Here is a 115343-nt window from a genome sequence, read left to right on the forward strand (position 1 = left end):
GCATGAAATCGTCCTATACCGCATTCAAGCAGGTCAAAGCTGCGTTCTGACGACGGCTTGCCTTTTGGCTTATGAAGATTACGCAGCGGACGGCATTACAGAGACCCCTGTTCAAGCAGCAGCCGTTCCGCGCGATGTCTTTGATGATCTTGTGGCGCAATCAAAGTCATTTAGGGATTTTGTGTTCGCGGCCTTTTCTAAACGCATCACCGATCTGTTCCGCATGATCGACGAGGTTGCATTTCAACGGATCGATGTTCGTCTAGCCGACAGGTTGCTTAGCCTTGCCGGAAGCGACGACGTGGTAAAAACGACCCACCAAAAACTATCCGTCGAACTTGGCACTGCGCGTGAAGTCGTGTCGCGCCAGTTGCAAGAATTTCATCGTCGAGGCTGGATCGATCAAGCACGCGGCAGTGTTACCCTATTGGATGTGGACCAACTAAAACGCTTGGCCAAACATAACATTTAAAGTTTTTTGTACGCTTGGTGACAATATCACCGTTGCCAGAAGCGACTCCTGCTATTCAGAATCAAACATCTGTAGGAGAATACAAAATGACCGCAAATATTGGCACGATTGATCGTGTATTCCGCTTCGTCCTAGGCGTTGTCTTGGTCTTGGCCCCATTCGTAAGTGGGATGGCCCTTTTTGCATCCACACCCGCGACTGTCATCTCAGTGATTGTTGGCATCGTGATGCTTGCAACGGCTTCCATGCGGTTTTGCCCGCTGTACCGCATCTTCGGCATTCGGACGTGCCAGCGATGATTGAAACTGCATTCACACCTTTTCAATCCCTTGGTGGCGGTGTCCTGATTGGCCTTGCGTCAGTTCTGCTGATGGCAACCGTCGGGCGCATCATGGGCGCAACCGGTATTCTTGCGGGATTCATGCAGCCCTCCAGTATGTCCGATTGGTCTTGGCGCGCGGCGCTTCTGGCTGGAATGGTCAGCGGCCCTCTTGCTGTGATGCTGGTTACCGGCAGCATGCCTGCGGTTCAGGTGCCCGTTTCGACGCTCATGCTTGTTGTTGGAGGCTTTCTTGTCGGCATCGGCGTGACGTTCGGGGCTGGCTGTACGTCTGGTCACGGCGTCTGCGGCATGGCGCGGCTTTCGCCCCGCTCAATCGCAGCGACCATCACCTTTATGATTACGACTGCGATCACCGTCTATGTGATCCGTCACGTCCTAGGAGCATAACCCATGCGTATGATTACTGTTTATTTGATCGGTTTGGTTTTTGGCATCGGGATTTCGATTTCCGGCATGGCAAACCCTGCCAAGGTGCTGAACTTCTTTGACTTTGCAGGCACTTGGGACCCAAGCCTTGCATTCGTCATGGGGGGCGCTGTGGTTGTTGCCTTTATCGGCTACCGCTTTGTGCTCAAGCGTCCTGCACCGATCATGTCCGAACGGTTTATGTTGCCAACACGCAGCGACCTTGATGCTAAGCTGATCGGTGGCTCGGCCTTGTTTGGGGTTGGCTGGGGAATTGCCGGGTTCTGCCCGGGTGGCGCCCTGCCCGCGATTGGCACTGGCAACAACAACGTCCTGATCTTCATGGCAGCGCTTGTCGCTGGGATATTCGCAGCCAAGGCGCTGCAATCCATGAATACAACCAAACAGGCCGCGTGATGAACTGGCTCACCAACAGCCCCGTTCGCAATGGCGCTGCTTTGGTGGCCGTCGTTGGTCTAGGTCTTGGCGGGGCTCATCTTGCCTCGTCAGACCAAGCTGCAAGGCATCACGACCGCATGATGAACAATCATGTGCATGATGGCGCAGGTCATGATGAGGTCACGATGCCAGGATTGCGCGGCGAAAACGCCAGCCCGCAGGAAAGTGCAGAACTTGAGGTGCTGTTTCGCAACTTTGACACGATCACGCGCGAAGTCGAAAACTTGCCAAATGGCATCCGTACGGTCACGCGTTCTTCGGACCAGACCGTGATGGATCACTTGGTGAACCACGCCGTTGGCATGATTGATCGGGTCGGCCAGATGGACGACCCAAAGATCAGAATACAAAGCCCTACGCTGGATATCTTCTTTCTGCGTGGGGACCGGATCCTTTCTTATATCGAGATGACCGACGATGGTTTGATCATTACTCAGACATCAGAAGATCCAGAGATAGTGGCGGCCCTACAGACACACGCCGCCGAAGTGACCGCAATGTCCGATCACGGCATGCAAGCGGTGCACGAAATGATGATGGAACGCGGGATCAGCCACTAGATAACAGTGCTGCCCGCTAGACTTAAAATGGAGAAACTGAAAATGACTTATCCAATCGACCTGTCCGTCAAACCTGATGTTTCGGCACATTTTGACGAAATGACCAACACGATTACCTACATCGTGAAAGACCCAAACAGCGATCATTGCGCCATCGTCGATAGCGTCATGGATATCGATTACGCTGCGGGCCGGATCACGTATGAAGCAGCCGACCGCCTGATCGAAGAAATCAATTCCCGCGGCCTGACTGTGGACTGGATCATCGAAACGCACGTCCACGCTGACCACCTAAGCGCGGCCCCCTACCTGCAATCCAAACTCGGCGGCAAAATCGGCGTCGGTGAAAAAATCATGGTCGTGCAAGAAACATTCGGCAAAGTCTTCAACGAAGGCACCGAATTTGAACGCGACGGATCCCAATTTGATGCGCTGTTCAAAGACGGCGACACTTATATGATCGGATCGATGCAGGCGTTCGCAATGTATACGCCGGGTCACACACCCGCATGCATGGTGCATGTAGTTGGTGATGCGGCCTTTGCGGGTGACACATTGTTCATGCCTGATGGCGGTTCTGCGCGTGCGGATTTCCCGGGCGGTGATGCGGCCACGCTTTATGATAGCATCATGAAGGTTCTGTCCTTACCGGATGAAACACGCCTGTTCATGTGCCACGACTATGGCCCGAACGGTCGCGCGATCGAGTGGGAAACCACTGTTGCACAGCAAAAAGCGGAAAACATCCACGTTGGTGGCGACAAAACCCGCGAAGATTTCATCAAGTTCCGCACTGAGCGCGATGCCCAGCTGGCCATGCCAAGGCTGATCATCCCGTCCCTGCAGGTGAACATGCGTGCTGGCGAAGTTCCAACGGATGAAGACGGTAACCCGATGCTCAAAGTTCCGGTCAACGCGCTCTGATCCCAAGCTCTAAAGGAGACTCGATATGACAAACAGTACAACGATCGAAAATCTCAACAAAGCACTTCAGATGGAGATGACTGCGTCTCATCAATATCAGCTCCATGCGCATGTGCTCGACGATTGGGGCCTTGATAAACTGGCAACGAAGATGCGCGAAGAGCAAGCCGAGGAAATCGGCCACTCTGACCTGTTCATCGAACGTATCCTGTTTCTGAAGGGTGATCCGGAGATTGCCTTTTCGAACCCGCCCAAACGCGCAGGCAACTTGATTGAGATGTTTAAGGCCGATTTGGCGGACGAAACAGAAGCTGTGGAGTTCTACCTCAAGGCTGCAAGGCAGGCCTATGACGAGAATGACGTCGGCACACGCACCTTGTTTGAAACCATCGCTCTTGATGAAGAAGGCCATAAAGCGTGGCTCGAGCTTCAGCTCGAATTGATCGAACGCTTGGGTGAAAAAGCCTACAGCGCAAAACTTGTCTCGGGCCCCATGGTTGGCAACGAAGACGTTTGAAACGAACCGGAAGGTAAACATTATGGACCTCAGAACCCTTACGGCGACCCTGTCGGTCAGCCCGCAAATCTTGCCGTCCGATCTTAAGGCGATCAAAGACGCCGGATACCGTGCAGTCATCTGCAACCGTCCCGACGGCGAAGGCGCAGACCAGCCAACCTTTGAAGAGATTTCTAAGGCCGCCAAAAAGCTGGGGCTTGAGGCTGCTTATCTTCCAATCGTTGCAGGTAAAGTGTCCGACGATGATGCTTCGGACTTTGACACCGCAATGAACACCCTGCCCGGCCCGGTGCTTGCCTATTGCCGAACTGGTACGCGATCCGCGACGTTGTGGTCCTTGTCACAAGCTGAACAACGCAGCGTTGCTGACATTCTCGCGGCAACCAAAGGTGCTGGCTATGACATGGGCGGCGTTGTGCGCCGCATCGTCAATGGCGGCAAAACGCCAACTGATACAGGCGACGCAAGTTATAGCGTCGTGATCGTTGGGGCCGGTGCTGGCGGCATTGCCGCGGCCGCCAGCCTGAAGTCCCGTAAGCCGGAGCTTGAAATCGCTATCATCGACCCTGCTGACATTCACTACTACCAGCCCGGCTGGACAATGGTAGGAGGTGGTATTTTTGACCCCGAAGATACATCCCGCACCTTGGGGTCCCTGATCCCAAAGGGCGTTCACTGGATCAAATCAGCGGTTGCCGCGTTTGAACCGGAAAACAATGCTGTAGTTTTGGATGGGTGCCGAGTGGTGAAATATGATCGCCTGATCGTCTGTCCTGGTATCAAGCTGGATTGGAACAAGATCGAGGGCCTTGTCGAAACACTTGGTCAGAACGGCGTGACATCGAATTATCGTTACGATTTAGCACCTTACACGTGGAAGCTCGTGGAGGGCATGAAAGAAGGTCGCGCGATCTTTACGCAGCCACCGATGCCAATCAAATGCGCCGGCGCACCCCAAAAAGCGATGTATTTGTCCGGTGACGCATGGCATCGCCGCGGCGTTCTGAACAACATCGACATTCAGTTCAACAATGCGGGTGGCGTGCTGTTCGGGGTAAAGGATTATGTTCCAGCCTTGATGGAATACGTCGAAAAATATGACGCCTCGCTGAACTTCTTCCACAACCTTGTAGCAGTTGATGGCGCCGCCAAGAAGGCATGGTTTGATGTCTCCAAGCCGGACACTCCAGTTGAGCGTGTCGAGATGGAGTTTGACATGATGCATGTCTGCCCACCGCAGACAGCGCCTGACTTTATCCGCGTTTCGCCTTTGGCCGATGCAGGCGGCTGGGTCGATGTCGATCAAGCCACACTGCGCCACAAGACCTATGACAACGTCTGGTCCTTGGGTGATGTGATGAACGCGCCGAATGCAAAAACCGCAGCGGCAGCGCGCATTCAGGCGCCTGTTGTGGCTGACAATGTCATTTCGGACATCAACGGCGGCAACCCTGTTGCGCAATACAACGGCTATGGCTCCTGCCCGCTCACGGTTGAACGCGGCAAGATCGTCTTGGCTGAATTCGGCTACGGCGGCGTTATGCTCCCGAGCTTTCCAAAGTTCATCGTAGACGGCACGAAGCCAAGCCGCGCGGCGTGGTTCCTAAAAGAAAAGATGCTGCCTCCGATCTATTGGAAAGGCATGCTGAAGGGCCGTGAATGGATGGCGAAACCCGAAAAAATCGTCGCCAAGTAAAATCAAATCCGGCCTCCGTGCTCATGCGGCGGCCAGCAATCTACCGAGCACATCATGAAACCTGATCTGACACGCTACTTCCCCATTTTAACATGGGGGCGGACCTATGATCGTTCTGCCCTGTCCAATGACCTTGTTGCGGCCTTGATCGTTACGATCATGCTGATCCCACAGTCGTTGGCCTATGCACTTTTGGCGGGTTTGCCTGCCGAAGCAGGTCTCTACGCGTCGATCGTTCCGATCCTGCTATATGCGGTGTTTGGAACCAGCCGCGCTTTGGCTGTTGGGCCTGTTGCCGTTGTTTCGTTAATGACGGCCGCAGCGCTTAGCAACATCGTCGAGCAAGGCACCATGGGTTACGGCGTTGCTGCGCTGTCTCTGGCGGCATTGTCGGGCATCATCTTGTTGGCAATGGGGCTTTTCCGGCTCGGGTTTATTGCGAACTTCCTGTCTCACCCTGTCATTGCTGGGTTTATCACCGCCTCGGGGATCATCATCGCTGCCAGCCAGCTCAAGCATATCCTCGGGATTGATGCACATGGTCACAACCTGCTTGATATCGTGGTGTCATTGGTTGCCCACCTGCCAGAAATCAACTGGATCACCACGATTATCGGTGTCCTCGCAACGGGCTTCCTGTTTTGGGTGCGCAGCGGGCTGAAACCTCTTCTGGTTCGCATTGGCCTTTCCAGCGGATTGACTGGTGTGCTGGTCAAGACGGGACCCGTAGCCGTTGTTGTAGTTACCACCCTCGCAGTTTGGCTGTTCGGCTTGGCGAACTTTGGCGTCAAAATCGTTGGTGAAGTCCCTCAAAGCCTCCCGCCATTGACCCTCCCCTCATTCTCACCGGCCCTGATCGGTCAGCTGCTTGTGCCTGCATTCTTGATTTCCATTATCGGCTTCGTTGAATCGATCTCTGTGGCGCAAACCCTTGCGGCCAAAAAACGTCAGCGCATTGATCCTGACCAAGAACTCATCGGGCTTGGTGCGGCCAACATCGGCGCATCCCTGACGGGCGGCTTCCCTGTAACGGGCGGGTTCTCCCGTTCTGTGGTGAACTTCGATGCCGGTGCTGAAACACCTGCCGCTGGTGCCTTTACCGCCATTGGTTTGGCAATCGCCGCTCTGGCCCTGACGCCGTTGATTTATTTCCTGCCCAAGGCAACATTGGCTGCGACAATCATTGTCGCCGTGCTCAGCCTCGTGGATTTCTCAATCTTGAAACGCAGTTGGGACTACTCAAAGGCGGACTTCGCAGCGGTACTAGCGACGATCCTGATGACCCTCTTGGTTGGTGTAGAAGTTGGCGTTTCTGTTGGTGTTGGCCTGTCGATCCTGCTGCACCTTTATAAGACATCACGCCCCCATATTGCCGAGGTGGGCCAAGTCCCGGGCACTGAACACTACCGCAATATTCTTCGTCATGACGTCATCACCGATCCAAGTGTTGTAACCCTACGGGTAGACGAGAGTCTTTATTTTGCGAACGCACGCTATCTTGAAAACAAGATCCACAACCGCGTTGCGGGCGACAAAGGCATCCGTCACGTGATCCTGCAATGCGCTGCGATAAATGAGATCGATTTCAGCGCGTTGGAATCCCTTGAGGCGATCAACGAAGCGCTCAATGAGATGGACGTCAAACTGCACCTTTCCGAGGTCAAAGGCCCCGTCATGGACAGGTTGGAAGGTGGGCATTTCTTATCAGAACTGACTGGTAAAGTATTCTTGTCCCAATTCGATGCCGCCAAAGAACTCGCCACCTGACATTGACCTAAACCTGCATCCCCACTACACATTCATTATTCAGAATGTGTGGGAGGACGCAGTATGACCCTTACGAGACGACAGTTCACGACCCTTGGTGCAGCGAGCTTGTTTGCAAGCCCAGCGTTCAGCCAGACAATGATTGGTGAAAACAAGATCACATCGATCTCTGACGGCAATCTAACCCTTCCCGCAGGCATGATCTTTGATCACGTGCCCGAGGAGACGCTTGCGCCCCTACGTGAACAATACGGGCTGACGGAAGTACTTACGCCGCCATGTAATGTTACCTTGCTCCAAACGGGTGATCGCAACGTGTTATTTGATGTGGGTGCTGGATCAGAATTCATGTCCTCGGCTGGGTTTATCCTTGACGCGCTGGATGCGGCGGGCCTTTACCCCGAAGACATCACCGATGTCATTTTCACCCACGCCCATCCCGATCATATTTGGGGTTTGGTTGATGATTTTGACGACCTTCTGTTCCCGAACGCGACTTACATGATCGGCCAAAAGGAATGGGACTATTGGACCGATCCGAACACCGTGGACACAATTGACAGCGGGCGTACCACTTTCGCGGTTGGCGCGGCACGCCGACTTGCGCGTATCGAGGATAACATCACGTTCTTCAATGACGGTGATGAGGTTATTTCTGGTGTCGCAGCACGTGCCACGTTCGGCCACACGCCGGGTCATATGGCGTTCGAAATACGCAATGGCCCTAATGCGCTGATGGTATTGGGCGATTGCATCGGCAACCATCACATGGCGTTTGAACATCCCGCTTTGATTTCCGGGTCCGACCAAGATGGCGACATGGGTGCTGCGACACGGGTCGCGCTGCTAGACCAACTGGCAACAGAACAAATGCAAGTTTTGGGGTTCCACCTTGCGGGAAACGGAATTGGTCGAGTGGAACGGATGGGCGATGCCTTCCGGTTTGTGCAGGACAGCTAGGCGGTGCGACGTAGGGCCGTTGTCTGCATCAAGCGACGGGTCGCCATGGCGCCCAGCCACATGCAAAGCACAGCGACCCACGCCGTAAGCGCAAAAATTGCCCCGCCAGACATTCCTGCTCCGACTGCGCATCCGCCTGCAAGCATGCTGCCAAATCCCATAAGTGCGGCCCCAATCAGGTAAAGTTCCATCGGTGTGTCAGCGCCGAAGCGTTGGAGTTTCCATTCGCCAGTCAGCAGCGCCGTAAACCCTGCCCCCGCGAACACGCCCAATACCAACCCCACGCCAAAACCCATGGGCATGTCACGCGCAGCGACAAGCCCCATGAGCGTATCCGTTGACGGTCCGGTGAAGGTCACTGACGTAATTGGCACTACTTCGAAAGATGACTGCGCGACCCAATAAGTGCCGATCCAGCCCAACGCGACGGCAAATCCGACAAGCGCGGCCGCAATCATATGGGACAGGCGGACGTGCGATCGCCGTGCGAACCAAACAGCTGCGACCAGTGCGACCGCGCCAATGGTGGCTGCCGCCCCTGCGCCGAGGCCTAGCAAGTTCAACATGTCGCGCGCTTCTCCTCCGGGAACTTGCCACATACTGGACAACGCTTCACGAGATGGTGCCAAAATACCCGTCAATGACGCCTGTGCCACGATTGTCAGAACCAAACCAGTCACGATGGCCCGCAAGTTCCCTGTCGCGGACAACACCAACAGACGACTTGCGCACCCCCGTGCGAGGATCATGCCAGCGCCAAACATAAGCCCACCAATGATAGCCCCCGACAAGCTACCGACGTTCGCCAGCTGACGCGCGTCACTCACCCGCAGCCAGCCCATGGCGATTGCGAACTGGACAGAAAAGACCGCTGCTGCAAAGGAGATGAACCAGATGCTCAACCTTGGGCCCGGTGTTGCGTCTGCAACTTCAACGGTCGCCGCACGCAGGCAAAACCGCGAATGCTGGGCCGCTGCTCCAAACAGGAGGCCGACCAAAGCCCCGACTGCCAGCAGTACGGGGCCTTCACCGTAGGTTTCCAAAAGGTTTTCCATTGCGTACCTTTAGTCACCAATTGCAATTGTAATACAAATTATTAACGCCGTTAGTTAAGGTAAAATGTCTATTGCGCGGCCATTGGTATACGCGCCAACTGACACTGTCCCCAAAGGTCCTCAAGCGCTGCGATCAGATGATCTATGTCTTGCGCACTGTGCACGGGTGACGGCGTGATACGCAGCCTTTCTGTGCCCTTTGGAACGGTCGGGTAGTTGATAGGCTGGATGTAAATGCCGTGATCGCGCATCAGTACGTCAGACAGGAACTTACATTTCACTGGATCACCGACCATCACAGGAATGATGTGGCTTGGGTTGTCGATATGGGGAATACCTGCGGCTTCTAGACGCGCGCGGACTTCCGCTACTTTGCGTTTTTGATCCGCACGCTCGGTCGCGCTTGCCTTTAGGTGACGTACTGACGCCGCAGCACCAGCCGCAACAGCAGGCGGTAAAGCCGTGGTAAAGATGAACCCGCTCGCGAAGGACCGCACAAAGTCGCACAGTTCAGTAGAGGCCGCGATATAGCCGCCCATAACACCGAACGCCTTGCCCAAAGTGCCCTCAATGACGGTCAAACGATCCATCAGGCCGCGCTCTTCGGCAACGCCCCCGCCATGAGGGCCGTAAAGGCCAACGGCGTGAACTTCATCAAGATAAGTCATGGCATTGTAACGATCGGCGAGATCGCAAATTTCTTTGATCGGGGCGATGTCACCATCCATCGAATAGACGGATTCAAAGGCGATCAGTTTGGGTCGGTCCAAAGGCTGTGCTGCCAGCAGCTCCTCTAGGTGCTCAAGGTCATTGTGACGCCAAACCTGACGGTCTGCCTTGGAATGACGAATGCCTTCGATCATTGAGGCATGGTTTAGCGCATCCGACAGAACCAGACAGTTCGGGATACGGGCCGCAAGCGTTCCAAGGGCCGCCCAGTTGGATACATAGCCGCTGGTGAACAGCAACGCTGCATCCTTGCCGTGCAAATCCGCCAGTTCACGTTCCAACAGAACGTGGTGGTGGGTTGTGCCAGAAATATTGCGTGTTCCGCCTGCCCCAGCGCCGACGGTATTCAGCGCGTTGTGCATCGCGTCCAAAACATCGGGATGCTGCCCCATGCCAAGGTAGTCGTTTGAACACCAGATGGTGACGTCACGCTTTTCTTCGCCGTCGCGGTTTACTGCCTTGGGGAATGCCCCACGTTCACGTTCTAAATCAGCGAAAACGCGGTAGTTGCCTTCGTCGCGCAAAGCGTCAAGTTCGGCGCGAAAAAATCCAGTGTAGTTCATATCAATCCTATGCGCTTAGCTTAGCCGCCCAAGGCGTCTTGTACGATTTCATCTAGAAGGGATTGCACTTTCTGCATCTCGCCTTCGGGGTAATTCCGATAGCCAATCATGACTTCGCCATCGCGTTCGGCAACAAAGATACCGTAAGGGCAATGCGCAATGTTCATTGGGTCCGCTTCCATCACTTCACGGGACAACGACGCGGAACAGAACACAAAAATATCGGCCTCAGTGAACAACACAATGTCGCTACCGACGTCTTCGCCAGTTCGGTTCAGCATCTCACCGGTATGGCTGACGTAATCAATAACCAACCCCTGCCCGATAATCGCATTTTCAACCGAGAACGTCGCATCACCAAAAGACCCGTCAAATGTGTAATATGTGGACTCTTCTGCGACAGCCATAGTGCCGGCCGCAGTCAGACATGCTGCAATAATTAGGTTTTTCATGAGGTCCTCCCTTGTGGCGTTAAGGAACGCTAAATCACTGGGTTGGGCCGAACCTTGATCTAGATCAGGGTCCGACCCACTTTTTTGGCCCTAGCCGAACATGTCGGCTGTAATGCCGTCATACCAACCTACGGATTCCTCGTAAGTTGCCTGACGCACATCAGAGCTTTCACCCGTCTCAGAGATGAAACCGTCAACCTTGGCGATCTTCTCGTCGGTGGCTTCATAGGTCGCGCCGACTTTGACACCGTCATTGGTGTCGATCAGCGACCAGCATGTGTTAGCGAAACGTGCCGGGAACACAGTGGACCCAGTCAGTGCACCGCGCACAGCATTGGCACAGACTTTTGCCTGAGAATTGGCAGAGAAGCCTGATTTTGGCATATCGCCTTGCGCACAAGCATCGCCCAATACGTGGATGTTTTCATCCATCTTTGAAGACAAGTCAGCCGCGTTTACTGGTGCCCAGTTGCCCTCAGTAATGCCTGCGATATCCGCAATTTTGCCGGCCTTCATGGCTGGGATCACGTTACAAACGTCTACATTGTTCACATCACCATCAATGCTTAGCGTCATGGCTGCTGGATCAACTTCGACGTCGGCGCCACCAAAGTCCGGCCCGACCCGTTCGATCATGCCTGCGTAGTGCTTGTTCCAACCTTCCTCAAAAAGCCCCTGCTTGGAGAAGTTTTCCTTCGGGTCCGCGATCAGGATCTTGGCCGTTGGATTGATCTCTTTCAGGAGGTGCGCGACCATGCTGATCCGCTCATATGGTCCAGGAGGGCAACGGAACGGATTTGGCGGCGCAACCATCGCATACGTGCCGCCAGCTGGCATTGCTTCGATCTGCGATTTCAGCAGTTCAGTTTGTGAACCAGCCTTATAGGCATGTGGCATCGCGTTCTGCGCGCTCACGTCCCAACCTGCAACCGCACCATCAACAAAGTCGATGCCCGGGGACAGGATCAAACGGTCGTAAGGGATCGTGTAGCCCCCTGCTGTTGTCACTGTCTTGGCATCGCGGTCAACTCCAGTCGCCCAATCATGCACAACGTTGATACCCGTGGATGCCAGTGTGCCGTAGGAATGGCCCAAGCTGTCGATCTCGCGGAAACCGCCAAGGTACAGGTTCGAGAAGAAGCAGGTATAATAGGCACGTGTTGGCTCAATGAGCGTAACGTCGATTTCACCGTTGCTGTCTTTTGCGATGTAGCGTGCAGCCGTGGCGCCTCCCGCGCCCCCGCCAACAACAACCACACGCGGTTTACCGTGACCATCTGCACGGGCGAACGTCGGCGCAGCGAGAGTACCCGCAGTTGCCGCCGCCGTGCCAATAAAGGCGCGTCTGTTAAATTTCATAGTTTCCTCCCTTATGTGACGCCGTTCTAGTCGACGTCTTCAAAATATGCGGCAAGCGCCGCAATCTCTTCGTTGCTGAGCCGCTGGGCCATCATTTGCATAACGGGATGCGCACGAACTCCACCCTTGTAGGCATGCATCGCGACAACGAAATCCTCTGCCGGCCAATGTGTGATACTTGGAATACCTGTCGCTGCTCCGCTTGCTTGATGGCAAGACGTGCACTCCCCCGACAGGTATTCGCCGTACGCAGGATCCCCGACAATCGCGAGGATTTCTGGCGCGACTTCATGGTCAACGGCCACAGCCGTTGGTGCAGATTCCGGAATGTCTTGTGGGTTGTCTGAGTAAAGGCGCAAATATGCGAGAACATCGTCACGCTCTTGCTGATCATCCATGCCACGAAAACTCATTCGCGTTTGTGACACCAAGGCACGCGGGTCTTGGATATAAGCATCCAATGACTCGTAGTTCCAAACCAGACCACCAGCCGCCGCCCGTTGCAGACCGTTAGAATAACGAAACCCCTCGGATTCAGCTGCAGGTCGGTCGAAAATACCATTCAGATGCGGCCCAACGCGATTTACTGCGCCTTCACCAACCTGATGACACCCTGAACACTGGCGAAACAGAGTGGCACCCCGTTCAGCGTCCCCCCCGGCCTCTGCATGTGCGATTGTCGCCCCTGTTGAGAGGGCGACAATCAAAGCTGTTGTAATACGCAGTTCCGTCATTCAGCACCGGCGCTTTGAAGATAGGCCAACAGTGCAGCGTAGTCTTCTGGATTGCGAAGCCCACGGAACGACATCTTAGTGCCAGGCATCGCGGCTCGTGGATCGGCAAGGTACGCGTCAAGCGCTTCTGCAGTCCAAACGTCACCTGCTTCGGCGGCATCCTTGAAAACATTGGAATACCGGAAGCCATCAACACCACCGATTGTGCGCCCGATAATCCCGTTGAGCTGTGGGCCCGTGCGGTCAGATGCGCCTGTCCCAATTTCGTGGCAAGACTGGCACTGACGGAACACGCCTTGGCCCGCCTCGATCAGTTCAGGATCGGCAGCAGCTTCAACAACTTCGGCCTCTTGGGGGGCGTCAGCCGTCATCTCGGCTTCCGGCTCTGCCATTGAATGCTCGGCAGAGGCTTCTTCCTCGGTTTCTGGCGTCACATCCACGACAGAGGCGCGCATTGTGATTTCTACCGGGTCCTTACAATCGCTCATGCAAGGCTCGGCGCTCCAGTGTGCGTATTCCAGTTCTGCACGGTCATCCAAAACGAAGCCGCCTGCGTTGGGCATTTCAACGTCAAAGAACGTCTCGTTGCTGAGAACGAAATCGTCATCAACCATGTCGTTGGAATAAAGGATGTAGGCAACGATCGCATATGTATCGTCAGCTGACAGTGTCCCTGCGGCGCCAAACGGCATGGAACGGTTGATGTAATCAAACGCGGTGGACAGATACGGCCAGTAAGACCCTACGGTTTTTACTGGGTCTTCATCGGCTAAGGTTCCGAAACCGCCAGCAAGAACAGGCCAATTGCCGGACCCTTCCGCGAAATCACCGTGGCACGAGGCGCATTGTTCAACAAAGACTTCTTCGCCCGTCCAAACATCGCCACTACCAACAGGCAATCCGCGACCATCCGGAAGAACATCAACGTCCCATGCAGCGATTTCTTCTGGCAACGCTTCGCGACCAAGGTTGAACGGTGCATCGGACGCAGGTGCTGGCTGTGTTAGCCCACCACCGCTTGCGACAGCGGCTTGCAACGCATCGCGTTCCGCTAAAAGCTGCGCAATCTCTTCGTCAGCCGCCCGAACGTTTGCAGAGGCCGTTTCAGCACCCGCTTGGCTGGATGCCAGCTGTGCTTCAAGGTTTTCAATGGTTTGCACACCATAGTTCTTTGTTGCGACGCCGTAAGCGACCCCGACGATGAGTGCGGTGCCACCGAGTGCGGGGACAAACAGATTAAGAGACTTCGACATTCTCGGCGACCCCTTCTTCGTTTACATACCAAGTCTGGATGCAATTGTTGTGATAGACAGAATTTTCACCGCGCGCTTCGCGCAGTGCTTCTTTGGTCGGTTGGACGTAGCCTGTTTCATCAATCGCGCGCGATTGCAGGAACATCGGGCTGCCATCCCACTCAATGTCGAGGTAGAAACGGGTCAAGGCTTTGGTATCGCCCTGTTTTCCTAGACGTGCCGTCTGCCAGTTTACCCCGCCATCAATTGACACATCCACTCGGGTGATTTTGCCATGGCCGGACCACGCAAGGCCAGAAATGACCAACGGCCCTGTGCCATGTGTGATCGGCATTTGCGGGCTTGGCGATGTGACAACGGATTTCGCATCCATTTCCCAAGTCCATTTACGTGCTGTACCGTCTTCATAAACGTCGGTGTATTTCGATGTCTCTTCGCGGCTTTCTACGGCAGCATCGGTGATTTCAATCCGGCGGAGCCATTTGACCCACATGTTGCCTTCCCAACCAGGCACGACGAGGCGAACCGGGTAGCCGTGCTCCATACGCAAAGCCTCGCCGTTGGCTTTGAATGCAACGAGGACGTCATCCAAAGCTTTTTCCATGGGAATAGAACGGCCGTTGGACGACGCATCGGCGCCTTCGACGTAGACCCATTTGTCAGACAGATCGCCTGCTGCATCCAGGCCCGCTTCGGCAAGCAATGCGCGCAGTGGAACACCTGTGTATTCCATGTTGTGGATCATGCCGTGGGTGAACTGCGCGCCGTTTAGCTGTGCGCCCGCCCATTCCATACCGGTGTTGGCCGCACATTCACAGAAATACACGTGGTTTTCACGCGGCAGACGTTCTAGATCGGCATACGTAAACACCAAAGGACGATCCACCAAGCCGTTGATCATCAAACGATAATCGTCCTTCGTCAATTCAATCGCCCCAGAGTGATGACGTTCAAACGCACAGCCCTGCGGTGTGATCGTGCCCTCAAGCGCGTGGATCGGTGTGAAATTGATCGACGAGATCGGAGACGCCGTCAGCCATGCCACATTACGGCGCACAACGTCGTCTTCATATTTAATCGGCAGCCCGTATGGCGTTTCATCAACGCCGTAGCCGGTAAAGGTGGCCCAGTCTTGCAGTTCTGTGATCAGCGGATCAGGGGCGTCTTGCGCTGCCGCCTTCCCCGCCACTGTCCCTGCAGCCACCGCCGCAGAGCCGCGCAGGAACGCGCGTCGGGATGTTTTTGCGAAGTCATCCATGTTCATTGCTCTCCTTATGCACCCACCACGTCGACACTCGTATTCGGTGCCACACTCACGGTGCCTTGATTTTTGATATAATTTTCAACGACATCCCAGATCGGCGGGCCTTCTGTGCCTTCGTTGACGGACGCCCATCCCGCGACCATGTAGGTCTTGGAGGGGTCAATAGAGTCACCGGTTTTCAGCAGCGTCAGATTGCTGACACGCTCACCGATGGGTTTATTGATATCGATCCGGTAACCCATGCCACCAATGCGGACCATGTCGCCGCCCTGCTGGTAATACGGGTCTTCGTTGAACAGATTATCTGCCACATCTTCGAGGATCGTATGAATGAATTCACCTGTCATTTCAGTGCGATACGCGTTTGGATAGGTCATGGAGGTGACATTCCAAAGATCTTCACGCGTGATGTCCTGACCCGGCATAATGGATGGCCCCCAACGCACACCAGGCGACATCGCAATGTCGGCCTCGCGTTCATTGATAAGCGCGTCACAGATCAGATCATCCCATGACCCGTTGAAATTACCGCGACGGTACAGCGTTGTGTCATCAGCGGTTCGACCAAGAACCTCTGACAGTTCTGCCTCATAAGGCGCGCGCTGTTCGTCGATGACGGCGGTGACTTCGGCGTCTGGTTCGATCACATCACTGAAGATCGGGATCAGCTTGTGGCGGAAGCCCATCATCTTGCCATCGCGCACGTCGAGGTCGACGCGGCTGACGAATTTGCCGTTAGAGCCTGACGCAATGATGATCGTGTCACCGACTAACACGGGTTCTGGAAGCGCGTCATGTGTATGCCCTGCAAGGATCACGTCGATCCCTGTGACACGACCCGCCATGGCTTTGTCTACGTCAAACCCGTTGTGAGACAGGCAAACGACCAGCTCGGCCCCTGCTGCACGCACTTCATTGACCATTTCCTGCATGCGCTGATCACGAATACCGAAAGAATACTCCGGGAACATCCAACCCGGGTTGGCGATTGGCATATAGGGGAAGGCTTGACCGATGACAGCGATCTTAACGCCGCCGCGTTCAAAGAACTTATACGGCGCGAAATCCTCAGCTGGTTCGTCCCATTCACTGTCGAAAATGTTCTGGCCAAGCGCTGCGAACGGCAAATCGTTCACGATGTCACGCACCCGACCGCTGCCCAAGGTGAATTCCCAGTGGAACGTCATCGCGTCGGGTTTCAGCATGTTCATGACGTTCACGACGTCCTGACCTTCGGTGTGATAGCAGGTGTAGGACCCGTGCCATGTATCACCACCATCCAAAAGCAGCGCATCAGGGCGCGCCGCGCGGATCTGATTAACGACTGTGGACACGCGATCCATGCCACCCATCTTGCCGTAGGCCTGCCCCAATGCGGAAAAATCGTTGTAAGTCAGCGCATAAGCGGACGGACTTCCATCCTCAATACCGTAGGCACGACGGAAATCCGCGCCTGTAATGTGCGGAACGGCACCTTTGTTACCGCCGACACCAAGGTTTATCTCGGGCTCGCGGAAGTAGATCGGTTTCAACTGTGCGTGGATGTCTGTCACGTGGATCAGCGACACATTTCCGAATGTATCAAACTCAAGCAGTTGATCTTGCGTCAACGCCTGCTGCGCGGCCAATTTACCCCATTCGCCGAAGCCTGATGCGCCGTAGATTGCGCTGGCGGCCATGCTGGCCTGCAAGAAATCCCTGCGTGAGATCATTGTGCTATCCTGTTGGTTAACAGCCCTACACATGCGTAAAGCTGAATGTATCAAATGAAAGAAAGGCCCGCACAAACCAATGCGCGGGCCTAAAGGAACTTAGTTGCGAACGGACGGGCCTTCGATCGAAAGACCGTTGCCGCGCGACATTACATAAAGCTCAAGTGCGACGAACTCCGGGCTGCCAACCGAATAGGTTTCGGCCCGAGTATCGCGAACACAACCGCGGAAGCGGGAATGGACACCGTTCAAACGTGCGTTTTTCAGACGGTAAGTTGGGAAACCGTTGATCTGACCTTGGCTTAGGTGATCGGCACGAATGTTGTTGCCATAGTTGTCTTCGTGGCAATTGGCACAAGACAGATCTAGCTGACCCGTACGGGTGTAATACAGATCACGCCCCATTTCCCATGTCGCTTGTGCTGGTCCGTCGATTGCGACGTTAACCGGCATACCACGAGACACGGACGCCAACAAAGCCGTCATGTTCAACAGCTCTGATTTGTCCAAATTCCACTCTTCAGCGCCCATCTGCTCTGTGCGGCAGGCGTTGATTTGCATGGAGATTGTACGAACTTCCTCGGTTGCATCGTTCCACTTTGGATAGGTCGCCGCGACGCCCGCCATTTCCTCAGGATCCCCGTGACAGCTTGCACAGCTTTCTCCGGCTTCGCCCTCAACAGTGTTCCAAAGGTCATGACCTGAATCAACGAAGATCATACCAGGGTTTTCGAAATCATCCGCTTGCAGCGCTTGAGTTTCGGTCGCCCGATAGACCCAGCCCGAGAAAATTTCATCAAGATTTTCAAGATGATCCGGTGCCGGAGCCCGAACCGTAATCTCGATTTCACCATCGATAATTAGATTTGCGTCTTCGTCAGCCATGACAGTTCCGAACGGGACCGTCATAGCTGCACAAATTGCCGCAGTTGCTAGAAGTTTGGTTTTCATGTTGAAGCCCCTCCCCGGCTGCAAACGATCAGCTGACCGCGATTTCTTTGGTTTCTGTGTAGACGTCACCATCATCATCGTACCAAGTGAAAACAAACGAACCGCTTTCAGGAACAACCGCTTCGAACTCGACAAACGGGTTCGTGGAAATCGCTGGTTCCAAAGTGACGTCAATTACCATCTCGCCGTTAAATTCACATGTGAAACGGTTGATGATTGAACGTGGGATCGTGTTGCCATCGCCATCTTTGCGCTGACCGGATTCCATTGGATGGGAAATCAGCGTTTTGATTGTGATCGTTTCGCCGGCCGTTGCATCACGAGGGACGCGGACACGGGGTGTTACGTTATCTGCCATTGTCTTAGATCCTCTCGCTTAGCCGCCGCAGCCGCCAATAGTAACTTTTACCTCTTGGGAGGCCTGAACGAAGCTGCCGTCGGGCATCCGTGCGATGGCGACAACGTCTTGCGTGCCGGCCAAACGGATCCGGGTAGACGCAAACTGGGACCCGGCAAGCGGACCAAAGTTGAACGTACCAACGGCAGGTGTTGGGTTGCCTGCGGCCAAAATCATAATGGCTTCTGCACCCGGTGCGTTCACTTCGACTGGCACTGTGTTGCCGTTTTCAGCAATTTCCGGTGCAACCAATGTGATGCCTTCGCTACCGATTTCTGCGCCACCTGTGAAAGCTGCGATGTCGGCATCGACATCGGCGAATGCTTTGAATGGTAGAACGGTCGCGATTGCGGTGCCCATTGCCATCCACAGCGTATTTCTACGTGTAAAGTTCATGATGTCTCCTGTTGTCGTGAACACTGATTAATCAGTCAGCGTCATTAGATATGCGACCACGTCTTCAATTTCTTGAGCGGTCAAAAGCGGATCAAGATCGCCCTCAGCGGCGCGACCTGTGTATGCGTCACCGGGACGGGTGAACCCGTCCGTGCGGTAAAATGCTGGCATGATGGATTCTGGGAAAACATTCTTTGCGTTGGCAACGATGCCGCGCAAGTCTGCTTCGGTCCAGCGATCGCCAGCCCCGTCGAGCATCGGCCCAACTTCACCGTGGAATGGATATTCCTGAAGTGCTGTTACTTCGTGGCACGCAATACAATTGCCCTTGCCACGAGACACCATTACTTCGAGGCCGCGTTCTGCGTCGCCTGCCTCACCACTTAGCGATACTTCGATTTCGCCGTAGTCACCGAACGTGACGTCGTTCGGAGCCGTCTGCGCGTAGGCAAACGTGCTAATGCTCGCAGCAGCGGCTGCTAGAACAAAACGTTTCATGGTCTCTCCCTTGGTCGTCTCCCTGCTGTATACCGTAGCGCACGATCCCGTGAACTCGCAACAACAAAATCGACTTTGTGAATATGAGTTTGCCGAGTTACTAAATTATTCAACAATTCCGCGTTCTTGCAGGATACGTGCATGGTAGCGCTGGAACGATTCATCGCCCGCGTAGTGGCCTTCGCGAACCCAGTTGAGAAGATTGAGCGTTGTCCAACGACCGAAGGCACCCGGCAATGTGACGATCGTTGACTGGGATGCAATCGCATCTTCAGGCACCTCAGGTGGGAAGAACATCAGCATCGGTGTGAACTGTGCATTCCATCGTTCGACCATGTCTTTTTCTGGCAGCGTTGTGCCGTCAAAATCTGTCACCTCAACGTCGCCGAACATGTTCAATTGCACAACGTAAAAGCTCTCGTGCAGGGCCGCATCAATCTCTGGATCTGGGTAAACGTTCTCGTGCATGCGTGTGCAGTAGATGCAACCGCGTTGCTCGATGATGACCAAAAGCGTCTTGCCTTGTGCGACCGCTTCTTCGTGATCTTCGCGCAAGTCCTTAAACGTCTCCTGAATCCAAGCGGCTTCATGTAGGCCGTCATCCCCAACCTCAGCCGCGTAGACTGGCGTCATCATCAAGACCGTAGCCAAAAGCAAATTACGAAACATGTCGTGTCCTCCTATCCAATTGTAGCAAAGCCTGGGAACGTCTTGATCAGCCAATCCGCGATCACGTTCACCGAGTTCGTCGCGATCAGGATCGCAAAAACGATCAACATCGCGCCCATCACCTTTTCAACATAGCCAAGCAATGCCCGGTTGCGCGCAGCCCAGCCAAGGAACGGCCGTGCAAACAGGGCCGCAACAATAAACGGCGACGTCATTCCTAGACCGTAAACCAACAAGAGCGCCCCACCCTCCCAGATGCTGCCCATGCCACCTGCGATCATCAAGATCGATGCGAGTGCCGGACCGACGCAAGGCGTCCAACCAAATCCAAATGCCAGCCCCATCAGATACGCACCAACCATCGTTGATGGCGCAGCCGAGCTTTCAACCCGTGCTTCGCGGTAGAGCAGCGGAATTTTCAGGATGCCAAGAAAATGCAGACCAAACAGCGTCAGCACCCCGGCCGCGACCCAGCGCAATTCCTGTTTCCACTGACCAAACATCCCGCCGACGGCGGTTGCGCCCATTCCCAGCAGAACGAAAATCGTCGTCACCCCCAGCGCAAAGGCAATGGCCGATAAAATCAAACGCTTCTGTGTACCCGGTGGAAATTGGTCATCCCCGCGCAACTCGTGCATCGACAGGCCTGCCATATAGCTTAGGTAAAATGGCACCATCGGCAAAATGCAGGGTGTGAAAAACGACAGCAAGCCTGCAAAGGCTGCTCCCAAAAAGGTGATCTCAAGCACAACCAACATCCTTGCAGCAGTGATTCATTCATATTACAATAGTTGAATGTATAAAGCTTTGGCTACCCTCATAATTGCGGCCGCCCCGTTTGTCGCAGCAGCAGACACACAACTCATGATGGCGGAAGAACCGGGTTGCATGTGGTGTGCCCGCTGGAATGCCGAAGTTGGCGATGCCTATCACAAGACCCATGAAGGCGATGCAGCCCCACTTCGCCGCGTCGACATTACGGATCCAATTCCAGACGACATCATATTGGCACGCTCTGTGAATTTCACGCCGACGTTTGTGCTGCTTGTTGATGGTGCTGAGGTTGGACGGCTTGAGGGTTACGCTGGGGAAGATTTCTTTTGGGGACTGCTCGGTGTTCTTTTGAACGAAAACGGCATCGAATTCGAACAACCCATACCCGTTTCCGACGGGCAGTAATGACACATTTCGGTAATTATTTGGGATCTAACCCTCGCCAAATTAACCGCTTGAGATTAAGACATAGCAGCATAAATAGATGAAGTACGTCCAACAACTTAAGTAGATATCTACGATGGCCCTTCCCGTATTCAATGACACCATGAGCGACGATGAGCTCGACACGATGTTGAACAACGCGACAACAGCGACCAACTTTCTCAAGGCCATTGGCCATGAGGGTCGGTTGATGATCCTGTGCCACCTTGTGACGGGCGAAAAATCAGTCACCGAACTCGAAGATCTCATCTCTGCGCGCCAAGCGGCAGTATCCCAACAACTGGGGCGTTTGCGCTTAGAAGGTCTGGTCACGCCGCGGCGCGACGGTAAGACCATATACTACAGCTTGACGGATGACCGCTGTAAGCGGATTATCTCTGTAGTCTACGATTTGTTCTGCAATCAGGACTAACTGGTCGCGCTACTACCATTTCACGACCATTGGGAGCCATATGGGAGGAGACACCGATGCTTGACGCATGGGGTGATGGGAACGTTGCAGCACTTGCTGGAGCGTTCGGAGGGATACTGCTTGGTCTAGCGGCACGGTTAGGACGTTTCTGTACACTTGGCGCAATCGAAGACGTCGTTTACGGCGGCTCGGATTTGCGTATCCGGATGTGGGTACTGGCCATTGGCGCAGCAATTGTAGGCAGCTTTGGTCTTATCGGGCTCGGCCTCATTTCAGCGGAACAGTCCTTTTATCTTGCGCAGTCTTGGTCCCCCATCGCCACAATCGTCGGTGGTTTGGTGTTTGGCTATGGCATGGCCATGGCTGGCAACTGCGGTTACGGCGCGGTCGCGCGTTTGGGCGGTGGTGACTTGCGGTCTTTTGTTATTGTGGTGGTGATGGGGATCTCTGCCTACGCCACGCTTTCGGGTCCTGGTGCGGCGCTGCGTATTGCCGTCTTTCCGACACAAGCGAACGCCGACTCTCCGCAAGGAATTGCACACCTGCTAAGCGGGCTAACGAATGCCCCAGTATCGGCGATCGGAATACTGATTGGCCTTTTGATTATCGGCATCGCACTTTGGACACCTACCCTGCGTAGCAAGCCCAAAGAAGCCTTTTGGTCTGTGATTGTCGCGTTCGCGATTGTCAGCGCCTGGGCCTCCACGAGCTGGATAGCTGAAAATGGGTTTGATGGAACATCCGTCGTGAGCCACACCTTTGCTGCCCCCGTGGGTGAAACGATCTTTTACATCATGACATCCAGCGGCCAAACACTGAGCTTTGCGATCGGTTCCGTTGCGGGTGTTTGGGTCGGAGCATTCATCGGTAGCCTGATCAAAGGGCATTTCCGCTGGGAGGCTTGTGAAGACCCCCGCGAATTGCGCCGTCAGATTATCGGTGCGGCGATGATGGGTGTAGGCGCTGTTGTCGCTTTGGGGTGCAGTATCGGGCAAGGCCTGTCCGCATTTTCGCTACTGGCATTCTCTGCCCCTCTTGCCTTTGCATCCATTGCCGCGGGCTGCTGGATCGGTCTGCGCCATTTGATCGAAGGGTTCTTGCCAGCGGAATGAAATCAGGAGACACGCATTAACGCAGTATCCTAGTGCCAAACTGACGGCGGTAATGCGTTGTAATATTGCCTCACGTTCAAGGTGATGTGTTCCAAAGATTTTTGTGCCGTGGTTGTATGCTGGAGCGATCCGCCCGACGAGCCTACCATTGGCTTCTCGTTGATGACCCCAGTAAGTTCACATGATTAGGTTTCACTGTTCCACTTCCCGGCAAGTTTTGATTGCCGCAACCGCTCTGGCGGGTATTGGGACTGTCCTATCTGGCGAAGGTGAAGGTCCACAACAGCACGATCTTTTTGTCGATACATCAGTACTGGCGTCGCCAAACGCGAATGAGGTCGTCATCGACGTACCAAGTGTTTTTCATTGGTCGCGGTATCAAAAAGGCACCCTCGGAGAATTCACCTACACAATCTATCCCGACGGCACTGCCAAGATCATGTCTGGAACGGATCGGTTAATAGAAACGGCTCGGATCGAATGCGTCGCTGCCGTCATGTGTACCGTGGCAATGGCGAATGGTACTGCCTTTGAGGTTCCCGTTGGACAAGGGCTGCGCCCCACCGTTCCTGAAAGCATCGAAGCGGAAAGCACGGCCCAATATATCGCGCGTTGGATCCTGACCGGCACCGCGCCCGAAGTTGTTGAGCCCCTCCCCGTCGTTGAGCAAGACCAACCCGAGCTTCAACCAACCACACCAGAAACTCAAGCGAGCGCAAACACCGCAACCGAAGTGGAGGGCCCACCCACGGTTATCCCAACAAGTGATAGCGACATCCCCATCGAAGATACGGATCAATTCATCGCGGATGAGACATTGGAAAGCGACAATGAAACTGTGGCCGGTACTGACGAAAATACAACCGAGCCCCCTTTGGCTTCGCAAGACGCAGAAGACCCGACCGTGATCGATCAATCGGCTGAAAACGAGAGAGCGTCATCGGAAATTGAGTGCGATGTCGTCGATCCATTCTTCCCTGATCTTTGCACTGGCCCCAAGCCCCAGCAACAAGCGGTGGCCGAAGACATTGCGCCTCCGATTGCGCCACTCCGCCGCGAACCATCCAGTGTGTCCGTTCAGCCGGCTTCTGCAACTCTACCGGAGACAGAGACAGCCCAGCCACCGCAAGAAGAACGCTGGAGTTTTTCGGACCTTAATTGTTCCGTCACAGCGAGCGCGAGCCTCGCGTTCATTGAAGGAGGCAATGCTAAACCAAGGGTCAGCCTTGGGTGTGGAACCCAGCTAACAGATCGTCTGTCGTTCAGGGGTGCATTAATTGGCTACGCCATTCCGAGCCACCAAGAAGACTGGGATCCAGATTTTACCTACGCCTTTAACTATAAAGTAAATGACCGGATCAATCTGAGCTACAGCAACTACTCAGGTAGTTTTTCGGACAGTGGTGGCACCCTTGCCGGCCTCTTTGATGGAAACTTGCGTGCCAGCTATAAATTGCCGGACATCCGCTTACCAAATGACACACCACTTCCTTGTACTGCCAGTATGGGCTTACCCGACCCCACTACATCCAGTTTGAACCTGTCGTGCGGCTATTCAATTACACCAGACTTACGATTGGGGGCCACTGCCTATATCTATCTATCGGGAGAGCAGGACGAATTCAGCCCTGACTACAGCTATACTGTCAGCTACCGGATCAACGACACGTGGCGCCTGTCCTATAACAATTACAGCAACAACCGGTGGCCGTGGAATCGTGGAGATTCACCAAGCTCGGGGATCACAGGTGGCAGCTTATCATTGACCCATCACATCAGTTTCTAGCGCAGAGATCGAACGCGGTTTAACCTTTTAGGATCACACTTAGTTCGGTCAACTTTGCGCGGAACATTTCGGCAGTCTCCAAAACCGTCATGTCCTCGTGCCCCGTTTCATCAAGTTCGATTTTTCTGGCCCATTCCGCCATGTCCGGAAAACCGAGCGCCTGAGCGGCCCCCTTGAGCGAGTGAGCCTGTGCTCTGACCTCTTTGAAGTCGCCGTCGTCATTTGCACTTACAAGCTTTTCAATCCGTTCGCTCGAGTCTTGCAGGAACTTCCCTGCAAAGTCAGAAAGACCATCAAGCCCGAACATTTCCACAAGGTTCTTGTGTACGTCCGGCGCCATCAAATCGACGAGGGAGCGTGCCTCTTCAATCTGCGGTTTCGCCTTGGCTCGCTTTGGTTTTGAAGAGAACACGGGCCCTGAATTGCTCGAACTCAGATTGCCCGCAACGACATTCTCAATCGCTTTCTTGAGCTCTTCGTAAGGGATAGGTTTCGATAGAATCTTGTCGATCCCGACTTGCCCTGCTTCTTCTTCGATCGCATCCATAACGTGCGCAGTAAGTGCCAAGATCGGAGGGATTTGTTCGGCCGCCCACCGTTCGCGGATGTGACGTGTAGCCTCTAGGCCGTCCATCTTTGGCATCGCAATGTCCATTAGAACTAGATCGTACTTGTCCGGCGCAAATTTCTCGAGAGCGACACTGCCGTCTTCAGCCAAATCCGCGACGAGCCCCATTCGTTCTGCGTAAGTCAAAAGTAGCTTTTGGTTGATAATATTGTCTTCGGCTATAAGCACACGGGTCCCCTGAATTCCCTCAGGTGGAAGGTCGACTGGCGGGTTCAGCCCGTCGGCTCCGCTAACATTCTGCAGATCCACGGTTTCGATCTCAATTTCAAACCAGAACGTCGATCCCTCACCAAATGTGCTCTCAACCGATATTTCACCGCCGACACCATTGATAATGCGTTTACAGATCGCAAGGCCAAGTCCAGCCCCCTGTGCCGCAGCAGTCAAAGGATTTGATATCTGTGTGAAATCCTTGAACAAATTTGAAATGCCTTCGGCATCGATCCCAACACCGAAGTCCTCGACCTCAACGCGAAGAATGGTCTTACCGTCGTTGTCTTTCGTTGTCGCTTTGATAATAATTGGGCCATCAAAAGAATAGCGAATTGCATTGCTGACAAAGTTCGAAACCACTTGCCGGATGCGCGTTGCATCACCAAGAAATAGCCTTGGCACGCTGTCGCTGACTTTCGTAACGATCTGGCGGTCTGTTCCCGTTTCATGAGATGTGGCGAGTATTTTTACGCTTTCAATGAGCGCGCGAATATCCACGTTTTCTTCTTCGAACAGAAACACACCGGCTTCCATTTTTGAGAAATCCAGCACATCATTTACGATCTTACTTAGCCCGACGCCTGCCGTCTTAGCGTAGTTCAAAAGCTCCAGCTTTCCGGGTTCCTTTTCGTCCATTTCCAAAAGGTCAATCATCCCCAAAAGACCACCCAAAGGTGTTCTGATCTCGTGGCTCATAGTCGCAAGGAACCTGCTGCGCGCCGCAGATGCGGCTTCGGTCCGCTCGAGAGCCAGCCGGACTTCGGCTGTCCGTTCAAGCACGGCTTGTTCTAGATTTGAAGAGTACTCTTCAAGCTTTTGATTGGCTAAAAACAGGTCGCGGCTTTTCTCTTCAAGTAAAGCCTCTGCCTCGGCGCGGGCTGCCTTTTCTCTTTCGTATCTCTTTCTCGAGACGCGATCATCCGTGTTTTCTGTCATTGAATGGCCAACCTCATGCGGTCGTTGTCACGTCAAACGTTGTGGTGTTTTCAGCTGTCGGATGTGGCGTGCGAGAAATCTCGCCCTTCTCGTCAAAATGCTCCAGACATGCTTCGATCAAACCCTGACAAAACATATCCAGTGGACGCGGCGATGAATAGATCATCGACAGATGGCTGTCAGAATGACGTTCCGTATCAAAGCGCGGCAGTTCCGCATCCGGATACAGCTTTCGAACTTCAACGTGAATTTCCTGATCTACGGATTCAAGAAGCGCAAATGCGGACGTCTTATCCTTGAAAAACTCAGGGTAGTGTTCGATGAAAAAGGCCATCATCCAATGACCAAATTTGATCTGAAGCACCTCGGGACTAAGGCCAGAATGTTCGCTAAAAGCAACGACGATTTTCACCAATTCAGAACATGGATAATTGCCAACCGTGGTGAAGGCACCGTCATTTTCGAGATCGGCTTTATCAAGAACGTTGTCGACTGCCTCCTCACCGAATGCATCTTCGGCCATTTTCAAAAGCTCGACAAAAACAACACCTTTCATTCCATACTCCTAACCTGATTTGGTCTGATGACACATGGCCGCTATGCCTGCCACAACTGCTTCTTACGAATTTAGAGTAGTTTGCACATAAGGTTGCGCAAACTCAAGATCGATAAACAAACGGTCAAGAATGAAGGCCCAACGGACGTGCACGCGATTGTACCCGCGTTTTCACCTCCCCCCACCTATGGCGAAAACCTACTGCAACGTGAAAGCTGCAAATTGCCACAATTTCCCCGTGTCCCCGTCTAATTTAGCGGTCATTATCAAAGGGCCTTTATATCGGAACCGCCGGTATTCTTTTGGCGGTTTATTGCAAAGCGTTTTATTGGGGATTGATCTAGGTGCGCGAACAGATTGAAGTGATTGTCGCTGAGGACAACATTGTGCAACGCGCATATATGTGCCGTCTGATCGAGAGCATTGGCTTCACATCTCTTAAACTTATTGAAGCAGAAGACGGGCAAGCCGCCTTAGAGTTGCTAAAGACGACGCGCGCTGAAATCCTGATCACAGATTATGAAATGCCATTTCTAAATGGTGTTGAGCTCACCCGCGCCACCCGTTCTTTAGATCTAGATCACTATGTTCATATCATTCTCGTCACGGGAACTGAAACGGATGGTTATGATGTTCGCGCTGACGCTTTAAACGCTGGGGCCGATGATTTCTTGGCCAAGCAGCATGATCAGTCTGCACTCAAGGCGAGACTAAAAACGGCCATGCGCCTCATCCGTCACGGCAAGGAACTGGAAGAGCAGCACAGGGTGCTGAAAGAGGCCAACGACCGGATCAACGAAGATCTAGCCGCCGCCGCCCATGCCCAACGCGATCTCTTGCCGGACATCAACACCAACATCCTCGGCGCCGATATTGCGTCTGCCTTTGTGCCGTCTTCTGTGGTGTCAGGCGACATGTTCGGATGCTTTCCGTTGAACGACAGTCAAATAGGATTCTATGCGGTTGATGTGTCGGGGCACGGCATTCGCGCGTCCCTTTTGTCTGTCGCGATCGGTTACTTAATCACACCGGAATTTTTTACAAAATCGGTTCTGGACGATGACGGGACGCCCCGTCCGGCGCGCCTGGTGCGTGAATTGAATCAACGCTTCTGCACCGATGCCCATGACGATTATTTTACGATGTTTTGCGGCGTGATGGATACGCAAAGGGTTAAGCTGTTTTACTGTCAGGCCGGATATCCATCGCCTTATTACGTTGATGCAAGGGGCCATGTGACGCCTATTGGCGACGGCGGGTTCCCTGTGGGGATGTTCAGTGGCGTGGACTATGAAGATGGGAATATCGACGTCGATCTGGACGGAATGCTTCTGTGCTGTTCGGATGGTGCATTTGAGGCTGAAAACGATGAGGGCGTCCCCTTTGGTGAGCAGCGGATCGAAGCGATCGTTAAAGAGATTTACCACGAACCGGCTGACAAGATCCCTGGCAAAATCATTCAGGCATTGGCCGACTGGCGCGGACTTGAACCACTAGAAGACGACCTAACGGTGGTCGCTGTCAAAAGGAATAAACTATGATCCACTCAACCCAGACTGATGGCGGCATTACAGTCGTTCGACCAGGCGTCGAACGACTAACTGCAATCAATTCAAAAGCGTTCAAGGACGAAGTTGTTGCATTGATCGACGCTGGTAGCAGCGAGTTAATTATCGATTTCACAAGCACGACATTCCTTGATTCATCGGGCCTTGGCGCTCTTGCAGGTGTCCTTAAGAAAATCGGCCACCGCGGCGAATTGGCTGTCTGTGGATTGGGCTCAGAAGTAATGCAAATGTTCAAGATTTGCAGAATGGACAAGGTGTTTTCAATCTACCCTGACGAAGCTGCAGCCATTCGGGCGTTGAGTGAAAAATCGTGATCTCAGAAACGTTCTATTTGGATCATAACCTCGAGAGCATTGATCCAATGGTACAGCTCTTGGTCGCAGCGGCAGAGAGTTCTTTGTCGCAAGATGTGCTTGGCCGCTTTGGCATTTGCACAAGCGAAACATTAACCAATCTTGTGCTACACGCAAAGAACTGTGCGCCGGACGCAAAAATACAGATAACTCTACGCGATACGGAGAACGCGGTGTTTCTGGAAGTATTTGACCCAGAAGGCGCCGCCCCTTTTGATCTTCGCAAATACGCCACAGATTTGTCTGAAATCGATGTCATGGCAGAAGGTGGTCGCGGATTAGGGCTGATCATGGCCTGCGCTGATCACGTCGCCTATGGGCGCGTCGACGGCAAATACAGACTGGAATTGACGTTTAGTAAGTAGACACGCTCGGCTGATGGCGAAGTAGCCCGCGAGAGTTTTGGAGAGAGTGATGAAGATTTCAACGTTCACAAATAAGCTAATGGCCCCTCTTGTGGCTACTGCTTTTGCAATGGTGTCAACGACCGCGGTCTCGCAAGAGGGGGCAAACACGTTAGACCTTCAGCAGATCACGATCGACAATGTCACTGTGGACGGCGCTGAATTTAATTCGGTTACGATCACGTCACAATCCCCGCTTACGATCGAATACGGCGGCGTGTCGACCATGCGCGAATGCGAACGTGGAATTGGCGATGCGTCCACCGTTCATTTTGGTCGCAATGGCGTCCTGACTGAACGCGAGTTTGAGATGGCCAATGTAGCATGGTCCTATTTCGAGCGGTATTTTCAAGAAGAAACCGGCTTGGTTAACGCCGTTGGCAACTACCCGTCGACAACGCTTTGGGACACGGCGTCCTACATCAGCGCCATGGTGGCAGCCTATGAACTATGTGTGATCGACAAACGCGAATTCGACACCCGTGTCACTCGCCTGACGAACACATTGCGCAACCTTGATCTTTTCCGCGGTGAAGCGCCCAACAAGGTCTACAACACCCAGACCGGCGCCAAAGTAAACTACGCCAACGAAGAAGGCGAAGTTGGAATGTCCGCCTTGGACATTGGACGTATGCTTGTTTGGCTGCGCATCCTCAAAGAACGCCATCCGCATTTGGCAAATAGCGTCGACAACATCCCGATGCGCTGGAATTTCTGCAATCTGGTGAGCGATGACGGCCGCATGTACGGCTCGTTTGTTCAAGGCGATGGTGAAATCCGTTACGTTCAGGAGGGCCGTCTGGGTTACGAGGAATACGCCGCTAAAGGATTCGCTCTTTGGGGTTTTGACGTGCCGCGCGCGTTGTCACCCGAACCTTTGAATTACACGACGATTTATGGGATTGATGTGCCATACGATGGGCGCGATCCGCGGATTTTTAAGAACCAAAACTACGTCTTGACCGAAGGCTACATCCTAGACGGGCTTGAGCTGGGTTGGGATCTTCCGACTGATCGCTCGGGCGATGGGATGACGGCCTCGCATGGATGGCGCGCAGAGTTCGCGAACCGTATCTATCTTGTCCAGCAGCGTCGCTATGAGCAAACCGGCATCATCACCGCTCGCTCCGAGCATCAGGTCGATGGGCGCCCCTACTTCGTGTACGACTCCATCTTTGCAGATGGCTACGCTTGGAACACGCTTGACCCGACCGGCGAATACCAACCAGACCGCGCGGCTGTTGCAGCTAAGGCGGCTATCGGACTTTGGGCGCTTTGGGACACCGATTACACGGACCTTCTTTTTGAAACCGTAGCCGATTTGTATGACCCTGAACTTGGGTTCTTCGAGGGCCTTTATGAGAACGGCAACGGATACATTCCTTTGCAGACAGCCAACAACAATGGAATCATTCTCGCCGCGCTTTTGTATAAGGTCCAAGGACCTATCCTGCAGCAAACGAGCGATAACACGCAATACTGGGACACCGCTTATGCCGGAACCGATTTGCGTGACAACAAGTGCCACCCGCGCCAAATGGAAGAGGTCGTCAACTGCTGCAATTGTGCTGGCGTTGAGATCCCACCCGTGATCCCACTTGAAGAATTCACCTACTGTCGCCCAGTTCCTACCGGCGGCGAAACAGCGGCGACTGACTGCGGCACCGAGGAGCATAACTTCCCTCTTCCAGAGCCGCGCGCCGTTTTGCCCCAGTCTTGCAGCTTGCCTCAATAGGATAGAATTATGAGTTCTTCCAAGCCAAGAATGGTCTGGTTTGATGCCAATCGTGTGTTTGCAGCGATGGGCGTCGTTCTGATCCATTCAACGACCGATTTCGGCGGCAAACCATTTGAGAACGCGGAACCCGCAGAACGTTTGGGCCCGATATTTCTACGTTCGATTGGCGAATTTTCGGGTTCCGAGATGTTCTTTCTGTTCTCACTCTTTTTAATGGCGCTACGGGTGGATCGGAAACTCCCCAGCTATCGTGAAACCGTATTGACGCAGGCACAGCGGCTTCTAGTGCCCTTTGTCTTCTGGGTCGTGTTCTACGCGTTCTTTCGCCTTTTGAAGGCTGATACGTTCAATTATTCGGACTACATATGGGCACAGGTTTCGGACCTAAAAAACTGGTATGGCTATTTCTTACTTGGAAAAGTGCAATATCACATGCATTTCCTGCCAACCCTGTTCGCCCTATTCTTGTTCTATCCGATGATGCGTGGGGCCACGCGCTACCCGATTTTTGGCCTGACATTGTTCCTGACCCTCGGGATTATGAACAACACTCAAGGTTTCATCTGGGGTTTGGATCTCAACCCAGATCTTCGCGACTACATAATCCGAGCGATTAAGATCTTTGGCTACGTTGGCTACGGTTTTGCGGCATTCGCGCTTTATGGGATTTGGAAAGACGGCGTACCACGCGGCGAAAGCCGGCTGATGCGGCGTTTCGGACTATACTTCGCAGGATTGGCCTATGTTGCTACGCTACCGTTCTTTGCGACTGCGTGGCAAACTGGTGACTGGGGTGTGCGAAGCGGTTGGGATTTCTACGGTCATTTCTTGATGCCCATCTGCATTTTCCTAATCTTCATGGGCGGGCAATTTCTTGATTGGTCACCGCGCTGGTCAAACTTGGCGAAGTATTCGTTTGGTGTGTATCTGGTGCACCCCGCAGTCATCGACCTGTTTGACATCGCCCTTTTCAAAAGCGGCCTATCTGGTGACATATCCCCTACGGTTATCGTTCTGTTGCGCTACGCCGTGGCGTTGCCGGGGTCGTTTGCCGTTGCTTACGCGCTTTCCAAGATTGGTGTTCTCGCGTGGACCATTGGCCTTGGCGCACCGCCTTGGGAATGGCGCCAAAAGAGGGAGGGCCAGACGTGATCCAAGACGACTATTTTCTTAAGTTCGAAGACCGGACCCCGCCCCCGCCTTTAGACTACAATCCGTGGCGCGAAGCGCTTTGGCAGTTTCTGGCAGTCCTCGCTTTGGTGATCGGAGCTTGGTATATCATTTGGCGTTGGAACGGGTCGCTGAACCCAGATGCGATGTGGTTTGCCGTCCCCCTAGCCATTGCGGAAACCTGCGCCTTTATCGGGATGATCTTATTCGTTTTCAATCTTTGGAAAGACGATCCCATCAAGATCGAAGAACCTCCTGCTTTGTTAAAGGATGTCGTAGAAAGCCACCCAGAAGGCGACCGTCACCTTTCGGTTGATGTAATGTTTGCGACATATGACGAAGACCCAGAATTGGTCCGACTGGGCATCTTGGATGCCAAAAAGATGACTTACCCGCATCCGATTGATGTGCGCATCCATGTTCTTGATGATGGTCGTCGCCCTGAAATGAAGGCGGTCACCGAAAGCGAAGGCGCGAACTATATTTCCCGCACGACCAATGAAGGTTTCAAAGCGGGTAACTTGCGTAATGCGATGGAACAAACGCATGGTGATTTCCTTGTGATTTGCGATGCGGACACACGGCCTTTCCCAACAATGTTGGAACACACTCTCGGATATTTCCGTGATCCTAAGATGGCATGGGTTCAAACGCCGCAATGGTTTTATGACCTACCCGAGGGCGAACGCCTGCCACAAAAACTAGAACGTCGTTTCGGCGAACGGGGACAGAAGTTCGGTAAGGGGATTGAACGAGTGTTTGGCCCTGTCCGCGTCGGCGAAGACCCATTCGTGAACGATCCAAAGATGTTTTACGACGTCATTCAAAGACGCCGTAACCGTGCAAATGCGTCGTTCTGTTGTGGTGCAGGTTCGATCCACCGCCGTGAGGCCGTGATGATGGCAGCGTTGCGCAGCTTTGGTTCTAAGGTTGAACAGCGGACTTGGGATGTTGAAGAGGTCGTAACCGTATCTTCCAAAGAACGTGAACTCGCCCCCGACCTGATGGAAGCCATCAAGACTGAGGCCGCAGCGACTGAAGCCCTCACACCATATAAGTTCCACGTCTCAGAAGACATCTACACATCGATCGTCCTCCACTCTGATCGTGAAAGTGGGTGGAAATCAAAGATGCACCCGATCGTCGAAAGCAAAATGCTGTCCCCTCAAGACTTGCTGACATGGACGGTTCAACGTTTCAAATACGCAGGCGGCAGCCTTGATATTCTAGTTAATGACAACCCGATCTTTCGCAAGGGTCTGACGTTTGGGCAGCGCATGATGTATGCGACAACGTTCTACTCATACCTGGCACCGCTGTGGAACATCATCTTTCTGCTGGCGCCAGCAATTTATTTGTTCACCGGAATTTCACCTGTTGCCGCCTATTCCGCAGAATTTTTCTTTCACCTCATTCCTTTCCTCGTCACGCTTGAACTGGCGATTATGGTGGGGACTTGGGGTATTGCCGGCTATGCTCCGAAGGCCAGTTATCTTGCGTTTTTCCCGCTTGGTCTCAAGGCGATTTATACCATTGCGCGGGGTGAAAAGGTCACGTTCAAGGTCACGCCGAAGGTGCGCCAATCAGGCAACTTCCTTGGGTTGGTATGGCCGCAGATCGGAGTGCTCGTATTAACCGGTTTGGGCGCTGTGTACGCCATTGGCGCCCTTATTTCAGGCGCCACGGATCATTCCATCAGCGGTGTCGTAGCCAACATCATGTGGGGCGTAAACAACTGCCTTGCAATGGCAGGCATGATCGCAGCCGCAATGTGGCAACCCACCAAGACAGAAAAGGAGAGCTAAATGAGCTTTCGTGAAAATATCATCAAAGCACGCGGCAATTTGATCTTCTTGGCTGCATTAATCTGTGGTCTGTTGCTGGTCACGACTTTGGAAAGAAACATGCCATCCACACCCGAAACCGCGGACGGTGCCGACGCGCCTACCGAAGTATCCGCCCCAATCGCGATAGCCGCCCCCATCACGGCCTTTGACGAGGTTGAACCTTTGCCATTGGCCAACACAGGGGAAAGCAAACCGAATGATCTGGACTACGCCCGCATCGCGTGGCGGTATTTCGAGAACAACACAAACCCAGACACGGGCCTTGTGAACTCCGCCGACCAATATCCATCCACAACGATGTGGGAAACGGGTTCTTATTTCATTGCTGTTATCTCGGCCGATCTATTGGGGATCATCGAAACAGAGGAAGCCGTTGCGCGACTATCTTTGGCGTTGGACACGTTGGCAGACATTCGTCTCTTCGACGATATGCTCCCGAACAAAGCTTACAATACGCGCACAGCCGAACTTGTGGACTATTCCAATCAACCCGTGGAACGCGGGCTGGGTTGGTCGGCGCTCGACATCGCACGGATGGTCGCCGCAATGAACCATGCCGAACAAAGCTACCCTGAGTTGGCCGTAAAGGTCGACGCAGTGGTTGATCACTGGGATCTAGACCAGATGGTAGAGAATGGCGAACTGATTGGTGGCAATATCGCTGACGGTAGCCTGCGTCGTGATCAAGAAGGTCGCGTGGGCTATGGCCAATACGGTGCCAAAGCCATGATGTTGCGTGGTTTTGACATGGTTCTTGCATATGACGCAGAAGCCCACTTGATGGTTCAGTCCGTTGATGGCCAGCCGATACCGGTTGATGATCGCTTGCACCGCAACATCACCCCGGCCTTTACCGTCTCAGAACCATATGTTTTCGATGGTTTGGAGTTCGGGTTCGACTACAGATCTCACCGGTTCGCGACGGCAATTTATCAGGCCCAAGAAACACGTTTCCGCGAAACAGGGCAACTTACTGCGGTCAGTGAATCCCATCTCGATGAAGCCCCTTACTTTGCCTATTCGACCATTTGGGGCGGTGGTGCACCTTGGGCGGTAATGACGTTCAGTGGCGATCGCATCGACAGCAAACGGACAGTTACGGTCAAGACTGCATTCGCTTGGGATGCTCTTTTCGGGACAGAATACACTGCCGAACTTGTCGATGCCCTGTCTGATTTGGGCGATCCTGATCGCGGCTGGCCAGAAGGTATTTATGAAATCGATGGGGCAGTAAATGGCTCGGTAACAACCAACACCAATGCCGTGGTTCTGGCATCTCTCGCTTTCAGGGCGTTCGGGCCTTTGTCGCGCGTAAATCAGTGAGATCCGGGATGAGGAGGTTCATCCAACATGGCCTCACGGCTTTGATACTTTTAGGTGGTGCTAGCCAAGGTCAGGCCACCCCCTGCGTTGGGAACGACTTTACGATACCGCTTGCGGGGGCCACGAATGTCACGACCCATGTCGCCGACGTTCCCTCTCCCCGCTTTCCCGGCCTCTGGCAAGAAGGAACAAAAGACGGTTTTGACTATTTTCTGTTTGCCAACGGGGACGCCACCCTACACGCCGGCGAAGACAGCGAATGGCGCATTTCGTTCACTTGTGATGACGGGTCGAGCGAATGTACTTTTGACACAAGTGGCTCACCGCCAGAACCGGCGATGCAAGTTGCCGAGCAGTTGAAGCAGTGTCTTCAGAATGGTGAAATAACCGCCCTCGCCGCCGAACCGGAAGAGGCGATCATTGAAGCCGAAACGGAAGAAGAAAGCCCCGTTAGCGATACGGACATAACTCCCCCCGCCAGCCAAACCGCTGAAGCCTGCGGCGAAGAAACAATCGATGACGATAATCTCACCCGAAAATTGCAACGTATGTTGATCTTGGCAGGCGCCGACCCCGGCCCTGTTGATGGTATCTTTGGGGACATGACAAACGTCGCTTTGGTAAGCGTGCTTGGTGAGCCTGCGCTTCTACTCTCAGCGGATGACGCGATTGGTGCGATCCAAGATCTGATCTGTCCGCCCTCGCCCTAGTTGGCGTAAAAAATGATTGTGACGGGCCGCCAAATCTTGGCGCTCGCAATTGGATCACTTTGATCCCCAACGAAGCCCCCGCAAAACACAGACAAACTCTACTAAAAGCGACTTCTAGAACACTTGAAAATGGGGTGGTGGCGGACAGACAGGGATTCGAACCCTGGAGACGGTCTCCCGCCTACACACTTTCCAGGCGTGCGCCTTCGACCACTCGGCCACCTGTCCGTAGGGGGGCGTTTAGCCAATAATGGGTGGGCTTTGCAAGGCCCCTTTGTACGAAAAATGTTTTATTATCAGCCGTGGCGCATCTGCCGCGAGGCAATGAAGAAAAGAAGCCCCAAAACCAGCTCTGAGAAGGCGGCGATCAGAATGGAAAATCCAGCTGTTCCGCTCAGGTAATGAAAGACGCCCGTAGCTGCGACACCGCCCCAGACCCCTGCCCCGATCAGGCATAAAGTTGATGCAACCGGCCCAGCCGAAAGTCCGCGAGCCGCCCAGATCAATGCGCCCAAACCTACGACCACAGGGCTGAGCCGTTGTGCGGCAAATGCCATGTCTGGCGTGGCGTCCGGCACATAGAGGGACAGATAAAGCAACGGCGCAAAGACTAACACCAGACCTAGTAGGGCGGCAAAGATGCCAACGACGCTCATCAACGGACGATACATCAGTTTTCCAAATGCAGGTAAACGCGGCGGTTTTGCTTACCCTTCTTTTCGACTTTGCCAAGACGAACAGTTCCGATTTCGGAGGTGTAACGCACATGGGTCCCACCACAAGGCTGCAGGTCAGCGGTATTTTCGCCTTCGCCGATCCGAACAAGACGCACGCGCCCTGCCCCTTTGGGTGGCTGCACTGACATGGTTTTGACCAACCCGGGGTTAGCGGCCAGTTCCGCATCCGTTATCCATTCGGTCGATATCTCAAAATCGCATGCGATGAGCTTGTTCAAAGTAGCCTCGAGTTCCGCTTTGTCTTCTGGGGCCTCAGGCATGTCAAAATCAAGCCGCCCCTTATCCGCTCCGATGGAACCTCCGGTCACAGGCAGTGGGATCACGACAGACAGCAAATGCAGCGCTGTATGGACACGCATATGACGGTGACGGCGTTCCCAATCGAGCGACTGTATCACTTGACCACCAACCGGTGGCAGAGGGTTGGGCTCTGCAGGCACAAGAATAATACTTCCACCTTCTCCTTTGACGGTGGTCGCAATGTCGATCTTGCCGCCTGCCCACGTCAATGTTCCGGAATCCCCAGGCTGGCCGCCGCCAGTGGGGTAAAAGATGGTCTCATCCAGAATGATCCCACCCTCATCTGTAACCGCAAAGACATCTGCGGAGGCATCACGTTTATAGGCGTCGTCGATAAAAAGCGGCTTACTCATGTGTCAGGCTTTTCTTTTGGTGGTGATTTCTTTGCTGGCTTACGCGCCGGTTTTGCGCCAAAGTCCAAGGCCTCTGGATTGCGGAACCAGATATCGCGCTGGCCGAACGGGATTTCTATGCCTTCTTCGACAAAGCGTTTTGCAATCGCGTGGTTCATTTCTGATTTAACGCTGAGCACGTAGTTCACATCCCGCAGGATCGCTCTGATTTCAAAATCAAGGCTGTCCGCGCCAAACCCTTGGAACACCACGGACGGCGGCGGGTTCAACAGGACCATTGGGTTCGCCTCTGCGATCTCTTTGAGGATCCCCGTAACCATTTCGGTATCAGTGCCGTAAGCCACACCAACCGGAACGATAACCCGCCCGACATTGTTGCCGCGCGTCCAGTTTGTCACTTGATTGCTGACCAAGTCCGCGTTCGGCACGATGACGTCTGTGCGATCGAAAGTTTCGATCCGTGTGGAGCGCACAGAGATGTCGCGCACATAACCCATCTGCCCGCCAACCTCGATCCAGTCGCCTTGACTGATCGGACGTTCGATCAAAAGAATGATACCAGACACAAAGTTCGACACGATGTTCTGAAGACCGAAACCAATGCCAACAGATAGAGCACCTGCGACAATCGCAAGGCCGCTTAAGTCAATACCGGCGGTGGTGATCGCAACAATCGCCGCCAAGAAAATGCCTATGTACCCCATGCCGGACACAACCGCATTTTGCCCACCTGCATCCATCTTGGTGCGCGGCAGAACCGTTGAACGCAGCGCGCCCTGCAGCAAACGGGTAATCGTGTAGCCAACAACAAAGACTACAGCGAGCAAGAGAAAGCTTGTTGGGGATATCTGGGTATCTCCGATTGAGAAACCTTCCCTGAAACGCGTCCAAAGCTCGGTGATGTCTGTCACTTGCGCGCCCCAGATCAAGGCCAGAACCGGCACGGACACGAGGATCAACAAGAACCCGATAAGAACTGGAATAAGCGCGTCCTGCGCACTGTTTTCCCGCTTAGATAGCAGTGTATAGGCGTCCACTGACAACCGTTGGAGCAAGATCAAGACACCAAGCACATAAAGTGTTTGCGCGGCGGGCTCTGTGATCATTTCAAACGCGTTGGAATATCCAAGGGCTGCAAAGATGAGCCCCGCAATTGCAGCAATCATCAAGCCACGACTGATGATCGCGCGCAGCGCCACCCGAAAGGATCGCGGCGCATCCTCAGCTTCGGGTGCTGATGTTCGCCTCAATACATGGCCCAGCCAATAAAGCGTCCACGCCAACAGCACTCCGACAGGGAACAACAGAACCGCACTAACAACCGTGCTCAAAGCATTGGCATCGCCGTAAGACTGCACCAAGCCAAACACCATCAACAGATATCCCATCGTGATAAAACGCCGATGTGCACGGGCCGATGTTTCGGGTTCTATGTTGAGCGGATGGGTTTCCGGCGCTGAATTGGTCGGCATCAAGTGACCCGCCAGCCAATGAGCAAGGATCGGGAACAACGCCAAGCTCGGAATCGCGTCAACTACGACTGTCGTGCGACGACCTAGCATTCCCGTCGCGCCAAGCGCTTCGGCCAATGCCAACACCCCAAGATACGGCAGAACGACCTGCCCCAAAGACAAAGCAAAGTCCCAGACGCCCTGCCCCCGCAGCGATTGCGCGCCAAATAAACCCGACACCCAACGACCCCCCGCACGTCCGCGCGTGATCAAAACCAATGCTGCAACGAGCAAGGCCAATATCGCTGGGAGATTGTTTAGTAACGCCGTCTGACGACTGGGGTTTTCGACCTCTCCGGTGATTTCGGCACCAATAGACACAAAGGACGTCTTTACCGCCGTCCATGCGGTGGACCAGCCAGACGGCACCAAGGGGGATTGGGATCGTTCAGTGAATTCATCGGTTTGACGATCACGCAGCGTTGTGTCGATTTCACCGATTAGGCCGTCCGCCTGCGCATGGGCCTCAGCTGCAAGGATCACAGGTGCTTGAAGTTCTATCAGTTGCGATGACAGCGTTGCCCTGCGTGCTGTGACGGTCACGTCTTCATCCGTGCCATCTTCGGGCGCATCTCCTAAGGCCGCGATTTGAGATTGCACAGTATCAATCCGTCCGGCGTTGACCGATTGAAGATCAAGAAACGTATCGCGCCAATCTGCCAGTTCAGAGCGCAATTCGCCGAGAACCGAATTAGACGTTAGCCCGCTTTCAACTGCAACTTCGACACGACCTGCTAGGGCTTCCCACTCTGCCTGATTGGCAAAAGTGTCCGCCAGTTGCGTTACCTCGGCTACAGTCGCATCGGTCGTTTCGACGTCAATAACGCCATCATCCTGCGCAAAGAGCGGAACAGCCCAAAGCGCAACCAGAAGAACAAGAACCCGTTTCATACGTCTTCAAATACCGTTGGGATCACGGCCGGTTCTTTGTCCAACCAGCTTGGTACAGGAAGACCCTTTTCGCGCAGGAAATCCGGATTATACAGCTTTGACTGATACCGCGTGCCATAGTCACAAAGGATCGTCACAATCGTATGTCCCGGCCCCATTTCTTTGGCCATGCGCACAGCCCCAGCGATATTAACACCGGAAGACCCCCCAAGGCACAGGCCTTCGGTTTGCAGGATGTCGAAGACGTAGGGCAACGCATCCTTGTCATGGATGTTGTAAGCATAGTCCGGCTTCAGGTCCTCGAGGTTCTTGGTAATCCGGACCTGCCCGATCCCTTCATTGATTGACCCGCCGTCGGTCATGTTCAATTCGCCTTTGGTGTAGTAGTTATACAGCGCGGCACCGTCTGGATCAGCGATGCCGATTTTCACGCCCTTTGGCTGCAAGGCCATTGCGACGCCCGCCAAAGTGCCACCTGATCCAACCGCACAGATGAACCCATCAATCTTGCCGCCGGTTTGCTCCCAAATCTCGGGGCCTGTGGTTTCGATATGGGCCTGACGGTTCGCTACATTGTCAAACTGGTTCGCCCAGACCACGCCTTCGTTTGTTGTGCGCGCCAGTTCTTTGGCCAAACGTTCTGAATAGCGTACAAAGTTATTGGGGTTGCGGTACGGCGCGGCTGGGACTTGAACCAGTTCGGCCCCCGCAAGGCGCAACATTTCTTTCTTTTCCTCAGACTGGGTTTCAGGAATGACGATCACCGTCTTGAACCCCATCGACGCGCCAACAAGCGCCAGACCGATGCCTGTGTTACCCGCTGTGCCTTCAACGATCGTCCCGCCGGGGCGCAGCTCGCCTTTGGCGATGGCATCCTTGATGATGTAAAGCGCTGCGCGGTCCTTAACTGACTGACCCGGATTCATGAATTCCGCCTTGCCCAAAATCTCGCATCCAGTTTCTTCGGACGCGGCGCGCAGGCGGATGAGTGGCGTGTTGCCGACGGTTTCGGCTAAATCGGATCGGATTGTCATATTGGAGCCTTTCACATTTGTAATAAGGTGTAGGCGACAGGTCGGCGGCCTTCAAGCAGCAGCGCGCAAACGGTCACGATTTCGTGCCAGCCAATGCCCCACGACCAGAAGCGGCAAAAGCCGGAATTTACCGGCATTCAAGGCCTCATCAAAATCGACCCAGTCCATAACATAAGACTGGATGTCCTCATCTTCCGCATCTTCACCGCCGCGCCCTTCGGCCCCGTCGGGCAGATCACACAGGCCAACATACAGGTAAAAATGTTCGGTCGTTGTGCCCGGACTAGGATAAGCCGCAGAAACACAGGTGAGGTCGCGCAAGGTGATGCCTGCCTCTTCTTTCGCTTCGCGAATTGCGGCCTCTTCCGGGGTTTCGCCGGGATCGATTATTCCGGCAACCGGTTCGATCGTCCAAGGGTTCGCGTCCCCGCGTAGATAGGCACCCGTGCGAAACTGTTCGACCAGTAAGACACGATCACGAACAGGATCGTAGGGCAGTACAATCGTTGCATCGACCCCGACGAAAACCGCACGATTAACAGGTGCCGACATCGCCCCATCAAAACGGCGAAACGCGAGATCCACCTCTTCGACATTAAAAAAACCCGCATATCGGTTTTGCGACTTTAGCAGGGTCACATCACCCTGCACCATGTCGCCGCGCCCGACTGCTGCATTGTGTGCTGTATTCTTGGCCCGCAAATGGGACGCTGCCCGCGCCATCATCTGCCGGTACCTACGGCCCATTGCCTCAGCGGGAGTATGATCGATCCCTGACATAGCCTCGCGGGCTGTCAGGGTCGTCAATTCCCCCATTGCGGTAATCCAACCGTCACGATCCCAGCTTTCGGCTGGGGACCACAGGCCTGGCTCAGGAAGATAGGCTGTCGCCTCGCGGGGTTGTTGGTCCGCGTCGAGCACCACAAATTCCATGCGTTCGTAGCCAAATGCTTTCTCGTAATAATCCAGCCGCGATAGCGCTTCGTCACTTAGCCCCGAAACAATCACGCCTTCTGCGACGCTGCCCTTAGCCTCGTGCATGATCGGAAACACCTGCCCCTCAACACGGCTTACCTTGAAGTCGACACGCGTCGCGAACGTGACACGCTCGCGTACCTGAGAATCGCCGCTTACCACCTCCAAGAGTGGCATGTGCAACAATGTCCCAAATAGAAACAGGTCCATTAGGTGAACCTTTTGCCAAAGAATTCAACGATGAGACCCGCGCCAATCCCACCAATCAGCAATGTGCTAATGATCTCAGATGTCATAATCATTTCGCCGTGTTCCACGAACATCTCAAAGACTGCAGTCACAGCTTCACCGGGGCCGTCATAGCGGCGGCGCAGGGATTGATCGACCATCACAATGGCTGAGTTAAAGAAGTTCGCCGTTACGACCATCGCAATTGTCGCCGTTAGTCCGTAGCTGAAGGCCGCCGTGTAGCCAGTTCCTGCCCGCGATCCAGCAATCGTCCACCCGACCCATAAACCAAACACGGTGTTGATTTCTTGGAACCAACCTAAGTTGGTGCCTTCGGGAAACAGCGGCACAATCAAGATCGTCGTGTACCACGCAAGCGCCCCATAAAGGAATGCCCCAACCAGTCGTCCCATCGTCGGCATAGTACTGCTCCTTCGGCTTCGCAGGATACCGGACAAATTCCACCAATCTACGTCAGCTGTGTCAGGTCATAGCGATTTACATTCCTTCGCAAATACCCCCCCGCAAGCCCCCCGCGCAAGAGGCGAGGTAAAAGTTCCGCGATCTAGTGAGGTTTCGAATACGATTTTTGCGTCTTTGTTTTCTGCACTATGAGGCAAAAAGTATCTCTTTTACGCTGTGCCATCCGCTTAAGCGTCCCTCGCCTGATAGGCGCTGAGCGCGCGCGCGCGCCCTTCTGCTAGGTCTACCACAGGTTCAGGATATGGGTCATCTTTTGTCATCCCCCATCCCTGCGGGATTGCTTGATAGTATGACAGCGACGTCTCTGATGGGTTTTTTTGCCCTTCGGCAATCCAGCAGGCTGCGTATCCCCCTTTGGGGTCAAACTTGCTTAGCTGTGTAACGGGATTGAAAATTCGAAAAAACGGTGACGCATCCGGCCCTGACCCAGCGGCCCATTGCCATCCCATTGCGTTGCTCGCGGGGTCCCAATCAATCAGGCAGTCCTCAAACCATGCCTGCCCGATCCGCCAATCGGTCATCAGATGCTTGGTCAAATAGGATGCAACAATCATACGGCCGCGATTGTGCATAATCCCTGTCACATACATCTGGCGCATGGCCGCATCGACAAACGGCACGCCTGTGCGGCCTTGTTTCCATGCGATGACATCTGCTGTGTCTTGAGTGTTCCACGGAAAGCTGTCCCAGCCGGCTTTCCAATTGCTGTCCAAAATATGCGGCGTGTGATGCATCAGATGGTAGGCAAACTCGCGCCAAACAAGTTCTTTGCAAAAGACTTCGGCACCTGACACCCCGCGGTGGATCGCTGCCCAACCAGCATGCCAACAGGTCGCGGGGCCGATTTCCCCATAGGTCAGGTTTTCTGACAGGCCCGATGTCCCATCCACGCTTGGATGATCACGATCTGTCGGGTAATCGGCGGCCTTGTGTTCGATAAATTCCGCCAACCGGTCTTGCGCGGCCGCCTCGCCTACACACATATGAGGCGCAAGCACAGACGCGCCGCGTTTCATTGCGGCTCCCATTTCCCAATCCGCCAGATCATCGCTCGCGGGGAAGGTTTGAGGGGCAAAAACCTGTGACGGTGCAGGTACAGGTGACGCAACATCGCGGCTGCGTACGGCCTTCCACATTGGTGTGAAGACCTTGTAAAACCCGCCCGTTTTCGTCTCGACCGTCCAAGGCTCAAACAACAAATGCCCGGCAAAAGACCGCGCCTCAATGTCGTTTGATTTGAGAGTAGACTTGACCTCTGTGTCGCGGATTTTTGCGACGGGATCATAAAGCCTGTTCCAGTAGACGGCCTTTGCCCCAGTTTCGGAAATCAGTTGGCGCAAAACCTCCAAGGCATCACCACGCCGTAAGACTAACTGCGACCCGAGGTCCCCGAGCGTTTTTGCAAAGACACGTAAGCCTTCGCCAAACCGAAATTTAGCGGCAGCCCCAAGACCGTCTATTGACGCATCGTTGATAAAAACAGGAATGACCGGCCGGCCCGACGCAAGTGCTGCATTTAATGCGGTATTGTCCGCCAAGCGTAAATCACGTCGAACCCAATAGATGACCGGCTTCATATTATTCCTTAAGCATTTACATCAACGACCACACGGCCCCGAACCTGCCCTTTCAGAATATCACGGCCCAAGGCTGGCAGATCGGACAGAACTGCAGGTTGCACCATCGCATCCAGCTTATCCATCGGCAAATCCTTGGCAATCCGTTCCCACGCGCGCAGACGATTGTCATAGGGCTGCATCACACTGTCGATGCCGAGCAAGTTAACACCGCGCAGCAGGAACGGAATAACCGTCGCCGGAAGCCCTGCACCACCGGCCAAACCAACTGCCGCAACTGACGCCCCGTATTTCATCTGGCCAAGAACGCGTGCCAGCATTTCACCGCCAACAGCATCCACGCAGCCGCCCCACGTCTCCGCCTCAAGCGGGCGTTTTGTGGTTTCATTCAATTCTTCACGGGCCACGATCTGGGTCGCACCAAGTGATTTCAGGTAATCAGCGGTTTCAGGCCGCCCCGTGACGCCTGCAACCTCATGCCCAAGACTGGCCAAAATAGCTGTTGCGACCGAACCAACGCCACCCGCAGCCCCTGTTACCAAAACAGGACCGTCTTTGATGCCGTGATCCTCAAGCGCCATAACGGCCAGCATCGCAGTGAAACCCGCCGTCCCGACTGCCATTGCCTGCTTTGTGTCCAAGCCGTCTGGCAGAGGCACAAGCCAATCCGCCTTGACGCGCGCCTTTTGGGAATAGCCACCCCAATAGGCCTCACCGACACGCCAGCCTGTCAAAACGACCTTGTCACCGGCCTTGTAGCGTGGGTCATCAGAGGTTTCGACGGTGCCCGCAAAATCGATACCCGGCACATGCGGGTAGTTGCGCACCAGCCCGCCGCCTGGCCCAATGCACAACCCGTCTTTGTAGTTCACTGTGGAATATTCGACCGCGACCGTCACATCGCCCTCAGGTAAGCGATCTTCGCCGATCTGCTGAACAGATGCGCTTGTTTTACCGTCGTCGTTCTTCTCTACCACCAAAGCATTGAACATGTGGTGTCTCCTCTAACTGTCTAAATCCAAAAGGTTTCGTTCACGACCGCCGGAAACACTCCGGCTTGTGTGACGACATCTACGTCTGTCTTTGCGTCCCAATGGGTCATGCGAACCATGCCGATTGCGACGTTCGTTTCAAAATCCGGCGACCTTGCGGATGAGGTCACGGCCCCAACCTGCATTTGCCCGTCCATGATGGGCCAAGCTCGATCGCACGGCGGCAAATCGCCTTCGATCCTTAGTGCGCGAACCTGTTTTACAGGCCCTTCTTTGGACACCCGCAACAGCGCATCGCGCCCAACACAGCCAATTGCTGTTTGTGTAGAACAAAACCGTCCTAGGCCCGCTTCGTGGGGGGTATTATCCCGGTTCATGTCATTGCCGTAAGATAATAGGCCGCCTTCGATCCGTTCAATCAAGTTCGGGCAGCCCGCATGGACATCCAAATCACGCCCAGCTTCCATCAAAGCATTCCAAAGCGGCATACCGTTTTGGGTCCCCTCGACATACACTTCAAAGCCGCCTTGTTTGGAATAGCCCGACCGCGCAACAACCATCTGTTGGCCTTGAAAATCAAATCGCCCGTAGCGGAAGAACCGCAGGTCGCGCACGGCGTCACCAAAAACACGCGCTGCCAGCTCATCTGCTTTGGGTCCTTGAATGGCCAAGGGGGAAACATCGGGTTCATCCACAAGAACATCTAGACGAAGACCGTAGGCCAAACCCTTGATCCAGTATAATAAATCACTGTCAGCAATCGACACCCAATAGCGGTCTTCATCCAGCATCACTGCAACAGGATCGTTAAGCATTCCGCCCGTCTCATCGACCATCGGCACGTAGTAACACATGCTAGGGAGCATCGCGCGCAAATCACGCGGCGTGAGCATTTGCATCAGCCGCCCCGCATCAGGCCCGCGAATTTCAACCTGACGCTCGACAGCGACATCCCAAACCTGCACCGCTGATTTCAGGTGATGGTAGTCTTCGACCACGGACCTAAAAACAGTGGGCAATAACATGTGGTTATAGACCGTATATCCCTTAACCCCCGCGGCCTCTACGCCGTCAGAAAACGGTGTGCGGCGCAAACGGCGCGATCCTGCAATTGTTGCCATATCTTAGGTCTCCGGCATAAATACGATATCTGTGTCCATCGTTGCGCGCCCCATCCCAGTGAGCATGGCATGAACCTGTCCTCGATGATGGGTTTGGTGATTGAACATATGCATGATGGCTAACCCACGCGGGTTGCGGAACGTTTTGGCGAAAATTTTGGAGTCCCAAACGACTTCGCCTTGCATGTCTGCATTGCTTAACGTTTCGGTCCAATCGATTAGCTGCTGGTCGAATGCTGCCCTTTCACGGGACCAATCTGCGGAAAGGCGATCGGTATCCTCGTCTGGGGAATCCGGGACGCGGATTTTGGGATCAACACGGTTCACCCACAAACGATCCGCCCATAGGATATGATCAAGTGTAGCCAAAATTGACCCAAAGAAGGCCCCGCGATCTTCGCGCAGTTCATCCTCAGTCAAGGCATCAACATGATCCCTCAAGCTATTGTTTTGCCATTGATTATACTGCGCCATAGTTTTGCAGTACTCAGGCGAGATCACGCCTTTGGCCCTTTCCAATCAATCGGACAAATCTCGGCTGACATGCCGCCAAAATCCCAAACACGTCCATAATCGCGCACTTTGGACTTCAGACCCTTAGCCGCAATAATATCCGGCCCCATCCAGTACTTAGAATTGGTGATCATGACTGGATGATCTGGGTTTCCGCCGTCGATCATCTCAATCTCACCGGCTATCTTGCGGCCGATATATAGCCCGCGTTTCTTACCCTCGCGTGTGATTTCGACTTTTTCGCGTTCAGCACCAATGATTTCGGAAACAAGGAATGTGAACAGTCCCGTTGTGCCACCTGCGGCCCCGCTAAAAATCTTCAGCAAACCGTTATAGGCTTTCTGCGTTGAACGTTCATCCACATATGCCGCCACGCGCCAATTGCCTTCGCCCATGCGTCCGGGGATATCGACCAGCAGCCCAACATTCAGCCCACTCAGGTCTTCGCCCTCAAAATGGCCCTCATCAATCGCTATCGCCATCCACGCATGACAATGCCCTTCTGTGGGCGGGTGTGCGCCAAGCGACACGACACAAGGGCAGAACATCGTGCAGGAACAGTTCAAAAACAGCTCGCCCTTGATCGCCCAGTCTGTAGGCCGCATCTTACGGCGCAACGGGTGGCTTTCCACTTTGCTATCAATACGTTGGCTAACCGGCAGGCGGTCAGACGGTGCGCGTGTTTTTTCGGCCATGTGGCGTACTCCTTAAAGGTTTGCCCAAACGGGCAATGCAAGTCCTGCGGCGATCAATGCGACCCCCATAGGCTTCGTTACGATATGCCCAACGCTGGGCAGTTTCTCTAAAATCATGAAAACAGTCGCAAGCCCCATCCAAAGCAGGCTCATCACACCGCCCACAAAGCCGAGCGCCATAAACCCCCAGCAGCAGCCAACGCAGAACGCGCCAAGCCCGAGACCCATTCGCAACCCACCTTGAAAACCTGTTTTCCAGTGACCAACGAAATACATCATCGGAGAATGGCAAACCCCGTGGCACATTTCCTTAACGCGGCTGAATTGGAACAATCCGACGACAATCAGCAAACCCGCCGACACCCAGACGCTTTTCGCAATCCCAAGCATGTCCACGACACCGCCAAACAGAAGCCCCAATTGAACGGCCGTAATCAGAGCCGCGAAGCCGACCCAAACAACAGAATACCCCAACAAAACACCAAGCCACCCTACCCGTGTGCCATTCGCGCTGACCATCAGATCTTCGTAGGACCGTAATGTTGGGATCATTGTCGGCAACATCATCGCCGCCATCATAATCGCCCACATCGCAAAAAGTGGACCAAACCGTGCCATTGGCATATCCATTGGCATCCGCGGATCCATTGCGGCCATCGCCGCCCCCATCTCCCCGGGACGCCCGATAAGGTCGAGGTCCATGCTGATTGCCATCATGTACATCATCGCCCACGACAGCAAAATCGCGGCAAAGAACGCAATCCAAAGCACTGAACGGATGTTTAGTAGTGATGACACAGGCGCCCTCCCAAGCGACTCATTCCTTGCCAAACAAATGTCAGACAATTAAATGTCTGACAAATGAAAAATGCACCTGACCTCTCCGCCCAAATCGCCAAGTCCATTCGCGACGCCATTGTTTCAGGCGATTTGCCTGTCGACGAACGCTTGCCAAGCGAAGCCGAGTTGAGCGAACAGTTCGACGTGTCCAGATCAACCGTCCGCGAGGCTTTGAAACGGCTGGCTGCGCAATCACTGATCCGCACTCAACGGGGTGCAACGGGTGGCGCCTTTGTAAATCGCCTGACGTTTCAAGACGCCTACGGCCAACAAATCACAACCTCTGCCCTGCTTCTGAGCATGAATGAAGTGGATTTCGTCACCGCCTGCGAAGCCCGTTTTGCACTAGAACGTGCCTGCGCCCCTCTTTCGGCACAACGTAGAACGGCGGATCACCTCGCAACCATGCGAGCAGAAATCACCCGACAATCCCAACCGGGCCTGAGCGACGAAAGCTTTTGCGCCTCCGATGTCGCGTTTCACCGCGCTTTGGTGGATGGAGCCGGCAATCCGGTCTTGTCGTATCAATTGGCCGGCGCTGTCGAAGCAATCGAACCCTTGATGAACATGATCACCTTTACCGCGCGCAGCCGCGACCACATCGTCGCAATGCACACTCGCATTGCCGATGCGCTCGAGGCATCAGATGCCGAGATCGTCGATAAACTCTTGGCAGAACTGGCGGATTATACCGCCGAGCTAGGCCAATCCGTGGCCTCGGCTAGCGCAAAGTAGCCCGACTGCCCCCTTGTAAAGCACCATCAGCCCGCCTATTTGTGGAATGTCCTTCGGGACTATGAACATAAACGCGCTCGCAATAAGCGGATCGGACCCGGGGGCGGTACCCGGCGTCTCCACCAACACCCAAACGTCCGTCAGGGCATGCGGGAAACGGCTCATTTGGCCAGTCTGGGGACGAAATAGGATCGACGAACGTCTAAAGGGGTTAGCTTTGTTTCGGTGAGTTACCACCGTTATCGGTACGTTTAAGCTAGTTGCAAATGACAACAATGCTCGGGTTGCTCTCGCTGCGTAAGCAGTGCGAAATATCCAAATTTAAGCCCCTACGCTTTGCAGCCTAGGGCGGGGTTCGCAGGTACCTGGCAACAGAAACCTGCACTTCCCACACCAAGATTTATGCGCCACACTGCCCTGATGAAGGGATGGTTTACTGCATTCATGTTGACGGCATCGCAGGCTTTCGCTTGTGACACCGCCTTACTGTTAACTATCGATGTGTCCAATTCAATTGATGGCGCTGAATACGATCTTCAAACAAATGGCATGGCGGATGCAGTACTCGACGGCGAAGTGTCCGAGGCGTTGATCCAAGGGCAAGTGGCTGTCGCAGTCATGCAGTGGTCGGGCGTCGGGCACCAAGAAGTGTCGATCGCTTGGCGCCAAATACACTCAATTTCGGACATTCGGGACTTTGCGGTGGACGCTCGCACAATGCCGCGTGCCTTTGTACAATCCGATACGGCCCTTGGGGACGCGATCTATTTCGCGCTAGATCAGTTCGGAAACGCCCCAGCCTGCGACCGCCAAGTCATTGATATATCAGGGGATGGAACGCCAAACGCCGGCAGTGACACCCGCACCGCCGCCCGCGAGGCTGAGCGGCGTGGCGTCACCATCAACGGCATCGCAATTGAAAGCATGGGGATAGCAATCACCACGTTTTTTACCCGCGCCGTGATTACCCGCGACGGGTTTGTTATCACCGCACGGCGGCACCGCGACTATCCCCGCGCGATCCGCGAAAAGATATTGAGAGAGGTCTCCCGCGTCTTTGGTTAGAGCGGTAATGCAACTGTTGATTTGATCTCTTCCATGCTGAGCAACGCCGTGACGTTGAACACCCGTACTTCGGAAATAAGCGCCTGATAAAACACATCGTAAGCGCGGGCGTTCTTGACCCGCACTTTCAAGATATAATCGATGTCCCCTGCCAGCCTGTGTGCCTCTTGAACCTCATCGCGTTCCATTAAGGCTTTCAAGAACTTAGCCTGCCAATCTGCCTCGTGTTCCGATGTGCGGATCAGGACGAAAAAACACGCTTCAAACCCCAGCGCCTCTGCATCCAGCATCACTGTCTGCTGCCCGATCACCCCCGCCTCGCGCATTTTACGAATCCGATTCCAAACTGGGGTCTTTGAGGACCCGACAGATTTGGCAATTTCGTCCAAAGACTGGGCTGCATCCGCTTGCATGGTGCGTAGGATTTTCCTGTCTAACTCATCTATCCGAACATCCATTCGCTTTTCCTTCAAAAACAGAAATTATCTGACTTACTTCACCACTACGGCGAACGAACGTCCCTTTCAACCACCCATATGGCGCAATTCATGGAATAATATTCTATATTGAGGGCAAGCAACCGGAAAGAGCGTCATGAACCACTTCCCAATCTTCCTCGCCACGCAAGGGCGCCGCATTGTCCTTTCGGGTGGTGGCGACGCGGCATTGGCCAAATTGCGCCTGCTGCTGAAGACCGAAGCCAAGGTTACAGTCTTCGCGGCGAAACCCGCCCCTGAACTGCAAGCATGGGCCGCAGCGGATCAATTGACCTTGATCGAACGTTCCATGGACGTGGGCGACACCCTGTGTGCCGCATTGTTCTACGCCGCCGATGAAGATGCGACGGAAGACGCTCGCACCGCCGCCATCGCCCGCGCGGATGGGGCGCTTGTGAATATCGTGGACAATCTGCACGACAGCCAGTTCATCACACCGGCTATCGTTGATCGCGATCCTGTGACCGTTGCAATCGGCACCGAAGGCGCAGCCCCTGTGCTGGCCCGTGCGATCAAGAAAGACCTCGAGGAGAAACTCCCCGCCTCGCTCGGCACGCTCGCCCGCATCGGCAAAGGCTTTCGCGCAATGGCGGAAAAGCTGCCGTTCGGCGTCGCGCGCCGTGATTTCTGGGCGGAATACTACGACACAGCAGGCCCGCGTGCGATTGCACATGGCGAGGCCGAAGTCGAAGTCGCGCTTGATACTCTGCTGGACAAGCACCTGAACACACAGGCCAAAGCGGGCCACGTGGATCTGGTCGGCGCAGGCCCCGGTGATCCTGACTTGTTGACACTTAAGGCGCGCAAGGCCCTCGATAAAGCCGATGTGGTGATCTACGACCGTTTGGTCACGCCGGAAATCTTAGAACTTGCCCGTCGCGAAGCGATCATGATCGATGCTGGCAAAGAAGGGTTCGGCAAAGCCATGGCGCAGGACGATATCAACGCGTTGATCGTCGAACATGGGTCAAAGGGCCATCATGTTGTGCGCCTCAAGGCTGGTGACCCAACTGTCTTTGGTCGGTTGGATGAAGAAATCGAAGCCATCGAAGCGGCAGATCTGTCTTACACAATCGTGCCCGGCATCACGGCGGCCTCTGCTGCGGTTGCTGGTATCGGTCAAAGCCTGACGAAACGCGGTCGCAATTCTGCGGTACGTTTCATCACCGGTCACGACACTAAAGGCTACGCTGATCACGACTGGCGCGCACTGGCCGAAACCGGCCAAGTCGCCGCCATCTACATGGGCAAAAAATCTGCGCGTTTTGTGCAAGGCCGGCTGCTGATGCATGGCGCAAATCCTGACACGCCCGTCACCGTTATCGAAAACGTCTCACGCGCGGATCAGCGCGTCTTGGCGACCACTTTGGCAGAAATGGAACCGACTATTTCGGCAGCGGGGCTATCAGGCCCTGCCCTGACATTCCTGGGGCTCGCGCCCCGTGCGGCCGTTGCCGCGGCATCTTCTTACGACCTACAACAGGAGGCCCTATAAAATGGCCCGCGCATTCACACCTAAAGTGATCACATCCAACCTTTTGATCGAAGGCGATGCGGTTTGGTTCACAGTCAACGACACTTGGTCCGGCAATATCGCCGACGCCGAGTTCCTGACAGACGAAGCCCATGCCGATCTGCGCCTTCTGGAAGCAAACGCACAAAAGAACGTGATGGTTGGCGCTTACTTGGCTGATGCCAAGCTGGGCGAAAATGGCCCAGAAGCCACCCACTTTCGCGAAGAATTCCGCACACGCGGCCCATCCAACTATGCCCATGGCAAACAAGTCGAGCAGGTTTAATCATGTATAAATACAACGATTTTGACGAGAAATTCGTCCGTGAACGTGTCGCCCAATTCCGCGGCCAAGTGGAACGTCGTATTGATGGATCTTTGACCGAAGACGAATTCAAACCATTGCGTTTGATGAACGGTCTCTATCTGCAACTGCACGCTTACATGCTGCGCGTTGCGGTGCCGTATGGCACGCTGAACAGCAAACAGATGGATATGCTCGCCCACTTGGCTGAGACATATGACAAAGGCTACGGTCACTTTACCACGCGCCAGAACATTCAGTACAACTGGCCCGCGTTGAAAGACGTGCCTGACATGTTGTCAGACCTTGCAGATGTGGAAATGCACGCAATCCAGACATCCGGCAACACGATCCGTAACGTGACCGCTGACCACTTTGCTGGTGCCGCCGCTGATGAAGTCGCTGACCCGCGCCCAGTGGCTGAATTGCTGCGCCAGTGGTCTACAGACCACCCTGAATTCCAGTTCCTGCCGCGTAAGTTCAAGCTTGCAGTGACGGGCGCTGCGGCCGACCGTGCCGTGATCAAGGCACATGACATCGGTATCCGCATTCTGGAACGTAATGGCGTGCGCGGGTACGAAGTGCTTGTGGGGGGTGGCCTTGGCCGTACACCAATGATCGGCAAAGTACTGCACGACTTCTTACCAGAAGCTGACTTGCTGCCGTTCGTCGAAGCCACGGTTTCGGTCTGGAACCGTCTGGGGCGTCGCGACAACAAGTATAAAGCGCGCATCAAGATCACTGTGCACGAGCACGGCATTGATGAAATCCGCCGCTTGGTTGATGAACGCTTTGCTGAAATTCGCCCGACATTTAACGGTGTGGACCAAGAGATACTGCGTACGATTGAAGCACAGTTCGCGGCACCAGAATTCAAAACCGCCAGCACAGACGGATTTGAGACCGCTCGCCTTGCCAACCCAGCATTTCGAAGCTGGACCGACACCAACCTGACGGCGCACCGCGCGGATGGTTACGCAATCGTGTCGATCTCGATCAAGAAACACGGCGACACGCCGGGTGACGCGACCGCTGACCAGATGCGCGTTATGGCTGACCTTGCGCGTAAATACGGCCACGATGAGCTGCGTATCAGTCACGAGCAGAACGTTATCCTGCCGCATGTTCATAAATCTGACCTTTTGGATATCTATCAGATATTACGGGTAGCCGGGCTAGCGACAGCCAACATCGGACTGGTATCGGACATCATCGCCTGCCCTGGCATGGATTACTGTGCGCTTGCTACCGCTCGCTCTATTCCAATTGCACAGCAGATCGCGACACGTTTTGACGAGCTGAAATTGGAACACGACATCGGTGAACTTAAGATAAAAATCTCTGGCTGCATAAACGCCTGCGGCCACCACCACGTGGGCCACATTGGTATTCTTGGTCTCGACCGTGCTGGTGTGGAAAACTACCAGATCACTCTGGGTGGCGATCATACAGAAACGGCCGCCATCGGCGAACGGGCTGGTCCGGGCTTTAGCGCAGACGACATTGTGCCAGCGATTGAGCGTCTCGTCCTAGGCTATATGGACCTGCGCAGCAGCGCGGATGAAACCTTTATCGAGGCTTACCGCCGCCTTGGTGCCGCCCCATTTAAGGGCATATTGTACCCAAAGGAGGCTGCAGATGCCGCTTGATGGACGATTAAGAACGCTGAACCGCATTTATGAGGGCAAAGAAGCCGTCGATGTGCTGGCCTATGGATTAAGCAATTTCGATGACACTGCTCTTGTCAGTTCATTTGGGGCTGAGTCCGTCGTGCTGCTGCACATGGCCGCGCAAATCGACCGCAATGTGCCTGTTCTGTTTATCGACACTGAAATGTTGTTCGCGGAAACGCTAACCTATCAACGCGACGTTGCCGCCCATTTGGGCCTGCGCAACGTGCAGGTTATTCGTGCCTCCCGTGAGGCCGTTTTTGAACGCGACAATGAAAACCTGTTGCACCTGCACGACCCCGACGCTTGCTGCCACCTGCGCAAGACTGAACCATTGGAGAAAGCCCTTCAGGGCTATGATGCTTGGATTTCTGGGCGCAAACGGTTTCAAAGCGGCAGTCGTGCTGCTCTAGAGTTCTTTGAACTTGAGCGCCCACTTGGCCGTCTTCCACGTACCAAGATCAACCCACTGGCCCATTGGGACAGCGATGATCTGCGCGCCTATATCAGCGATCACAACCTGCCGCGCCACCCGCTTGTGGCAAAGGGCTTTCCGTCCGTCGGCTGTACGCCTTGCACCACCCGAGTGGCCGCAGGCGAAGACCCGCGTGCAGGTCGCTGGCGTGACCAAGGAAAGACGGAATGCGGAATTCATTTTGGCGGCGGCAAAGCCCAACGTCAAAGCGCGTAACGCGCGAAAGGACAAAACAATGACTGTAATTATTACCGATACGGGCTTTGGCACCGACGATTGGGCGACTGATTTTGTTGCGCTTGATGCATTGGTTGCAAACGATTGTGGGGCAAAGGCCCTTGATCTTGCATCCGACGCTGAACCGCACGACATCGCCGACCGGATAGACCATTTCGAAATGATCCGCGTGGATTTCCCTAGCTTTGCCGATGGCCGTGGCTTTACCATCGCCGCCCAATTGCGCCGCTTGGGATTCACGGGACGTTTGCGGGCACGTGGCCATGTGATTGCCGATCAATACGCGATGGCACGACGGGCCGGATTTGATGAGGTTGAAATCTCTGATGAACTTGCTGCGCGCCAGCCAGAACCCCAGTGGTTGGCCCGCGCAAATTGGCAGGCCCATGATTATCAGGCGCGCATGCGCGGCTAAACGCCAGCCCCCTTTAACTGACATAGATCAACGCGTAACAGAGGAGCGCGGGCTAAGGCTCGTGCCAAAGACACATGACAGAGATGACGCCCGTGACTGATACAGCAACTGCACCAAAAGCCGTTCCCGCCCTGCCCGATGCGCAGACCGTAACGGAAGTAAAACACTACACCGACCGCCTGTTCAGCTTTCGCTGCACACGCCCCGCATCTATGCGGTTCCGGTCCGGTGAATTTGTGATGATTGGCTTGATGGGCGATCCGCACCCAGAAACAGGCAAGGTGAAGCCCTTGTTGCGCGCTTATTCCATTGCCTCACCAAGCTGGGACGAAGAACTTGAGTTCTATTCCATCAAGGTGCAAGACGGCCCGCTGACCAGCAAGTTGCAGCATATCAAGGTCGGTGATGAGATCATCCTACGCCCGAAACCCGTAGGCACCCTGGTGCACGACGCATTGCTTCCAGGAAAACGGATCTGGTTCTTCGCAACTGGCACTGGCTTTGCCCCATTCGCGTCCCTGCTACGCGAACCTCAGACCTATGAAGACTACGACGAAGTCATCATCACGCACACCTGCCGTGAAGCCGGTGAGCTGACTTATGGCCGTGATCTGATCGAGGCGTTGAAGACAGATGAATTGCTCAATGAAGTGATCGGCGAAGGGTTTTGGAAGAAGATCAAATACTACCCGACCACGACCCGCGAAGAGAGCCCAAAGATGGGCCGCATCACAGACCTGATGAAGACCGGCGAAGCTTTTAAAGACCTCGGCGTGCCGCCTCTGAACCCAGAAAGCGACCGCGCGATGATCTGCGGCAACATGGCATTCAACCTCGAGCTCAAAGACATGTTCGAAGAGTATGGCCTTGTTGAAGGCGCAAATTCCAACCCGCAGCACTATGTGGTTGAGAAAGCCTTCCTAGACTAAGCACTTGTTACAGAATGCAAAAAGGGCCGCTCAATCGAGCGGCCCTTTTCGTTTGTCATGCCGTAAGGCTTACATGCCTATCGCAGCTTTGATCTGATCGATAACGCCAGACACGAGGTCAGGGTTGTCGCCAGCAGCGCTTACAGCGGCCTTGAGCGGTGTGGACACCAGCGCGCCAAGGTCGGAACCATCGATCCATTCGTTAACCTGATCGGCGTTGAATGTTTCTGGTGTCAGCAAGCTTGTGATGTCGATGCCATCAGTTGCAGCTTCGACAGCGGCTTCAGTTGCTGCTTCAGTTGCAGTGTCCGTCGCAGTTTCAGTCGCAGCATCAACAGCGCCTTCAGCTGTGTCCGTAACAGCGTCAGCTGCATCGGATGCCATTTCAGTCGCACCTTCTACAACATCGCCAGCTGTATCAGTTGCCGCGTCAACAACGTCACCAGCTGTGTCCGTAACAGCATCAGCCGCGTCAGATGCCATTTCAGTTGCACCTTCTACAACGTCGCCAGCTGCGTCAGTTGCAGCGTCAACAGCGCCTTCAGCAGTGTCAGCAACAGCATCAGCCGCGTCAGATGCCATTTCAGTCGCGCCTTCAACAACGTCGCCAGCCGCATCAACTGCGCCCTCAGCCGTGTCAGCAACAGCGTCTGCTGCGTCGGATGCCATTTCTGTCGCACCTTCTACAACGTCGCCAGCTGCGTCGGTTGCCGCATCAACGGCACCTTCGGCTGTTTCAACAACAGCATCAGCCGCGTCGGATGCCATTTCAGTCGCGCCTTCAACAACGTCGCCAGCCGCATCAACTGCGCCTTCTGCAACGTCTGTTACTGCATCAGCCGCGTCAGATGCCATTTCCGTCGCACCTTCTACAACGTCGCCAGCTGCGTCGGTTGCCGCATCAACAGCACCTTCAGCCATGTCAGCAGCGCCTTCAGCTACATCGCCAGCCGCGTCCATTGCGCCTTCAGCGGCATCGCCAGCCATTTCAGCTGCGCCAGAAAACACCTGCGCCGGGTTCTTGCCATTTACGCCCCACTGGAAGCCAAAAAACCCCAGCACTGCGATAACGATAATTGCGATCGTCCCTCTCATCATCTTCGTCCTTTTAATACATGGCCACCAAACTGGACCTCGGCGCGAGGTATGTCATGCTGCGTTTGCAAAGAAAAGCGGGAAGCGCCGCTTCGCATTCCCCCTTTGCGATAGTTCGCAACCAACATACTGAATCCGACGTTTGCGCCTTGAAGTGCGCACTCCACACAGTTAGTTCTAGTCACCAAGGCAAAACAATTTAAGGACAAGTCCAATAGCCCGCAGACCTCATAATGCGCCGCCACAGCGCGACACCGGCCCTCGTATCAATGATCGCATCCGTGCATCCGAAATCCGCCTGATTGGCGCCGAGGGTGAAAATGTCGGCGTTGTTACGCCCGAACGCGCCATGATAATGGCCGAAGACGCAGGCTTGGACCTGGTCGAGATCTCTCCGAACGCATCGCCGCCCGTGTGTAAAATCATGGACTTTGGGAAATTCAAATACGAAACCCAAAAACGCGAAGCCGAAGCGCGTAAGAAACAAAAGATCATCGAGATCAAAGAGGTCAAGTTCCGGCCGAACACAGATACCAATGACTACGACGTCAAGATGCGCAATGTGTTCAAGTTCTTGGAAAACGGCGACAAGGTAAAGGTTACCCTGCGATTCCGTGGCCGTGAAATGGCCCACCAGAACCTTGGTCGTGAGTTGCTGGAACGTGTTGCCGAAGACACCAAGGAACACGGTAAGATCGAAAACTTCCCGAAAATGGAAGGTCGCCAGATGGTGATGATCATCGGACCGTTGCCACAAAAAGGCTAAATCGCCGGCACATCAAATTCGAGAGCGTCGCACTTTGCTGTGCGGCGCTCTTTTCATTTGTGGCATTGCAGAGAGCTTAGTCGTTATTGGTCTCCGGCAAGGAGCTTAGCAGCCCACCTACCCCCATCGAGCCAATCACATCGCTGCCGCAGGGCAGCCCACACAAGATGCGTTCCATAACGAGATCGGCGCCAGTCATCCCGAGAGCCCGTGCGCATGCAGGCAATCCAATAACAGGAACATCACCGATCTTGCCTGTGAACAAAAGATGCCCTGGGTTTACAGGTATACCAAAGTGAAGAACGTCCCCACCGACAGCGCGCAATGCACATGGTGCAATGTCTTGTTCGTCTAGCGTCGCGGCGGCTGTCAAAATGAATATCACTTGACCTTGTGCGTGCGACAATGCCTCGACCATAGCGGTGCTGGTATCGTGCGGCACATCAATGACTTCCTGCAAGGTACATCCAAGGCGATCCAACCGTTCTTCAAGGGAACGGCGGCCGTTTGGATGGTGACGCGCGCCTGCATGATGGGTTTCAATCAATGTGGCGCGTGTCAATTTTGCCTTACGCACGTTTACGGCAGGCAACCCGCCCGCCACCGCATCGCACACACGCCCTAAACTGGCTCTGCTCACCCCGTAGGACATGACATTGATATTGGCGAGGACCACACCAGCAGTCACCCGATGCAGGTTGGGTAGCGTAGCCAACGCGATCCGCGGGTCAATTCGGTTCAGGGCATTAAGCCGTGCAACGTCAAGTTCAAGCAATCCCGCACGATGGGCGCGAATGGAGATGTTTCCCAATTTTACCTTACTTAGGTAAAGGCCTTGTCGTTCGGGGTTTGGCACCAGAGCCTCTGCGACTTGGGTCGCGGCATCGTCTTCGGGGATATCGTTGTCCCCCCGCCGGACAACTGACACGTTAAGCAAACCAAAAGCGGCAAGGGTTTCGAGATGCCCATCGCCCAGCACGATGCCTTTGCTTAGGCTTGCGACAGGCACGCCGTGTGCCAGAATCGCGCCAGCAGCTTCGGCCAATGGAACGGATCCAAACCTCATGGTTTATGCCTTATGTAGAACTTGCGTGATTTCGGCCATAATGCTCACCGCGATCTCAGCAGGTGCGCGACCACCAAGGTCCAAGCCAACCGGCGCGTGAATTCGTGCAATTTCTGTGTCATCGAACCCAGCCTCCCTTAGCCGTTCCACTCGTTTTGCGTGGGTCCGTGTCGACCCCAAGCACCCGAGGTAAAACACATCAGTTCTTAAGGCGGCCTTAATCGCAGGATCATCTAGTTTGGAATCGTGGGTTAGCGTTACGACAGCGCTGCGACTGTCCAACTGTGCCGCGTTGAGGGCCGCATCGGGCCAGTCGTCACTTAGCTCGACGTTTGGGAACCTGACCACTGACGCAAACGCTGGGCGCGGGTCGATCAACTGAACGTCAAATCCGCAGGATTTCGCCATTGGGACAAAGTGCTGCGCAATGTGAACGCCACCCACCACAAACAAGCGAAGGGGCGGAGTATGGACCGCGACAAAGATTTCACCGCCCTGCTCCAGCCCCGAACGGTTTGTTCGGAACCTATCAGCGTAGCGGTCCGGCCCGACCAGATACCGCGTTCCACTGCGCAAGTCGGCGACATATCCAACTGGCACTCGTGTTTTAATCGCATTCACTAGGTCTTCGAGGGCGTCCAATGGCATTGCCACTTGGCCCTTTCCGCCAATGGGCTCGACCAAGATTTTCACCCGCCCGCCGCATGCCAATCCCACGGCAAAGGCGTCCTCGTCACTGACACCATACTCCAACACACGGGCTGTGCCATCTTCCAGTACCTCAAGTGCCTCAGTGACGACCGCACCTTCTACACACCCACCAGAGACTGACCCCATCATGTGACCATCTTCGCGGATAACCAACTGGCTGCCGGCGCCACAAAGAGCGGAGCCCCAAGCCTCAAGAACAGTGGCAACAGCGACGCCCTGCCCAGCCTGAACCCATTCAAGGGCGTCTTCTAAAACTCTGGCATCTTTGGTCAATTTTCGTTTCCAGAGTCATCAGTTGGTATGGTGAAAACTTGTCCAGGATAGATCAAGTCCGGGTCTCGGATGCTGTCACGATTGGCTTCAAAGACCTTCACATAAAGGACGCCATTGCCGTAACGCTCCTCTGCGATTGCCCACAACGTGGCGCCCGGTTGAACAGTGCGGGTTGCGACCGTGAATTCAGGGTTTGCAACGTCGTCGGCCATGGCCTCGATGACATCTTCAGGGGCTTCGCGCAGAAATGGTGTTTCGATCCGACTGATAACATCGCCCTCTGAATCCAGCTCATCAATGCGCAAGGTGTACACACCAGTATCAACGTCCGGCAAATCCCCGCGCCAGCCGCCATCAGCATCAACCGGCAAGCGGCTGACAGGCGTGTTATCCACATAGAACTGAACGAACCCGTCACCCACTGCACGCCCCTGCAACACGACTTCGCCGTCGGGGTCGTAGGTGATCGCATCCAAAGCGACCGAGGACATGACTTCGGGTGGGCTGTTAGATGCAATTGCTGGCTGGACAACGTCCACACCGTCTTCGGTAATGGCCAAGACCGCAGGGGCCGCGGGGGTGACCGTCACGGGGTCCTCGTCTGCCTCAAACTCAACTGTCACATCTACTGCGGGTTCGGTCGACTCGGGCTCAGCTTCTGGTGGCTCAGGCACATTCTCGGATTCGCTTTGGGGCTCGCTCGTCGTTTCAGGCGCTGGTTCCGGTGTTGTCTCTGGAATTGGTTGCGGTGTTGGTTCAGGCGCTATATCCGCAGCCGCGACTTCAATCGGTGCTGGGTTTGCATCCAGAATGAACCTGCGATCAGCGAGACGTGCAGCACCGTCAGGATCGCTTTGCAGTTCCATTATCCTTGGGGTTTCGGAATACCCGATGAAGCCAATCACAACAAAGGCCCCATCCGCGCCAGCATCCGCTCGTTCGAACTCAGTGCCGTCAATCAAGACGGCGACGGGTGTGTTTGGTTCTGACAGCCCTGACACCAGCAGGCTTCCATCCGCTTCGAAACGCCGGTCCGTAAGCTCGGGCGCACGTATAGGAGCGACCTCAGCTACGGCGTCATCCGCCTCAACCGCCGCGTCATTGGCATCAACGGCTACCTCGTCGGTTTCAGTTACCGCATCATCGGTTGTAGAAACTTCAGGCTCAGGTGCCGGCTGAACAACTAGTTCAGCTGGATCAGCACTGCTTTCTTCAACAAGAATCTCGGCCACAGGCATTTGTTCAACAACGTCGTCTTGTTCAGCTGTGGCCAAATCGGACAGTGGCCGCATGTAGATCGCAGCTACGATTGCGACAGCGACTGCACCGCCCCCGACAATTGAAAGTGTCTTAGTCTGCACGATTTTCCTCCCCAACCGTTGGCAGACACTAGCAACGCAGCTATCACGGGTCAAAGCTGCAATGCGCAGCACCCGTTTAACGTGACTGGAGCTAATCTGTGGCCGGAATACCCTTTTCCGTTTGTGTCTACTGTGGATCACGCGATGGCGCTGATCCGGCTTATGCCAAAGCTGCCGAAGATGTCGGCACGATGCTCGCGGCTAAAGGCTGGCGCTTGGTTTACGGCGCCGGAGATGTCGGTCTTATGGGCCGCGTCGCCCGTGCGGCACAGGCCGGTGGCGGCAATACATTTGGCGTCATCCCCCAGCACCTGATGGATTGGGAGGTTGGCAAGACGGACCTGACGACTTTCATCGTCACCGAGACCATGCACGAACGCAAAAAGGTCATGCTGATGAATGCAAACGCCGTTGTCGTGCTCCCTGGCGGGGCTGGCAGCTTGGATGAATTGTTCGAGGCCCTGACATGGCGCCAGCTTGGCCTCCATTCAAAGCCGGTCTTCCTTTTGAATACTAATGGCTATTGGAATGCCCTACTGGCGCTCATGGATCAGATTATCGACCAAGGTTTTGCGGATGCGGCCCTATTGGATTACATGACAGTCGTGGACAACGTCGAAGAGTTGGAAACAGTGCTGAAACCTAACACCGCGGGCGCATGACTTATTAAAGCTCGCTTTGAGCCTATCTATCCATCGCGACGGACGCTGCAGCTAACACAAATCAAAACCTATCCTTTTGGATCAATTTTTATACTTTTTCGGTTTTGTAGAATGGGTCTCTATCTGAGAACCTATCTGTGTAAAGCAACATAAACTCCTCAGGATGCAGGACAGCTCATGACGACATGAGCGGTCCTGCCTTCAGGCCAAAACTTTAGCGCTGATGCGTGGGTTCGGACTACAGACGAAGGAGTGTTTCCAGCTAGGAAAACGGATATGAGCAGCAGCGCCCGATTATTAGCAAGCGTCATAATTGCGATGGTCGGCGCATCGATCCTAGCGATCTTAGCATTGAGCTTTGGCTTTCAACCATTGAGTGCAGGTCTTACATACTGCCTGAGCGGCTCCGTAATACTGGTACTCGCGGCAATGTCCCTGCCCACCTGTTCCGAGCACGATGCGGAAAACGAACGCTAGCGTTAGTGTGTCACCCAATCGGACATGCACAGGCAAAACAACTGACGGCGTGAATGACGCTAAGCGAACCAGCCCTATCTTCGCTCAAACGCCCGCATTCTTGCAATAAATTCCGATGTCTCTCTCATGCATGACAAACGGTATTTGGGGCCGATAAAATCATTATAGATTGAAAGGTGAGCGTTGTACGACGACTGTGATTTTCTGTCCCAATATCCTGATGACCACTCTTCCAACTCTACAAAGTTGCCAGATGAGCCACGCGCCAATTCTCTTTCAAGCAAATTCTCACGGCTTTCTGACCACGGAATGTCAGTCCAGATTACGCAGGTAACCCGATCTATGATTGGGCTGACCAACCAGCCATAGACGCCTTCGATAACCCATTGATCGCGCTCGGCCTCTTTACGGGTCTTGGCAATAGCGACCAGCGTGTTCTCTTTACGGCTGTAGTCCCCATCGACCCAACGTATCTGATCAAGATCTACAACACGGACTGACAATTCTTCACCCAAGCGTTTGGATAACCAGCTTTTGCCCGACGCTGTGTTGCCAAAAATTACCGTTCGATCAAATCGGTTAGGCGGGAAACATTGATCAATACCGTCTTCCAACATTTCAAATACCCTCATGAAACCAGGTCTGAATAACGTGCGTTTGTTCATCGTACAACGACCGCAACATCCTTCAGAACGGGCACTTTCCAAACGAAAAAGGCCCGCCAAACTGGCGGGCCTCCTCTATGTCAAGATCGTTCAAATCACATACGGGATGCGACATTTTCCCAGTTCACAAGGTTGTCGAGGAAGTTTGTGAGGTATTTCGGGCGCGCGTTGCGGAAGTCGATGTAATAGGAATGTTCCCAAACATCACAGCCCAGCAATGCTGTCTGGCCAAAGCAAAGTGGGTTCACACCGTTTTCAGTCTTGGTCACAGCCAAAGACCCGTCCGCGTTTTTCACGAGCCATGCCCAACCGGAACCGAACTGGCCAGCGCCTGCTGCGGAGAACTGAGACTTGAAATCATCAACAGAGCCAAAGCTCTCTTTGATGGCTGCTTCCAGCTCGGATGGCATAGAAGACGTGCCTGGGCCCATCATTTCCCAAAACTGGTTGTGGTTCCAAAGCTGGGAGATGTTGTTGAAGATGCCGTTTTGGGCAACAGCGGATGCATCATATGTGCCAACGATGATCTCTTCGAGGGATTTGCCAGCCCATTCTGTGCCTTCAATCGCCTTGTTACCATTGGTGACATAAGCGTTGTGGTGCAGGTCGTGGTGGTATTCCATCGTTTCAGCGGACATGCCTTTATCAGCAAGTGCGTCGTGAGCGTAGGGAAGATCTGGAAGTTCGAAAGCCATCTGTAACCTCATTGGATTAAAAGTTTGTCTGCCACGTAACAAAGCTGTTGGAGCGCGAACGTCAAGGTTGTTTGCATCAAAATGGTCGCATTCGGCATTGTTTCCCCCTTAGCGACAGTGGACTTGAGAGGTAAGGTCGCTATGCTACGGCCCAAGGTCGGACTAATCGGCACCAGCGCGGAAATTGCGCAACGAGAGCAGGTATATTGTGAATTCTAACCAGCGGGGCCGCATCTAATGGCCAAACATACGTACACCATCCTTTCTATGATGAAGGATGAAGGCCATTCACTTGTCGAATGGGTCGCCTACCACAAACATATCGGTTTCGATAATATCTGCGTTTATACCAACAATTGCGGTGACGGCACCGATAAGATGTTGATGCGCCTGCAAGAACTCGGCTGGGTGCAGCATTTCGAAAACGAAGTCCCGGCCGATAAGAAGCCGCAACCAAACGCGCTGATGCTGGCGACCAAGAATGACGAAGTAATGGATTCTGACTGGATCCTAACGATGGATGCCGATGAATTCCTGTCTGTTAAGGTGGGGCGCGGCTGGGTCAGTGATCTCATTGAAAAGATGGATGACGACGCCGATGCCATGGCAATCACGTGGCGGTTCTTTGGGGCCAATGACATCACAGATTGGAACCCTGGTCTGGTGATCGAAAACTACACCCGCGCGGCACCTGACATGTTTAAAAAGGGTTGGGGCGTGAAAACGATATTCAAGCCCTACCGTGACATCAAGCTCGGCATCCACCGACCACACATTAAGAAAGCCAAGCAAGAGCCTGCAAACGCTAAACTTTTGTTCGATCAAAAGTGGCTGAATGGGTCCGGCAAACCGATGCCCGATGAGTTCTCTTTGTCTGGCTGGCGCTCGACCAAGCCAACGCTTGGCTACAAATGGGCCGAACTAAACCACTACGCTGTTAAGTCCTATGAGGCTTATTTGCTGCGCCGTGTGCGGGGCAACGTGAACAATAAAGAAGACAAATATAACGCCGCCTACTTTGCCTTGTTTGATCGTAACGAAGAAGAGCACATGAACGTGACTCGCCACGCGCGCGGCACCAAAAAGAAGATGGCGCAAATCCTGTCTGATCCAATCATGCGAGAACTGCAGGACAAAGCATTGGAATTCCACGCTAATCGCGTGGAAATGCTGCGGACGTCTGGTGAGTACGACCAATGGGTCAAGGATCTAAAAGAAGCATCCGAGGTGCCACTTGATAAGCTGGATGAGGTTCTGTTCGTCCAGCACCTGCCAAAAGAATGGCAGCAAAAGGTCAAAGAACTTCAGGCCGCAGGCATTCCGGACAAAAAGATCGCCAAGATGATCGCCCAGACCCAGACCGCCAAGAAGGGCGATACGCGTAAAGCGTTGCTTGAAGCGGCTGGTGAAAACGCCGAAGAGAAACTTGATGCACACCAGTTGAAGGACAAATCGTCTAAAGGAAACACATTGGATAATCCGTTCCTGAATACGGATGCTGCGGCCGGACTTGGCGTGCCATTGATGAATGAACGCACACAAAAGATCGCATTGGCCGCCCAAGCTGCGGACCCGAATGACGCGTCCAGTGCACGTCTTATCGCCAAGGCCGAAGCCGCGCGAAAAGCACTGGCAGCTGTGCCCAAGCCCGAGAGCGAAGCCCCTAGCACAGCGACGATCGACCTCGACCAACCTGCCCCGTCGATTGATAAAATTGTTGCGGCATCAACGCTTGAAGCATCAACAACGATCGAAAGCCCCGAGGATACGGTTCCAGTTCCAACCGATGTGGTAGCAAAGAAACCGGCCCCCAAGAAGCCCGCACCTAAAAAGCCAGCAGCGAAGAAACCAGCGGCCAAGAAACCGGCAGCTCGTAAGCCCCCCGCGAAAAAGCCAAGCACGTCACGTCGCAAGACACCTGCGCCAGCTAAGAAACCGGCCACAAAAACGACAGCTGCAAGAACAACGACGACCAAGTCCACCGCAGCAAAGAAAACAACAGCCAAGAAACCAGCGACCAAAAGCAACGTCGCGCCTAAGAAAGCGACATCCAAATGAGCACTGCTCCCAATGCTGGCCGAAAAGTTCTTGTCTCTACGATGAAGAACGAGGGGCCTTATCTGCTGGAATGGCTGGCCTATCACAAATCCATAGGGATCACTGATTTCTGCATCTTTTCAAATGATTGCACCGACGGCACTAACTTGATGCTGAACCGTTTGGACCAGATGGGCGTGGTAAAACACTACGATAATCCACAAGGGCCACGTATGGATCCGCAGCGATCTGCCTATAGCCGTGCCAACAAGTTGGAGTGGGTCAAATCCGCCGATTGGGTACTGATCGTTGACGCAGATGAATTCCTGAACATCCATATTGGTGATCACAGCATTGACGCGTTGATCGACGCGTGTGGCAGCCCTGACGCGATTTCTGTGAACTGGCGCCTGATGGGCAGCCAAGGACAGTCCAAAATGTCCATCGACCCGTTTAAGGGGGAACTGGTCACGGAACGTTTCACCAAGGGCTCTAGTTTTGAGGACCCTGAAAACGGCCTCGTGTGGGGGTTCAAAACATTGTTCCGCCCCGACAAGTTCAGCTATTTCGGTGTGCACCGCCCCAAGTTCGATCGAAAAATCGAAATCACGCCTGGCATGGTCACTTGGACCAACGCCGCAGGGAAACCGATGGGCGACAAGTATCTTGAGAAAGGCTGGCGCGGCAATTCCGAGAACGTCTCCAATGAGTTCGCGCAGGTGAACCACTACGCGATCAAGTCGCGCGAAGATTTCTTGCTCAAGCGTTTGCGCGGGACTGCCAATTCAAAGAACAAAGACCGGATCGACATGGAGTATTGGGACAAATACGACATCAACACCCATGAAGATACAACGATTCCGACTGATAACGTGCGCGCGCAAATGGATGAATGGTTGAAGGACACCGATCTGTCCGCCCTCGCCCGCGCCTGTGTGGATTGTTCCCAGCGTGTCCTAGATTACCAGCTTACGGTTCCTGAATTTCGCACATTCATTGATACCGGCCATTTTACCCCAATGAAGGACAAGGACTCATGACGCCTGTGACCAAAACAGACGCACGCTTTCTTTGCGTGGGCACCCATCACAAGACGGGTACAATTTGGATGCGCAAAGTTCTGCGCGCGATCAGCAATGACCAAAACGTGCCGTTCATGCAGTGTTACCGTGCAAAGAAACTGGCGGAGGCCGCTGAAACGGGTCCACAGATCATCGTCAATTGGTCGTCGTCTTTCCCCCAACAGTTGTTGGAGATGGGGCATGCGCGGTTCATCCATATCATCCGTGACCCACGCGACGTGCTGTTGTCTGGCATGCGTTACCACCGAATTGCGCCGCTGGGGAATGAAAAGTTCCTGCGCGAAAAGCGCGATGAATGGGGCGGAAAGAACTATCAGGACCATCTGAACGCCCTGCCCGACGATCATGCGCGTTTGATGTTCGAGATGGAAAACAAACACGACAAAACCGTGCAGGAAATGCTCAATTGGCCGTATGAATATGGGGTGCCAAACGACCGTGTGGCCGACATCAAGTACGAAGACCTGATTGAGGACACAGACTGCGCCATCTTCCGTGGAATGCTTGAAGAGTGCGACATTGACGGCATCGACATCGACAAAGCCGTCCAAAGCTATTGGGATCGGTCCTTGTTTGGTGGTTTGGCCATGAAAGATGATCGCGAAGATCGTGTCGCGCTACATGTTTCTTCTGGCAAGAAGGCACAGTGGGTTACCAAACTACCACGCGAGATCGCCGAACCTTATGCGGAGCGCTACGCCGATGCACTTAAGACGCTTGGCTATGCGGAAAACTCTGACTGGGTAAAAGACTGCTTGCCCGCAAAAGAAATCGCGGCCTAAGGCCGCGATCCTTTTTTACTTGTCCGCTGCTAGGCGCGTGGTTCTAGGTGATCCGCGTGACTTCTGGCATCTTTCTGTCCCAGAATGAACACAGGTACTCGTCCAGCTCGGGCGATTGAACCGCGCGACGGCCCGCGTTTGGCAGGAAGGTCAATTCGCCCAGAATGAGTGATTTGTTCTGAACATAAAGATCAACGCGGCAGTATTGGAACGGCGATCCAAGCTGGATCGCGGCGGCCTGTGCAGCCTCGGTCATCTCTGGCAACGGCACCTCGTGCAGGTTTTCGCGCAGAAATTCATGAGGCATATAGTTCAGCTTTTCATCATAAACGGGATTATGACGATCCTCGGTGCCAAGGCCCACGTCCAACTGCAACAATGCCGAACGCCCATTGATGATGTGAAACCGGAAATCTTGTAGCGGGCCATCATCTGGATTGGATGTCAGACTTTTCTCAAGGAATACTTTGCGGTCGATAAATCGATACCACCACTGGCACGAATTTTCACCGTATGATGTGCCAAGCCAGCGGTCTGCCTCACTGCGGATATGGGCCATTTCGTCATCAGAGCACGGAATAGTAACCTTGATATTGTAGGCGCTGCCGTGGTTGGCCTTAAAGTAATAGACACCTGGCGTGATGCCATCAAAATTGACCTCATCGCCACTGTCCCAAGTCTGTACAACTTCAGCGGTGCTGACCTGATCGGTCAGTGTCTGAGGAATAAACTTTCCAACATGGAGCTTATCTGCGGGCTGGACCTTGGGCATTGGCATGGTGATCGCGTGCAGAATGTTCATCGCGGCAAAGGATTTCGGTGTGTAGAAATCCGGCCATTCCTTGATGCTGTTGCAATAGCCGCCAATCCCGCGGCGGGCGGTCTGGCGAAACTGTTTTGTGTTCAGGATACTTTGCGCCGTCATGTAGTCACGCCCGTCTTTGACGTTCGTGGTTTCGGCGAGGTTCTCGTCATTCCACTTCACAAAATCCGTAACGTACTCAGGGATGTAGCGCGGTCCTACCTTTGAGATAGGTCGGTTGTAATAGTGGTATTGTTCAAAGAACTGTCGCATTTCGTTCCAACCTTTATCGTCGCACTCGTTACTGGGTATTTCTAGCGCAAGGGATAGCGCAAGATTGGGACCATTTTGGCAACCAATCTCAGTTTTGAACCCAATATTGTCTCTGACTTGTTTACAGTGCGCCTGTCTTTCTGGCCAGTGCTGAGCGTTGCAAAACGCCTTCTGCGTAATCAGCAACCGAGCGGAAACAAACCAAATCAAATCCTGTGTCATGTCTCCAGAACGCTGCGGCCACCTGCGCCAGCCGTGTGCGTCGAAAACCCCCGATTGCAAAACTGTCTTTGTGCAGATCGACGGGACACAGGCGCGCCAAAACTTCGTTTGCGTCTGGTCCTGTGATACTGAACACCGCACGGGCGTCTGACACATCAACTGTCAGGTAGTGCGTATCGCCCATGTCGGAGGCGATGTTATCCACGGTAGATGCGACATCCTCGTAAGGTACCATCAACAACAACTCGTCTGGGGACATCCACGCGACGCCCTTATGGCCATCGCCCGCAATCCGACCCGGCTTGGGGACGGCATGACCTGTTGCGGCCTTTACGGCCCGTTTAAGTTTTGACGAGGTAAAATCACCGCGCAGTGTGATCATTCCGCGCGCCGGTGCGCGGTCAACTGTTGCCAGATCAGACATTCTGTTTTTCCCCTGCTGGGTCATAGAAAACCGCATTCACAATCTTGGCCTGAACTTCCGTGCCATCGGTTTTGGGGAAGGTAATCACTTCACCCATTCGATCCGGTCCGTTGTGCACAAGGCCCATGGCGATCCCGCGTTCCAGATTTGCGCTGTAATAGGTGGATGTGATGCGCCCTTGAACATTGCGCTGCCCATTAGCGTTTGTCCCATCAGCGACCGCATAGGCCCCATCAGGGATCACGGACCCGTCCGTGCTTTCAAGCCCGACCAGTTTCCAGCGGTTCGGGTCAACCATATGGCTGCGCAACTGGCCACGTTTGCCCAAGAAGTCCTCTTTCTTTTTGGAAATGGCCCAGTTCAACCCGAGGTCTTGCGGGATCACGGTGCCGTCGGTCTCGTCACCAATCATGATGAACCCCTTTTCCGCTCGCAACACATGGAGCGCTTCGGTCCCGTATGGCATCACACCAAATTCCTGACCCGCCTCAAACAGCGCATCCCAGAACGCCTGCCCCTCACTGGCTTTAACAGCAATTTCGTAAGACAGCTCGCCCGAGAACGAGATCCGATAAGCGCGGCAATCAAACCCGCCAATCGTACCATCTGCCCACTGCATGAACGGCAAAGCATCTGCACTGACATCCATGCCGCCCAGTTTTTCTAGAACTTTGCGGGCATTGGGTCCAACAACCGCGATTTGAGCGTATTGTTCGGTGACATTGGCAACGTAGACGTCCCAATCCCACCATTCGGTCTGCAACCATTCTTCCATGTGCGCGTGAACGCTATCTGCCCCGCCCGTTGTGGTGTGGCACAGCCATCTATCATCGCTGATCCGTGCGACCACGCCATCATCGCTCAGGAACCCTTGTTCGGTGCACATCAGCCCGTATCGACATTTGCCGACAGGCAGCGTCGACATCATGTTTGTGTACATCATATCGAGGAACTTGCCCGCGTCCGGCCCACTGACGACCAGCTTACCCAATGTAGAAGCATCTAGCAGGCCAAGGTTCTCGCGAGTATTTTTAACCTCACGGTTTACGGCATCCTCAATGCTCTCTCCGAGCTTCTGATAGGTATAAGCACGTCGCCACTGGCCCACAGGTTCCCAATAGGCACCATTGGCATCCGACCAGTCATGGATCGGAGTTTTACGCAGCGGTTGGAACAAATCGCCACTGGCTTCGCCGCCGATCGATCCCATCGAAATCGGCGTATAAGGCGGGCGGAATGTTGTTGTTCCGGTCGCGGGAATGGGTTGACCCAAAGCATCAGAAAGAACGGCCAAGCCATTAATATTACTAAGTTTACCTTGATCGGTCGCCATACCCAACGTGGTATAACGCTTGGTGTGCTCAACGCTTTCGTAACCTTCTTGCGCGGCCAATTGTACGTCGCTGACCTTTACATCGTTTTGATAATCCAACCACATCTTGCTGCGCAACTTATAGCTCGCGCCTTGTGGCATCATCCAAACCGGCGCCATTGGGGCTTCAACTGCGGCGTCCCCGACCGGTGCAGCGCCCGCGCGGCGTTTGTGGCCCGCAGCGGCAGCCGCGTCGACACCTGCCATATGGCCATTGGCCACGCAGTCGCGTGTCGTCATCTCGCCATGCGCGATGCCAGCCGTGCTGACAAACCCTTTGCCGTCTGCCCCCAAAGGTGGACGTTCCGGATCGGGGCGGAAATGGCTTTGCGCCTCGTCCCAGATCAGTTTGCCGCCACAGTGGGACCACAAGTGCACAACAGGGGACCAACCGCCCGACATTGCAACGGCCTCGCATTCGATTTCCTCAAGCACAGTGCCCTCACCGGCTTGCGAACAAATGCTCACGCCTTCGACCCGCTTACCGCCCTTCACGGAGGCAATACCTTTACCAAACAGCACACGAATACCAAGGCTTTGCGCCTTATCGGCTAAAGGCCCCGCCGCATCACGCGCGTCAACAATCGCAGGAACAGTCAATCCAGCCCGAACGCAAGCAATCGCAGTACGGTATGCGTCGTCGTTGTTGGTGACGACAACTGTGCGATCCCCAACAGATGCGCCGTAGTTCACTACGTAATCACGCAGCGCGCTGGCCAGCATTACACCAGGCACGTCATTTCCGGCCATGCTCAGCGGGCGTTCGATTGCGCCCGTTGCTGTAACGATCTGCTTGGCACGGACGCGCCAGAGACGATGTCTTGGGCCGGATTTATCGGCTGTGTGGTCCGTCAGACGCTCATAGGCCAAGGCATAGCCGTGGTCGTAAACCCCTGCCCCCATACAACGTGACACGCAGGTAACATTATTCATGTCTTCAAGCGCTTGCAGGGCATTCTTCACCCACTCACCCGCATCAAGACCATCAATCTCAGCGCCATCCACAGGCGCACGACCACCCCAATGAGACGTCTGTTCAACCAATAAGACCCGCGCGCCAGCACGGCCCGCCGCCAGCGCCGCTGACAAACCTGCCACACCGCCACCAACAACCATCACGTCCGCATGAGCGTAGAAATGCTCGTACGTATCCGCGTCACGCTCTTTAGGGGCTTTGCCAAGACCCGCTGCACGGCGAATGATCGGTTCATAGATGTGTTTCCATAGCGGGCGCGGATGAATGAACATCTTGTAGTAAAAACCCGCAGGCATGAACCGCCCCAGCTTGGCGTTCACAGCGCCCACATCAAATTCCAAGGACGGCCAGTGGTTCTGGGACGTTGCCGTTAGCCCGTCAAACAGTTCTTGGGTTGTGACGCGCTGGTTTGGTTCAAACCGTCCATCGCTGCCCAGATTGACCAAAGCATTGGGTTCTTCGGCACCACTGGCGACAATCCCACGCGGACGGTGATATTTGAAAGACCGCCCAACCATCACTTGATCGTTCGCCAATAGCGCGGAGGCCAAGGTGTCCCCTTCGAACCCGTGCATCTGCTTGCCGTTGAACTGGAACGCAATCTTTTTGGAGCGGTCAATCAGCCGCCCTTCTCTGGCCAGACGTGTGCTCATGAGAAATTCCTCCAAGACCAGCCCGGTCGTTTATCTTTGATCCGTTCAATGATGTATTTTGGTGGTGCAAGGGTTTGTGCGGGATAAGTGCCAAACACCTCAAGCGTCATGGTGCAGCGCGCCGCGTGAAACCACTTGCCGCAGCCCGCCGAATGACGCCAGCGTTCCAGATGCACCCCCTTGGGGTTTTCACGCACAAACAAATAGCCCTCGAAATCTTCTTCTGAACTGTCTGGGCCAAAGCGTTTCAGGTGCGCTTCTCCGCCTGCGTGCAGTTCAGTTTCATCGGCTTGGACGCCGCAATATGGGCATTCTAGGATCAGCATGGGGAAACCTTCGACGCGAAGGCAACGCCCCCACGATTGATGTTGAGGGTACGCAAGACGAAGGGCGCAGCCACATGGGCGCGCCCTCGGTTCATGAGTGGTGGTTGGATGTTACTCGCTTGGGACTGTCGGAACAGGTTCATCTGCAACGGGGATCGGTGCCGCAGAGCCGCCGAAGACGGCGTAAAGAACGCTAAGCAAGATGACAGCGCCGACAAGCATAAAGCCAAGCCCGCCCATGCCGGACCCTTCTTTGATCGGGACACGGTGCGTGCGGTCAGGCGCCGGTTTGGAAAAATCGTAGTCAGCCATTTCAAGTCCTCCTGTTTGGGAGAGGACAGCATGGCGGGATTTTGGAAGCTTGGAATATGAGCGGAAAACGCCGGAACGTTTGGGCGAGAGGTGGCCGGAAGCGCTGCCTTGAATGGGCCAAAGTCTGCCACTACCTTTATAGGATGACAGCAAATCAAATCATGATCCCGCTTGCTGGCCTTTTTTTGGTCGCTTGGTTTTTCTATCTTTTTGTAAGATCCCGCCAGCTTGCTCGACGAAAGGCTCTGAACGCCCAGCGCGAGCACCGCGCCAATGCGCCTGATACTGGGCACGATCGCGCTGCGATTGTTCGCAGCATCATGGAAGGTTATGCAGGGAGCGACAGGTAAGCTTTGATTCACACGATGATACTGCTTTGTATTGTTACGGTAATGGCGATACTCATAATTTTGATTTGCAACTGGCAATCTCACGAGGTCGCGTTTCCAAACGACCGCTTCAAAGGCTGCGCACTTATTCGGTTCGTTAAGTATGTTGTTACGAGACTCGCAACCTTGGTTATGCATCTTTTCTATTAACTGCCCACAAGTACGGCCCATCAGTGCGCCACCCCCGCCGCCACTGACTCGTCGATAAACTTCCCTTCCCTGAACCGGAACATGGAAAACTCATCCGTCAGCGGTGACGCGCCTTTGGCCATCAGTTCGGCCATTGCGAAGCCTGACCCCGGAATAGCTTTGAACCCGCCGGTTCCCCAGCCACAATTAACAAACACACCCTCAACAGGTGTTTTGGACAGGATCGGAGAGCGGTCCCCAGTCACATCTACGATCCCGCCCCACTGGCGCAGCATCTTTAGGCGGCTCAGGATCGGGAAGGTTTCGTTCAGCGCGCGCACGGTTTCCTCGACGTGGTGGAATGATCCGCGTTGGGTGTAGTTGTTAAACCCGTCGGTGCCGCCGCCGATCACCATCTCGCCCTTATCAGACTGGGACAGATAGCCGTGCACTGTGTTCGCCATCACAACGATGTCCATGCAAGGTTTAATCGGTTCTGACACAAGCGCCTGCAACGCGACGCTTTCCATTGGCAAACGGAACCCAGCCATTTCAGCCAGATGGGACGCATGACCAGCTACGACCATACCAAGCTTATCGCAATCAATCGCGCCCTTAGTGGTATCGACACCAACGACCTTGCCGCCCTCGGATCGTACGCCCGTGACCTCACACTGCTGGATGATGTCCATGCCCATGTCGCTACACGCCCGCGCATAGCCCCATGCCACAGCATCGTGACGCGCCGTGCCGCCGCGCGCCTGCCACAGGCCACCTAAGACAGGATAACGTGGCCCTTCGATATTCATGATCGGGCAGAGTTCTTTGACCCGCTTTGGAGTGATCCATTCGGTGGTCACACCTTGCAACGCATTGGCGTGGGCCGTGCGTTGATAGCCGCGGACCTCGTGGTGGGTTTGGGCCAGCATGATTACGCCACGCGGGCTGAACATGACGTTGTAGTTCAAATCCTGCGACATGGTTTCATAAAGGCTGCGGGACTTCTCATAGATCGCAGCAGACGGGTCTTGCAGGTAGTTTGACCGAATAATGGTCGTGTTGCGGCCCGTGTTGCCGCCGCCAAGCCACCCTTTTTCTATGATCGCCACATTGGTGATGCCGTAATGTTTGCCAAGGTGCCACGCAGTCGCCAGCCCGTGGCCGCCTGCGCCAACGATAATTACATCGTATTTCTTTTTTGGTGTCGGGTTGCGCCAATGACGTTCCCAGCCGCTGTGATAGCGTGCGGCCTCTCGTGCGATGGCAAAAGCTGAAAAACGGCGCATGGCTGATCCCCGATCCCTTAGGTGCTGACTTTGGTTTTGGGCCTTTTGTCGAAAAATAGGATACTCAGCGCGGCATTTAAACGCGTTTTTCCGACACGCGGCGCAAACGTCGCATCTAAAGATGCAGTTGGTGCTTTTGCGGCGGCGAATTAATCATTACATCGGTGCTATGACAGGTGAATGGATCATTTTCGGGCTAATCTGTGCAGCACTACTGGCGCTCGCTGTTTTGGCAATGTTTGGACCTATGTGGCGCACGCGTCTTAAGGATGCAGAGGGCAAGGTTGATACGGATATCGATATCTACCGCGACCAACTGCGCGAAGTGGATCGTGACTTGGAACGTGGTGTCCTAGACGAGGCTGAAGCCGCCCGTACCCGCACGGAAATTTCCCGCCGCCTTTTGGCTGCAGACGCTGGCGCGCGAAGCGAAGCACAAGATGCGCCGCGCACCGCCAGTCGCACTGTTGCCGCTGTGTTGAGCATCGGGTTGATTGGTGCTGCCGCGGGCCTTTACTTCTCGCTTGGGGCCTTTGGGTATGGCGACGTGCCCCGCGCTGTGCGTCTGGCCGCATCAGAAGAACGCCGCGCTGAACGCCCTCTTCAGCTTGAGGCGGAAGCCGCAAACCCGATACTGGACGCTATCACACAGGCCGAGCCGGAAACCGCTGAAATCCTACAAGCGCTGCGCGGTGCCACTTTTGAGCGCCCCGACGACATCCAAGGCTGGGCCTATCTTGCACAGGTCGAAGCGAGCATTGGCAACATGCAACGCGCCGCCCGCGCTCAAGAACGCACCATTTCAATGTTGGGCGACACCGCCACAAACGAAGATTACGTCCGCCTACTGGATTTCCTTGTCATCGGAACGCGTGGCTATGTCTCTCCGGAGGCGGAAACGATTGCGCTGACAATCCTACGCCGCGACCCGACCAACCTGCCCGCGCTTTATTACGCCGGCCTGATGTATGCCCAAAACGACCGGCCAGATCGCGCCTTTGATCTGTGGCGCCGAGTGGTTGAAGGTGGGGATCAATCCATCTTTCATTGGCGCCTTGCCGCCAGCCAGATTGAAGATGTCGCCGCGCAATTGGCGATTGATTATGCGCTACCCGATCAGCGCGGCCCGTCGGCTGAAGACCTTGAAGCCGCCGAAGATATGGCCCCTGAAGATCGTCAAGCGATGATCCAAGGTATGGTCAGCCAGTTGGCCGATCGTCTTGCGACCGAAGGCGGCCCACCCCAAGATTGGGCCCGGTTGATTTCGTCTCTCATGGTGTTGGGTGAAGAAGATACCGCTCGCACGATCTTGGCAGAAGCCGAACTCGCGTTTGGCGGGGATGTGCAGGCCGTGGGCATCGTGCGCGCCGCCGCGAGAGAAGCAGGCCTGATCGAATGATTTTTGAAGACCCCATTGATTTCGCCGCCGCCCTGCCCAGCTATGCGCCCCTTACTGGGCTGGACCTTGGCACCAAGACAATTGGTGTTGCCGTGTCTGATGCCGGACACATGATCGCAACGCCATTGGAGACGATCAAGCGCAGTAAGTTTCAGGCGGATGCAGCGGCATTGCTGAAAATCATTGAGCATCGCCAAATTGCGGGCATCGTTCTTGGCCTGCCGCGCAATATGGATGGCTCTGAAGGGCCGCGCGCGCAATCCACACGCGCCTTTGCCCGAAATTTGACGGGGCTAACAGATCTGCCGATCACCTATTGGGATGAACGTCTGTCCACGGTTATGGCTGAACGCGCCCTGCTTGAGGCGGATACCTCACGCAAACGCCGCGCCGAAGTGATCGATCACGTCGCGGCTGGCGTGATACTTCAGGGGCTTCTGGACCGCCTACGAAACCTCAAGACCGCATCATGAGCGACGATCCCAACACCGACCACATCTGGCAGCGCGACGAAATCGAAAGCCCCTGCATCAAAATCTGCGTTGTGGAACCCACGTCGAGGCTGTGCACAGGCTGCCTGCGCAGCATTGAAGAAATCGGTGCATGGTCAAGCCTATCTGGCGATGCACGCAAGGCTGTGATGGACGACCTGCCCAATCGCACGAAACTGATCACCAAACGCCGTGGCGGTCGTGCAGCTCGGTGGAAACGTTAGCCGATCAGCACTTTGCGCAGCATGTTCAGCGCAACCAAAATCAGAAAAATACCGAACACCCGCTTAAGAGGCTTTGGGTCCATCTTATGTGCCAGTGCCGCGCCCCAAGGCGCGGTTATCAACGTCATGCAAACAACGACAGCAAAGGCCCCAAAATTGACGGCCCCGACCGTCAGCGGAGGTGCGACATCAATATCGGCAAACAAGAACCCGATAACGGCAGGCAGCGCAATGATCACGCCATAGCCGCTTGCAGTTGCGACAGCGCGGTGAATGGGCACGCCAAAAAGCGTCATTGTAGGAACCCCAAACGATCCCCCACCGATACCCATCAACACCGACAAAAAGCCGATCGCCGGCGATCCGATAATGCGGAAAAGCCCGCGCGGCATCTCATCGCCCAGACGCCATTCCGATTTTCCAAAGGCCATGTAGATACCGATGCAAATCCCAAGCCCGCCAAACAGGGCTTGCAACACGACAGACCGCAGTTGCGTTGCAACCATCACACCGATGATCGCACCGATGACAATTCCGACACCCCACCCTCGCAAAATATCCCATTCAACCGCACCCTTTTTACTGTGCGAGTTCAATGATCTAAGAGACGTAACAATAATAGTCGCAAGGGAGGTCGCCAAGCAGATCTGCATCAGTTGTGGGCTGTCATAGCCCAGCGCGCTGAAGGCATAAAAAAACGCAGGCACAAGAACGATGCCACCACCAACACCAAGCAACCCAGCCAATACGCCAGCAAAAGCCCCGATCACCATGAGCAACCCGATGAGGGGTAAAAGGACAGACATTTCAGGCATTGTAGGCTCCGGTTTAGGTGTGCGTTAGCTTTGCCCTGAAAACAGCGGCGCGACAACCATTAGGCTGCGGCTTGTTCCATAGCAGCCAATGCATCTTCGACAACGCTCCATCCTGCTCCGGCACGGTAGGCGTGTTCTGACAGGTGGCGCCGCCATTGCCGCGATCCGGGCTGTCCGGCAAACAGGCCCAGCATATGGCGCGTGACATGGGCCAGCTTACCGCCGCCCTTGGATTGATCTGCGACATGGGCTTCGATGTAGTCGCGCATTTGCAGCACAACATCCACGGGGTCCGGGCCCATGGCCTCACCCCAGATTTCGGCATCCGCCGCGCGCAAGATGTCTGTCGGGTTGTGATAGGCCGCACGGCCAATCATCACGCCATCCAACCCGCCGTCCAAAAGGGTCTTTGCGTGTTCCAAGCTCGCGATACCGCCGTTGATTGAGATGTGCAGATGCGGAAACAGCTGCTTCATCTCAAACACCAGATCATAATCCAGTGGCGGAATGTCCCTGTTTTCTTTTGGTGAGAGCCCCTGCAACCACGCCTTGCGGGCATGGATCGTGACGCGTTCTACACCCGCCGCTACAATCTGCGCCAAGAATTCAGGTAGAACTTCTGCGGGATCTTGATCATCCACACCAATCCGGCATTTCACAGTCACTTCTGCGGGTTGGGCCGCAATCATGGCACGGCAGCAGTCGGCGACCAATGCGGGTTGCGTCATCAAAATCGCCCCAAACGCCCCCGATTGCACACGATCAGACGGGCAGCCGCAGTTCAGATTGATCTCTGGGTAACCCTCTTCGGCGCCCATCACAGCGGCCTTGGCCAATTCAACCGGATCAGATCCGCCCAGTTGCAATGCAACGGGCTGTTCGCTCGGGTCAAATCGCAACAAATGCCGCGCATCACCACGGACCAACGCAGGCGAAGTGACCATCTCCGTATATAGCAACGCACGCTTGGACAGCAGGCGGTGCAGATACCGGCAATGACGATCTGTCCAGTCCATCATGGGTGCAACGCTCAAACGGGCGGCCGAGTGCAAAAGATGTGGGTTCGAATAGGTCATGGGCGGGCATATAGGGCGTGAAGCCCCTGCTGTCATCCCTTGACGCGCCTTATGCGCGAGGCCACCAATGACGAATGACACATTCATTGCTGACCCAAACCCAGATCGACGCTTACCAACGGGACGGCGTTGTGCTGATCAAAGGCTTGTTTGCCGATCACGTAGATACATTGCGTACAGGCGTTGATCGCAACATGGCCGAGCCCGGCCCCTACGCCGCAGAGAACCTGCATGATCACGAAAAGGGTCGCTTTTTCGATGATTACTGCAATTGGCAGCGTATCCCCGAATTTGAAGACGTCATTCGCAACAGCCCCGCCGCTCAGGTCGCGGCTGACCTCATGCAAAGCCAGACCGTTCAACTGTTTCATGACCACGTGCTGGTCAAGGAACCGGGAACGAGCAAGGCAACCCCTTGGCACACCGATGGGCCCTACTATTTTGTCGAAGGCAAGCAGACTGTCAGCTTCTGGTCCCCCCTTGATCCGGTAACCGATGCATCGCTACGTTGTGTAGCGGGATCGCACCTTTGGCCTAAGCCTGTACTGCCGACACGCTGGCTCGCCGAAACCGCGTTCTTCCCGAATGAGGAAGACTATATGCCCGTGCCGGACCCAGACGCCGAAGGTATGGATATCCGTGAATGGACCATGGAACCCGGCGATGCAGTGGCGTTCAACTACCACATCCTGCACGGCGCACGCGGCAATGAAACCACCAGCCGCAGGCGTGCGTTCTCGCTGCGCTTGCTTGGCGATGATGCCCGTTTCACCGAACGTCCCGGTCCGACTTCACCACCCTTTCCGGGGCATGACATGGTACAAGGACAGCGATTAAGGGACGATTGGTTTCCGGTGATCTATAACCGTTGAACGGCTCTAAACATCGTTGGCGCCGCAAACATCTGCTTCGAGCCCAAAGTACTTAATCCTGCAGCTTAGCCGGTAGTCGGATTTTCTACTGGTTCTTGTCTCTTGCCCCGCAAGCGGCTCATTGTGACAGGCGTGACGCCCAAAAAGGAGGCGATCAGACTATGGGAAAAGGTGCTTTCATAGCTTGGGAACTCTTGGCGAAACCAGACAAGCCGTTCGGCCCCGCTAAGTGCGGCTAGGCACCACTCTCGATCGGCCTTCCGGCTCAAGGCTTCGCGCAGAATACCATTGGCCCAATTTCGGACCGGTTCAGACGAAACCATCCAATTTGTAAGCTCATCACTGTCAATTCGTGCCAGCAAAGCGTCCGTCGTTGCAACCATGGATACGAGTGATAACCCGTCGCGCGTTCTTGCTATATTTGGTGTGACGACACATGGCCCCACAAATAATCCGACGCAGACTTCCTTGCCGCCTTGGTCACAAATGCTACTCACCAGCCGCCCTGACAACAAAATGAATTCACCAGTTTCGGAGTCTTCTTGCCTGGTCAGATGCGCGCCTTTGTTCAAACGAACTCGTTCCCAATCAGATGAGAACTCGTCAGCGCAAACCCCGCCCGAGAGGTCGGGCGACTGCAAAAGAAACGTCCGTAAATCCATATTGGCGTCCCTTATCAAATGATAATGCAGGCGAATTCGTTTGCGGGCACGTATGGCACAATTCAAGGAGTTTACAAAATGACGAACGGAAGACTGTCAAAGCACGCCGGATCGATTGCGGTTAGCTCGGGAATGATAGCCGCATCACTGTATATGCTAATGATGACTGTTACGCTCGCCCATATCCAAGCGGTTTCGGGGCAAGTACCATTCGACATGCGTCCGACTGGCTATGGCCCCACGGAGGCCACTGCTCTCCTTGAAGCCTTGGGCGCGGAAGGACGCGAGTACTATCTTAATCGCCAGATCACTTTGGATACCCTTTATCCTGGGATGCTCGCGTTAACACTAAGTGCCACAATCCTCTGGTTTGGACGACGCCTGCCAAACAGACGGCTGATCCACATTGGAGTTGCACTTTCGATCGGTAGCGCTTTGCTCGACTATACCGAGAACCTTGGCATTGCAGCCATGATTTGGAGCTGGCCAGAGGTCTCTGTTCTTCTGGTGTTTGCTGTTAGTACGTTCACAATTCTAAAGTCCGTGGCAACAACGTTGACTGTGGCTCTCGTTTTTCTGGTGGGTTTTAAATGGATGCGGCGATCCATAGCAGACCTTCGTTCATAGTCGGATTGCGGCAGCAAAGCCCACACAGGGGACGTTAGCCGCGGGTCCCTATAGATCCACAGCCTGCCCCGTTTTCGCGCTTTCTTGGGCCGCGATCCCCATGGCCACTGCTTTGGCGCCATCACTGACCGTCACCTCGACAGCACCCTGCCCGCGCACAACGGCGTTGAACCTTTGATGCTGGTAGAACGTCGACCCATTATGATCGCCTGCTTCCAAAAGCGTTGGATCAACGGGTATTTCAACCAAGGTCGGTCCTTTGGGCGCGCGCGGGCTGACAATCAATTGCGGGATCGGCGCAGGGCCAAGATCGGTGGGCCAGAACCGTCCTGGTCCAGGAACGCGGCATTCGATCTTACCCTTGGGTCCAACGGCGCTGATTTCTTCTTGGTACTGTGCCCCTTCGGCGAACATGCAAAGCTCAAGCATCGCGCGGCTGCCATTATCGAAATCTACAATCACATAGCCGTTGTCCCAAATGTCAGGCACCCGTCCATCATAGGTCTCGTCTTTGTGGTTCAGTGTCTGCCCCGCACTGGCCATGACCCGCACAGGTTCTGCCTTCAGGATCAGGCGCATCAGGTCAAAGAAGTGGCAACATTTTTCAACCAAAGTGCCGCCGGTGTTTTCGTTGAAACGGTTCCAGTCGCCAATCTTGGGCAGAAACGGGAAGCGATGTTCGCGGATCGTGAGCATCGCGATCCCGCCTGTCGCGGCTTCGGCTTGTTCAATCAGCGCCGCAACAGGTGGCATGTAGCGGTATTCCATCGCGATCCAAACGGGATGGGGATACTCCTCAAAAAGAGAGATGAGCTCTGCCTTGTCTGATGGATCAGTATAGAGGGGCTTTTCACACAGGATGGGCAATGGGCGCGTTGCAACGATCTGACGCAACTGATCGGCGTGAATGTAGTTCGGGCTAACAATCACAACGGCGTCCAAATCCGCGTGCGACAGAAGATCCTCTAGGGTTTCCGCCACATGGGCCGGCGCAGTATTGCCGCCCTTACCGGCCAGTTCCGCGGCGGCTTCGGCCAGTTCGCGTACAGGATCAAAAACAACCGACACACGGCCGTGGGGCAGCAATGCGATGTTTTGGATGTGCTCGTGGGCCATCATACCGCAGCCAATAATTCCGTAGTTCACCATGTCCATCGAGGTCAGTTCTTTCCTAGTCTTGAGACGTAATTGATTTCGCTTGGATCAAACCAAGTTCGAGAAAACTCCACGATCCGCCCGGCGTGATTGCGGCCGATCCGTTCGATATATCCGGCCATCTCTCCGGCGGACAGCCCGAACCGTGGGTCAACCCAATCCGGTGTCGCATCGACGTTGATATGATCTTGCGCGCTGGTGATAACGACCCCCAGAACGCTTGAATAGTAGTGATATAGGCTTTCTGAGACGGCGCTTTCATCCACGTGATCCGTCACCGCACCATCCAGCCAGATTTCTTCCATCGCGGCAGGTACGCCATCCATGAACCGCAATCGGCGAAACCTGAACCCGTTAGGATCTTGGAAGCTCGCCTCGCTTGGCGCTGCCATATGATCGATCGACAAAACTTCAGCCGTTGGCAAACCACCGCCTTGTTTTCGTTCGATCCGCAAAAAACGATAGATCGCCGGTACATCGCCACGTGCCCGCACATAATTGCCAGACCCCTGCACTCGTTCCAGAAGCTTCTTCTCCTCCAAAACCTCCAAGGCATGGCGCAGGGTTCCCACTGCGATGCCCAAGCTGTCGGCCATCTCTCTTTCTGGTGGCAAGCGTGCGCCATCAGCCAAACGACCAGCCGCGATATCACGCACAAGCATCTCGGATATCTGCACGTATTTGGGCAACGCTGAGGGGCGCTCACTGTCTGTCATGTTCGCCTCCCTTGTACAGCGACGTCAAATTGATACAGGATTGATACACAGCATATTGAGTGCTACGCAAGACCCCAGACCATATCTCACGAGGAGGGAATCATGACAGTCGTACCTGTAACATCCGCCGACCTAGCTGCATCCGAGGTTAGCTGGTTTTCCGCTTTGTGTTCAGATGATTACGCCTACCTTGGAGTACCTGACGGCGCGTTGCGTTCGTCATGGGAGCATTGCCGCGACATCGTTCTTGAGGCCGAAAAGCAAGGCTTTCGAAATGTGTTGGCCCCATCCAGCTATCAAGTTGGTCAGGACACGCTAAGTTTCGTCGCTGGCATGGCGCCCCTAACCGAAAAGATAAACATGCTTGCAGCGATCCGCTGTGGTGAAATGCAGCCGATCATGTTGGCCCGCACAGTCGCCACCCTTGATCATATGATGAAGGGCCGCCTGACGCTCAACGTGATTTCATCGGATTTCCCCGGCGAAGTGGCCGAAAGCGGCTTTCGCTATCAGCGTTCACGCGAGGTCGTGCAAATCCTCAAACAGGCATGGACGCAGGACGAGATTAATCACGATGGCGAAGTCTACCAGTTCAAAGGCGTGCCAACAGCCCCAGCAACGCCGTATCAAACCGGCGGTCCATTACTGTACTTCGGCGGCTACTCCCCCGCCGCGCTTGAGCTGTGTGGTGAACATTGCGACGTCTATCTGATGTGGCCGGAACCGGAAGAAAACCTCGCGCAGCGGATGAGAGACGTGAACGCGGTTGCCGAACGCTACAACCGCACCTTGGATTACGGGCTGCGCGTCCACATGATCGTGCGCGACACAGAGGCCGAGGCCCGCGAGTACGCCGACCATCTGGTCAGCAAGCTGGATGATGAATACGGCAAACTGATCCGCGATCGCGCCCATGATAGTATTTCCTTGGGCGTCTCGCACCAAGCTAAAGCACGGGAACTGGCTGATAAATTCGGCTACGTTGAACCGAACCTTTGGACGGGTGTTGGGCGTGCACGATCTGGCTGTGGTGCGGCATTGGTTGGGTCCGCCGACCAAGTGCTGTCCAAAATTGAAAACTACCGCAAGATGGGCATCCGTTCGTTCATCTTTTCGGGCTACCCGCACATCGATGAGGCCAAGTACTTCGGTAAACTTGTCATGCCAGAGCTTGAAACCTGCTCTCTTCCTCATGCATATGGCCGCGTGCCAAGTGACATCCCTGCAACCCCTCTCGGAAATGGACCTCGCATCTAATGGAACGTGTTAACCTAACAAACGACCTCTCACTTTCTCGTATGGTTTACGGTATGTGGCGGCTTGGCGATGTGGACGACACATCCCCCAAAACCGTTCAAGCCAAGATCGAAGCCTGCCTTGAACAAGGCATCACCACGATGGACCAAGCCGACATCTACGGCGGCTACATGGCCGAAGAAATCATGGGCGCTGGCCTGACCCAATCCATCAAAGACCAGATCGAAGTTGTCACCAAATGCGACATCCTGATCCCAGCGGGTCGTTATGAAAACGTGCCAGGAAAATATTATGACACCAGCCGCGAACATATCCTCGCGTCTGTTGACCATTCTTTGCGGCTCATGGGGATCGATAAGATCGATGTATTGTTGATCCACCGCCCTGATCCGCTGATGGATCACCATGAAACAGGTGCGGCACTGGATGAGGTCGTTGCATCGGGCAAAGTGCGCGCGGTTGGGGTTTCCAACTTCAAACTGCACGACTGGACGCTTTTGCAATCCGCTATGAAGACACAGCTGGTCACCAACCAGATCGAAGTGTCTTTGTCGGCGCATGACGCTATGACCAATGGTGACCTCGCATTTCTGCAAGAACGGGGCATCGCACCGATGGCATGGTCCCCGCTTGGCGGCGGTGCATTGATGACTGAGGACAATGCCCTTGGCCGTGTGATGGATGAAGTTGCTGGCGAAAATGGCGTGGATCGCGCGGCCGTTGCTGTTGCTTGGTTGCTTGCACACCCTTCCAAAATCCTACCTGTCATGGGAACAAATAACCTAAGTCGTATCAAAGGCTTCTCTGATGCTTTTAAAGTAGACATGAGCCGCACCACTTGGTTCAAACTCTACGAAGCAGCACTCGGTCATGAGGTTGCATAGATGACCCCGTTCGATCCTGTTCAAGATCAGCGTGCGTTTCGCACGGCGTTGGGCGCCTATGCGACGGGGGTGACTGTTGTAACGGTGCCGTCAGCGGACGGCCCGATCGGCATTACAGCCAATAGCTTTGCTTCGGTCTCCCTCGACCCGCCATTGGTACTGTGGTCCCCTGCCAAGGCGTCCAAGCGGTTCAACTATTTTTCGGGCGCGCCGCATTTCGCGATCCATGTGTTGGACAGCCATCAACAGGAATGCTGCAACGGCTTCACCAAGGATCGAACCGCGTTCTCAAAATTGGACTGGGAAACCGGAGACCACGACGTGCCCTTGATCAACGGTTGTTTGGCGCGTTTCGAATGCACATTGGACGCAGAGCATGACGCGGGCGATCATACAATCCTGATTGGCCGTGTCACACGTGCGCAATCCCGTGACGGGTTGCCACTGCTGTTTCAGGCAGGTCGGTTTGTGTCCCTAAAGGGTTAGCAAAACGGGCACCTTTTGCGGGTGCCCGCCCCATACAAGATCATTCAACTGAACACGGATTGCGCATCCATGCCGCTTGCTCCTTACAAAGCAGCCCCCGATTACAGACCACTGCTTAGCAAGAGCTTAAGCGAAAACATTGGAAGTAGATAACGGGTACACCCCACTCCTTGACGCCATCCAACCTTATTTTTTTGGTGTTTTCCGGTAGAACCGCGCATTTGCCTGAACAAACTCTTCAAGTATTTTGCCGAGTCCACCCAACTGGCGGCCCTTCAGATATAGATAACCCGAAAACGCACCGATTGCAGCCCCAATGGCGTCCACAATCAAGTCCTGCATCGTGTCGTCGAGTCCGGATTTTTGCATGTTCATCCCAAAGAGTGAGTCCATCGAATATTCAAAAATTTCCCATAAGCCGCCAAGAGACATGCCGACACAAAACGCCAGCGTCGCAAGTGCCCATGCAGGGGCCGCGTAGCGGTCGCCTTCAAACAGCATGAAAATCAACAAAAAGCCCATAGCGCCAAAACTAAGGGCGGACATGAAGTGCAGCACGACATCCCACCACCAAAACTTTTCGTAAAAGTCGCCTACCTCGCCCAAGAACAAGGTCGCAAAGATAAATACGACGATCGAAGCCAATACCGTACGCGGCAAAGATACCCCAAAGAAACGCGCGAACCGACTTGGCAGGAACGTCAGCCCCAAGGTGACAGAGGCCACAAAGATTGCCGCCAAATTTTGCGTCAGGACACCCGTAAAGATTTCCACGCCAAGCACCGCTTGGATCGCCAATACGATATAGTTCGATGTTGTTTTGGGCATGGCACTACATTTCTGTCGTCTGAGCCCTAATATAGATTATATGATGAAAAACGCACCCCTTCGATTGGCCAGCTATAACATCCGTGCGGGGCTCGGCATGGATCTGCGCCGCGACCCTTTGCGGGTTCTGGACGCAATTGCCTCGTTTGATGCAGACATCGTCGCCCTACAAGAGGCCGATTTTCGCACAGGTAAACGGCCAACCGCCCTGCCGCGTGATGCAATCCAAGAACGAACGTCCCTTGTTCCTTTGCCCGTTGCAGAGAATGGAGTGAGTTTGGGTTGGCATGGGATTGCGCTGCTCGCACGACCCAATCTGGTCGCACAACAGATACATCGCTACCCTTTGCCAGGGTTAGAACCACGCGGTGCCGTCGCCGTTGACCTGCCAGACTTACGCATCGTCGGTGTTCACCTTGGACTGCTGCGTCATTCACGCCGTGCACAACTGGATCATATCCGAGAAGAACTGGACGCCCTGCCCGAACGGCCTACTGTGATTTTAGGGGACTTCAACGAATGGTCTCGAAAGGTCGGATTGGGGCGTCTCGCGCGGCGCTATACCATCCTGACACCGGGGCGAACGTTTCCAGCTAGCTTACCGCTCGGCGCATTGGACCGCGTTGCACATTGCTCTCGTCTATCTGTCCGAATGCTTGATATTCCCCAAAAGGCTAAGGGCAGACACGCGTCAGACCACCTCCCGATATTGGCAGAGGTCGAACGAAAGGAAACCGTAACGGCAGGCTAAATGATCGGGCGGCGTTCTTAACATGACGCACGACTAGTTTTGCAGTCCTTTTGCCCCTGACAAACCTGCGCACCGGATGTGGAATACACACTCAATCTCCAAGCCGGTCAATAATCACTTAAGTTGTGAACCCCTATTGGTCGTAGCTAAAGAAGCGTCTCGTGGAGCGGACGTCTGGCGCGGGTTGGCGCAGGGCCAGACGGAACACCAAACCGAATAGCTTGGATAAGGCGTTGGCCTGCGGGGATCCCAAAACGGTCGCAGGTTTCTTGATGGGTTTGCGCACAATCAGACAACGCGGCCATAGGCCAGCCCGCCAAACCAAGCGACGCAGCCTCAAGACACAAACGCATATATGCTCTGCCAGTAATGACGGGATTTTCGACCTCATTACGATGAAATAGCGCTATTATGGGCGATTTCAGAGTCAAATTGGATTCCGATGTCAGCTTCTTGGTTTGACGCAAGAGCGACAGGATCTTCCAGAACTTGATCAGAACAAAAGGCACGGCAAAGGCTTCGGTCTTGGTCATATGCATAGATGCGCGATCCATACCATCCAGCCCAGCCCGCGGGTGCTGGGGATTAAGACGCATCCAGCTGACCAGCTCGCGGCGAAACGCGGCCGCTTGCATTATTTCATGGCTGGCAAAATCGTTTCGTTCAGCAAGCCAAGCGCGCGCTGGCTCATCAAAGACCAGACGCGTGTCGTCACGGGTCCAGCCAAACAATTGAACAGGTTGATCTGCGAAACATGCCCGCCATGTGAACCGGTTCTCGAGCTGATTGTGCAAGCCGTCTACATCGCCCTGCGACAACGTTAAATGCGCCACCGCAACAAGACCTGCCCCATGAGATGTGTCGCCTTCTGTCAGCGTGACATGCGCAGCGATGTGATGCGCCGACAGTGCCAAAACCATCGCTTCGAGCACAGCACCGCAAGACAGCGCCGCATCGCGCCCAGATGGGTCCCCGACCGCAAGTCCTACGTTTGTGTCACAGAACAAGGACAGCACATCACCGTCGCGCACCCAGCGGGCCGGTTGTGTGTTGTGCACGGTTGGCGCAAGGCCAGCTCGCATGACGCATTGTTCAATTATGTCCTGGGATATTATCATACTAATCAATCTGCCGCACTGACATCAGGCGCGCCATACGCTGGACCGCAGCCAATTCCAATTCCGCCCGAGGCGAGGTCGCCAGCGACGGCATCGACAGTGCCACAAGGGTAAGCGGCGCATCATCTGCGATCAGAATGTGGCTCGCATCAAACAGGTGGAAAAGATGTGCTATATGATCGCCTTCGGGCCCGTCCTGAAACGGCGGGTCAGATCGGCGCAACACCGGTGCTCGGCCGAAGATATGGCGTAAAACAGGTCTGTCAAAATCCTTGAGCTGCGGGTCCGAGATGAGCGCTGCGCCTTCAACCAAAGGATGCGCCTGAAGTCCACGTAAGAAGACCAACGCGTCGCCAGATCGATCATCTGCGATGTGGCGTAGCAGTGTCTGAGATTGTTCTTCTGCCCGCAGTGTCTGGGCTTCAATGAACAACACGGCAACCAGTACAGCAGCCAATATGACTACAAAGGTCAGAATCGTCGTGTCGCGATCCATTGCGGCAATATAAGCAACGACGCCACCTGACAGCCCTGCACCAATAACAATCGCTAGAAACGACACCAGCGGTGCACGGTGCTGCGCCTGCGCCCGCCCCAAGGACACCGCCAACCAACACAAGAACAGCACCCCAAGGGCGGATATTTGTGCCGGAAGTTTCAGATAAAGGAACAGGAAATCCGCGGCCGCCAAGGGGATCAACAACAGCAACGACAACGCCAAACGTTCAACGGTCTGGTTTTCGGCGACAGAGAGGCTGTCTTTGTCTCGTGTCAGGACCAACCACGCGCCAATCCCGAACCCGCTGAGCTGAAATACCAACAGACCCACAAGACGCGCAGGGTCGATGCTGTCCGACCACCACAAAGACAGGACGGCAAAGGCAGTAGTGCCGCCGCCAACCCAGATTTTGGCCCATCTAGGCGCATGGCGCCGCAAAAGCCCTTCGGATAGGAGCAGGACCGACAGTGGAATAAGGCTAGCGCCTAGCAGGATGAAAAATCGAAAGACCTCCCACCCCGTGAGGACCAGCAACGCACGCCCTGCAAACAACATGATCATAACGCGCAGCCCCATCAGGAACCGACGGTTCAAAGGCGCCCATGGATCACGTGCGCAGATGACACGCTGCAAAATAAACACCCCCGCCAATGCGGCAAGCGACAGGAACAGATTGACTGTATCAGCGGCCACAAGCGTCACGACATCAACCCATTCAGAAAGCGCCGCACGATTGGACGCATCAAGGCCGCAACAAAGGCTGGCTTGGGCCGTTCAACACGCGCCTTGTAGGGGTTGAAAAAATAGCCACGGTTGTCGGTGCCATGCGGTCGGCCAAGAATTGCATTCACTACCTCATAGCACATCAACTGGCCCGTCGTTATGACCATTGGTCCGAACGACATGCGAGAACGTTTGCCCGCCACAACATCACCAACGATATCCAGATCAATGTAATTTCGAGATGAGGAATGAATTACAACCCATTCTGATTCCTTGATAAAAGCCTGGGACCTTTGATCATCGGACACAGCATCCCAAGACGTGTCATTCGTCGGATAACCTAGTCGTTCTTCATGGGGTGTGTCACTGGCCAAAGTGACATAAATCGATGGTAGAGGCGACGCATAAGCGTCAATCACAGTTTTCCCAAGGGCGCGCGCACGACGATAAAGCAGCAGAGATGCGCCAAGATCATCAGTCCCGTTCACAACAATTACCGAGCGGGTGATCAGGTCGTCTACATGTTTGGTCCAATCGGCGTGATGGACCTCAACCTCGATTTCTGGATTGATCTGTCGCGCGATCTCGGCAGTGACTTCGGCTTTGTGGCCGTCAATCGTGTGGGTGAACGCGAACACCTGACGGTTAAGGTTACTAACCTCAAACTCATCCAGATCCGCGATGATAAGTTTACCTACCCCAGCGCGAACAAGGCCTAGGATGCAGGCCCCGCCCATTCCGCCCGTGCCGCACACGAAAACCGTCGCGCCGAGCAGTTTGTCCTGCTCGGCCCGCGTGACAAAACCAATGTTGCGGGTGGTGAATTCTTCATACTCAAACATCACTTGTCCCCTTTTGCGGGGCGCAGGATCGAAAACGGACGCGTGCTGTCGGACCAATACAACACCGGAAGTATCAATCGACGCAGCGCCACATAAAGGCCCGCCCCGATAACGCTCAACACCGCTGTGCGTGGCACTTCGCGGGTTAAATAGCGGCGGATCGCGGGCAAATCCATCTTGCCAAGCTGCAGCACATCATCCCCGCGTTCGTAATCCAACTCGACCTCACAAAACTCGTTGAACTGAGCATCACGATGTTTCGGAGCGTCTTCCCATGTCTTTTTCAGATCATCCGAACCGCCTGTGTAGGCGTTGGTGATGACAAAGCGGTCTTCGTCAAATTCGGCGTCAGCGCCCACACCAAAAACATGGCGGTGGTTCGCCATGATCCGGCGCGCCATTAATAGGTGGTTCAGCGTGCGCCTGTCAGCTTCGGGTTTCGGCCAAATATCGGAAAACATCTCAGAGACCATGCCAACCACGGCCGGCACTTGGGTTACATTTGAAATCCAAAGTGGGCGAAATTGATTGCGGGTGAACAGCAAGAAACATGTCAGACCATACAGAACCCAAGACAAGCCACCCGAGCGCTGATCTGGGTCCACCATGACGAGACCAAGGTGCAACACATCGACAGGTTCAGGCTGGACCTCAACGGTCATGATCGCCAGCGCATTAAAGGCAATGGGCGTGCCGTCCTTTAGGGTAACAAGGGTGACGATGGTGTCGCGCAACCTGTCGCGATCGCCCGAAAATACGCCATAGGTCAAATCGCCCTCATCCAACGTCTTACTGGCGATCTGGCGCAAGTCCGACGTCAGGGTTTGCAGGTCTTGATCTGACATCCAGCGACCGGGGCGTTCCAAAATACGCACCACACGATCCCGCCCATTGCGCATCGTCACGTCCATATAGGCATGGCGAAGTGATTTTAAGATGGGTCCGAGCATATTTGCGCCTGATGTTGTTCACATCAAACTATGGGCGGGTTGGCAGACAGGCAAGCAAGGAAAGCCTGACCCCGTAACACATTAAGCAGTTAGGCCAAGAACCCGTTTGCTACCCTCTGTAGCCAACGGGCTAAGACCATCCTCCCCACTGCTTAGATGATCGGCAAGTTGCTCCAGCATGCGCGGCTCCCAGAATTCCTTTAGATGTTCGGCAACGCGGCCGGCTTTGTCGGCGTCGGGCTGGCTTTCAAAGAAGGTCGCGATCTGATTGGCCATACGGACTAGTTTTTCATGCGACATGGGAAGCGTCCTTTGTCTGAATGCGGTGGGGATGGGTGAAAATCTCAAAACCGTCATCGCGCGCTAGGGCGACTAGGGTAATGTTGGCGGCCTGTGCGGTTTCAACCGCAAGGGTCGTCGGGGCGGACACAGCGAAGATCACGGCGCATCCCGCCATTGCGGTTTTTTGGACCATTTCGACCGAAACACGAGACGTCAGAACAACAGCCCCTGCGCTACAGTCGGCTGTTGCGCCAATGAGTTTGTCCAGCGCATTATGGCGCCCCACATCTTCCCGAATGAGGCTAAGCCCCTGCCCTGATGTGTAAAATCCGGCCCCATGGACTGCACGAGTTGTATCATGCAGGTCTTGCCCGCCACGCAGGGCTTTCATTGCTTTGGCGATATCTTCGGGCAAAAAGGAAAGGTCAGCGGCCACGGGCGGAACGACCCGTGCGGCCTGTTCCAGACTATCAATCCCGCAAAGTCCGCACCCAACCGGGCCCGCCATCGCACGACGGCGGGTGGCCAATGTTTCTGCTTGGTCTTCCGGCAGCCACATCTGCACTTCGATACCGTTCGGATGGCTAACGACCTCAACGCTGTCGACCTCGCCCCACCCTTCGGTACGCGTGAATCCACGACCAAAGTCCTCAAGATCACAAGACGTGGCCATCATGACCGCTTGTGTCGTGCCATTATAGACAAGCGCCACGGGAACCTCTTCTGGGAGGTTGCGTGTGGCGGGTTCTGCCAAACCACCCCGCACGACCAAAGCATCGGTCGCGCGTGCGCCTTTGCTTGATCGGCGCGGTGTCATTCGGCGGCAGGCAGGATACGGCGCGACTGTTCAGCCTGTGCATTGTAGTCTTCTTGCCAGTCTGACGGCCCGTTGGACAAAGCCACCTGTACTGCTGTCACCTTGTATTCCGGACAGTTGGTGGCCCAATCGGAATAGTCTGTTGTGATGACATTGGCCTGCGTGTCTGGGTGGTGGAATGTCGTATAGACGACACCCGGTGACACACGATCCGTGATCGTCGCTCGCAGCGACGTTTCCCCCGCGCGGCTGGCAAGACGCACGAATTGCCCATCCTGAATGCCGCGTACTTCGGCGTCGTGCGGGTGGATTTCAAGCAGGTCTTCCTCGTGCCAAACCGTGTTTTCTGTCCGACGCGTTTGCGCGCCAACATTGTATTGCGACAGAATGCGGCCCGTTGTCAGCAGCAGCGGGAAACGTGGGCCGGTCTTTTCGTCCGTCGCCACGTATTCAGTGATGATGAACTGGCCCTTACCACGCGCGAAACCGTCGATGTGCATGATCGGAGAACCGTCCGGTTTGTCGTCGTTGCACGGCCACTGAACAGACCCACGGGTTTCCAACATCTCGTAGTTCACATTGGCAAAACCCGGTGTGGTTGACGCGATTTCATCCATGATCTGGGACGGGTGTGTGTACGTCCAGCCTGACCCCATTGCATTGGCCAGCATCATGGTGATTTCCCAATCTGCATAACCGTTTTTCGGGGCCATGACTTTGCGCACACGGTTGATGCGGCGTTCCGCGTTGGTAAATGTGCCGTCCTTTTCAAGGAACGTCGACCCCGGCAAGAAGACATGCGCGTAATTTGCGGTCTCATTAAGGAAAAGGTCATGGACGATTACGCATTCCATCGCGGCTAGGCCCGCTTGGACGTGTTTGGTGTCTGGGTCTGACTGCAAGATGTCTTCGCCCTGACAGTAAAGGCCCTTGAATGTGCCATCGACCGCCGCATCTAGCATGTTCGGGATGCGCAAACCGGGTTCTGGGTCGATCTTAGTGCCCCAGATCGCCTCGAATACGTCGCGGGTCGCATCGTCCGACACGTGGCGGTATCCGGGCAATTCATGGGGGAATGACCCCATATCGCAGGCGCCTTGCACGTTGTTCTGGCCGCGCAACGGGTTCACGCCAACTCCGTTCTTACCCAAGTTGCCTGTCATCATTGCAAGGTTAGCGATCGCCATAACCGTCGTGGACCCTTGGGAATGTTCGGTAACGCCAAGGCCGTAGTAAATCGATCCGTTGCCACCTGTGGCGAACAGTTTCGCCGCCGCGCGCAGTTCTTGGGCGTCTACACCTGTCAACAGCGCCGTCGCTTCGGGCGCATGACGAGGGTCGCTGATAAACTCGGCGTAATGGGCGAACTCGTCCCAGTCACAACGGGTGCGGATGAATTCTTCGTCCATCAAGCCCTCGGTCACGATGACGTGGGCGATGGACGACAAAACAGCGACGTTCGTGCCCGGTAGCAACGGCAAATGATGCTGTGCTTCGATATGCGCAGATTTCACGATGTTGGTGCGGCGCGGGTCGATTACGATCAGCTTGGCCCCTGCCCGCAGACGCTTTTTCAGACGGCTGGCAAAAACGGGGTGCCCATCGGTCGGGTTGGCACCGATGATGATCACGACATCTGTTTCTTCGACGGAATCAAAGTTCTGCGTCCCAGCGGATGTGCCGAACGTTGTCTTCAATCCATAGCCCGTCGGCGAATGACAGACGCGCGCGCAAGTGTCCGTGTTGTTGTTGCCAAACGTGGAACGGATCAGCTTTTGCACGAGGTAGGTTTCCTCGTTCGTGCAACGGCTGGACGTGATGCCACCAATAGATTTCACGCCATGCTTGTCCTGAAGATCGCGAAGGCGCGTAGCAGTGTAGCTGATTGCCTCTTCCCATGACACTTCGCGCCATGGATCGGTGATCTTGTCGCGGATCATCGGGTTCAAAATGCGATCGCTGTGATTGGCATAACCGTAGGCAAAGCGCCCTTTGACGCAAGAATGGCCGCGGTTCGCTTCGCCGTGTTTGTACGGCACCATGCGCACAAGTTCGTCGCCGTTCAGCTCGGCCTTGAACGAACACCCAACGCCGCAATAGGCGCATGTTGTGATGACAGATTTATCTGGTGTGCCGAGTTCGATCACAGATTTTTCCTGCAACGTTGCCGTTGGGCAAGCCTGCACGCAGGCACCACAAGATACGCAATCCGAGCTTAGGAAATCATCGCCACCCGCGCCCGCAGAAACGCGGCTGTTGAACCCTGATCCTTCGATGGTCAGCGCGAACGTCCCCTGCACTTCTTCACAGGCGCGCACGCAGCGCGAACAAACAATGCACTTAGACGGATCGTATGTGAAATACGGATTGCTGTCGTCTTTCGGAATAAACTGCGGGTTCACATCGCCAGCGGTATCGCGGGCTTCAAAGTGATTTACAAAGCCGCCATTTGCGGGCGCTTCATAGCGCACATCCCGCAGACCAACCATTCCGGCCATGTCTTGCAATTCACAATCGCCATTGGCGGCACAGGTTAGGCAATCCAACGGATGATCGGAAATGTACAATTCCATCACGCCTTTGCGGATCTTTTTAACCTGAGATGATTGCGTTTTCACAACCATACCCGGTGCAACCGGCGTTGTGCAGGAGGCTGGGGTGCCACGGCGGCCTTCGATTTCCACGACGCACAACCGGCAAGACCCAAACGCTTCGACGCTATCGGTTGCGCACAGTTTAGGAACCTTGATCCCTGCTTCAGCGCTGGCCCGCATGACAGACGTGCCTTCGGGCACCGTCACATCAAATCCGTCAATGGTCAGTGTTACCATCTCGGTGGATTTGGACGCAGGAGTCCCCATGTCCATGTCTTTGGTCGGGATAATGAAGTCTTTCATGGCCGAACTCGCTTTTTGTGGAATTCAATAATCGCGCGGGCTGCAGTGAGCCGCTTGGTTCTTTTGGAGAGGTCAAATCGCACGGGTGCGAAAAACTGGTCGACATTGCGGTTATCGATCATAGAAACCTCACCGTCTTGCAGGTCCGCACCTTCCTCGAATTCGAGGATCAGTTTGCCGCCGTCACGGCGTTCAAAGAACAACCGCAGCCCGTCGTGAAACGGGAAAAAGAAATAGCCTAAGAAATGCAGCTTTTCGCCCTTTGTAACTTCGCCGTGGCGGTTGGCCGCAAAGGATTGCAAGGCCAGATACCGTTGGCCGAAAATCAGCCGTCCGTAATCCAGACCGCTGCTTAACTGGCGCAACCACATATCCACGGGTTCCTCAACGAGGTTGAATTTCTCCACCATCGCATCAAGGGCGTCATGCCTGAGAGGGATGCCGGTCATTGCGTTCACTCCGCAGCCTCTTTGGCGGGGGCGAAATCATCTGGAAAATGGTGAAGCGCGCTGAGAACCGGATATGGCGTAAAGCCCCCCAACGCACATAGCGATCCGTCTTTCATGGTCTCACATAGGTCTTCGAGCAGCTCGACAGCAGAGGCATCACCCTGCCCGATCCGGTCAAGAGTTTCGACGCCGCGCACAGAACCGATGCGGCACGGTGTGCATTTCCCGCAACTTTCAATCGCGCAAAATTCCATCGCAAAACGCGCCATGCTCAGCATGTCGGCGCTATCATCAAAGACAGCAATCCCCGCGTGACCGATCAAGCCACCTTGACCGTCGAATTCTTCGTAGCAGAATTGCGTGTCAAACTTTTCAGCCGACATGTAGGCACCCAACGGCCCCCCAACTTGCACGGCTTTCACGGGACGGCCCGTCAAAGTGCCACCAGCTACGGTATTAACAACTTCACCCAAAGGCATGCCGAATGCAGTTTCATAAAGCCCGCCGTATTTTACGTTCCCCGCAATCTGCATCGGGATCGTCCCACGCGAACGGCCAAGGCCAAAGTCCGCGTAATACTGCGCGCCCTTCTCAAGGATCACTGGCACAGTGGCGAGGGATATGACGTTGTTCACGACAGTCGGCTTACCCAAGAACCCTTCGAGAGCAGGAAGCGGCGGTTTCGACCGCACCACACCACGTTTGCCTTCAAGCGAGTTCAAAAGCGAAGTTTCTTCGCCGCAAACGTAAGCGCCAGCACCAACACGAATTTCCATATCAAACGCAAGGCCAGAGCCGAGAACGTCATCACCAAGAACGCCAGCCTTACGAGCTAGAACGACGGCTTTCTCCATAATATCAATGGCGTCGGGGTATTCAGAGCGTAGGTAGACATAGCCTTTGGTTGCCTTCACCGCGAGGCCGGCGATCGCCATCCCCTCGATCACAGTAAAGGGGTCGCCCTCCATGATCATGCGGTCGGCAAATGTACCGCTATCGCCCTCATCGGCATTGCAGACGATGTATTTCTGGTCGGCTTCTGCGCCCAAAACGGTGTTCCATTTGATCCCCGTCGGGAACCCTGCACCACCACGACCACGTAGGCCGGATGTCGTCACTTCTTCGACGACCTCTTGTGGTGTCATCGCCGCAGCGCGACGCAGGCCAGCCAAACCGCCGTGGGCTTCATAGTCGGTCAGGTCAAGCGGATCAATCACGCCACAGCGCTGGAACGTCAGACGTGTCTGGCCTTTCATCCATGGAAAATCATCAACCAAACCAAGGCTCTGCAGTTTTCCGTCGAGCAATGCAGGCACATCATCCACACTGACGGGGCCATATCCAACACGCCCTTCGTCGGTTTCAATCTCAACCAATGGTTCAAGCCAAATCATCCCACGCGTGCCGTTGCGCACGACGGTAATATCCAGATCGCGACTTTCGGCTTCGCGCTGGATCGCGGCGGCGATATCGTCAGCGCCAAGCGCTTTGGCAGCTGAATCGAGAGGGACGAAAATCTTCATGCGCCTGCCTCCGCCAAAAGTTGATCAAGCTTAGCTGTATCCACCCGCCCAACGACCTTACCATCCACCATGGCGGCAGGTCCGCAGGCGCACAGGCCAAGGCAATAAACCGGTTCCAATGTTACGTTACCGTTGCGTGTGGTGCCGTGCCAATTCACGCCCAACTTTTCAAAGGCACGTTCAGACAACGCGTTCGCGCCAACTGCCTGACAGGCTTCAGCGCGGCAAATCTTGACGACATGCTTACCTGCAGGCGCATCGCGGAAGTCGTGGTAAAATGTGATAACACCGTGCACTTCTGCGCGGGTGATGTTCTGATGATCCGCGATGATCTGAATGACGTCGTTGGGAATGTAACCAAACTCGGCTTGAACCGCATGCAAGATGGGCAGCATCGGACCTTCTAGATCGCCATGTTCGGCGAGGATCGCGGCCATAATCTCAGTCGTCGCAGTATCAGCCATCAAAGTCACTCCATCGGGATGAACTATCTTTGCGGTTTTTACACGGGTAATCAATATCGTTAACCCGTATAGTGATAGAAGAAGTCTATCAATTAGACACTGCGGCTGAAAGCGCCCTTGCACGGTCCAAAAGCGTCGCGAGCACCGGCGTAAACGGTTCTCGCTGTGGTGCTACAAGGCCGACAGTATGGCTGGCATCAGGCTTAATCAGAGGCACAGAACCAAGGTCATCCCCTTTCAGGAAAATCTCGGCCGCGCGAACGGGAAGAATTGTTGCCAGATTGGAATTCACAACCTGACTAACAAGAACCACGATCGAGGACGCTTCGATCTGCGGCGTGACCTCGACACCCGCCTTGGCGAGATGTTGATTGATGATCCTTCGGTTTTGCATATCCGGTGTCATCAAACACAATGGGACATCCGCAAGGTCGGCCCACCGCACAGGACCACCCAGCAAAGGATGCCCCGCCTTGGCCACAAGAACATAGCGTTCGGAATAGATTGGCACTGTCGTCACACGGCCCAAAGGTTCATTGTCTAAATACGTCAAACCAGCATCTATTTCTAGGTTTTCCAACATGTTAAGAACCTCAATAGATGTGTTCGATTGCACCGAGAACCGCACATTAGGATGGGCTTCTGCGTAGCCCGCAATCAGATCACTAACGACGGTTAAGGCTGTCGGGATAACAGCAAGGCGCAGATCCCCGGAAAGCCCTTGGCGGGCGACGCGCATTTCTTGTCGCAGTGATCGGGCATCGCCAACGATACGACGCGCCCAGTCCAATGCACGCTGCCCTTCGGGCGTAAGCCCGCGATACCGCGAGCCGCGCCAAACCAACATGACCCCCAGCTGATCCTCAAGCTGTTTGATCGCGGCCGACAACGTGGGTTGAGTGACCCCTTGGGCATTCGCAGCACGGCCAAAGTGTTCCTCGCGCGCGAGAGCAATGAACATTTCCAATTTGTCGATCATTTCAAGGCCTTTCGATAGAAGACCTCTATCAAGCAGACCTAACGTAACCAATGCAAGCGTTCAAACTACAGATCGCCAACTTTAGCCCTGTGAAACCAGCTTTCGCCGTTGCATCACAGCAACTTAAGACTAGTATTCCAGATATAATTTCATTCCTCAACTCAGGCTTTATTTTGTCCTCCCACCCTCAACAGACGGGAACGTTTTCGACTGGCGCGCTTTTCGGGCTCGCTTGGCCTTTGGGGCTGAAAACAATCATGTTGCAGGGCATTATTGTCATAGACGCGCTTCTTGTTGCACCTTTGGGGGAAGCCGCACTGGCCGCTATGGGCCTTGCCGGAGCCATTGGCGGCCTGCTGATGGGCGTGCTGTTTTCCTTTTCTACAGCAACACAAATCAGAGTGGCACAGGCATTTGGCGCAGCGGGGCCAGTCGCGCTCAAGACCAGTCTTTATTGCGGTCTTCTGATCAATGTGATCGCGACGATCCTCGGCATTTGCCTTGTGTTTGTCTTTGGCGACCGGATCATCGATGGGTTTGCCCATACACCTTGGATTGCGGAACAGGCTTCGAGGTACTTGCACGTTTTCCTTTGGGTGGCTGCGTTTGAGGCAGTGGGCCAATGTCTCGCCAGCCATTTTAATGGCTGCGGTAAAACACGTATTCCCTTTTACAGCTACCTGATCGCTGTGCCGATCAACATCGGCGTCAGTTTGGTGTTGATTCACGGGCTTTACGGTTTTCCCGAACTCGGCGTTATGGGTGCCGCCGTCGGGAGCGCCACATCATCCGGCGCACGGCTGATGTTTATGGGGTGGCGGTTCTTTATAGAGGACGGCGAAATTCTAACGGCCAAAGGCTGGTCGAAGCAAACATTCGCACTAGCTTTAAGACGGCATTGGGCGTTTTCATTGCCAATCGCGGGGACGTTTATCAGCACGTCGATCGGCAATCAGACCTGTGTTTTGATCTACGCGACGCTTTCGGTGAATGAATTCGCAGCGATGACTTTGATGTTGCCTTGGGTTCAAACTGCAGGAGTCTTTGGCATGGCATGGGCACAGGCGACCGGCATTGCCGTGGCTCAATTGCTTGGTCGTTCTTTGGGCGAAAACGCGCTAGACGAGTTTCTAAGCCGAGCATGGCGCGCAGCCTTTTGGGCTGCAGGGGTTGTCGCGCTGGCCTATCTGTTGCTTTGCCTGTTTTCTGGCAAAATCTACAGCAATCTAGAACCAGAAACGACGGCGATCCTGTTGACGTTCCTGCCCGTTTTGTTGGTTCTACCCTTTCCCAAAGGGTCCAACGCGATTTGCGGTCAAACGCTGCGCGCCTCGGGCGACACGTTGACTGTTATGAATATCTTCATCATCGGCCAATGGGGGTTCAAAGTCCCCGTCACTGCCCTGCTGGTGTTGGTATTTGATGTGCATGTCGCGTGGGTATTGTCGCTGCTCTTGTTCGAAGAGCTGGTCAAATTCCCACTGTTTCACAAACGCTTATGGCGCGGCGATTGGAAACGCGCGGCGGTGTTTGACGACTAATCCTTAAGGATCGAAGTAATCCGCATGGGCATCTGAAACGGCGTCAATCGTCGCATCGAGCCGGTGCAGGTGTTTCATACCGGCTTCAACAGCGCCCTCCGCGTCATGCTCCTGAACCGCTTTGGCGATTTCTCTGTGATCGTCCAACAGCTGCGGCATTCGGTTTTCTTGCGCAAGCCCGAGCTGGCACAACCGATCTACGTTCGCCTTCTCTTGCTTGATAACCTCAAAAGCGAAATCAACATGCCCAATGTCACAAAGGATTTGGTGGAACTCATAGTCCATCTCACCGAACTTATCGTAGTCGCCGATCTCAACGATGGCAGCTTGCAGCTCTAGGCTCGCCTTCAATCGCGCAGCACCCAGCGCATCGCAATTGGCCGCGGCAAGACGCAAGACTTCCGCCTCTACGGATGACCTTACGAAACGGGATTTCGTAATTTCGCGCATCGAGAACCGTTTTACCTCGGTAGAGCGTTGCGGCCGGATCAAGAGTAGGTCCAAATTTTCCAAACGGCTAAACGCGTCGCGGACGGGTTGGCGGGATATACCGAATTTAGCAGCGATTTCGGATTCAGAAATCTTGTCGCCAGGCAAAAGGCGAGATTCAGAAATCTCTGCTCTAAGATAGTCAAATACCTCATCGACGCTTGTGCGGCGGTCCCGGGTTTGGGTGGAATTCGACATATGTATCTCCAAGTTTCGGCTTGAATAGCCATTCGAAAAACAAATGGCCAATAAAATTGTGATGGAGACGGCCCGCTCGAACGTACCAGTCAGCTGTTGGTCCCCGCGCCCAAGCACAAGGTGCCGCAACTGGCATGTCAAACGTCTCTCCCCCCAACCCCTTTTCCTGTTGCTTTGCCTAAGCAAAACGAACAGTCTCCTCCGAGGCCTTTATACAGTCGACACTCTTTTTATTAGAAAATCAATACTAGTATTCCAGATTCCCAACTGGCATACTAGTTGGAACGCGGTGATTCTAGCGCCGTGTATGGGAGATTTGCGCACAGCGCTATAACTAAGGGGGGCGACCATGTCTGGCGTCAAGCTACAGAGTATCGTCAAGGCCTATGGCGCCGTGCAGGTTGTGCACGGGATTGATCTTGAAGTTCAGGAAAAAGAATTCGTTGTTTTGGTTGGCCCATCCGGTTGCGGCAAATCAACAACCCTACGGATGGTCGCGGGCCTTGAAGAGATTTCCGGCGGTGAGCTGACGATTGACGGCAAGGTCATGAACCGCGTTGCACCTAAGGATCGCGATGTAGCGATGGTGTTCCAGAACTATGCGCTCTACCCGCACCTGAATGTTGCCAACAACATCGCATTCGGCCTGAAAATCCGCAAAGAAACCAAGCAAGACATCGACGATGCAGTTGCTGAGGTCGGCGGTATCCTTGGGCTGACAGAATACCTTGATCGCAAGCCATCTGATCTATCCGGTGGTCAGCGCCAACGCGTTGCAATGGGCCGTGCAATCGTTCGTCGCCCAAAGGTGTTCTTGTTTGACGAACCGCTTTCCAACCTTGACGCAAAGCTGCGCACACAGATGCGCGCAGAGATTAAACGTCTTCACAAACGTCTTGGCGTAACCAGCCTTTATGTAACCCACGATCAGGTCGAAGCGATGACGCTGGCTGATCGAATTGTTGTGATGAACGACGGCCGGATCGAACAAATCGGCACGCCGATGGAATTGTTCTTGAACCCTGTAAACTCATTTGTTGCGGGCTTCCTTGGCGCCCCGCCTATGAACCAGATCAAAGCCACGATCGCGGCCGGTGATACTGGCCCATTGGCACAGTTTGAAGGAGGCGAATTGGCTTTGGCCCCGTTGGCCGACCTACAGAATGCAGTTGGCCGTGAAGTTATTGTTGGCATCCGCCCTGAATACGCACAGATCGTTACCGAACCGACCGCTGGTTCTGTTGCCTGTAATCTTGACCTCGTTGAAACGCTCGGCTCTGAAGCCCTGCTTCATACCACTGTTGGGGATGACCCGTTTGTCATCCGCACCGACACACTTGGTAAAATGGGGACGCTTGACGCCGTGACTGGGTTTACAGCCCAGCCCGACCTGATCAAGGTCTTTGATGCCGACACAGGTATGGCCCTTGCCGGCCAGACGCGTGCAGCATGAGCTCTGAACCTGACACCAAAGAGATCGGAGCCCTGCAAATACAAACGCGCGGCCGGATGGAGCGCCTCGTTGATCACGTAAAGAAAGACTGGCAGCTATACGTTCTGTTGCTGCCGACAATCATCTGGCTTCTCGTGTTTCTTTATAAGCCGATGTACGGGCTGCAGATTGCATTCAAAGACTACAGTATCTTCCGCGGCGTCGCGGCTAGCCCTTGGATCGGGTTTGAGCACTTTGAAACTTTGTTTAGCAGCGAAGGCTTTATGCGGGCCTTACGCAACACGATTGCGATCAGTTTCTGGAGCCTGTTGATCGGTTTTCCAATGCCTATTTTCTTGGCGTTGATGTTCAATGAGATCCTTCACCGGAAGTTCAAAAGCACTGCACAAACAATTGTTTACCTGCCGCACTTCATCTCATCTGTGATTATTGCTGGTATCGTTATCACGGCGTTCTCACCGGGTGCGGGTATCGTGAACACAGTTATGGGGTGGTTCGGGCTCGACCCGATTTACTTCCTCACCAAACCAGAATGGTTCCGCCCGATCTTTATCGGTACGACCATTTGGCAAGAGGCAGGTTTCCAATCTATCGTGTTCCTTGCAGCCATCGCTGGCGTGTCCCCGACTTTGTATGAATCTGCTGTGGTGGATGGGGCAAGCCGCTGGCAGATGATGTGGAAGATCACTATTCCATCTATCCTGCCGACGATCATCATTATGTTGATCATCCGCATCGGTAACATGCTCGAAGTGTCCTTCGAGATGATCATCCTGCTTTATCAGCCAAGTACTTACGAGACCGCGGATGTTGTGAACACCTTTATCTATCGTCAGGGTTTGCAGAACGGGCAATATGACTTTGCCGCTGCTGCTGGTCTGTTCAACGCTGTTGTGGCCTTCGTTTTGGTCATCGGTGCAAACACAATCGCCAAGCGCTTCTCGCGCACATCGCTGTGGTAGGGGAGAAAACCAATGGCTAATCTTAATCTCTACTCACGCAGTGACAAACGTTTCGTCCTGATCAACATGTTCCTGATCGCGATCTTTACGTTGTCCACGATGTATCCGTTCATCTACATCGCCTCATTGTCGCTTAGCTCTGGCTTTGCAGCACGGGCAGGTCAGGTTGTTCTCACACCAATCGATACAACGATCGAAGCGTACAAATACATCTTGTCGCAACGGATGTTCTGGGTCTCTTACGGGAACACGTTCTTCTATACGATCTTTGGCACAATCACGTCGTTGCTGTTCTTGATCCCGGGTGCCTATGCCCTTTCACGTCCGCAGCTTTACGGTCGCCGCTTCTTTAACCTGATGGTCGCCTTTACCATGTGGTTCAACGCGGGCCTGATCCCGTTCTTCTTGAACATGCGTGATCTTGGCTTGCTGGACAGCTACATCGGTATCTTGATCGGCTTTGCGGTAAACGGGTTCAACCTGATCCTACTCCGCAACTTCTTTGAAGGCGTTCCAAGCTCATTTGAAGAAGCCGCTCGTATGGATGGCGCAAATGACTTCCAAGTCTTGTGGAAAGTCTACATGCCGCTTGCCAAACCAGCCATCGCCACAGTCGCCTTGTTTTGCTTGGTGTCGCGCTGGAACGGCTTCTTTTGGGCTATGGTGTTGTTGCGGGACGAAGAAAAAATTCCGCTGCAGGTATACCTGCGCCACACCATCGCGACACTTTCTAACGATGACGAATTCGGGGCAACTCTAATTGATGCGCCCTACTCTGTCGAAACGGTGTCTGCCGCGATTATCGTATGCTCGATTATTCCGGTGCTCATCGTCTACCCGTTTATCCAGAAGTACTTTGAAAAAGGTATCATGCTGGGTGGGGTGAAAGAATAACTAACGAAACGCAACTTCTGGGAGGAAACCTTATGCGTAAACTAACTTTAACTTCAGCTTTGCTTGCGGGCACAGCATTGGCGGCTCCGGCATTTGCCGACGGTCACCTGCTGATCACAGACGAGCCACTGGAACTTACGATCCAGATGAACCACGTACGTTACCCGACGTACCAAGAAGACTGGCCTGTTGAACAAGTCGCTCGTGAGCTGACCAACATCCACCTTGTTGACGACACCGTTGGCGCGAACATGCGTACAGACGAAAACACAGGTAAAACAGAAGCGTTGAACCTGATGCTTGCTGCTGGCGCGATCCCTGACATCGTCGGTTCCAGCCGCATCAAAGACTTCGTGAACCAGTATGGTCCAGAAGGCGCATTCTTGCCGTTGAACGACCTGATCGCTGAGCACGCTCCACACCTGACAGCGTTCTTCGAAGAGCGCCCAGAAATTCAGTCTGCGATCGCAGCATCTGACGGCAACATGTACTACATTCCGTACCTGCCAGACGGCAAATACGGTCGCGCATACTTCATCCGGACTGACTGGTTGGAAACACTTGGCCTTGAACGCCCCGAAACAGTTGAAGAACTCGAAGAAGTACTGATCGCGTTCCGCGACGGTGATCCAAACGGCAACGGTGTAGCGGACGAAGTTCCATACTTCGCACGTCAGTGGCCAGAGCTTATCCGTCTTGTCACACTGTGGGACGGCCGTTCTTCCGGTTCGGACACATACCACGACTTCTACGTAGATGACGGCCAGTTGCTGCACCCATACGCACAAGACGGTTACCGCGAAGGCATCGCAAACCTGTCCCGCTGGTATGCTGAAGGTCTGATCGACGCAGAAATCTTTACTCGCGGCTCTTCTTCACGTGACTATCTGCTGGGTGAAAACCTTGGCGGCATGACACACGATTGGTTCGCATCCACATCCGGCTACAACCGTCTGTCCAGCGAGATCGAAGGCTTTGCAATCGAAGCACTCGCACCGCCAGCATCCGTATCCGGCGTTCGCATGGAAGAGCACCGTCGTATCCCGATCAAGCCTGATGGCTGGGCAATTGGTGCAACCAACGAGCACCCAATTGAAACCATCAAATACTTTGACTTCTGGTTCTCCCCTGAAGGCCGCCGCTTGGCTAACTTCGGTGTAGAAGGTCAGCAGTACACAGTCGTTGATGGCGAAGCGATCTTCACGGAAGAGTTCCTGACAAACGGTGAGCCGGTGAACAACCAGCTGTATCGCGTTGGGTCCCAGCTTCAGGCGCGTGGTTACTTCCAAGACTACAACTACGAAAAGCAGTGGTCCAACGAGTTCGCACTCGAAGGTATCGCCCTTTATGACGAAGGTGACTACCTGATCGATCAGTTCTTGGGCGTTGCATTCACGGCTGACGAACAGCGCGTTTATGACCGCACGTTCTCGTCTATCCGTGACTACATGCTCGAGCGTCAGCAAGGCTGGATCCTTGGTAACTCCGACGTCAACGAAGACTGGGATGCTTACCTCGAGACACTCGACTCCATGGGCTACCAGGACCTTCTTGAGGTCATGAACTCTGCTTACACACGCCAGTACGGCGGCTAAGCGAGCTCTCTAAAATATTTGGGGGGAGCGGTGCTTCTGCTCCCCCCTATTCAACTCTCAGTAAATCAGAAAGCAGTCGCTCCATGTCCGGCCAAACCCTCACGACCCTTGATGAACCAAATGCAGGCCGCCTGACGATTGACTATGCGCCAAATGGCGATGACATCGCCGAGAACCCGCCACGCTTTAGCTGGCTCCCTGTGATCGAGGATGAGGCGCAATATGTGCTGCGCATCTCTGGCGATCCGAAGTACCCAGCCAAGACCACACATACCTATCCTGGTATCACCTTGAATTTCTTCACGCCTGACATTGCTTTGCCAGCTGGCGACTATGTCTGGTCTTACGCTGTATGGGACGCCGAAACCGGCGCACCATCAACAACTTGGAGCAAAGACCGCGCCTTTACTGTCGCTGCGGACCTGCCCGAAGTGCCCCTGCCCCTGCGTGCCACCCGTCTGGACCACGTCAGCAAAGCCCACCCGCGCCTTTGGCTAACAGCCGATCGTCTAGATCAATTCCGAAAGGATGTAGCAAAGGACGCAGACCACTGCACATGGTCGAATTTTTACGAAAAGTCTGTTCTGCCTTGGATGGGTAAAGACGTCTACAAAGAGCCCGCGGGCTATCCGAACCATCAACGTGTCGCCCCAGTTTGGCGCCAGACCTACATTGACCTGCAAGAAGTCATCTATGCTACACGCCATCTGGCAATCGGTGGTCAGGTCACAGGCGATCAAGCGATGCTGGACCGCGCTAAGGAATGGTTGCTGGAGGCCGCATCTTGGGACCCAATGGGGGTCACATCTCGCGCTTATACCGATGAATGGGCCTACCGTGTTTGTAATGCGTTGGCTTGGGGCTATGACTGGCTTTATGACCAGTTGAGCGATGAGGAACGCGCAACCGTACGCACCGCATTGTTGGAACGTACACGCGACATCGCAGAACATGCGATCATCAACGCCAAGATCCACCTGTTCCCATATGACAGCCATGCTGTTCGTTCGGTGTCGTTGACGATCATTCCGGCCTGTATCGCGCTGCTTGGGGATGACGAGGACGACGAAGCCCGTGATTGGCTGAATTACTGCATCGAATTTCTGTTCACCGTCTATTCGCCTTGGGGCGACAGCGATGGTGGCTGGGCTGAAGGATCGAATTACTGGATGATGGGCATGGCCTATCTGATCGACGCGGCCAACCAGTTGAAGGCCTACACAGGCTTTGATCTTTATAGACGTCCGTTCCTTCAGAACACGGGTGATTTCCCGCTGTATTGCAAAGCGCCGAACACGCGCCGTTCGACGTTTGGGGATGATAGCACGCAGGGCGATCTGCCCGGCATCAAGACTGGCATCAACCTGCGCCAGTTTGGCGGCGAAACCGGAAACGGTGCGTATCAGTGGTATTACGAAGAAAACCTTCGCATGAACCCGGGCACTGAAATGGCGTTCTATAATTGGGGTTGGTGGGACACCAACTTTGACGATCTCGTCTACACGTCCAGCTGTGCACCGGTTGAGGCCTCCCCTCCGCCAAGTGGCTTCCGTCACTTCAAAGGCATCGGTTGGGTCGGCGTTCAGCACGCGTTGGGTGATGACGACAATCACGTTCAATTCGTGTTCAAGTCGTCCAAATTCGGGTCCATCAGCCACAGCCACGGCGACCAAAACGCATTCTGTATGGCCGCCTACGGCGAAGATATGGCAATCCAGTCGGGTTACTACGTCGCGTTCAATTCTTCCATGCACCGCAAATGGCGCCGTCAGACGCGATCCAAGAACGCGATCCTGATCAACGGCAAAGGCCAATATGCCGACAAAGATAAATCCAAGGCCATGCGCGCCACGGGTAAAATCATGGCCGCTGAACAGCGCGAAGATCATATTTTTATCAAGGGCGATGCTACGGCGGCCTACCAAAGCCTATCCCCGGAAGTAACGCTGGCCGAACGCGAAATCTATTTCGTGCGCGGCAGCTACTTCGTGATCGTGGATAAGGTCGATGCAGAAACGCCAGTGACAATCGATTGGTTGCTGCACGCGAACAACCCGTATGATCTTGGCAAAACGTCGTTCCGTAATACGGGTGACAAGGCCGGATTCTATGGTCAGGTTGTGTGGTCCGAAGCGGGCAAACCGACCCTGACACAGGAAACAGGTTTCCCAGACGTGGCCCCAGAGGATTACAAAGGCCTGCACGAAAGCACCTGTCTGCACGCGCAATATCCGGCGTCGACTCGCCACCGAATTGCCACGCTGGTTGTTCCTTACCGCCTTGCCGAACCGAAACGGATTTTCCACTTCATGGATGACCAAGGCTATGACGCGGACCTCTATTTCACTGACCCAGAAGAGAACACCTTCAAGGTGGTTATGAAAAAGCTGGCCAATACTTAAGCCGACCCAACAAGAATATTGAAATTGGACGAAGCAATGACTGTAAAAAACTACTTTCCAGCTCAAGAAAACGAAACCTTCGACGCGGGCGGCGGACTGACACGCAAAGTCGGCGCCTACAACGACAACATGATGTGCGTCGAAGTGAAATTCGAAACGGGCACAGTTGCTGCAATGCATAACCATCCCCACGAACAGATCACCTACGTTATCTCGGGAAAATTTGAATTCACCGTTGGGGATAAGACCTACATCGTGACGGCTGGTGACAGCCTCTACAAAGAACCACACATCATGCACGGGGCCACATGCCTCGAGGCGGGAACGCTATTGGATATGTTCACGCCTCATCGTGAAGATTTTCTATAATAATACAAATAAAAGAACACCTTAGGGAGAAATGGCATGACTAAGCCTACAATCGGATTTATCGGACTCGGCCTTATGGGCGGCAACATGGTTGAGAACCTTCAGACACGCGGCTTTGAAGTCGTTGTTATGGATCTCAACAAAGACGCCGTGAAAGCGGTTCTTGATCGCGGCAACGCTTCCGAGGCAAGCACACCAAAAGAACTGGCCGAAGCAAGTGACATTGTCATGCTGGCCCTGACAACATCTGACGTCGTTGAAAAGATCGTTTACGGAGATGACGGCATTCTGGCTGGCATCAAAAAAGGGTCTGTATTGATCGACTTTGGCACCTCCATCCCAGCGTCCACTCGCAAGATTGGTGCCGATCTGGCCGCCAAAGGTGCGGGCATGGTTGATGCGCCACTGGGCCGTACACCTGCGCACGCCAAAGATGGCCTACTGAATATCATGGCAGCTGGCGACAAAGCGACATTTGACAAGGTGAAACCTGTCTTGGACGAACAAGGCGAAAACGTTTTCTACCTTGGCGCACTAGGTGCTGGCCACGTTACCAAACTGATCAACAACTTCATGGGCATGACAACTGTCGCAACCATGAGCCAAGCGTTTGCTGTAGCAGATCGCGCAGGCGTTGATCGCCAGCAGTTGTTTGACATCATGTCCACTGGCCCATCGAACTCCCCTTTCATGGGCTTCTGCAAGAACTACGCAGTTGATGGCGTCAGCGATCTGGGCTTCTCTCTCAACAATGCCAACAAAGACTTGGGCTATTTCCTGAAAATGGTCGAAGACATGGGCACCCGTGCAGAGATTGCCGAAGGCACATCCCATAACCTGCAAGCGGCTGTTGATGCCGGCATGGGTGACGGCAACGTGCCAGAAATTTTCGATTACTTCATGAAGCTTCAGGGTTAAGCCTGAACTCAAGAACGAAGGACAGACTATGAAACTTCAAGGCAAAACAGCCATCGTTACTGGCGGCGGGCGCGACATCGGGCGTGCAGTAGCAATCAAATTGGCCGCCGAAGGCGCGGCCGTTGCGATCAACTACTTTTCCAGCAGCGAAGGCGCAGACAGCGCCGTTGCTGAGATCACTGCAGCAGGCGGCAAAGCGTTCGCCTTGCAAGGTGATCTGAACACGCAAGAAGGCGTCGATGCTTTGGTCAACAAAGCCTATGACGAATTCGGCAGCGTTGATGTTCTGGTGAACAACACAGGCGGTTTGATCGCACGTATCAAAATCGCTGAGATGTCGCTTGAGCACTGGAACAATGTGATGGATCTGAACCTGACCAGCACATTCATGATGACCAAAGCATGCTTGGCCAAGATGAAATCTGGTGCGATCGTCAACCTTGCCAGCCAAGCTGGTCGTGACGGCGGTGGCCCCGGTTCAGTTGCGTATTCCGCATCCAAAGGTGCAGTCATGACATTTACACGCGGCTTGGCCAAAGAGCTCGGCCCCGACATTCGTGTAAACGCACTCTGCCCTGGCATGATCGATACGGATTTCCACAACATCCACACGCCAGACGCGGCGCGCCGTGGCTTGGAAGCAAACGCACCCGTGCGTCGCCAAGGTCTGCCGGAAGATGTGGCAAACCTTGTGCTGTTCCTTGCTTGTGAAGACTCCGCCTTCATCACGGGTGCGAACGTCGACATTAACGGCGGAATGCTGTTCAGCTAAGACCTCCCGATAAGGGGCGGCGCATCAAACGTTGCGCCGCCCTTTGTTCAAATAGGACATCGCCAAGACATGCCAAACTCTTCCGCTTCTGACGCAACACAGACACCGCGATTTGTTTCGATCGGCGAATGCATGATCGAAATGGCCCCCGCCTCTATTGATGGCGAATACAAATTGGGATTTGCCGGTGATACGTTTAACACCGCTTGGTACATCAAGGCGCTGTCCCCATCCGCCCAATCTCGCTTCGTGTCCCGTGTGGGCAATGACGTGGTGTCCGACCGCATGTTGGCAATGATGGAAGGATCGGGCATCGATTCCAGCCATATCCTGCGCAGCAAAGAACGGTCTTTGGGGCTGTATATGATCAGCCTCAAGAACGGCGAACGCAGCTTTTCCTACTGGCGCGACAGTTCTGCGGCGCGTCAATTGGCGGATGATCGTGAAACCCTTAAGGCCGCAATAGATGACGGCGACGTGATCTATTTCTCTGGGATCACCATGGCGATCCTCGATACGGTCGGGCGTGATACATTACTGGATGTGGTCCGCGATGCCCGTGCTGCGGGCAAGACGACCGTATTTGATTCCAACCTGCGGCCGCGGCTGTGGGCGTCCAATACCGAAATGACCGAAGCGGTTATGCGCGCGGCATCCGCCTGTGACATTGTGCTGCCATCCTTTGATGATGAACAAGACCACTTTGGCGACGCTGACATTACGGCCACCCGCGAACGTTACCTCAGCGCGGGGGCGACGACCGTCATTGTCAAAAATGGCGAAGGCGACGTGCATTATACCCATGACGGCAAAACCGGCATGGTTACACCACCTGCCGCAACATCCGTTGTTGATACCACGTCTGCAGGTGACAGTTTCAACGCAGGGTTCCTTGTGGGGATTACCAAACACGGCATTGCAGCTGATGCGATCCTGCAAGCCTCAGCGGTGGCGCGCCACTGCATCAGCCAAAAAGGCGCGCTAGTGCCCCTGCCCGCTGACATGGTCCTCGACTGAGATGGCCAAGCTGGCCTAGCATTTAGGCAGCACCAAATGGAACCGAAAGACACGAGAACATCATGAGAGAAACTTGGCGTTGGTACGGGCCGTTTGACGGGATCACCCTGCCCCAAATCACACAAACTGGCGCGGCAGGAATTGTCACGTCATTGCATGAAATCGCCTACGGAGAGATCTGGCCTCAGGCGTTGATTGCTGAACGCAACGCCGAGATCAAAGCCGCTGGGTTCACTTGGGATGTTGTTGAAAGCCTCCCAATCCACGAGCGGATCAAGAAAGGCGAAGGCGACCTTGAAACGCTGTTTGCAAACTACCGCCAATCAATGGCCAATCTCGCAGCCGAAGGCATCAAGACAATCTGCTACAATTTCATGCCTGTTCTTGACTGGACACGGACGGACCTGAAATCCCCTGTTTCAGGGGGCGGCACCTGTTTGCGCTTTTCAGCCCCGAAAATGGCGGCCTTTGAATTGCATATGCTGGGCCGTGACGCTGCTCGTGATGATTACAGCGCGGACACCATCGCCGCCGCTGATGTCTGGTTTCAAGCGAGCGATGAAGCCATGCGCGCGGACCTTCTACGATCAATTATGTCAGGACTTCCGGGTGCGTTTGATCGCTACGACATTCCGCAATTGCGCGAAGTTCTGGCCACCTACGACGGTATCAGTCGTGACGATTTAAGAAGTAATTACAAACGGTTCCTGCAAGAAATTATACCAACAGCGCAAGAGTTGGGAATGAATTTCTGCGTCCACCCAGATGATCCACCCCGCGACATCTTGGGACTGCCGCGCATTGTGTCCAACGCCGATGACATCGCTTGGATCATGGATGCGTTTGATGCGCCTGAAAACGGGTTGACACTGTGTTCCGGTTCGCTTGGGGCGAACCCGATCAACGATGTGCCTGATATTGCCCGCCGCTTTGGGGACCGAATTCATTTCGCGCACTTGCGCAACGTCGCGAAAGACCCTGACGGTTCGTTTGAGGAAGCCGCGCACCTTGGCGGGGATACGGATATGGTCGCACTGGTTCGTGAACTTCTTAACGCACAAGCCAAACGCGGCGTGACGATCCCCTTCCGGCCTGACCATGGCCATGACCTATTGATGGACGATCAGATCGAAACCCAGCCGGGATATCCGATTATCGGACGTCTTCGTGGCTTGGCGGAAATGCGCGGTGTGATCGCGGCCTTGGGTTAACCCAAGGCCTTTTCGATCGCTGCACGGGTACCAAGCGCCCAAACGTCCTGTGCTGCCGCCGTAACAGGCGGGCTGAGGCGTGGTGCCAAATCAGCGGGCACAATTTCACGGATCGCCAATACAGCAGCAACTTTGTCAGCTGGCGATAAGGCCGCATCTAGGACATCGCGCAGCTTATCAGCCAATGGATCTCGAACATCGATCGGCGCGCCGGTCTCGTCCATTCCGCCCACATATTTGATCCACGCCGCGACGGCCAAAGTCAGCATCGGCGCGCTACGCCCCGCCTGATAGGTCTCGCGCAAAGTTCCAAACATTCGTTGCGGCAGTTTTTGACTGCCATCCATAGCAATTTGCCACGTCTTATGGCGGATATTTTGATTGGCATACCGATCAAACAACGCATCTGAATACCCAGCTAGATCCACCCCATCAGGCGCGGCAACATTAGGCACAATTTCCCCCCACAGGGCGCGAACATAGGTCGCAAAGACAGGGTCAGCCACGGTGTCTGAGATCGTTTCATGACCAGCCAAGTACGCCGTATAAGCAAGCGCAGAATGGGTGCCGTTCAGCATCCGTAGCTTCATGTCTTCAAACGGTTCCACATCGCGAACAAGCTGTACGCCCGCTGCACCAAGGTCGGGCCGCGCATCGTCGACGAAGTCATCTTCAACAACCCACTGCGAAAACGGTTCATGCAGAACGGGGGCCGCGTCATAGGTGCCCTCTGCATCGGTCAGGCGCGCGATATCGGCGTCTGTTGTTGCGGGCGTAATGCGATCCACCATGGTACTTGGAAAGCGGGCTTCAGATGCGATCCAACTCGCCAAATCAGGGTCCAGAAGTTCTGCAAACTCAAGAACCAGCCCGCGCAGAAGTTGGCCATTTTGCGGTAGGTTATCGCAGGTCAAAACTGTAAATGGGCGGGTGCCAGCGGCGCGACGGGCTGCAAGCGCGCGCACCAAATACCCAATGGTCGATCGCGGAAGATCATGAGCCAGATCATGAACGATATCAGGATGATCGTGGTTCAGTTTTCCGCTTGCGGGATGGTGACAATAGCCCTTTTCTGTTACTGTCAGCGATACGATCTGAACCCCTTCGCTGACCATCGCATCCAGAACCGCTTGCGGGTTTTCTGGTGCTACAAGGACGTCATTCAGAACATCAATGATGCGGCTGCTTTCACCTTCTGCGCCAAGGGACACGGCACGATACGCCCAGTCCTGGTCACGCAGTGCGTCGCGGGTGTCAGGGCTGCGCAATGATACGCCTACAATACCCCAATCCCCGCCACCCGCTGTCATAGCGTCCATCACATAGGAACAGCCGAACGCGCGAAAAAATGCACCCAAACCAAGGTGCACGATCCCTGTTGCAGTGCGTGGGGTGTCTGGTCGTTTCAAGCGTGGTGCAGTCATAGTTTATAGGCCTTCTTGGCAAGCCCGTAGGCGAGATCATGGGCGACGTCAGGTGCTTCATCAAGGTCAAGACGACCCGTTGCAACAAGCGTCGCGAGAAACGCACAATCCACGCGGCGGGCCACATCGTGGCGGGCGGGGATCGAACAAAATGCGCGGGTGTCATCGTTAAATCCGACGGTGTTATAGAACCCAGCTGTTTCGGTCGCCGTTTCACGGAACCGGCGCATGCCTTCGGCACTGTCATGAAACCACCACGGCGGCCCTAATTTCAACGCCGGATACACCCCCGCAAGCGGTGCTAGTTCACGCGGGATCGACGTTTCATCCAGTGTGAACACGATGATAGTCAAATCGGGTTCTTGGCCGACAGCATTCAACAACGGTGCCAAAGCGTGCACGTAATCGGTGCGCATCGGGATGTCGTAGCCTTTGTCGCGCCCGAACTGCGCGAATATCCCACCGGAATGGTTTCGATAAGACCCGGGGTGGATTTGCAGTACCAGCCCGTCATCCAAAGACATCCTCGCCATTTCCGTTAGCATATGTCCGCGAAAGGCATCGGCCTCGTCCGCAGTGCAGGTTCCTGCGCGGGCCTTGTCATATAGGGCGGCGGCAACATCTGTTGGCAAATCTTCGGTGCGCGCACTTGGGTGCCCGTGGTCCGATGACGTCGCCCCATAGGATTTGAACACAGCGCGGCGGGCGCGGTGCGCGGCAAGGTACCCTGCCCAAGTTGACGTATCTTCGCCCGTCATCTCACCGAGGATTTCAATGTTTTCGGCAAAGCCTTCAAATTCAGGATCAACGACTGCGTCTGGGCGATAGGCCGTTACGACCCGCCCCGCCCAACCGCTTTCGCCGATCATCTTGTGCCAGCGCAAATCATCAATCGCACTTTCGGTGGTTGAGATGGCTTCAATATTAAACCGCTCAAACAATGCACGAGGACGGAACGCGTCCTGTGTCAGGCAATCTGCGATCTTGTCATAAATAGAATCAGCGGTTGTGGCGGACAGCCGGTCCGTGACACCAAAAACCGTCTGCAACGCGTGATCGACCCAAATCCGCGAGGGCGTCCCGCGGAACAGATGGTAATTTTGCGCAAACAGCCGCCAGATCTTGCGGGGATCAGTTTCAATAGCACCCCCGTCAACGCGCGGCACGCCCATTGCCTCAAGTGGGATTCCCTGAGAATGCAGCATCCTGAAAACATAATGGTCCGGCGTCACAAAGAGTTGAGCGGGATCAGCAAAGGGTTCATTTTGCGCAAACCA

The 115343-nt window shown here is 54.5% G+C and carries 117 protein-coding genes, 1 tRNA gene and 1 other RNA gene (2 of these 119 only partly in view); 57 read left to right on the forward strand and 62 right to left on the reverse strand.

What is annotated here, in order from left to right; genetic code table 11:
* The 10 genes from L0666_RS03870 to L0666_RS03915 form a co-directional block, all read left to right on the forward strand.
* Positions 1 to 472: the 3' portion of a Crp/Fnr family transcriptional regulator gene (locus L0666_RS03870; protein ID WP_235258893.1), read on the forward strand. The gene continues 200 nt to the left of window position 1, outside the view; 472 of the gene's 672 nt are visible here — the last part of the coding sequence; the start codon falls outside the window, past its left edge; its stop codon occupies positions 470 to 472.
* Between the two features lie 86 nt (positions 473 to 558).
* Complete coding sequence (locus L0666_RS03875; RefSeq protein WP_235258895.1) at positions 559 to 771, forward strand: YgaP family membrane protein; 213 nt, start codon at positions 559 to 561, stop codon at positions 769 to 771.
* Positions 768 to 1202 (forward strand): YeeE/YedE family protein, encoded by a 435-nt coding sequence (locus L0666_RS03880; RefSeq protein WP_235258904.1) that lies wholly within the window; start codon positions 768 to 770, stop codon positions 1200 to 1202. Before L0666_RS03875 ends, L0666_RS03880 begins: the two co-directional genes overlap by 4 nt.
* A gap of 3 nt (positions 1203 to 1205) precedes the next feature.
* Entirely contained in the window at positions 1206 to 1637 is a 432-nt protein-coding gene (locus L0666_RS03885; protein WP_235258906.1) for a DUF6691 family protein, read from the forward strand.
* Positions 1637 to 2239, forward strand: coding sequence for a hypothetical protein (locus L0666_RS03890; RefSeq protein WP_235258908.1), 603 nt, complete (start codon positions 1637 to 1639; stop codon positions 2237 to 2239). Before L0666_RS03885 ends, L0666_RS03890 begins: the two co-directional genes overlap by 1 nt.
* Before the next feature lie 42 nt (positions 2240 to 2281).
* Positions 2282 to 3163 carry an MBL fold metallo-hydrolase gene (locus tag L0666_RS03895; protein ID WP_235258910.1) on the forward strand — a complete coding sequence of 294 codons (882 nt, stop codon included), beginning with the start codon at positions 2282 to 2284 and terminating at the stop codon, positions 3161 to 3163.
* Between the two features lie 25 nt (positions 3164 to 3188).
* Positions 3189 to 3680 (forward strand): bacterioferritin, encoded by a 492-nt coding sequence (locus tag L0666_RS03900; protein WP_235258912.1) that lies wholly within the window; start codon positions 3189 to 3191, stop codon positions 3678 to 3680.
* A gap of 22 nt (positions 3681 to 3702) precedes the next feature.
* The gene (locus L0666_RS03905; RefSeq protein WP_235258914.1) at positions 3703 to 5376 is read left to right on the forward strand and encodes a bifunctional protein tyrosine phosphatase family protein/NAD(P)/FAD-dependent oxidoreductase; all 1674 of its coding nucleotides are present in this window, start codon (positions 3703 to 3705) and stop codon (positions 5374 to 5376) included.
* Positions 5377 to 5430: 54 nt separating this feature from the next.
* The gene (locus L0666_RS03910; RefSeq protein WP_235258916.1) at positions 5431 to 7143 is read left to right on the forward strand and encodes a SulP family inorganic anion transporter; all 1713 of its coding nucleotides are present in this window, start codon (positions 5431 to 5433) and stop codon (positions 7141 to 7143) included.
* A gap of 63 nt (positions 7144 to 7206) precedes the next feature.
* On the forward strand, positions 7207 to 8103 hold the full coding sequence (locus L0666_RS03915; RefSeq protein WP_235258918.1) for an MBL fold metallo-hydrolase: 897 nt from the start codon (positions 7207 to 7209) through the stop codon (positions 8101 to 8103).
* Here L0666_RS03915 and L0666_RS03920 read toward each other — a convergent pair.
* The 14 genes from L0666_RS03920 to L0666_RS03985 all read right to left on the reverse strand — a co-directional run bounded on the left by L0666_RS03920 (position 8100) and on the right by L0666_RS03985 (position 20884).
* A complete protein-coding gene (locus L0666_RS03920; RefSeq protein ID WP_235258920.1) occupies positions 8100 to 9158 on the reverse strand; it encodes a YeeE/YedE family protein in 1059 nt (352 codons plus the stop codon). The two genes, L0666_RS03915 and L0666_RS03920, sit on opposite strands and share 4 nt — an antisense overlap.
* 68 nt (positions 9159 to 9226) lie before the next feature.
* Positions 9227 to 10450, reverse strand: a complete 1224-nt coding sequence (gene hemA, locus L0666_RS03925) for a 5-aminolevulinate synthase (RefSeq protein ID WP_235258928.1) — start codon at positions 10448 to 10450, stop codon at positions 9227 to 9229.
* Positions 10451 to 10470: 20 nt separating this feature from the next.
* A complete protein-coding gene (locus L0666_RS03930) occupies positions 10471 to 10902 on the reverse strand; it encodes a DUF302 domain-containing protein (RefSeq protein ID WP_235258941.1) in 432 nt (143 codons plus the stop codon).
* 90 nt (positions 10903 to 10992) lie between these two features.
* On the reverse strand, positions 10993 to 12261 hold the full coding sequence (locus L0666_RS03935; protein WP_235258943.1) for an FCSD flavin-binding domain-containing protein: 1269 nt from the start codon (positions 12259 to 12261) through the stop codon (positions 10993 to 10995).
* 26 nt (positions 12262 to 12287) lie between these two features.
* Positions 12288 to 12995, reverse strand: a complete 708-nt coding sequence (locus L0666_RS03940) for a c-type cytochrome (RefSeq protein ID WP_235258945.1) — start codon at positions 12993 to 12995, stop codon at positions 12288 to 12290.
* A complete protein-coding gene (locus tag L0666_RS03945) occupies positions 12992 to 14248 on the reverse strand; it encodes a c-type cytochrome (protein ID WP_235258947.1) in 1257 nt (418 codons plus the stop codon). Before L0666_RS03945 ends, L0666_RS03940 begins: the two co-directional genes overlap by 4 nt.
* Positions 14232 to 15506 carry a sulfite dehydrogenase gene (gene soxC, locus L0666_RS03950; RefSeq protein ID WP_418887969.1) on the reverse strand — a complete coding sequence of 425 codons (1275 nt, stop codon included), beginning with the start codon at positions 15504 to 15506 and terminating at the stop codon, positions 14232 to 14234. The genes L0666_RS03945 and soxC overlap by 17 nt, the downstream gene beginning before the upstream one ends.
* Before the next feature lie 14 nt (positions 15507 to 15520).
* Positions 15521 to 17224 (reverse strand): thiosulfohydrolase SoxB, encoded by a 1704-nt coding sequence (soxB, locus tag L0666_RS03955; protein WP_235258964.1) that lies wholly within the window; start codon positions 17222 to 17224, stop codon positions 15521 to 15523.
* Between the two features lie 99 nt (positions 17225 to 17323).
* Entirely contained in the window at positions 17324 to 18175 is an 852-nt protein-coding gene (gene soxA, locus L0666_RS03960) for a sulfur oxidation c-type cytochrome SoxA (protein WP_418887970.1), read from the reverse strand.
* Between the two features lie 28 nt (positions 18176 to 18203).
* Positions 18204 to 18533 carry a thiosulfate oxidation carrier complex protein SoxZ gene (gene soxZ / locus L0666_RS03965; protein ID WP_216036699.1) on the reverse strand — a complete coding sequence of 110 codons (330 nt, stop codon included), beginning with the start codon at positions 18531 to 18533 and terminating at the stop codon, positions 18204 to 18206.
* Positions 18534 to 18551: 18 nt separating this feature from the next.
* Complete coding sequence (gene soxY, locus L0666_RS03970) at positions 18552 to 18968, reverse strand: thiosulfate oxidation carrier protein SoxY (RefSeq protein WP_235258979.1); 417 nt, start codon at positions 18966 to 18968, stop codon at positions 18552 to 18554.
* 27 nt (positions 18969 to 18995) lie between these two features.
* Positions 18996 to 19466, reverse strand: coding sequence for a sulfur oxidation c-type cytochrome SoxX (soxX, locus tag L0666_RS03975; protein WP_235258981.1), 471 nt, complete (start codon positions 19464 to 19466; stop codon positions 18996 to 18998).
* Between the two features lie 105 nt (positions 19467 to 19571).
* Positions 19572 to 20135: a thioredoxin family protein gene (locus L0666_RS03980; protein ID WP_235258983.1), complete on the reverse strand. Its 564-nt coding sequence runs from the start codon at positions 20133 to 20135 to the stop codon at positions 19572 to 19574.
* An 11-nt stretch (positions 20136 to 20146) separates the two neighbouring features.
* Positions 20147 to 20884, reverse strand: coding sequence for a cytochrome c biogenesis CcdA family protein (locus L0666_RS03985; protein WP_235258985.1), 738 nt, complete (start codon positions 20882 to 20884; stop codon positions 20147 to 20149).
* Positions 20885 to 20930: 46 nt separating this feature from the next.
* Between L0666_RS03985 and L0666_RS03990 the strand changes: the two genes are divergently transcribed.
* The 4 genes from L0666_RS03990 (at position 20931) to L0666_RS04005 (ending at position 24663) form a co-directional block, all read left to right on the forward strand.
* Positions 20931 to 21314 carry a hypothetical protein gene (locus L0666_RS03990; RefSeq protein WP_235258987.1) on the forward strand — a complete coding sequence of 128 codons (384 nt, stop codon included), beginning with the start codon at positions 20931 to 20933 and terminating at the stop codon, positions 21312 to 21314.
* Positions 21315 to 21429: 115 nt separating this feature from the next.
* On the forward strand, positions 21430 to 21765 hold the full coding sequence (locus tag L0666_RS03995) for an ArsR/SmtB family transcription factor (RefSeq protein WP_216036693.1): 336 nt from the start codon (positions 21430 to 21432) through the stop codon (positions 21763 to 21765).
* Between the two features lie 56 nt (positions 21766 to 21821).
* The gene (locus L0666_RS04000) at positions 21822 to 22877 is read left to right on the forward strand and encodes a YeeE/YedE family protein (protein ID WP_235258989.1); all 1056 of its coding nucleotides are present in this window, start codon (positions 21822 to 21824) and stop codon (positions 22875 to 22877) included.
* A 217-nt stretch (positions 22878 to 23094) separates the two neighbouring features.
* Entirely contained in the window at positions 23095 to 24663 is a 1569-nt protein-coding gene (locus L0666_RS04005; protein WP_235258991.1) for a hypothetical protein, read from the forward strand.
* A gap of 19 nt (positions 24664 to 24682) precedes the next feature.
* Here L0666_RS04005 and L0666_RS04010 read toward each other — a convergent pair whose 3' ends face one another.
* Together L0666_RS04010 and L0666_RS04015 are read right to left on the reverse strand one after the other, a co-directional pair.
* Entirely contained in the window at positions 24683 to 26440 is a 1758-nt protein-coding gene (locus tag L0666_RS04010; RefSeq protein WP_235258998.1) for a response regulator, read from the reverse strand.
* A gap of 13 nt (positions 26441 to 26453) precedes the next feature.
* Positions 26454 to 26996, reverse strand: a complete 543-nt coding sequence (locus L0666_RS04015; protein WP_235259000.1) for a heme NO-binding domain-containing protein — start codon at positions 26994 to 26996, stop codon at positions 26454 to 26456.
* Positions 26997 to 27340: 344 nt separating this feature from the next.
* Between L0666_RS04015 and L0666_RS17345 the strand changes: the two genes are divergently transcribed.
* From L0666_RS17345 to L0666_RS04055, 8 genes are read left to right on the forward strand one after another with little or no spacing between them, the layout of a single operon-like run.
* Complete coding sequence (locus L0666_RS17345; protein WP_235259002.1) at positions 27341 to 28537, forward strand: PP2C family protein-serine/threonine phosphatase; 1197 nt, start codon at positions 27341 to 27343, stop codon at positions 28535 to 28537.
* The gene (locus L0666_RS04025; protein ID WP_235259004.1) at positions 28534 to 28878 is read left to right on the forward strand and encodes an STAS domain-containing protein; all 345 of its coding nucleotides are present in this window, start codon (positions 28534 to 28536) and stop codon (positions 28876 to 28878) included. Before L0666_RS17345 ends, L0666_RS04025 begins: the two co-directional genes overlap by 4 nt.
* Positions 28875 to 29282 carry an ATP-binding protein gene (locus L0666_RS04030; RefSeq protein ID WP_235259006.1) on the forward strand — a complete coding sequence of 136 codons (408 nt, stop codon included), beginning with the start codon at positions 28875 to 28877 and terminating at the stop codon, positions 29280 to 29282. The genes L0666_RS04025 and L0666_RS04030 overlap by 4 nt, the downstream gene beginning before the upstream one ends.
* A 49-nt stretch (positions 29283 to 29331) precedes the next feature.
* Positions 29332 to 31056 (forward strand): DUF3131 domain-containing protein, encoded by a 1725-nt coding sequence (locus tag L0666_RS04035; RefSeq protein ID WP_235259008.1) that lies wholly within the window; start codon positions 29332 to 29334, stop codon positions 31054 to 31056.
* 9 nt (positions 31057 to 31065) lie between these two features.
* Positions 31066 to 32211, forward strand: a complete 1146-nt coding sequence (locus L0666_RS04040) for an acyltransferase (RefSeq protein WP_235259015.1) — start codon at positions 31066 to 31068, stop codon at positions 32209 to 32211.
* The gene (locus L0666_RS04045) at positions 32208 to 34034 is read left to right on the forward strand and encodes a glycosyltransferase family 2 protein (protein WP_235259017.1); all 1827 of its coding nucleotides are present in this window, start codon (positions 32208 to 32210) and stop codon (positions 34032 to 34034) included. The genes L0666_RS04040 and L0666_RS04045 overlap by 4 nt, the downstream gene beginning before the upstream one ends.
* A complete protein-coding gene (locus L0666_RS04050; protein ID WP_235259019.1) occupies positions 34035 to 35399 on the forward strand; it encodes a DUF3131 domain-containing protein in 1365 nt (454 codons plus the stop codon).
* A gap of 8 nt (positions 35400 to 35407) precedes the next feature.
* Positions 35408 to 36109, forward strand: coding sequence for a peptidoglycan-binding domain-containing protein (locus L0666_RS04055; RefSeq protein ID WP_235259027.1), 702 nt, complete (start codon positions 35408 to 35410; stop codon positions 36107 to 36109).
* Between the two features lie 138 nt (positions 36110 to 36247).
* Here L0666_RS04055 and L0666_RS04060 read toward each other — a convergent pair.
* From L0666_RS04060 to L0666_RS04120, 13 genes are all read right to left on the reverse strand, one after another.
* Positions 36248 to 36337 (reverse strand) — tRNA-Ser (locus L0666_RS04060).
* A gap of 68 nt (positions 36338 to 36405) precedes the next feature.
* Positions 36406 to 36780, reverse strand: coding sequence for a hypothetical protein (locus tag L0666_RS04065; RefSeq protein WP_235259029.1), 375 nt, complete (start codon positions 36778 to 36780; stop codon positions 36406 to 36408).
* On the reverse strand, positions 36780 to 37499 hold the full coding sequence (locus tag L0666_RS04070) for an alanyl-tRNA editing protein (RefSeq protein ID WP_235259031.1): 720 nt from the start codon (positions 37497 to 37499) through the stop codon (positions 36780 to 36782). The genes L0666_RS04065 and L0666_RS04070 overlap by 1 nt, the downstream gene beginning before the upstream one ends.
* Positions 37496 to 39901: a DUF3772 domain-containing protein gene (locus L0666_RS04075; protein ID WP_235259033.1), complete on the reverse strand. Its 2406-nt coding sequence runs from the start codon at positions 39899 to 39901 to the stop codon at positions 37496 to 37498. Before L0666_RS04075 ends, L0666_RS04070 begins: the two co-directional genes overlap by 4 nt.
* Entirely contained in the window at positions 39898 to 40935 is a 1038-nt protein-coding gene (locus L0666_RS04080) for a cysteine synthase A (protein ID WP_235259035.1), read from the reverse strand. The genes L0666_RS04075 and L0666_RS04080 overlap by 4 nt, the downstream gene beginning before the upstream one ends.
* A 51-nt stretch (positions 40936 to 40986) precedes the next feature.
* On the reverse strand, positions 40987 to 42120 hold the full coding sequence (locus L0666_RS04085) for an NUDIX domain-containing protein (protein WP_235259037.1): 1134 nt from the start codon (positions 42118 to 42120) through the stop codon (positions 40987 to 40989).
* Complete coding sequence (locus L0666_RS04090) at positions 42120 to 42560, reverse strand: TrgA family protein (RefSeq protein ID WP_235259045.1); 441 nt, start codon at positions 42558 to 42560, stop codon at positions 42120 to 42122. Before L0666_RS04090 ends, L0666_RS04085 begins: the two co-directional genes overlap by 1 nt.
* 228 nt (positions 42561 to 42788) lie before the next feature.
* Positions 42789 to 44198 carry a cryptochrome/photolyase family protein gene (locus tag L0666_RS04095; protein ID WP_235259047.1) on the reverse strand — a complete coding sequence of 470 codons (1410 nt, stop codon included), beginning with the start codon at positions 44196 to 44198 and terminating at the stop codon, positions 42789 to 42791.
* 8 nt (positions 44199 to 44206) lie between these two features.
* Positions 44207 to 45190, reverse strand: coding sequence for an acryloyl-CoA reductase (acuI, locus tag L0666_RS04100; RefSeq protein WP_235259053.1), 984 nt, complete (start codon positions 45188 to 45190; stop codon positions 44207 to 44209).
* A gap of 20 nt (positions 45191 to 45210) precedes the next feature.
* Positions 45211 to 46311 carry a dimethylsulfoniopropionate demethylase gene (locus tag L0666_RS04105; protein WP_235259054.1) on the reverse strand — a complete coding sequence of 367 codons (1101 nt, stop codon included), beginning with the start codon at positions 46309 to 46311 and terminating at the stop codon, positions 45211 to 45213.
* A gap of 3 nt (positions 46312 to 46314) precedes the next feature.
* The gene (locus L0666_RS04110) at positions 46315 to 46785 is read right to left on the reverse strand and encodes a DinB family protein (RefSeq protein WP_272492160.1); all 471 of its coding nucleotides are present in this window, start codon (positions 46783 to 46785) and stop codon (positions 46315 to 46317) included.
* Positions 46786 to 46808: 23 nt separating this feature from the next.
* Entirely contained in the window at positions 46809 to 47519 is a 711-nt protein-coding gene (locus L0666_RS04115; RefSeq protein WP_235259056.1) for a DUF1326 domain-containing protein, read from the reverse strand.
* A gap of 12 nt (positions 47520 to 47531) precedes the next feature.
* A complete protein-coding gene (locus tag L0666_RS04120; RefSeq protein ID WP_235259057.1) occupies positions 47532 to 48317 on the reverse strand; it encodes a DUF2182 domain-containing protein in 786 nt (261 codons plus the stop codon).
* 63 nt (positions 48318 to 48380) lie between these two features.
* On the opposite strand from L0666_RS04120, the gene L0666_RS04125 reads away from it, so the two are divergent.
* From L0666_RS04125 to L0666_RS04135, 3 genes are all read left to right on the forward strand, one after another.
* Positions 48381 to 49094, forward strand: a complete 714-nt coding sequence (locus L0666_RS04125) for a FadR/GntR family transcriptional regulator (protein ID WP_235259058.1) — start codon at positions 48381 to 48383, stop codon at positions 49092 to 49094.
* 9 nt (positions 49095 to 49103) lie between these two features.
* Positions 49104 to 49480, forward strand: a transfer-messenger RNA (tmRNA) gene (gene ssrA / locus L0666_RS04130).
* A 16-nt stretch (positions 49481 to 49496) separates the two neighbouring features.
* Positions 49497 to 50159: a DUF1194 domain-containing protein gene (locus L0666_RS04135; protein WP_235259059.1), complete on the forward strand. Its 663-nt coding sequence runs from the start codon at positions 49497 to 49499 to the stop codon at positions 50157 to 50159.
* Here the strand turns inward: L0666_RS04135 and L0666_RS04140 are convergent.
* Positions 50156 to 50617, reverse strand: coding sequence for an Lrp/AsnC family transcriptional regulator (locus L0666_RS04140; protein WP_235259060.1), 462 nt, complete (start codon positions 50615 to 50617; stop codon positions 50156 to 50158). The genes L0666_RS04135 and L0666_RS04140 overlap by 4 nt on opposite strands.
* A 136-nt stretch (positions 50618 to 50753) precedes the next feature.
* Between L0666_RS04140 and cysG the strand changes: the two genes are divergently transcribed.
* The 6 genes from cysG (at position 50754) to L0666_RS04170 (ending at position 56199) form a co-directional block, all read left to right on the forward strand.
* On the forward strand, positions 50754 to 52151 hold the full coding sequence (cysG, locus tag L0666_RS04145) for a siroheme synthase CysG (RefSeq protein ID WP_235259061.1): 1398 nt from the start codon (positions 50754 to 50756) through the stop codon (positions 52149 to 52151).
* 1 nt (position 52152) lies between these two features.
* The gene (locus tag L0666_RS04150; RefSeq protein ID WP_235259062.1) at positions 52153 to 52455 is read left to right on the forward strand and encodes a DUF2849 domain-containing protein; all 303 of its coding nucleotides are present in this window, start codon (positions 52153 to 52155) and stop codon (positions 52453 to 52455) included.
* 2 nt (positions 52456 to 52457) lie between these two features.
* Entirely contained in the window at positions 52458 to 54122 is a 1665-nt protein-coding gene (locus L0666_RS04155; RefSeq protein ID WP_235259063.1) for a nitrite/sulfite reductase, read from the forward strand.
* Positions 54112 to 54834, forward strand: coding sequence for a phosphoadenylyl-sulfate reductase (locus L0666_RS04160; RefSeq protein ID WP_235259064.1), 723 nt, complete (start codon positions 54112 to 54114; stop codon positions 54832 to 54834). Before L0666_RS04155 ends, L0666_RS04160 begins: the two co-directional genes overlap by 11 nt.
* A gap of 19 nt (positions 54835 to 54853) precedes the next feature.
* Positions 54854 to 55270 carry a DUF934 domain-containing protein gene (locus L0666_RS04165; RefSeq protein WP_235259065.1) on the forward strand — a complete coding sequence of 139 codons (417 nt, stop codon included), beginning with the start codon at positions 54854 to 54856 and terminating at the stop codon, positions 55268 to 55270.
* 74 nt (positions 55271 to 55344) lie between these two features.
* On the forward strand, positions 55345 to 56199 hold the full coding sequence (locus tag L0666_RS04170) for a ferredoxin--NADP reductase (RefSeq protein WP_235259066.1): 855 nt from the start codon (positions 55345 to 55347) through the stop codon (positions 56197 to 56199).
* Positions 56200 to 56268: 69 nt separating this feature from the next.
* On the opposite strand, the gene L0666_RS04175 is transcribed toward L0666_RS04170, so the two are convergent.
* Positions 56269 to 57297: a hypothetical protein gene (locus L0666_RS04175; RefSeq protein ID WP_235259067.1), complete on the reverse strand. Its 1029-nt coding sequence runs from the start codon at positions 57295 to 57297 to the stop codon at positions 56269 to 56271.
* A 298-nt stretch (positions 57298 to 57595) separates the two neighbouring features.
* On the opposite strand from L0666_RS04175, the gene infC reads away from it, so the two are divergent.
* Complete coding sequence (infC, locus tag L0666_RS04180) at positions 57596 to 58060, forward strand: translation initiation factor IF-3 (RefSeq protein ID WP_235259556.1); 465 nt, start codon at positions 57596 to 57598, stop codon at positions 58058 to 58060.
* Positions 58061 to 58136: 76 nt separating this feature from the next.
* Here the strand turns inward: infC and L0666_RS04185 are convergent, their stop codons facing one another.
* Genes L0666_RS04185 through L0666_RS04195 form a run of 3 tightly spaced genes read right to left on the reverse strand, consistent with a single transcriptional unit; the run spans position 58137 to position 61471 of the window.
* The gene (locus L0666_RS04185; protein WP_235259068.1) at positions 58137 to 59126 is read right to left on the reverse strand and encodes a molybdopterin-binding domain-containing protein; all 990 of its coding nucleotides are present in this window, start codon (positions 59124 to 59126) and stop codon (positions 58137 to 58139) included.
* Positions 59127 to 59129: 3 nt separating this feature from the next.
* The gene (locus L0666_RS04190) at positions 59130 to 60110 is read right to left on the reverse strand and encodes an XdhC family protein (RefSeq protein WP_235259069.1); all 981 of its coding nucleotides are present in this window, start codon (positions 60108 to 60110) and stop codon (positions 59130 to 59132) included.
* On the reverse strand, positions 60107 to 61471 hold the full coding sequence (locus L0666_RS04195) for a LysM peptidoglycan-binding domain-containing protein (protein WP_235259070.1): 1365 nt from the start codon (positions 61469 to 61471) through the stop codon (positions 60107 to 60109). The genes L0666_RS04190 and L0666_RS04195 overlap by 4 nt, the downstream gene beginning before the upstream one ends.
* Before the next feature lie 98 nt (positions 61472 to 61569).
* Between L0666_RS04195 and L0666_RS04200 the strand changes: the two genes are divergently transcribed.
* Positions 61570 to 62133: an LOG family protein gene (locus L0666_RS04200; protein ID WP_418887971.1), complete on the forward strand. Its 564-nt coding sequence runs from the start codon at positions 61570 to 61572 to the stop codon at positions 62131 to 62133.
* A 276-nt stretch (positions 62134 to 62409) separates the two neighbouring features.
* A complete protein-coding gene (locus L0666_RS04205; RefSeq protein WP_235259071.1) occupies positions 62410 to 62610 on the forward strand; it encodes a hypothetical protein in 201 nt (66 codons plus the stop codon).
* Positions 62611 to 62684: 74 nt separating this feature from the next.
* On the opposite strand, the gene L0666_RS04210 is transcribed toward L0666_RS04205, so the two are convergent.
* Together L0666_RS04210 and L0666_RS04215 are read right to left on the reverse strand one after the other, a co-directional pair.
* Complete coding sequence (locus L0666_RS04210; protein WP_235259072.1) at positions 62685 to 63242, reverse strand: P-loop NTPase family protein; 558 nt, start codon at positions 63240 to 63242, stop codon at positions 62685 to 62687.
* A gap of 128 nt (positions 63243 to 63370) precedes the next feature.
* Positions 63371 to 63970, reverse strand: a complete 600-nt coding sequence (locus L0666_RS04215) for a superoxide dismutase (protein WP_235259073.1) — start codon at positions 63968 to 63970, stop codon at positions 63371 to 63373.
* A gap of 237 nt (positions 63971 to 64207) precedes the next feature.
* On the opposite strand from L0666_RS04215, the gene L0666_RS04220 reads away from it, so the two are divergent.
* From L0666_RS04220 to L0666_RS04230, 3 genes are read left to right on the forward strand one after another with little or no spacing between them, the layout of a single operon-like run.
* On the forward strand, positions 64208 to 66028 hold the full coding sequence (locus L0666_RS04220) for a glycosyltransferase family 2 protein (protein ID WP_235259074.1): 1821 nt from the start codon (positions 64208 to 64210) through the stop codon (positions 66026 to 66028).
* Entirely contained in the window at positions 66025 to 67047 is a 1023-nt protein-coding gene (locus L0666_RS04225) for a glycosyltransferase family 2 protein (protein ID WP_235259075.1), read from the forward strand. The genes L0666_RS04220 and L0666_RS04225 overlap by 4 nt, the downstream gene beginning before the upstream one ends.
* Entirely contained in the window at positions 67044 to 67871 is an 828-nt protein-coding gene (locus L0666_RS04230) for a sulfotransferase domain-containing protein (protein WP_235259076.1), read from the forward strand. The genes L0666_RS04225 and L0666_RS04230 overlap by 4 nt, the downstream gene beginning before the upstream one ends.
* Positions 67872 to 67914: 43 nt before the next feature.
* Here the strand turns inward: L0666_RS04230 and L0666_RS04235 are convergent, their stop codons facing one another.
* The 6 genes from L0666_RS04235 to L0666_RS04260 all read right to left on the reverse strand — a co-directional run bounded on the left by L0666_RS04235 (position 67915) and on the right by L0666_RS04260 (position 75035).
* Positions 67915 to 68946: an ATP-grasp fold amidoligase family protein gene (locus tag L0666_RS04235; RefSeq protein WP_235259077.1), complete on the reverse strand. Its 1032-nt coding sequence runs from the start codon at positions 68944 to 68946 to the stop codon at positions 67915 to 67917.
* A 121-nt stretch (positions 68947 to 69067) separates the two neighbouring features.
* Positions 69068 to 69592 (reverse strand): sarcosine oxidase subunit gamma, encoded by a 525-nt coding sequence (locus tag L0666_RS04240; RefSeq protein ID WP_235259078.1) that lies wholly within the window; start codon positions 69590 to 69592, stop codon positions 69068 to 69070.
* Positions 69585 to 72593 carry a sarcosine oxidase subunit alpha family protein gene (locus L0666_RS04245; protein ID WP_235259079.1) on the reverse strand — a complete coding sequence of 1003 codons (3009 nt, stop codon included), beginning with the start codon at positions 72591 to 72593 and terminating at the stop codon, positions 69585 to 69587. The genes L0666_RS04240 and L0666_RS04245 overlap by 8 nt, the downstream gene beginning before the upstream one ends.
* The gene (locus L0666_RS04250) at positions 72590 to 72919 is read right to left on the reverse strand and encodes a sarcosine oxidase subunit delta (RefSeq protein ID WP_235259080.1); all 330 of its coding nucleotides are present in this window, start codon (positions 72917 to 72919) and stop codon (positions 72590 to 72592) included. Before L0666_RS04250 ends, L0666_RS04245 begins: the two co-directional genes overlap by 4 nt.
* 111 nt (positions 72920 to 73030) lie before the next feature.
* Positions 73031 to 73231 (reverse strand): hypothetical protein, encoded by a 201-nt coding sequence (locus tag L0666_RS04255; protein WP_235259081.1) that lies wholly within the window; start codon positions 73229 to 73231, stop codon positions 73031 to 73033.
* Between the two features lie 559 nt (positions 73232 to 73790).
* Entirely contained in the window at positions 73791 to 75035 is a 1245-nt protein-coding gene (locus L0666_RS04260; protein WP_235259082.1) for a sarcosine oxidase subunit beta family protein, read from the reverse strand.
* A gap of 121 nt (positions 75036 to 75156) precedes the next feature.
* On the opposite strand from L0666_RS04260, the gene ccmI reads away from it, so the two are divergent.
* Genes ccmI through L0666_RS04275 form a run of 3 tightly spaced genes read left to right on the forward strand, consistent with a single transcriptional unit; the run spans position 75157 to position 77149 of the window.
* On the forward strand, positions 75157 to 76434 hold the full coding sequence (gene ccmI / locus L0666_RS04265) for a c-type cytochrome biogenesis protein CcmI (protein ID WP_235259083.1): 1278 nt from the start codon (positions 75157 to 75159) through the stop codon (positions 76432 to 76434).
* Positions 76431 to 76907, forward strand: coding sequence for a Holliday junction resolvase RuvX (gene ruvX, locus L0666_RS04270; protein ID WP_235259084.1), 477 nt, complete (start codon positions 76431 to 76433; stop codon positions 76905 to 76907). The genes ccmI and ruvX overlap by 4 nt, the downstream gene beginning before the upstream one ends.
* A complete protein-coding gene (locus tag L0666_RS04275; RefSeq protein WP_235259085.1) occupies positions 76904 to 77149 on the forward strand; it encodes a DUF1289 domain-containing protein in 246 nt (81 codons plus the stop codon). The genes ruvX and L0666_RS04275 overlap by 4 nt, the downstream gene beginning before the upstream one ends.
* Here L0666_RS04275 and L0666_RS04280 read toward each other — a convergent pair.
* Positions 77146 to 77964: a sulfite exporter TauE/SafE family protein gene (locus tag L0666_RS04280; protein ID WP_235259086.1), complete on the reverse strand. Its 819-nt coding sequence runs from the start codon at positions 77962 to 77964 to the stop codon at positions 77146 to 77148. The two genes, L0666_RS04275 and L0666_RS04280, sit on opposite strands and share 4 nt — an antisense overlap.
* 59 nt (positions 77965 to 78023) lie before the next feature.
* Positions 78024 to 79040, reverse strand: a complete 1017-nt coding sequence (gene dusA, locus L0666_RS04285; RefSeq protein WP_235259087.1) for a tRNA dihydrouridine(20/20a) synthase DusA — start codon at positions 79038 to 79040, stop codon at positions 78024 to 78026.
* A gap of 74 nt (positions 79041 to 79114) precedes the next feature.
* On the opposite strand from dusA, the gene L0666_RS04290 reads away from it, so the two are divergent.
* Positions 79115 to 79912 carry a phytanoyl-CoA dioxygenase family protein gene (locus L0666_RS04290; RefSeq protein WP_235259088.1) on the forward strand — a complete coding sequence of 266 codons (798 nt, stop codon included), beginning with the start codon at positions 79115 to 79117 and terminating at the stop codon, positions 79910 to 79912.
* 65 nt (positions 79913 to 79977) lie between these two features.
* On the opposite strand, the gene L0666_RS04295 is transcribed toward L0666_RS04290, so the two are convergent.
* The gene (locus L0666_RS04295; RefSeq protein ID WP_235259089.1) at positions 79978 to 80574 is read right to left on the reverse strand and encodes a Crp/Fnr family transcriptional regulator; all 597 of its coding nucleotides are present in this window, start codon (positions 80572 to 80574) and stop codon (positions 79978 to 79980) included.
* 78 nt (positions 80575 to 80652) lie between these two features.
* Between L0666_RS04295 and L0666_RS04300 the strand changes: the two genes are divergently transcribed.
* Positions 80653 to 81201: a hypothetical protein gene (locus L0666_RS04300; protein ID WP_235259090.1), complete on the forward strand. Its 549-nt coding sequence runs from the start codon at positions 80653 to 80655 to the stop codon at positions 81199 to 81201.
* Positions 81202 to 81249: 48 nt separating this feature from the next.
* Here L0666_RS04300 and L0666_RS04305 read toward each other — a convergent pair whose 3' ends face one another.
* Together L0666_RS04305 and L0666_RS04310 are read right to left on the reverse strand one after the other, a co-directional pair.
* Positions 81250 to 82356 carry a Gfo/Idh/MocA family protein gene (locus L0666_RS04305; RefSeq protein WP_235259091.1) on the reverse strand — a complete coding sequence of 369 codons (1107 nt, stop codon included), beginning with the start codon at positions 82354 to 82356 and terminating at the stop codon, positions 81250 to 81252.
* 5 nt (positions 82357 to 82361) lie between these two features.
* Positions 82362 to 83072, reverse strand: a complete 711-nt coding sequence (locus L0666_RS04310; protein ID WP_235259092.1) for a GntR family transcriptional regulator — start codon at positions 83070 to 83072, stop codon at positions 82362 to 82364.
* Between the two features lie 102 nt (positions 83073 to 83174).
* Here L0666_RS04310 and L0666_RS04315 point away from each other — a divergent pair, with 102 nt between their 5' ends.
* From L0666_RS04315 to L0666_RS04325, 3 genes are read left to right on the forward strand one after another with little or no spacing between them, the layout of a single operon-like run.
* A complete protein-coding gene (locus L0666_RS04315) occupies positions 83175 to 84329 on the forward strand; it encodes an LLM class flavin-dependent oxidoreductase (protein WP_235259093.1) in 1155 nt (384 codons plus the stop codon).
* Complete coding sequence (locus tag L0666_RS04320; protein ID WP_235259094.1) at positions 84329 to 85213, forward strand: aldo/keto reductase; 885 nt, start codon at positions 84329 to 84331, stop codon at positions 85211 to 85213. Before L0666_RS04315 ends, L0666_RS04320 begins: the two co-directional genes overlap by 1 nt.
* Complete coding sequence (locus L0666_RS04325) at positions 85214 to 85699, forward strand: flavin reductase family protein (RefSeq protein ID WP_235259095.1); 486 nt, start codon at positions 85214 to 85216, stop codon at positions 85697 to 85699.
* A gap of 186 nt (positions 85700 to 85885) precedes the next feature.
* Here L0666_RS04325 and L0666_RS04330 read toward each other — a convergent pair whose 3' ends face one another.
* A complete protein-coding gene (locus L0666_RS04330; RefSeq protein ID WP_235259096.1) occupies positions 85886 to 86527 on the reverse strand; it encodes a DUF2238 domain-containing protein in 642 nt (213 codons plus the stop codon).
* A 43-nt stretch (positions 86528 to 86570) separates the two neighbouring features.
* Here L0666_RS04330 and L0666_RS04335 point away from each other — a divergent pair, with 43 nt between their 5' ends.
* Positions 86571 to 87278, forward strand: a complete 708-nt coding sequence (locus L0666_RS04335; protein ID WP_235259097.1) for an endonuclease/exonuclease/phosphatase family protein — start codon at positions 86571 to 86573, stop codon at positions 87276 to 87278.
* A gap of 146 nt (positions 87279 to 87424) precedes the next feature.
* On the opposite strand, the gene L0666_RS04340 is transcribed toward L0666_RS04335, so the two are convergent.
* From L0666_RS04340 to L0666_RS04390, 11 genes are all read right to left on the reverse strand, one after another.
* Complete coding sequence (locus L0666_RS04340) at positions 87425 to 88360, reverse strand: nitroreductase family protein (RefSeq protein ID WP_235259098.1); 936 nt, start codon at positions 88358 to 88360, stop codon at positions 87425 to 87427.
* Between the two features lie 37 nt (positions 88361 to 88397).
* Positions 88398 to 89597: a hypothetical protein gene (locus L0666_RS04345; protein ID WP_235259099.1), complete on the reverse strand. Its 1200-nt coding sequence runs from the start codon at positions 89595 to 89597 to the stop codon at positions 88398 to 88400.
* A complete protein-coding gene (locus tag L0666_RS04350) occupies positions 89594 to 90460 on the reverse strand; it encodes a ThiF family adenylyltransferase (RefSeq protein WP_235259100.1) in 867 nt (288 codons plus the stop codon). The genes L0666_RS04345 and L0666_RS04350 overlap by 4 nt, the downstream gene beginning before the upstream one ends.
* Positions 90460 to 91410: a hypothetical protein gene (locus L0666_RS04355; protein ID WP_235259101.1), complete on the reverse strand. Its 951-nt coding sequence runs from the start codon at positions 91408 to 91410 to the stop codon at positions 90460 to 90462. Before L0666_RS04355 ends, L0666_RS04350 begins: the two co-directional genes overlap by 1 nt.
* Positions 91411 to 91491: 81 nt before the next feature.
* Positions 91492 to 91710, reverse strand: coding sequence for a formate dehydrogenase subunit delta (locus L0666_RS04360; RefSeq protein WP_235259102.1), 219 nt, complete (start codon positions 91708 to 91710; stop codon positions 91492 to 91494).
* Positions 91700 to 92509: a formate dehydrogenase accessory sulfurtransferase FdhD gene (gene fdhD, locus L0666_RS04365; RefSeq protein ID WP_235259103.1), complete on the reverse strand. Its 810-nt coding sequence runs from the start codon at positions 92507 to 92509 to the stop codon at positions 91700 to 91702. The genes L0666_RS04360 and fdhD overlap by 11 nt, the downstream gene beginning before the upstream one ends.
* On the reverse strand, positions 92506 to 95406 hold the full coding sequence (fdhF, locus tag L0666_RS04370; RefSeq protein ID WP_235259104.1) for a formate dehydrogenase subunit alpha: 2901 nt from the start codon (positions 95404 to 95406) through the stop codon (positions 92506 to 92508). The genes fdhD and fdhF overlap by 4 nt, the downstream gene beginning before the upstream one ends.
* Complete coding sequence (locus L0666_RS04375) at positions 95403 to 95855, reverse strand: DUF3601 domain-containing protein (protein WP_235259105.1); 453 nt, start codon at positions 95853 to 95855, stop codon at positions 95403 to 95405. The genes fdhF and L0666_RS04375 overlap by 4 nt, the downstream gene beginning before the upstream one ends.
* A 5-nt stretch (positions 95856 to 95860) precedes the next feature.
* Complete coding sequence (locus L0666_RS04380; RefSeq protein ID WP_235259106.1) at positions 95861 to 97378, reverse strand: formate dehydrogenase beta subunit; 1518 nt, start codon at positions 97376 to 97378, stop codon at positions 95861 to 95863.
* On the reverse strand, positions 97375 to 97842 hold the full coding sequence (locus L0666_RS04385) for a formate dehydrogenase subunit gamma (RefSeq protein WP_235259107.1): 468 nt from the start codon (positions 97840 to 97842) through the stop codon (positions 97375 to 97377). The genes L0666_RS04380 and L0666_RS04385 overlap by 4 nt, the downstream gene beginning before the upstream one ends.
* Before the next feature lie 88 nt (positions 97843 to 97930).
* Complete coding sequence (locus L0666_RS04390) at positions 97931 to 98821, reverse strand: LysR family transcriptional regulator (protein WP_235259108.1); 891 nt, start codon at positions 98819 to 98821, stop codon at positions 97931 to 97933.
* A gap of 50 nt (positions 98822 to 98871) precedes the next feature.
* Here L0666_RS04390 and L0666_RS04395 point away from each other — a divergent pair, with 50 nt between their 5' ends.
* The gene (locus L0666_RS04395) at positions 98872 to 100362 is read left to right on the forward strand and encodes an MATE family efflux transporter (RefSeq protein ID WP_235259109.1); all 1491 of its coding nucleotides are present in this window, start codon (positions 98872 to 98874) and stop codon (positions 100360 to 100362) included.
* 3 nt (positions 100363 to 100365) lie between these two features.
* Here L0666_RS04395 and L0666_RS04400 read toward each other — a convergent pair whose 3' ends face one another.
* Positions 100366 to 101049: a GntR family transcriptional regulator gene (locus L0666_RS04400; RefSeq protein WP_235259110.1), complete on the reverse strand. Its 684-nt coding sequence runs from the start codon at positions 101047 to 101049 to the stop codon at positions 100366 to 100368.
* A 349-nt stretch (positions 101050 to 101398) separates the two neighbouring features.
* Between L0666_RS04400 and L0666_RS04405 the strand changes: the two genes are divergently transcribed.
* The 10 genes from L0666_RS04405 to uxuA all read left to right on the forward strand — a co-directional run bounded on the left by L0666_RS04405 (position 101399) and on the right by uxuA (position 112642).
* Positions 101399 to 102502, forward strand: a complete 1104-nt coding sequence (locus tag L0666_RS04405) for an ABC transporter ATP-binding protein (RefSeq protein WP_235259111.1) — start codon at positions 101399 to 101401, stop codon at positions 102500 to 102502.
* Positions 102499 to 103464: an ABC transporter permease gene (locus tag L0666_RS04410; protein WP_235259112.1), complete on the forward strand. Its 966-nt coding sequence runs from the start codon at positions 102499 to 102501 to the stop codon at positions 103462 to 103464. Before L0666_RS04405 ends, L0666_RS04410 begins: the two co-directional genes overlap by 4 nt.
* Positions 103465 to 103476: 12 nt before the next feature.
* The gene (locus L0666_RS04415; protein WP_235259113.1) at positions 103477 to 104358 is read left to right on the forward strand and encodes a carbohydrate ABC transporter permease; all 882 of its coding nucleotides are present in this window, start codon (positions 103477 to 103479) and stop codon (positions 104356 to 104358) included.
* Positions 104359 to 104390: 32 nt separating this feature from the next.
* Complete coding sequence (locus tag L0666_RS04420) at positions 104391 to 105953, forward strand: type 2 periplasmic-binding domain-containing protein (protein ID WP_235259114.1); 1563 nt, start codon at positions 104391 to 104393, stop codon at positions 105951 to 105953.
* A gap of 83 nt (positions 105954 to 106036) precedes the next feature.
* On the forward strand, positions 106037 to 108355 hold the full coding sequence (locus L0666_RS04425) for a DUF4962 domain-containing protein (RefSeq protein WP_235259115.1): 2319 nt from the start codon (positions 106037 to 106039) through the stop codon (positions 108353 to 108355).
* Between the two features lie 36 nt (positions 108356 to 108391).
* A complete protein-coding gene (locus L0666_RS04430; protein ID WP_235259116.1) occupies positions 108392 to 108724 on the forward strand; it encodes a cupin domain-containing protein in 333 nt (110 codons plus the stop codon).
* A 36-nt stretch (positions 108725 to 108760) separates the two neighbouring features.
* Positions 108761 to 109642, forward strand: coding sequence for an NAD(P)-dependent oxidoreductase (locus L0666_RS04435; RefSeq protein WP_235259117.1), 882 nt, complete (start codon positions 108761 to 108763; stop codon positions 109640 to 109642).
* 28 nt (positions 109643 to 109670) lie between these two features.
* A complete protein-coding gene (locus tag L0666_RS04440) occupies positions 109671 to 110414 on the forward strand; it encodes an SDR family NAD(P)-dependent oxidoreductase (RefSeq protein ID WP_235259118.1) in 744 nt (247 codons plus the stop codon).
* Positions 110415 to 110483: 69 nt separating this feature from the next.
* Positions 110484 to 111431, forward strand: coding sequence for a sugar kinase (locus tag L0666_RS04445; RefSeq protein WP_235259119.1), 948 nt, complete (start codon positions 110484 to 110486; stop codon positions 111429 to 111431).
* A gap of 62 nt (positions 111432 to 111493) precedes the next feature.
* Positions 111494 to 112642: a mannonate dehydratase gene (gene uxuA / locus L0666_RS04450; protein WP_235259120.1), complete on the forward strand. Its 1149-nt coding sequence runs from the start codon at positions 111494 to 111496 to the stop codon at positions 112640 to 112642.
* Here uxuA and L0666_RS04455 read toward each other — a convergent pair.
* Both L0666_RS04455 and uxaC read right to left on the reverse strand, forming a co-directional pair.
* Positions 112639 to 114066 carry a mannitol dehydrogenase family protein gene (locus L0666_RS04455; RefSeq protein ID WP_235259121.1) on the reverse strand — a complete coding sequence of 476 codons (1428 nt, stop codon included), beginning with the start codon at positions 114064 to 114066 and terminating at the stop codon, positions 112639 to 112641. The genes uxuA and L0666_RS04455 overlap by 4 nt on opposite strands.
* A protein-coding gene (gene uxaC, locus L0666_RS04460; RefSeq protein ID WP_235259122.1) for a glucuronate isomerase crosses the window boundary here: on the reverse strand, positions 114063 to 115343 show its 3' portion. The gene runs 126 nt beyond the window's last position; 1281 of the gene's 1407 nt are visible here — the last part of the coding sequence; its start codon lies off the right edge, out of view — the gene reads right to left on this strand; it ends in the stop codon at positions 114063 to 114065. Before uxaC ends, L0666_RS04455 begins: the two co-directional genes overlap by 4 nt.

It is taken from the genome of Octadecabacter algicola, assembly GCF_021532625.1.
In the GTDB taxonomy this organism is placed as follows: Bacteria; Pseudomonadota; Alphaproteobacteria; order Rhodobacterales; family Rhodobacteraceae; genus Octadecabacter; species Octadecabacter algicola.

Coding starts and splice junctions, on each gene's coding strand:
- L0666_RS04140 (WP_235259060.1), bottom strand. CDS start 50,617: ATGGATGTTCGGATAGATGAGTTAGACAGGAAAATCCTACGCACCATG.
- soxY (WP_235258979.1), bottom strand. CDS start 18,968: ATGAACTTTACACGTAGAAATACGCTGTGGATGGCAATGGGCACCGCA.
- L0666_RS04090 (WP_235259045.1), bottom strand. CDS start 42,560: ATGCCGACGATGGGACGACTGGTTGGGGCATTCCTTTATGGGGCGCTT.
- L0666_RS03980 (WP_235258983.1), bottom strand. CDS start 20,135: ATGTTTCGTAATTTGCTTTTGGCTACGGTCTTGATGATGACGCCAGTC.
- L0666_RS03990 (WP_235258987.1), top strand. CDS start 20,931: ATGTATAAAGCTTTGGCTACCCTCATAATTGCGGCCGCCCCGTTTGTC.
- L0666_RS04260 (WP_235259082.1), bottom strand. CDS start 75,035: ATGCGCCGTTTTTCAGCTTTTGCCATCGCACGAGAGGCCGCACGCTAT.
- L0666_RS03995 (WP_216036693.1), top strand. CDS start 21,430: ATGGCCCTTCCCGTATTCAATGACACCATGAGCGACGATGAGCTCGAC.
- L0666_RS04335 (WP_235259097.1), top strand. CDS start 86,571: ATGAAAAACGCACCCCTTCGATTGGCCAGCTATAACATCCGTGCGGGG.
- L0666_RS04255 (WP_235259081.1), bottom strand. CDS start 73,231: ATGGCTGACTACGATTTTTCCAAACCGGCGCCTGACCGCACGCACCGT.
- soxC (WP_418887969.1), bottom strand. CDS start 15,506: ATGGATGACTTCGCAAAAACATCCCGACGCGCGTTCCTGCGCGGCTCT.
- L0666_RS04325 (WP_235259095.1), top strand. CDS start 85,214: ATGACCCCGTTCGATCCTGTTCAAGATCAGCGTGCGTTTCGCACGGCG.
- L0666_RS04065 (WP_235259029.1), bottom strand. CDS start 36,780: ATGTATCGTCCGTTGATGAGCGTCGTTGGCATCTTTGCCGCCCTACTA.
- L0666_RS04150 (WP_235259062.1), top strand. CDS start 52,153: ATGGCCCGCGCATTCACACCTAAAGTGATCACATCCAACCTTTTGATC.
- acuI (WP_235259053.1), bottom strand. CDS start 45,190: ATGTTCAATGCTTTGGTGGTAGAGAAGAACGACGACGGTAAAACAAGC.
- L0666_RS04410 (WP_235259112.1), top strand. CDS start 102,499: ATGAGCTCTGAACCTGACACCAAAGAGATCGGAGCCCTGCAAATACAA.
- L0666_RS04355 (WP_235259101.1), bottom strand. CDS start 91,410: ATGCTCGGACCCATCTTAAAATCACTTCGCCATGCCTATATGGACGTG.
- L0666_RS03890 (WP_235258908.1), top strand. CDS start 1,637: ATGAACTGGCTCACCAACAGCCCCGTTCGCAATGGCGCTGCTTTGGTG.
- L0666_RS04225 (WP_235259075.1), top strand. CDS start 66,025: ATGAGCACTGCTCCCAATGCTGGCCGAAAAGTTCTTGTCTCTACGATG.
- L0666_RS03920 (WP_235258920.1), bottom strand. CDS start 9,158: ATGGAAAACCTTTTGGAAACCTACGGTGAAGGCCCCGTACTGCTGGCA.
- L0666_RS04155 (WP_235259063.1), top strand. CDS start 52,458: ATGTATAAATACAACGATTTTGACGAGAAATTCGTCCGTGAACGTGTC.
- L0666_RS04405 (WP_235259111.1), top strand. CDS start 101,399: ATGTCTGGCGTCAAGCTACAGAGTATCGTCAAGGCCTATGGCGCCGTG.
- L0666_RS04455 (WP_235259121.1), bottom strand. CDS start 114,066: ATGACTGCACCACGCTTGAAACGACCAGACACCCCACGCACTGCAACA.
- L0666_RS03895 (WP_235258910.1), top strand. CDS start 2,282: ATGACTTATCCAATCGACCTGTCCGTCAAACCTGATGTTTCGGCACAT.
- L0666_RS04080 (WP_235259035.1), bottom strand. CDS start 40,935: ATGACAATCCGATCCGATTTAGCCGAAACCGTCGGCAACACGCCACTC.
- L0666_RS04290 (WP_235259088.1), top strand. CDS start 79,115: ATGACACATTCATTGCTGACCCAAACCCAGATCGACGCTTACCAACGG.
- L0666_RS03880 (WP_235258904.1), top strand. CDS start 768: ATGATTGAAACTGCATTCACACCTTTTCAATCCCTTGGTGGCGGTGTC.
- L0666_RS04165 (WP_235259065.1), top strand. CDS start 54,854: ATGACTGTAATTATTACCGATACGGGCTTTGGCACCGACGATTGGGCG.
- L0666_RS04160 (WP_235259064.1), top strand. CDS start 54,112: ATGCCGCTTGATGGACGATTAAGAACGCTGAACCGCATTTATGAGGGC.
- soxA (WP_418887970.1), bottom strand. CDS start 18,175: ATGAAAACCAAACTTCTAGCAACTGCGGCAATTTGTGCAGCTATGACG.
- soxX (WP_235258981.1), bottom strand. CDS start 19,466: ATGAAACGTTTTGTTCTAGCAGCCGCTGCTGCGAGCATTAGCACGTTT.
- L0666_RS03875 (WP_235258895.1), top strand. CDS start 559: ATGACCGCAAATATTGGCACGATTGATCGTGTATTCCGCTTCGTCCTA.
- L0666_RS04110 (WP_272492160.1), bottom strand. CDS start 46,785: ATGGCGCAGTATAATCAATGGCAAAACAATAGCTTGAGGGATCATGTT.
- L0666_RS04300 (WP_235259090.1), top strand. CDS start 80,653: ATGACGAACGGAAGACTGTCAAAGCACGCCGGATCGATTGCGGTTAGC.
- L0666_RS04050 (WP_235259019.1), top strand. CDS start 34,035: ATGAGCTTTCGTGAAAATATCATCAAAGCACGCGGCAATTTGATCTTC.
- L0666_RS04440 (WP_235259118.1), top strand. CDS start 109,671: ATGAAACTTCAAGGCAAAACAGCCATCGTTACTGGCGGCGGGCGCGAC.
- L0666_RS04330 (WP_235259096.1), bottom strand. CDS start 86,527: ATGCCCAAAACAACATCGAACTATATCGTATTGGCGATCCAAGCGGTG.
- dusA (WP_235259087.1), bottom strand. CDS start 79,040: ATGACCTATTCGAACCCACATCTTTTGCACTCGGCCGCCCGTTTGAGC.
- L0666_RS04445 (WP_235259119.1), top strand. CDS start 110,484: ATGCCAAACTCTTCCGCTTCTGACGCAACACAGACACCGCGATTTGTT.
- L0666_RS04115 (WP_235259056.1), bottom strand. CDS start 47,519: ATGGCCGAAAAAACACGCGCACCGTCTGACCGCCTGCCGGTTAGCCAA.
- L0666_RS03905 (WP_235258914.1), top strand. CDS start 3,703: ATGGACCTCAGAACCCTTACGGCGACCCTGTCGGTCAGCCCGCAAATC.
- L0666_RS04040 (WP_235259015.1), top strand. CDS start 31,066: ATGAGTTCTTCCAAGCCAAGAATGGTCTGGTTTGATGCCAATCGTGTG.
- L0666_RS03930 (WP_235258941.1), bottom strand. CDS start 10,902: ATGAAAAACCTAATTATTGCAGCATGTCTGACTGCGGCCGGCACTATG.
- L0666_RS04235 (WP_235259077.1), bottom strand. CDS start 68,946: ATGCGACAGTTCTTTGAACAATACCACTATTACAACCGACCTATCTCA.
- L0666_RS04085 (WP_235259037.1), bottom strand. CDS start 42,120: ATGGACCTGTTTCTATTTGGGACATTGTTGCACATGCCACTCTTGGAG.
- soxB (WP_235258964.1), bottom strand. CDS start 17,224: ATGATCTCACGCAGGGATTTCTTGCAGGCCAGCATGGCCGCCAGCGCA.
- L0666_RS04350 (WP_235259100.1), bottom strand. CDS start 90,460: ATGTTTGAGTATGAAGAATTCACCACCCGCAACATTGGTTTTGTCACG.
- L0666_RS04240 (WP_235259078.1), bottom strand. CDS start 69,592: ATGTCTGATCTGGCAACAGTTGACCGCGCACCGGCGCGCGGAATGATC.
- L0666_RS04095 (WP_235259047.1), bottom strand. CDS start 44,198: ATGAAGCCGGTCATCTATTGGGTTCGACGTGATTTACGCTTGGCGGAC.
- L0666_RS04400 (WP_235259110.1), bottom strand. CDS start 101,049: ATGTCGAATTCCACCCAAACCCGGGACCGCCGCACAAGCGTCGATGAG.
- L0666_RS04205 (WP_235259071.1), top strand. CDS start 62,410: ATGAGCAGCAGCGCCCGATTATTAGCAAGCGTCATAATTGCGATGGTC.
- L0666_RS03910 (WP_235258916.1), top strand. CDS start 5,431: ATGAAACCTGATCTGACACGCTACTTCCCCATTTTAACATGGGGGCGG.
- uxuA (WP_235259120.1), top strand. CDS start 111,494: ATGAGAGAAACTTGGCGTTGGTACGGGCCGTTTGACGGGATCACCCTG.
- L0666_RS04415 (WP_235259113.1), top strand. CDS start 103,477: ATGGCTAATCTTAATCTCTACTCACGCAGTGACAAACGTTTCGTCCTG.
- L0666_RS03945 (WP_235258947.1), bottom strand. CDS start 14,248: ATGTCGAAGTCTCTTAATCTGTTTGTCCCCGCACTCGGTGGCACCGCA.
- L0666_RS04280 (WP_235259086.1), bottom strand. CDS start 77,964: ATGCCTGAAATGTCTGTCCTTTTACCCCTCATCGGGTTGCTCATGGTG.
- ruvX (WP_235259084.1), top strand. CDS start 76,431: ATGATTTTTGAAGACCCCATTGATTTCGCCGCCGCCCTGCCCAGCTAT.
- L0666_RS04245 (WP_235259079.1), bottom strand. CDS start 72,593: ATGAGCACACGTCTGGCCAGAGAAGGGCGGCTGATTGACCGCTCCAAA.
- L0666_RS04250 (WP_235259080.1), bottom strand. CDS start 72,919: ATGCTGATCCTAGAATGCCCATATTGCGGCGTCCAAGCCGATGAAACT.
- L0666_RS04075 (WP_235259033.1), bottom strand. CDS start 39,901: ATGAAACGGGTTCTTGTTCTTCTGGTTGCGCTTTGGGCTGTTCCGCTC.
- L0666_RS04230 (WP_235259076.1), top strand. CDS start 67,044: ATGACGCCTGTGACCAAAACAGACGCACGCTTTCTTTGCGTGGGCACC.
- cysG (WP_235259061.1), top strand. CDS start 50,754: ATGAACCACTTCCCAATCTTCCTCGCCACGCAAGGGCGCCGCATTGTC.
- L0666_RS04435 (WP_235259117.1), top strand. CDS start 108,761: ATGACTAAGCCTACAATCGGATTTATCGGACTCGGCCTTATGGGCGGC.
- L0666_RS04430 (WP_235259116.1), top strand. CDS start 108,392: ATGACTGTAAAAAACTACTTTCCAGCTCAAGAAAACGAAACCTTCGAC.
- L0666_RS03940 (WP_235258945.1), bottom strand. CDS start 12,995: ATGACGGAACTGCGTATTACAACAGCTTTGATTGTCGCCCTCTCAACA.
- fdhF (WP_235259104.1), bottom strand. CDS start 95,406: ATGAAAGACTTCATTATCCCGACCAAAGACATGGACATGGGGACTCCT.
- soxZ (WP_216036699.1), bottom strand. CDS start 18,533: ATGGCAGATAACGTAACACCCCGTGTCCGCGTCCCTCGTGATGCAACG.
- L0666_RS04375 (WP_235259105.1), bottom strand. CDS start 95,855: ATGACCGGCATCCCTCTCAGGCATGACGCCCTTGATGCGATGGTGGAG.
- L0666_RS04170 (WP_235259066.1), top strand. CDS start 55,345: ATGACAGAGATGACGCCCGTGACTGATACAGCAACTGCACCAAAAGCC.
- L0666_RS04105 (WP_235259054.1), bottom strand. CDS start 46,311: ATGGCAACAATTGCAGGATCGCGCCGTTTGCGCCGCACACCGTTTTCT.
- L0666_RS04000 (WP_235258989.1), top strand. CDS start 21,822: ATGCTTGACGCATGGGGTGATGGGAACGTTGCAGCACTTGCTGGAGCG.
- L0666_RS04135 (WP_235259059.1), top strand. CDS start 49,497: ATGCGCCACACTGCCCTGATGAAGGGATGGTTTACTGCATTCATGTTG.
- L0666_RS04385 (WP_235259107.1), bottom strand. CDS start 97,842: ATGGCTGATACTGCGACGACTGAGATTATGGCCGCGATCCTCGCCGAA.
- L0666_RS04320 (WP_235259094.1), top strand. CDS start 84,329: ATGGAACGTGTTAACCTAACAAACGACCTCTCACTTTCTCGTATGGTT.
- L0666_RS04310 (WP_235259092.1), bottom strand. CDS start 83,072: ATGACAGACAGTGAGCGCCCCTCAGCGTTGCCCAAATACGTGCAGATA.
- L0666_RS03915 (WP_235258918.1), top strand. CDS start 7,207: ATGACCCTTACGAGACGACAGTTCACGACCCTTGGTGCAGCGAGCTTG.
- L0666_RS04215 (WP_235259073.1), bottom strand. CDS start 63,970: ATGGCTTTCGAACTTCCAGATCTTCCCTACGCTCACGACGCACTTGCT.
- L0666_RS04035 (WP_235259008.1), top strand. CDS start 29,332: ATGAAGATTTCAACGTTCACAAATAAGCTAATGGCCCCTCTTGTGGCT.
- L0666_RS04210 (WP_235259072.1), bottom strand. CDS start 63,242: ATGAGGGTATTTGAAATGTTGGAAGACGGTATTGATCAATGTTTCCCG.
- L0666_RS03900 (WP_235258912.1), top strand. CDS start 3,189: ATGACAAACAGTACAACGATCGAAAATCTCAACAAAGCACTTCAGATG.
- ccmI (WP_235259083.1), top strand. CDS start 75,157: ATGCAGTTGGTGCTTTTGCGGCGGCGAATTAATCATTACATCGGTGCT.
- L0666_RS04070 (WP_235259031.1), bottom strand. CDS start 37,499: ATGAGTAAGCCGCTTTTTATCGACGACGCCTATAAACGTGATGCCTCC.
- L0666_RS04125 (WP_235259058.1), top strand. CDS start 48,381: ATGAAAAATGCACCTGACCTCTCCGCCCAAATCGCCAAGTCCATTCGC.
- L0666_RS04015 (WP_235259000.1), bottom strand. CDS start 26,996: ATGAAAGGTGTTGTTTTTGTCGAGCTTTTGAAAATGGCCGAAGATGCA.
- L0666_RS04390 (WP_235259108.1), bottom strand. CDS start 98,821: ATGATCGACAAATTGGAAATGTTCATTGCTCTCGCGCGCGAGGAACAC.
- L0666_RS04315 (WP_235259093.1), top strand. CDS start 83,175: ATGACAGTCGTACCTGTAACATCCGCCGACCTAGCTGCATCCGAGGTT.
- L0666_RS04295 (WP_235259089.1), bottom strand. CDS start 80,574: ATGGATTTACGGACGTTTCTTTTGCAGTCGCCCGACCTCTCGGGCGGG.
- hemA (WP_235258928.1), bottom strand. CDS start 10,450: ATGAACTACACTGGATTTTTTCGCGCCGAACTTGACGCTTTGCGCGAC.
- L0666_RS04185 (WP_235259068.1), bottom strand. CDS start 59,126: ATGAGGTTTGGATCCGTTCCATTGGCCGAAGCTGCTGGCGCGATTCTG.
- L0666_RS03935 (WP_235258943.1), bottom strand. CDS start 12,261: ATGAAATTTAACAGACGCGCCTTTATTGGCACGGCGGCGGCAACTGCG.
- fdhD (WP_235259103.1), bottom strand. CDS start 92,509: ATGACACCGCGCCGATCAAGCAAAGGCGCACGCGCGACCGATGCTTTG.
- L0666_RS04340 (WP_235259098.1), bottom strand. CDS start 88,360: ATGCGAGCTGGCCTTGCGCCAACCGTGCACAACACACAACCGGCCCGC.
- L0666_RS04010 (WP_235258998.1), bottom strand. CDS start 26,440: ATGACAGAAAACACGGATGATCGCGTCTCGAGAAAGAGATACGAAAGA.
- L0666_RS04055 (WP_235259027.1), top strand. CDS start 35,408: ATGAGGAGGTTCATCCAACATGGCCTCACGGCTTTGATACTTTTAGGT.
- L0666_RS04305 (WP_235259091.1), bottom strand. CDS start 82,356: ATGGACATGGTGAACTACGGAATTATTGGCTGCGGTATGATGGCCCAC.
- L0666_RS03885 (WP_235258906.1), top strand. CDS start 1,206: ATGCGTATGATTACTGTTTATTTGATCGGTTTGGTTTTTGGCATCGGG.
- L0666_RS04360 (WP_235259102.1), bottom strand. CDS start 91,710: ATGTCGCATGAAAAACTAGTCCGTATGGCCAATCAGATCGCGACCTTC.
- L0666_RS04420 (WP_235259114.1), top strand. CDS start 104,391: ATGCGTAAACTAACTTTAACTTCAGCTTTGCTTGCGGGCACAGCATTG.
- L0666_RS04025 (WP_235259004.1), top strand. CDS start 28,534: ATGATCCACTCAACCCAGACTGATGGCGGCATTACAGTCGTTCGACCA.
- L0666_RS04425 (WP_235259115.1), top strand. CDS start 106,037: ATGTCCGGCCAAACCCTCACGACCCTTGATGAACCAAATGCAGGCCGC.
- L0666_RS04220 (WP_235259074.1), top strand. CDS start 64,208: ATGGCCAAACATACGTACACCATCCTTTCTATGATGAAGGATGAAGGC.
- L0666_RS04175 (WP_235259067.1), bottom strand. CDS start 57,297: ATGATGAGAGGGACGATCGCAATTATCGTTATCGCAGTGCTGGGGTTT.
- L0666_RS04380 (WP_235259106.1), bottom strand. CDS start 97,378: ATGAAGATTTTCGTCCCTCTCGATTCAGCTGCCAAAGCGCTTGGCGCT.
- L0666_RS04395 (WP_235259109.1), top strand. CDS start 98,872: ATGCAAGCGTTCAAACTACAGATCGCCAACTTTAGCCCTGTGAAACCA.
- L0666_RS04275 (WP_235259085.1), top strand. CDS start 76,904: ATGAGCGACGATCCCAACACCGACCACATCTGGCAGCGCGACGAAATC.